The sequence below is a fragment of the Spelaeicoccus albus genome (assembly GCF_013409065.1).
Taxonomy (GTDB): domain Bacteria; phylum Actinomycetota; class Actinomycetes; order Actinomycetales; family Brevibacteriaceae; genus Spelaeicoccus; species Spelaeicoccus albus.
In genome coordinates this window covers 115,344-230,686 of record NZ_JACBZP010000001.1, presented here as the reverse complement: position 1 = coordinate 230,686, position 115,343 = coordinate 115,344, and the positions used below count along the sequence as shown (strand labels likewise).

The window sequence follows — 115,343 nt, the reverse complement described above, 5'->3', positions numbered from 1 at the left end:
TGGTGCGCGTGAACAAGAAGGATCGGTCCACCGTCAAATAGTGCCCAGCCGGCGGCTATTGAGCCGTCGCTGACGTCGCCGTGAGCAGTGACGAGTCCGGAGCGAAACCGGAGATGAGCGCGGCAACGGCGTCGGGCGCCTCCAACGGAAGAAGGTGGCCTGCATCGGGGACCACGGTGAAGTCGGGCCGAATCAGGTGTGGAAGGAGATTTGCGCGCAGCACCTCGGCCGGCTCGACGACGTCGTTCCCGCCGGCGACGACGAGGGCCGGCACCTTGATACGACGAGTGTCGGCCGAGATGTCTTCCGCGATACCCCGCAGAGGCCACTCGACGAGTGCGTCGGGAGTGCTCGCGAGCGAGTCCTCGACGACCTGCACCTTGTCTGCGACGGACAACTCGGTCGCCGTGAGGACGTCATTGCGGGCGCGAGCAACCGATTCGGCGGAGTCGTACGCGTGGGCGAGGCTCGTCTGGTGCTCCGCATCGACGGACGCCGCAGGCACCGCCGGCGCCGGGGCGATCAGGATGATGCCGCGGAGCCCGTCCGGCTCGGCTCCGGCGACAAGTTGGGCGACCTTACCTCCCATCGAGTGTCCGACGAGGACATAGTCCGAGACGCCGGAGGCGCCGAGTATTGCGCGGGTGTCCGACGCGAGCTGGTGTAGTCCGTACGGCCCGGGCAGAGTCCGCGAACGCCCCCACCCACGGAAGTCAAGAGTAAGGACGTCGCGTTCGGGCAGTTTCGAAATCACGGGTGCCCACGTGCGCGCGGACCCGCCCCAGTAGTGCAGGAACACCAGCACGGGGCCGATTCCGTGTCGGCGCGTGTGGTGCGGTAATTGGTCACTCATGGTCAATATTCCTCCTGTCAAAGACCGCCGTTTTCGGCGGAACCGTCTTTCCATTCCACCAGTAGCTCGTGGGACGGGGCCATGGTGAAATCGACCTGCAAATGGTGAAAAATGGACAAATGAGCAATGTCCGGCAACTCCGTTACCAGCCGCGCGACAGTTCAGCCGGCGGTGTCGAGGTGTTGAGCTTCGCCCGCTTGCGGGAGCTTGACGACCACGAGACCCAGCGCGCGGACTTCTATGTCGTCGCAGTCGTCGACGAAGGTGTCGGTGAGGTGTCAATCGACTTCGACCGGTACCCGCTTGCACCGGGCTCGATCGTGCGGATTCCGCCTGGTGCCGTGCATCGCTGGGACGACATGGTTTCGGTCGACGGGAGCCTGGTGCTGTTTCTCCCTACCGCGCCCGCCACGCCGGCGACGCGAGCCCGCGCCGCGCCCATTGACATTCCCGGAGTCTGCGAACCGGTCGCCGACGCGGAACTCGTCTCTGCTGCCCTCGACCACCTCGAACTTGAACTCCGCGCAGCGGGAGCCGGCACGCCTGCAGAGATCCCCGGGCTGCTGCTGTCGGCGTTCCTCGCGCGCGTGCCCCGAGCGGCGGAAGCTCGTTACGCGAACGACTCGCTGTTCGTTGCGTTCCGAAGAGAACTGGAGGCACACTTCCGGGGGCATCGCGACACCGGCTTCTACGCGCGCGTTCTCGGCTATTCTCCCCGTACTCTCTCGCGGGCGGTGCAAAAGGCTACCGGGCGGACGGCGAAAGCCTATATCGTCGAACGAGTGCTGTTGGAGGCCAAGCGGATGCTTGCTCACGATCGCTTCACCGCGGCGCGCTGTGCGAGCGAGCTCGGCTTCCCGGACGCTTCCGGATTCTCCGCATTCTTCCGACACGGTACGGGGCTTTACGCCGGCGCCTGGCAGAAGCGGGCCATCTCGAACCTCGTTGAAGGCTGACCGATCCCGGCGTTCGTGCGAACAGGACGGGCCAGGGGACAGCCAAATAATCCGCCGTCGCCGGCGGGTGCTCGATGGCTCGATGCCCTGCGTCGATAATGCCGTTTCGAGTGGTCATGTCCCCGTCGGCGCCCCCGGCAGGATTCGAACCTGCGACACCCGCTTTAGGAGAGCGGTGCTCTATCCCCTGAGCTACGAGGGCATGCGCCGGAACAAGCGGCAGACAATTGACAAGTGTAGGTCAGCGGCGTGTTCGGGCGCACATCGCGGGCGTTCATTTGCCGGTTCGTTCACGAAATACGGCTTCCGCGTGCGTGGTGCAAGTGATGAATGCCTCCAGCTTCGATAACCTCGAAGATGTGTCTGATGCATCCAACTCGCAGGACCGGACGGAATCAACGCCGCCCGGCCCGGACGAGCACAACGACCCGCAACAGCGTGACTACGCAGCCGGTGGCCGGGTCGACGCCGATTCGCCGGTCGCTGCGCCGGAATCCGCAGCGGACGATGAATCGACCCACGATGATTCGGCCCGGGACGAATCGATCGAGAACGTTCCGGCCCGAGAGGACTTGCCGGCCGGCGACTTGGCCGGCGCTGACGCCCCTTCCGACCCGGTCGACCCGGTCGCGGCAAAACTCGATGAGTGGGTCGAGCACATGGCCACGATCGGCGGCCGCGACACGCTGCTGAACTACCGTGATTCGCGCGATGGATCAATCGACTTCACCGGCGCTCATCCATCGGGCGTCGCCCAGCTGCTGGCCGGCCGCGCTACCAGACTCTCCAGCCTGATCCGCGACCATGAGATGCTTTCGGACGCTCGCCGCCGCGCCAAGACCCTCCGCGCGAAAACCGAGCAGCTCCGGGCCGAGCGCGGCCTCTCGGCCGCATACCTGGCAATCGGGTTGGCGAATTGGAACGGCGCCCAGGGCGGTATGACGCACGACATCTGCGCACCGGTGTTGTTGCGCCCCATCATGCTGCACCCGCGTGGGCATCGGCTGAAGGACATCGAAGTCACGCTCGCCGATGAAGCCGTCGTGAACCCGGCCCTTGTCCGGTTCCTGGCCACCGTGCACGATGTCCACATTCCCGTGGATGAATGGAACGCCCTGGCGAACCGCCCGGGGAGCTTCGACCCGGCTCCGGTGCTCGACCGGTTGCGGAAACTCGTGCGCCGGCTGCCCGGCTTCACCGTCGTCCAGCGGCTCATCGTGTCAACGTTCGCCGACGTGCGCGGCCCGTTCGAAGGCGAGACCATCGATCGCACGCACCCGGTGATCGCGGGGCTGTCCGGTGAGCCCGACACCGTCGCGCAGCTGCGCGACGATGTTGCCCGGGCCGATATCGCCGAGGCGGACTTGAACGAGGCGGTGCCGCTCAGGGACCGCGACCCGGAGTCCGAACTCCTCGTCGTCGATGCGGACGGCGACCAGCAGGCAGCCATCGACATCGTGCTGTCGGGGGCCCACCTGCGCCTCGATACGCCGCCCGGCACGGGCGCAACGCAGACCAGCGTCAATATGACTGCCGCACTGGCCCACGAGGGCAAACGCGTGTTGTACGTTTCGGAAAACGCCGACTCCCTTGACGATTTCATTGCCCGGAGCCGCGACGCCGGATTGAGCGATTTCGTCCTCGACGCACGCGGATCGCGCCGCGACAGGCAACGCAGCCTCATCGCCATGATCAGCGCCGACGAACAAGCCACCCGGCCCGATCGCGACGAAGTGATCGAAACCCTGCGCCAGTATCGGCACGAGCTCGATGCGCACAGCCACGCACTGCACCGCCGGCGCGATCCGTGGGGAGTGTCGGCTTATGAGGCCATGGAGCATTTGGCGCAGCTGACGTCCGCCAAGCCGGCCCCGTCGACCCGGGTCCGGCTGGATTCCGACATGCTCACGATGGCCGATGGCAAACGTCACCGGATCCTGCGCGATCTCGACCGGTTGTCCGAACTCGGCGCCTTCACCCTCGATGTCGAGGACACTGCCTGGTTCGGCGCGTACCTGCCCTCGGACGCCGATGCGGCAGCCGCGCAAACCACTGCGCGGGAAGTCGCCGATGAATTATTGCCTTCGCTGCGTACCGATATGACGACGTTGGCCGACCGCGCCGATCTTCGCCCGGCCGTCACGACCGACGCGTGGGGAAAACAGATTGCCGTGCTGCTCGGCATTCGCGAAACGCTCGACAAGCTGACCCCGGACGTGTTCGACCAGCCGCTCGGCGACATGATCGCGGCCACCGGGACGTCCGGCTACCGCAGCGAAATCGGAGCCCCGATGGGGTCGATGACGCGCCGGCGCCTGAAGAAGCTGGCACGCGAATTCGTCCGACCCGGCGTCCAGGTCGACAATTTGCACAAGGCTCTTGTCGAAGCGCGGTCGCAGCGCGCCGACTGGCTGCGCTTGTCCGCGCACGACGGCACTCCGAAGGTCCCGCGCGGCCTTCTCGACCTGCGCGAACGATACGACAAGCTGAGCGCGGCGCTCGACCGCCTGGAACCGGTCCTCGAGCCGACGCCGGACGGCGGCAACTTGTCGGAGATGCGTATCGACGAGCTGGCTGCACGTCTCGAAGCGCTCCGTGACGACGAGGACGCTCTCACCGACCTGCCCGAGCGCACCGAACTGGACGGCAAGCTGCGCACCGCGGGTCTGGCGGATCTTGTCGACGACTTGCGCTCGCGACGCGTGGAGCACGCCGTCGTCGGCAACGAGTTCGAACTCGCCTGGTGGGCATCGGTGCTGCAGGAGATGGCCGGTGCCGATCCCGCGGTCGGCGGCCACGACGGCGACCATATGCGCCGTATCGCCGGGGAGTTCCGGATAGCGGACCGTCGTCATCTCGATCTCGGCTCGGATCGCGTCCGGTGGAGCCTGGCCGGCGCCTGGAAGGGCGCGATCGCCGCGCATCCCGATCAGGCCGGAATCGTGCGTGAATCACTGCGCTCGAAGACTGCCGAACTCGACTCCCTGGTGCGCCGGGCACCGGACGTCACCGGCGCGCTCGCGCCGGTATGGCTGATGAGCCCGCTGCACGTGCCGGCGGAACTGCCGCCGGGCGAGTTCTTCGACACCGTCATCATTGGCGACGCCGGCCGATTGTCCGTCGCCGAAGCCCTCCCGGCCATCTCGCGTGCCCGACAGGTCGTCGTACTCGGCGACGATCGACTGCTCGGACCCTCGACGTTCACTGTCGGGGCCGATCGCCGCTTTGCGCCGAGCGGGGGAGCCGAACCGGTGGCCGGGTCGCTGTTTTCCGAACTCGACGGTCTCATTCCGACCCGTCGGCTGCACAACAGCTACCGCAACGGTCCGGACAAACTTGTGCAATTCGCCAACCGGCATTTTTATGAGTCGACTATCCGATCGATGCCGGCGGCTTGGCCCGGCGACGAGTCGGGCCTGAAATTCGCGCACGTCGCCGACGGCACCGGCGCGCCCGACCCGGCTACCGACCAAGTCGAAAGCGTCGATGCCGAGGTGCGGCGCGTCGTCCAGCTGGTGCTCGAACACGCCCGCAACCATCCGCGTGAATCCCTTGCAGTCGTCACACTGTCCGCCGTGCACGCCGAACGAGTGAATGATCTGCTGCAGCGCACACTGCTTGAACATCCCTACGTCGGGTCGTTCTTCTCCGACCGCGTGTCCGAACCGTTCACGGTGCTCGATTGCGAGCACTTGCACGGGTTGACCCGCGACGCGATAATTTTCTCGCTCGGCTTCGGCCGGACGCCGCACGGCCGCACCCTGCACCGGATGGGGAAGCTGTCGAGCCCGGGCGGCGAGCGGTATCTGGCTGCCGCGATCACTCGAGCGCGCAGCCGCACGACTGTCGTGTCCTGCTTTACCGCGCACGACTTCGAGAACAACAAGCTGGCTCACGGCGCGGCGCTCCTGCCGCTGCTGCTGGCGGACGTCGCCGGTGAGAGTCTCGCGGACGACGAACCGGACACGGCGGAACCATCGGCCGCGGGAGCCGAAATCGATGCGGAGGACGACCGGCGGGACGACGGTGAACAGGCCGATGGGCCCGTCGGCGAACCCGACCCGCTCTTGTCGGATCTGGCCGATCGACTACTGCGGCGCGGCCTCTACGCACGCGTGAATTACGCCGGTGAACTCGACCTCGCCGTGGCGGGACTGGAATCGGATACCGGCATGGTGGTCGCCGTTGAAAGCGACGGCGTGCGATATCGCCAGATCCGCAGCATCAGGCAGCGTGAACGCATGCGTCCCGAGGACCTGGCCCGGCGCGGATGGCGATACGTCCGGGTATGGACGACCGACGTCTTTGCCGACCCGCAGGCCGAGGCGGACCGGATCTTTGACGCGTGGCAGGAAGCCGTCGAGGATTTGTCGGCGCAAGCCGTGCTTGGCGCTGCGCGCGCCGCCGCCGAAGTATTCCGACGCAAGGGCGAGCGACCGAGACTGACCCCGGGCCTGCCGATGACCGCTTATTCGGACGACGACCTCGACGCCATGCTCGAATGGATCCGGTCCGACGGCGTCGAGAGAAGCGATGCCGATCTCGTCGAATTGCTTCGCACCGCGCTGGCTCAAAAGCGCCGGAGCCGAATCACGGACACCGCGCTCGTCACGGCCGTGAAACGCTACCGAGCCGGCCTGCGGGCGAAATCCGCCGCAAGACCGGCGGGCGAACGGCACGAAAACGACGCCCCCGAACCCTCAAAGGAGAACACCACGACCGGCGAAACGACGGATTCCAAGCAGACCCAGCCGAAATTAGCACGCGATCAGAATCGGCGTGGAGCGCCCGACCCGATAGTGCCGCGCCGCGCGCCGTCCGACGACGACCGTGAATGGGGCGACGGCACGGACAGCAACGATGAGCGACTCTTGTCCGAGCGGCCGCCGCACTGGCAGTAGAGCTTCGGTCGACGGCAGCCACCGAAGAACGCCGTCACCCGCCCAGTAACGCGAACGTATATGCGGAATCGGTGCCGGCGAGCAGGCGAGCAGTGTGTTTTCCGACATCAACGGTGATGAGCGCGCCGGTTTCGCTTCCGGACAGGGCAGCCGCGTGGGAGTGACGGATACTCAACACGACCACGTCGTCCGCCGCCACTTCGGCCGCCCCCGTGTCGGGAGCCCGTCGAAACACCATGATGTGATCGCCGGGGTGCAGGAGTTTCACGGCTTCGGCATCGGCCACGTGCAACGGGAAAGCGACGCTGGAGGCACGCGACGGCACTGACGCCGCGGGACGCAGCATTGCCGCGGTGACGGGAGTGCCGGTGGTGAAATCGGTCCGAGGCAAGGCGCCGACGACGTCGTCCGGGTCCGTGAAACCGTCCGCGGGGACAAGTGATTTCGGGTAATGCGCCACTGTCACGTCCCGCGCCGTCAACGGCTGCCCCGCCGTGACGTCGCGATGCGTGACGACGACTTCGGTGTCGCCCACCGGGATCAAACGAGACGCGGCAAGCATAGCGGCCAGCCCCAAAGCCACGGCGGCGGCCGCCCGCCGGTACCGGCGCAATCGGAATAGCAATTCGTGAGCCATGCGTGCAAGGCTAGGACGAGGAGCCCCGCACCCGTCGGCGATTCGGTCGATCTGTGGAAAACGTGCAGCCGGATGTCTGCTTGTGGACGACAGTCCGCCCGGTCAGCGTTTCAGGACGCCGACGCTGCCGCCTTCTTGCCGGAGTCGGCCTTGGCGGCGGGCGAGCTTCCGTTGGATGAGCCGCCGGAGGAACTGTCCGACGTGGACGACTTGTTCGACGAGCCGGAGGACTTGTCGCTCGACGAGTCGGAGGACTTGTCGGCGGTACCGTTCGAGGAGCCGTTGCCGTCCGATTTGGAAGAGCCGCCCGACGTCCCGTTGGACGAGGACGAACGTGAATCGGTGCGGTAGAACCCCGAGCCCTTGAACACGACGCCGACGGCGCCGAACACCTTGCGAAGCTTGCCCTCGCACTCCGGGCAGATTGTCAGCGTCTCGTCGCTGAACGACTGGTGGATATCAAAACTGTGACCGCACTCGGTGCACGCATATGCGTACTTTGGCACGTTGTCCTCCTCAAGAATTTGGCACTCACGGGTCCCGAGTGCTAATTGTACGCCGCAGTGTCCGCGCATGCGAACGTGCTAGTTTTAGGCATCGTGGTGGGTGGGAAGAAATTGACGCGCATCAGCACGATTGTGATTGCCGCCGTCATAGCGTTGGCCCTGGTGATCGCCATCGCGGCCGTCACGGTCGTGCGGCACTCGTTGCCGGACTATTCGGGCACCGAATCCGTGCCGGGCCTCGGCCACGACGTCGTCATCAAACGCGGTGACACCGGCGTCCCGAATATCTATGCGGACTCCTCGCACGACTTGTTCTACGCGCAGGGCTACGTGCACGCTCAAGACCGATTTTTCGAAATGGACTATCGCCGTCACGTCACGGCCGGCCGTCTGTCCGAACTTGTCGGGACGAACTCGGAGGCGCTGACCGCCGACAAGGTCATTCGTACGCTGGGGTGGCGCCGCGTTGCCAAGCAGGAACTGCCGCTGCTGTCGAAGTCGACGCGCGCGTATCTGAAGGCGTACGCGGACGGCGTCAACGCCTACTTGGCCGACAAATCGCCGTCCGACCTGGGACTTGCGTACACCATTTTGGGCAGCACGGTGCATCTCGAGGATATCGAGAGCTGGACGCCGGTCGATTCGCTGGCGTGGCTCAAGGCCATGGCGTGGGATTTGAAGACCAATTACGACTCCGAACTCGAGCGGGCCCAGATCCACACTGTCGTGCCCAGTGTGGCAAAGGTCGACGAATTGTTCCCGGACACACCGAAGTCGCACCGGCCGATCGTGACGCGCGGTCAGATGAACAAGTCGACCCTGCCGCCGGGATCACGGGTCGCGTCGAAGATTCGGATCGGCAAGAAGGAAGCAAAGGAGTGGGCGACCGCCCTCGAAGGGTCGCCGGCGCACACCGACACGCCACGCGGCCACGATACGACCGAAGCTGCGGGCACGGCCGGCGCGGCTTTGAAGACGGCCGGCGCCGCATTGAACGCCGTACCCCAGCTCCTGGGCCGCGGCGACGGCATCGGCTCGAACTCGTGGGTCGTGTCCGGCAAATACACGGCGTCCGGCAAACCGCTGCTGGCCAACGATCCGCATCTGGCGCTCACGGTACCGGGAATCTGGTATCAAGCCGGACTGCACTGCACCACCGTGAACAAGGACTGCCCGTTCGACGTCTCCGGATTCGGGTTTTCCGGCATGCCCGGCGTCTTCATCGGCCACAACCGGAATATCGGCTGGGGGTTCACCAATATGGGCGCCGACGTCACCGACTTCTACTTGGAGAAGATCGACGGGTCGAGCTATCGCTTGGACGGCAAGAACGTGCCGTTGAAACAACGTACCGAGCACATCAAGGTGGCCGACGCGAACACCGTGACGATCAACGTCCGGTCAACCGACCACGGCCCGATCGTTTCGGACGTGCTCGCCGACACTCGGTTGGCAAGGCCGAAGAAGACGGACGCCGAGACGCCGCGGCACGCGCACGACGTCCCGGCACGTCAGCCGCAATTCGCCGTGTCTTTGGCGTGGACTGCCCTGCAGCCGGGCCGAACGGCCGACGCTATTTTCGCCATGGACACTGCAAAAGATTTTTCGGATATGCGCAGTGCGGCCCGCTCGTTCGCCGTGCCGGCGCAAAATATCGTGTACGCCGACACCGCCGGCCATATCGGGTACCAGACCCCCGGCAAGGTGCCGATCAGGAACACGGTGGTCGGCGGGCCGGTTCCGTCGAACGGAACCTGGCCGGTTCCCGGATGGGACAGTGATTTCGACTGGCAGGGATACATCCCGTTCGACCAGCTGCCCAGTTCGCTCGACCCCAAACAAGGGTTCATCGCCACTGCTAATCAAAAGGTCGCCGGTGCCGGCTATCCGAACTACCTCGGCTCGGACTTCGACTACGGTTACCGGTCGCAGGCCATTCGGGACAAGCTCCAGAACGCTATCGGGCACCACAAGAAGCTCACGCGGGCGGATATGAGTGCCATCCAAATGTCGACGTCGAACGAGTTCGCCCGCACGCTGGTGAAACATCTGTTGAAGGTCGAGACCGATAAGTTCACCGGCGAGGCGGTGGACCTGCTGCGGAACTGGGATTACACCGAGTCGCCCGATTCGGCGGCTGCCGCTTATTTCAATGCGGTCTGGGCGAGCGTGTTGAAGCATGCATTCGGGGGAGAAGTGCCCGAACCGGCCACGCCGAACGGCTCGGACCGGTGGATGGGTGCCGTCGCACGGCTGTTGAAGCATCCGGATAACTCGTGGTGGGACGACCGGCTGACGCCGAACGTCGTCGAAACCCGCGACGAAGTGCTCGAACATGCGCTTTCCGATGCGCGCAAGGAGCTCACCGCGAGCCTCGGCAAGGACCCGGACGACTGGCAATGGGGAAGACTGCACAAGCTTGAGCTGAAGGAAAGCCCGTTGGGCGGCGAATCGGCGCCCGGCATCGTGCGGTGGGCATTCAACGGAGGATCCCACGACGTCGGCGGCACGACAGCCGTCGTCGATGCGACGAGTTGGGATGCGGCAAGCGGCAACTACACGGTCACCTCCGGCCCCTCGATGCGCATGGTGCTCGATTTCGACAACCTGAATCGGTCGACCTGGGTCAATCTCACCGGCAACTCGGGCCATCCGTTCAGTGCCCACTACCTCGATCAATTGCCGCGGTGGTTGAAAGGCACGACGTATTCCTGGCCGTTCACGAAGCCGGCGGTCGACGATGCCGCCACCGACACGTTGACGCTGAAACCGGACGGCAGCTGACGGAAACTGCCGCCTCCCGGCCGGCAAAACGCGGCGGCTCGTCGGGAACGCGTCGTCATGACGACGCGTTCCCGACGCCGCGCCGCGTTTTGCGGAAGACGTCAAGGCCGGACGGCGTGAGTGCGGCATCGACACGGAGATCGTGCGGCAGCGTGGGGACGGCACGGGCCGGCAACACCTCGTCGTCATACACGGCCGCCCAGAACGTACACGTTTCGGAGCCCGTGACAGTGCGGAGTTCGGTGAAGCTGCGGTCGTAGAAGCCTCCGCCCTGACCCAAGCGGGCACCGCGCCGATCGACCGCCAACGCCGGAACTATGACGACTCCGGCACGATCGATGAGTTCGGCCGACGTGATCACCGGCCCGACCGGCTCGGGGCCGCCGCCGACGCTGCTGGGCCGATACCGGCCGTCGTCCGCCGCCCACTCGAGCGGGCGCTGCGGGGTCGACACCGGCAGGTACACCTCGACGCCGACCGCAATCAGCCGATTCAGCAGGCCGCGCACGTCGGGCTCGCCGAGCAAGGGCGAATAGCCGGCGACTGAATGCGGGCCGCCCGGTGCCATGAGGTCGAGCTGTCGCATCACGATTTCAAACCCCGGCACCGAAAACCGCTGCTTGGCGTGGAGCCTCTCGGCAGCTGACTTCTCGCGTCGGGCTTGCCTGATTTCCGCCCGAAGCAGCGACTTTTCTGTGCTCACGCGCATAGCGTACCGGTAATTTTCTGCCATCCGGCTGCAAAATTCGGCGTACACGATAATCTTGCCGGTATGACCGAAAATATCGAGAACTTGGACGGGCAGAAAGTCCGTAAGGCCGTCATTCCCGTCGCGGGACTTGGCACCCGATTCCTACCGGTGACGAAGGCGACACCGAAAGAGATGCTTCCGGTCGTGGACAAACCGGCGATCCAATACGTCGTCGAAGAAGCGGTTGCAGCCGGACTTGTCGACGTCCTCATGATCACCGGACGCAGCAAGCGCGCCGTGGAAGACCATTTCGACCGCGTCGACGGTCTCGAAGCGGCGCTTGCGGCAAAGGGCGACGAGACGAAGCTCGATTTGGTGAAGCACACATCGGAACTCGCCGACATCCACTTTGTCCGCCAGGGAGATCCGCTGGGGCTCGGGCACGCCGTCTTGAAGGCGGCCGGTCACGTCGGCCGCGAGCCGTTCGCGGTGCTGCTCGGCGACGACCTGATCGACGAGCGCGATCCGCTGCTGACGACGATGATCGACGTGCAGCAGCGCACCGGCGGTTCGGTGATCGGACTGATGGAGGTCGACCCGGAACACATCGACTTGTACGGGTGCGCCGCCGTGACCGAGACCGACGAGCAGGACGTCGTGCGGGTCAACGCACTCGTTGAAAAGCCGGACGTCGACAAGGCTCCGAGCAATCTGGCGATCATCGGCCGATACGTGCTGGCCCCCGAGATCTTCGAAGTGCTGCGGCACACCGGGTTCGGCAGGGGCAACGAGATTCAGCTGACCGATGCCTTGCAGGCGCTTGCCGGCGACCCCGACTCGCACGGCGTGTACGGCGTCGTCTTCCGAGGCCGGCGTTACGACACCGGCGATAAGGTCGACTACTTGAAAGCTGTCGTGCAACTCGCTGCAGGACGCGAGGACCTCGGTCCCGAGTTCTCGGCATGGCTGAAAGATTTCGGCGCGAGTCTCCCATGACTGATGACAACCGGGTCGGACCGCCGTCGGTGGCCGACCACCGCGAGCGTGTCGGGGCCCTGCTCCCGGCGCTCGCGCCCGAACTGATGCAGTTGACCGGAGCGCTCGGGTCGGCGGTTGCGGAGACCATTGCGGCCGGACGCGACCTGCCGATATTCGACAACTCGCAAATGGACGGGTTCGCCGTGCGCGTCGCCGACGTGACCGGCGTGGGGGCTCCGGGCAGCCGGTTGACGGTAGTGGGCGACATTGCCGCCGGTTCCGCCCCGGATGCCGCCGTCGAGCCCGGAACGGCAATTCGAATCATGACGGGGGCACCGATCCCGGACGGCGCCGACGCGGTGGTCCCGGTCGAGTGGACGGATGCGCCGCGCGGATCGTCGTCGGCGCCGGACGACGTCCGGGCCACGGTGCCGGACGGCACCACTGTCACGCCGGGACTCTACATACGCTCGGTCGGAGCCGATGTGCGGGCCGACGAAACCGTGCTCGAGCGCGGAAGCGTGCTGGACGCGCGCGCCATCGGCATGCTTGCCGCGCTGGGCTACGACAGGGTGCCGGTATTCCGGCGACCCCGCGTGGTGGTGATGGCCACCGGAACCGAGCTCGTGGCCCCGGGCAGCCGGCTCGAGCCCGGCCAGATCTTCGAATCCAACGGCCAGATGCTCGTGGCGGCGTTCGCCGAGATCGGCATCGACGCCGAACTCGTCGCGGCCGTCAGCGACGATGCCGACGAGTTGCGCCGCATCCTGGGCCAGGCGGCGTCCCGCGCCGACCTCATCGTGACGAGCGGCGGGGTGTCCGCCGGAGCCTACGACGTGGTCAAGGATGTGCTCCGGCGCGGCGACGGCATGTGGTTCGGGCACATTGCCATGCAGCCGGGCGGACCGCAAGGCGCCGGCACCATCGATGCGGCCGGCCGCGCCGTGCCGGTCCTGTGTCTGCCGGGTAATCCGGTGTCCACGTTCGTGTCGTTCGAGCTGTTCATCCGGCCGGCAGTGCTGGCCATGACGGGCCGTTCCGACCTCGACCGCGCAGTCATACGGGCACGAGTTGCGGAAGGATTCGATTCGGTCCGCGGCAAGACTCAGATCGTGCGGGCCGTCGTGCGGGCCGAGCCGGACGGCGTTCCGACGGTCAGCATGCTGGGCGGCCACGGTTCGCACCTGCTGACCAGCCTGGCGCGGGCGAATGCGCTGATGCCCGTGCCCGCCGACACCGTGCGGGTCGAGGCCGGCGACGAGCTGGACTGCGTGATGCTGTCAACCCTGCCGGGAGGCTCGAAATGACCGACAAACTCACGCACGTCGACGAGGCCGGCGCAGCGCATATGGTCGACGTGTCCGCCAAGGACGTCACGGTACGCACTGCCACGGCGTCCGGCCTGGTGCGCACTACCGCCGAAGTAGTCGCCTTGTTGCGCGGGGACGGCGTGCCCAAGGGAGATGCTCTTGCCGTGGCCCGGCTGGCAGGCATCCAAGCGGCCAAGCGGACCCCCGACCTGATCCCGTTGGCCCATCCCATCGCCATTCATGCCGTCGACGTCGATGTCACGGTTCAGGACGAAGGCGTTGCGATCCGGGCGGAAGTGCGTACCGCGGATCGGACCGGAATCGAGATGGAGGCCCTCACCTCGGTCGCCGTGGCGGGGCTGGCCATGATCGACATGATCAAAGCGGTTGATCGGGGCGCGACCATTGAATATGTTCGGGTCGAGCACAAGGCAGGCGGACGGTCAGGGGAGTGGACGCGGAAATGAGCGATGACATACGGAAGGCGCTGATCGTGATTGCGTCGACCAGGGCGTCCCAAGGCGTGTACGAGGATACGGCCGGGCCGATCCTGACCGAAGGCATTGCCCGGTGGGGATTTACCGTGAGCGGGCCGCAAGTGGTTGCGGACGGCGAGCCGGTGCGGCACGCGCTGGTCCGGGCGGTGGCCCAATACGATCTCATCGTCACATCGGGCGGCACGGGAGTGTCGCCGACCGACGTGACCCCGGAAATGACCCGGCCGCTGCTCGACCGCGAGATTCCGGGGATTCCGGAGATGCTCCGCGCCTACGGCGTGTCGAAGGGCGTGCCCACGTCGGCACTCAGCCGCGGACTGGCCGGAGTGTCCGGCGGCGCGTTGATCATCAATCTTCCCGGTTCGAAGGGTGCGGTCAAGGACGCCGTCGAAGTACTCGGCGACGTTGTCCGGCATGCCGTCGAGCAGGTGGCCGGCGGCGACCATCCGCGCGGTGAGGAGTGAGCCACTGGCCGGTGGTGCTCGAAGAAGCCGAAGCACCCGGAACTCTCATTTTGCGGCCGCTGACCACAAAGGACGCACGGGCGTGGCGTCAGGTACGGTCGGAAAACAGCCGATGGCTGTCGCAGTGGGAGGCGACGGCGCCCGAGCCGACCGACACGCTGCCGACGTATCGGCAGATGATCCGCTCCCTGACGGCGCAGGCCCGGCGTGGATCGGCGTTGCCGTTCGCCATCGAAGTGGACGGGCGATTCGCCGGGCAGTTGACCGTCAGCGGCATCAGTTGGGGGTCGCTGAAATCCGCATCGATCGGGTACTGGATCGATGAGCGGTACGCCGGCCGCGGATTGACGCCGACGGCAGTCGCCATGGCCACCGACTACTTGTTCTTTTCGCTCGGGCTGCACCGCGTTGAGATCAACATCCGGCCGGAAAACGCCCCGAGTTTACGGGTCGTGGAAAAGCTCGGGTTCCGTGACGAAGGCGTGCGCGTGCAGTACTTGCACATCGCCGGCGACTGGCGCGACCATCGCACATTTGCGCTGGTGTCGGACGACGTGCCCGGCGGTTTGCTCAATTACTGGAAACGCGTGCGCGCCACCGCCTGAAGTCGGCCGACACACCAGGGCCAATACGCTCCGTGTCGCGCCGCGGCCAATACCCTGGGTATGTGGCCGCCAGCTTGATTTTCATCGCGATACTCGGCTTGTGGCTGGCCGGATTGTTGCCGCACCTCGTGCGCCGGAGAACGCAGATCGCCGATTCGGTTCGAGTCGACCGGCTGCCGGAGACCGCGCGGGTCGTGGGGTGCGATCCGCACGATAGGATCGGTGGGACTCGATCGACGGCTGCGATACTGCCGACTGCAGCAGCGCGGACTGCCGCGAATAAGGACGTGAGACCTATGGACGGGAACCAGGTGGACACCCTCAACGCGAACGCCACGCCGGCACGTCCGGCGCGCCCGGTTCGACGGACCGGTGCACCCCGATCCGGTACCCCGACGTCGAAGGCGGATGCCCGCGCGCTATCGGAAGAGCGTGCTGCAGCGAGAGCCGCGGCCAAGGCGAAACGCGTACGTATTCGCCGCCTCGGCGTCGGATTCGTCGGTTTGGCAGCCATCACGGTTGTCTCGGCGGTTCTGGCGTTGTTCTCGGTAGTGACGTGGGGTATCCCGCTAGCCGCCCTGGTGCTCGCCGTCGTCGACCTGTTCGTCTTGCGGGCCGTGCACGCCGGAAAGCCCGAGCAAGAGTCGTCGAAGCAGAAAGCGAAGCCGACTGCGGCAGCTGAGCGTACGGCCGACGCGAAGCCGCAGGCCAAGCCCGCCGCCGGCCCGGAAGCCAAGGGCGAGGACGCCGTCCGTGCAGTGCGTGGGCGCGGGCAAGTGCGACGCGTGGCGAGTTCACGCGAAGCAGACCAGCACGGTTCGGATCAAGCTGATTCGGATCAGCGGGCAAAGACGCGCTCGTCGGTGTCGATGGCGGCCAATGCCTTCCCGGAAGCCGGAACGTTCGCGGCGTCCGGTCGCACGGCCGCACGCGCAACGTCCACCGAGGACGAGCCGACGCAGGAACTGCACATCAGCGAGTCCAGCGTCGTTCGGAAGCGTCCTGCGCAGGCTGCCAAGACGGCCACCAGCTCGGTGTCCTGGTCGCCGGTGCCGGTGCCGCGGCCCAAGTACTTGGACGCGCCCAAGGTCGAGCGGGCCGAGCCGCGTCCGCTGGTCGTGGACGCATCCGTGCACGATAAAGTCGAGCAGCCGGCCGAAGACACCGCGGCCTCGCTCAGCGAGTCGGAAGCGAAGGAATCGGCCGCCCGGCAGTGGGTTGAAGAGCCCGGACGTCGCCCCGAGGTCGAGGACGCGCAGCCGCTGACCGTGAACAAGACGGCGGCCCAGGTGGGACGCCTGGACGATGTGCTCCAGCGCCGCCGCGCTGCCGGCGAATAAGCAGCCGTCGCGCCCGTCGCCGCGTTGCGGGCCCGATTTCGTCGGCCCGATTTCTATGGGGCACGGGTGCGGTGCTAGCCTAGTGGAGCGGCTTTTGCCGAGTAGAAAATAGCAAGGGGCTATGGCGCAGTTGGTAGCGCGTCTCGTTCGCAATGAGAAGGTCGGGGGTTCGAATCCCCCTAGCTCCACCAAGTTGGTCCGGCCTCGCCGAGTGGCGGCGAATGGCTGCGAAATCGCCGATTTCGCAGCCATTCGCCGCCACTCAGCGCCGGTCGATTACCGTTCGCCGCCACTCGGCGCTCACGCAGCGCCGCTTGCCCGCTCGCACACCCAGCCGTCGGGCATCGTTCCGCTTTCCAAGAACGCCTTCAGTTCTTCGCCGGCTTCGCCGTCGAGGGTCTCGTCGGCCTGCGTGTAGATGATGGGTTCTTCTTTCGAATTGTGCTCGTCCAACAGGCGCAGCAATTCGGTGCATGCTTCTTCCATGGCGCCGGCGTCGGCGGCTCGGGCCAGCGCGTCGTCCAGCGCGTCCATCCTGTCCCACAGCCCGCCGTGTTCGCGCAGCATGACGAAGATCGGCATCACCATCCCCGCGGCCTTCAGCGGCGGGAACAAGAATTCCTCTTCCAGATAGATGTGCCGGCGCAGCCCGTTCATCGCTCGGATCAGCGGGTCCGGATCCGAATCGCCGCTCGCCAGACCGGCCGTATAGGCCTCAATGCCGCCATCGATGTCGCGGTGCTCGCGTTCCAGCGCTGCTTGCAATGTCATCTGCTCGGTCATCGGCAAATTCTCCCGGGTTCTCCGTTCCGCCGCAGTTCGGCGCTTCTCTCCCATCGTGCCGCTAAAACGGACAGATGGCGCGGCCGCACGGCGATCCGAATGAAATAGTGCGGGAACCGACCTGCCAGCGCGTCCTCGAAGGTCCGGGCGCTTGATGACCCCGTCGGAATCCGGATCGGCTCGGAAGAACGACGTGTAGACGATATGTGCCACTCCGGCTCGCGACAATGTTTCCGATTTGACCGGTCGACCCGGTGATTGCGGTTTTGTCCATATTGGGAATAAGCGCCGCATTCCCGTGCCGTCCCTGCACGGCCCCGAATCGATTGCCGGATCCGGTGGGCGAGAATGGGGCCATGCGCTTGCTTCTCATCCGACACGGCCAAACTCCCTCGAACGTGGCCGGATTGCTCGATACCGCCGTGCCCGGACCCGGGTTGACCGAGCTCGGCACGCGCCAGGCCGCCGCACTGCCGGACCGGCTGGCCGGCGAGAGCATCGACGAACTGTACGCCTCACCGTTGCTCCGCACGCAACAGACCGCCGCCCCGCTGGCAAAGCGTCTCGGCCTGCCCGTGGCCGTCCGGGACGGCGTACGCGAGATCGAGGCGGGCGAGCTGGCCATGCGCGGTGACAGCGGCTCGATCAACGCCTACGTGTCGACAGTGTTCGCGTGGGCCCGGGGCGATGTCGAGGCTCGAATTCCCGGCGGCGAATCGGGGGTCGAGGCGCTGCGACGGTTCGACAGTGTCATCGACGAGATCGCGGCCACCGACCGGTCGTGCGCCGCCGTGGTCAGCCACGGCGCGGCAATCAGGCTCTGGACGGCGTCCCGAGGCATCAACGTGCGGGTCGACGACGTCGAAGCCGAACCCTTGCGCAACACCGAGATAGTCGTCATGGAAGGGTCGCCGGACGGCGGTTGGCGTTTCATGCAGCGGCTGGCTGCGGGGTGACCTCGATCGGGGTATCCCGCGGATCGGCGAATCGTACCGTCGCGCCGTCGTCCTCGGCCCGGATGTCGTCGCGGCGTCCTGGAGTGGCCTCCAAACTGATAGAACGCATATATGAGGTTTTCAAAGCCCATCGCGGCCGCAATGCTCGTTGTCGGACTGTCGGGGATCGCCGGCTGTTCGGAGAAGCCGCTCACTACCGATCAAGGCGGCGACCCCTCCACGGCGAGCGCCACCGTCGTCGTGAAGAATATGAAGTTCACGCCGAAGAAAGTGAGTATCAAAGCCGGCCAATCGGTGACGTGGAAATTCGATGACGGCGATATTCGTCACGACGTGACGGCCGACGACAAGTCGTTCGCCAGCAAGGCGGCCGTCAGCGGGCATTACACGCACAAATTCGCGAAGGCCGGCACCTATCGGTACAACTGCAGCATCCATCCGTCCATGCGCGGCGCAGTTGTGGTGAAACCTTCCGGTTAGTCGTGCGCGATACTGAAGGCGTGAGTTCTTCGCGGCCGCTCGTCGTCATGTTGTGCGGCCTCCCGGGCGCCGGCAAGACGACGTACGCGCAGGCGTTGCAATCGGACGGATATGTACGGCTGTCCATCGATGAGGAGATCTGGGCGTCGTTCGGGCGGTTCGGTATCGATTACCCTGCCGAGGACTATGCCGCGGTATCGGCCGAGGCGGATGTCCGGCTCCGAGCCGCACTTCGGGCCAACCTCGCGGCCGGACGGGACACCGTCGTCGATTACGGATTTTTGAGTCGTGAGATACGGGACGGCTACAAAGCTCTGATCGGGGCCGCCGGTGCCGACTGGGCACTCGTGTATCTCAAGGCGGACTTCGGTCTGCTCCGGAAAAGACTCGAGCGGCGGAAAAAACGGTTCGATGCGAACGCCGCCTTTGAAATCGGCTCGGAACTCTTGGCCGGCTACGGGCAGCGGTTCGAGCCGCCGGCCGGTGAGGGGGAAATCGTCGCCGAGCAACACCTCCCGCGGGACGTCAGCTTTCCGAAGCCAGAATTGCTTCGGCGAGCGCGCTGTCAATCACGAGACTCGTGACGATCCCCGAACGGACGGCGGCCCGGACGGCGTCCGCCCGGGAGGCACCGCGCGCCACGGCTATCACCTCGGGAGTCTGTACGAGCTGCTCGACGCTCACGCCGATCGTGCGCTTGTCCAGATCGGTGTGGACCGGCTTGCCGTCGCGATCGAGCAGCCGCCCCGAGATCTCCGCAATGGCTCCGGCCTTCCCGGCTGCCCGGCGCACGTTCTCGTCCACTTTTGCCCACACCGTCGACTCGCCTTGGGTCCATGCGCCGATCGCGACCATTGCCAGGTCGAGCTGATCGGCGTGGGCAAGTGTTTCGGCGATCTCCGGCTGTCGGCGTAGATCGATGGCCGTGGACGACTCGTCGACCACCAGCGGCGTATACAGCGGCCACGTATGAGTGCCGGGCGTCCCGTCGAGCCGAGCCAGAACCTGCAGAAGGTGCTGCGAGCCGCGCAACTGCAATGCCCCCACCAACTGGACCACCGTGCAGGGGGCCAGGCTCGGCAGATATCGTGCGGCGGCGTCCAGCGTCCGTGACCACGACAGGCCGATGGTCATGTGCGGCGTCGCCAGCGACGCCAGTAGCTCCATCGACGCCTGTCCCAGCCGGTCGATCAGGTGCGCCGGATCGGACGGCGGCTGGACGACGACGGCGCGGCGCAATCCCAACGCGTCGGCTACCGCATCGCCCAGGCTCGATGAATACGAACGCGGATCGTGGATCTGTATCTCGACGATTCCGAGCCGGGCGGCGTCGCTGAGCATTCGGGCGACCTGGAATCGACTGATGCCGCGATCCGCCGCGATCTCGACCTTGGACTTTCCGTCGCGGTAGTAAGCGGTGGCGATTGCCACCAGTGCATCGAGGTCGGAGTCGTCGAGCTGGGCGGTGAGAGCCGCCGTGTCGTGTCGTGCCGGTTGTTTGCTCACGGCTCCTCCTGGAATCTCATTTGTGTTGCTATTGCTCATGTGATCACTTGTGAGTATAGTCACTTCTCAAACGAGCAAGCTGTAATCAAACGAGAGATTGGTGCGTTATGCGGGCAGCCCAGATTCCGACGCCGGGAGAAATCACGATCTCCGATGTGCCCGATCCGAAGCCCTTGCCGCATGAAGTCGTCGTGGAAGTAGCGCGAACGGGTATCTGCGGAACGGATATTCACATCCTCGCCGGCGAATTCGCGCCGACACCGTACCCGATCATTCCCGGGCACGAGTTTTCCGGAACGGTTGTCGCCCGCGGATCGGAAGTGCCGGCCGACCTGGCCGACGGCACGCGCGTGGCGGTCGACCCGTCCTTGTACTGCGGGCACTGCGCTTACTGCCGTGCCGGGCGCGGCAATCTCTGCGAAAACTGGAACGCCGTCGGCGACACCGTCGACGGGGCCTTTGCTCAATACGTGAGCGTACCGGCCGACAATTGCTATGTCATGCCGGACGGGATGTCGTTTGCGCAGGGCGCTTTCGTCGAACCCGTCTCCTGTGCGGTGCACGGAGTCCGCCGGCTCGGGGTCGAAGCGGGGGAGCGGATCCTCATTCTCGGAGCCGGCTCGATGGGCCTGGTCCTCACACAATTGCTGAACGCGGCGGGCGCTCAGGTGACGGTTGTCGACATGGTCGCCGACAAGCTCACGACCGCCGAAAAGCTCGGCGCCGTCGAAACCGCGACAAGCACTTCCGGATTGTCGCGTCTGGGCTTCGATGCGGCCGTCGACGTGACCGGTGCGGTACCGGCCGTTCACGATGCGTTCGACGCGTTGGGGCGCGGCGGTCGGCTGCAGATATTTGGAGTCGCTCCGGCCGAATCGCGTATTGAGCTGTCGCCGTTCCGAATCTACAACGACGAGATCACGATCGTCGGCACCATGGCGGTGCTCAACAGTTTCGCGCCGGCACTCGATCTCGTCGCGCGCCGAGTGGTGGACGCCGACGCGATCTTGTCGCACACGTTCGGCCTCGGGGAATTCGCCGAGGCTATCGACATGGTGAAGAGCGGAGGATCGCTCAAGGTACAGATCGATACACGGCAATAGATCGAGTATGAGCTCAATCGGGCATCAGCATACGAAAGGAATCGCGAGACAATGCAAAGACGCACTCGAAAAATGATGACGGCCCTCTCCATCGGAATGGTCGGGGCCATGGCGCTGGCCGGCTGCGGTGGAGCGGGCGGGTCCGGCGGCGGAAGCAGTAAGACCGTCAACGTCTTGATGGTCAACAACCCGCAAATGGTCGATCTGCAAAAGCTCACGGCCAAGAACTTCACCAAAGAGACCGGAATCAAGGTCAAGTACACGGTGCTCCCGGAAAACGACGTCCGTGCCAAGATCAGCCAGGAGTTCTCGAGCCAGGCCGGTCAATACGATGTGGCGTCGCTGAGCAACTACCAGGTCCCGACCTACGCCCGGAACGGCTGGTTGTTGTCCCTGGACGACAACGTCGCGGCCGACAAGGATTTCGACCAAGGCGACATCTTGAAACCGATCGCCAAATCGGTCACCGGCGAGGACGGGCACGTCTACGCCGAACCGTTCTACGGCGAGTCGTCATTCCTCATGTACCGCAAGGACATCTTCAAAGAAAAGCATCTGACGATGCCCGCCCACCCGACCTGGCAGCAAGTCGCCACGCTCGCGGCCAAGGCGGACGGCGCGAAAAAGGGCATGAGCGGAATCTGCCTACGCGGACAGGTCGGCTGGGGCGAGTTGTTCGCGCCTCTCACCACCGTGGTCAATACGTTCGGCGGCACCTGGTTCACCAAGGACTGGCACGCCAAAGTCAACGCTCCGGCATTCACCAAGGCGACCAAGTTCTACGTCAATCTGGTGCGCAAGCACGGCGAATCCGGCGCAGCGCAGTCCGGCTTCACCGAGTGCCTGAACGATTTGACGCAAGGCAAGTCGGCCATGTGGTACGACGCGACCTCCGCTGCCGGATCGCTGGAGGCCAAGGGATCGCCGGTCGCCGGGAAGATCGGGTATGCGCCCGCTCCGGTCGTGAAGACCGACAACTCGGGCTGGCTGTACACCTGGGCGTTCGCCATTGAAAAGAATGCTCCGCACGCCGATGCGGCCGAGAAGTTCATTGAATGGGCCTCGAGCAAGAAGTACGAGAACCTGGTCGGCAAGAAGCTCGGTTGGTCGCGCGTTCCGGCCGGTAAGCGAGCCTCCACGTACGAGAACCCGAAGTACCAAAAGGCAGCTGCCGCGTTCTACAAGCAGACCGAGACGGCTATCCAGTCGGCCAAGCCGGACGATCCCGGCGTGCAGCCGCGGCCGGCTCCGGGGATCCAGTTCGTGGCAATTCCCGAATTTGCGGATATGGGCACCAAGGTGTCTCAAGAGGTCAGCGCCGCGATCGCGGGGAAGCAGTCGGTGACTTCCGCCTTGAACAAGGGGCAGAAGCTTGCCGCCAAAGTCGCAAAGAAGTATCGCGACAAGAACAAGTAGCCGATAGTTGCCGGGGAGGCGCCGCCTCCCCGGCAACCCACCGGCTGCCCATCAGGTTCGCTAACGATCAACGTCGAAATGGATAAGTCATGACCGTCACGGACACGGCAAAGGCGCAGGAGAAGCGAAACCGCGACCCCTTCCGCGACGAACAACACCTGGAACGGGCACGGCGCTGGACGCGCCGCGGCCCCATGCTTCCGGCTCTCATCTTCTTGATCATCGTCACGCAGATTCCGATGGCGATCACCGTCATCGTGTCGTTCATCCATTGGAACGCGCTGTACCCGAACGACATTCATTTCGCCGGGTTCGACAACTACGTCGAGATCTTCTCCACCACCAGCCTGCGCGACTCGGTCGTCACAACCATCGTGCTCACCGTCGTGGTCGTCCTGATCAGTCTGGCGCTCGGACTTGCCATCGCCATCCTGCTCGATCGGAAGTTCTTCGGCCGCGGCATAGTGCGAACGCTGATGATCGCACCGTTCCTGATAGTGCCGGTCGCTGCGGCGCTCGTGTGGAAGCACGCCATCCTCAACCCCGAATACGGCTTGCTCAACGGCATCCTGAACTGGATCTGGGGGCTGTTCGGCGCCGAAGCGCCGCAACCCGACTGGATCTCGAACTGGCCGTTGATGTCGATCGAGGCAGCACTGATCTGGCAATGGACGCCGTTCATGATGCTGATCCTGCTGGCCGGTCTGCAAAGCCGACCGCTCGACGTGATCGAGGCTGCGCGTATCGACGGGGCCTCGGCGTGGCAGGTGTTCCGGTTCATGACGCTGCCGCATATGCGCCGGTACCTGGAACTGGCCGCCATGCTGGGCTGCATCTACATCGTGCAAGTGTTCGACGCCGTCTACACCATCACATCGGGCGGGCTCGGCACGGCGAACCTTCCGTACACGATCTATCAGCAATTCTTCGAAGCCCATGATTACGGTGCCGCGTCCGCGTCCGGCGTCCTGGTCGTGATCGGCTCCATCCTCGTCGCCACGTTCGCGCTGCGCAGCGTGTCGTCACTGTTGAAAGAAGAAAACCGATGACCGCACAGGTTGTAGCTCCGGCCTTACGGGCCGGACAGAAGAAGACCCGCCGCAAGGGCGCGTATCTCGGTGTCGTGGCCTGGATCATCGGGCTGATCTTCGTGATGCCGATCCTCTGGATGGTTCTCACGTCGCTGCACAGCGAAGCGGACGCCGCGACCAACCCGCCGTCGTTGTTCGCCCCGCTGACGTTGCAGGGCTATGAGAACTTCTTCGGATCGAACTCCGGCACCAGCCCGATTCCGTCTCTGATCAATTCGGCGATGGCCAGCATCTTTTCCACGATCGTCGTCTTGTGCCTGGCAATCCCGGCCGCCTACGCCTTGTCGATCCGGCCGGTACGCAAATGGTCGGACGTGCTCTTTTTCTTCCTGACCACCAAGATGCTGCCAATGGTCGCTGCGCTGCTTCCGGTGTATTTGATCGCGCAAAAGCTCGGTCTGCTCGACAGCGTGCTGTTGATGGTCATCCTTTACACGTCGATGAACCTGCCGATCGCGTTGTGGATGATGCGCTCGTTCTTGGCGGAAATCCCGGTCGAGATCCTCGAAGCCGCGTCGATCGACGGTGCGGGGCTCTTCACCACATTCCGCCGTGTCATCATTCCGATGGCCGGCCCCGGTATCGCCGCGACGTCGCTGATCTGCTTCATCTTCAGTTGGAACGAACTCCTTTTCGCCAATGTGCTCACCTCGACCGCGGCAAGCACGGCGCCGGTGTTCCTGACCGGATTCGTGACGAGCCAGGGGCTGTTCCTGGCCAAGGTGTGTGCTGCGTCGGTGGCCATCTCGATCCCGGTCCTCGTGGCAGGATTCGCGGCGCAGGACAAACTGGTGCAAGGGCTCTCGCTCGGCGCCGTCAAGTAACGGCCTAGCCTGGGAGCATGATCGGTCACGACCTTGCTCGCCGGCTCAAGGAAGCAGGACTTCGCTGGACCCCGGCGTCCGGCGACAGGTTCATCCTCGATGTCGGCGCCGACCTGGGAAGCGACGTCTTCACGGTGTCCGATATGACGGTCGACGTGCACCGCTTCGAAACGGGCACGGTGCTCGGCTTCAACGGGACGACCGAATGGGCTCTCGATTCCGTGGAACTCATGGATGCGCTGTGGTTGCCGCGCGAAGACCAGCTGCGAGAACTGCTCGGTGCCGGCTTCATCCGGCTGGAAGCTGTACAGGCCGGCTACCGGGTGGATGCGACGATCTTGGGCCGGCAGCGGCGGTTCGAGGCCGAAACGGCGGACGACGCGTACGCGGCGGCCGTGCTCGAGCTGATTTCGCTGGCGCTGGCCTGACGCGGGCGATCCGGCCGGCGTCAGCCGTGCAAGGCAGGAATTATCAAGTACAGGCCGTAGAGGACGAGGGCCGCCGAGAACACCAGGAAGAACCCGCCGAACGCCGTGGGCAATGCCGCGTTGGTGCCCGACTGGCGTCGTTCGGCAGCCGTGGCCATTGCCGCGAATCCCGCGGACAGCGCTGCGACGAGTACGAGAGCTCCGATGATCGTGACGACGGCGACAAGCCCGAGCGCCGCCCAATCGATATTCATACGTCAGCCTTTCTCGAATTGCGACGTTCCGCCCGGATGGCATCGACCGAGAGCGTCCCGTCGTCGTGAATCGCCGCGATCCGGGCCTTGCGCTCGGCCTCGGCAGCCTGCGCCAGCACGACGACGCGGTCGGAATCGTTGACGTTCTGATGCGAAACGGCGTTGCGCTTCGACATCAACCAGATCCAAGCCGACAGCACGGCCAACGTGGCCAGCAGGATGACGATGCCGATGAAATCGAGTCTCACGGCCAAAGCGGCGAGTCCGCCGATGATCGCGGCAGCCGGCAGCGTGATGACCCAGGCCGCGAGCATCGTGCGTACGACGCTCCAGCGGATCTTCGAGCCGCGTCGGCCGATCCCCGAACCGATGATCGAACCCGTGCACACGTGGGTGGTGGACAGACCGAAGCCCAAATGCGATGACGCGAGGATCGCCGCCGTCGATGACGCTTCGGCCGCGAATCCCTGGGGCGCTTCGATTTCGACGATGCCCTTGCCCATGGTGCGCATGATGCGCCAGCCGCCCGAGTACGTCCCCAGGCCCATGGCCAAGCCGGCGGCCAGCACCACCCACAGCTCGGGACCGGAGCCGGACGGTTGGAAGTTTGCCGCGATCAGCACCAACGTGATCACGCCCATGGTCTTCTGGCCGTCGGACGTGCCGTGCGCCAATGCGACGAGTGACGCCGTCACTGTCTGGCCGTGCTTGAACCCCGAGGTCCGCCCGCCGCGGCTCTTGGCAGTGATCCGGTACGCCAGCACTGTCGCTGCCGTGGCCGCAACCGCCGCCACGACCGGCGCGATGAGGGCCGGCAGGAGAACCTTCGACATGACGACGCCGAAATCGACGGCATGCATGCCGGCCCCGACGATCACGGCGCCGATCAGGCCGCCGAACAGGGCGTGCGATGAACTGGACGGCAAGCCGAACAACCATGTCACGAGGTTCCACACGATCGCGCCGGCCAAGCCGGCCAGTACTATCCCCGGGGAGATCAGGGACTCGTCGCCGATCAGGCCGCCGGAGATCGTCTTGGCCACCTCGGTGGCGATGAACGCACCGACGACGTTCAACACGGCGGCCAACAGCACCGCGACGCGGGGCTTCAACGCGCCGGTGGCCACCGACGTCGCCATGGCGTTGGCGCTGTCGTGAAACCCGTTGGTGAAGTCGAAGGCCAAGGCCACGACGATCACGGCTATCACGACGAAGAGAGCTTCGGTCATTATCGTCCGTTTCGCAATTGAGGATTCGTGCTACACCCCCATAGGTAGCAGGGCGAAACGAGCGGAGGGTGACGTCAAGGTGAACAACAGGCAAACTTGACCGGGATCCGGGTCGGTTCCTGCCGCCCACCGGCTTCGTCGACCATGGACGACGTATTGGTCCAGCCGGTCGACGTCGCCGAGCCAGACGTAGAGTTCCACTATGGGATTAAATGTCGAATACGGTGACGGTCAGACTGGATTTTTCACGGCGGCCACGGGGACGCCAAAGGGCGGTCTCGTGGTGATTCATGAGGTCTGGGGACTGACCGATCACATCAAGGATGTCGCCGGCCGGTTCGCTGCCGAAGGGTATGTGACGCTGGCGCCGGACCTGTTGAGCGGTGTGGGTATCGACCCGGCCGAGGCGGCCGAATTGCAGGCCGATCTGTTCGATCCGGAAAAGCGCAACGCCGCCCAGCCGCGCCTGCGTCAATTGATGGCTCCCATGCAGTCGCCCGAGTTCGGCAGGCAGACGACCGAACGGGTCCAGCAGGCCTTCGACCATTTGGCCGGGCTCTCCGAGACGGGCGGACGCGTTGGCGTGGTCGGCTATTGTTTCGGCGGCACGTACGCGTTTGCGCTGGCCGTGGCCGAGCCGCGATTGCGCGCCGCGGTGCCGTACTACGGGCATGCGGATTACGGCCGCGATGAACTTGGGGCAATCAAGTGCCCCGTGCTGGCGTTCTACGGCGAGGACGACGCAAATCTGATGGCGTCACTGCCCGAGCTGACCGATTCGATGCACGCCGCCGGCGTCGACTTCAGAGCCCACACGTACCCGGGGGCCGGGCACGCGTTCTTCAACGACACGAACCGGCACGCGTACGCCGAGGAAGCCGCGAACGACGCATGGCGGCGAACGCTGGACTTCCTCGGCACGGCTATTTAGTTCTTCTTCTTTTTCTTCTTCTTGCCGCTGCCGTCGATGAGCAGGGCCAATGCGATGGCGACCAGCCACGAATCCTTGGCCAGTGCCGTTCCGCTGGCCGACGGCCGGATGCCGTCTTCTTGAGTGGCCTCCGGCGTCCGGAAATACATGGTCAGCAGGCAGCCGGAAAATGCCGCCAAGCCGAGGCCCGCCAGCCGGCTGGGGATGAACGGGGCAATCAGCGTGGACCCCAGGGTGATCTCACCGGCGGCGAGCAGTTTGGCGAACTGTTCGGCCGGGAGATCGCCGAGTCGCGGGAGGACGCGCGTCGCACTTTCTTGCAGCCACGCGGCGGTGCCCTCGTCGGCGGAAAGCTTGCCGACGCCGGAGTTGAGGATAAAAGCGCCCGAGGCCAGACGGAGTGGCAGATGGCTGAGTTTCATGTGACGTCCAATCTGAAGGTGACAGGTGCTGGGGCGAACGCTGGCCGCCTACCGATGATCGTAGCGCGTACCCGTGACCGCCGGATAGGCGCTCGCATGCTCCCGCGTCCATTCGGCCAGACTCATTCGGCCAGACTATCGCCGACGACTTCGAGCGCGATCGCCTTGGCCCGGGCCGCGTCGTCCCCGAGGTCGTGCGTGGTCGCCGCAATGAGCCCCTCGATGAGGATGGCCTGCGGGATCCGTGTCGTTGCCGTCAACTCGCTGGCGAACGACAAATCGGGCATGCCGACAATCAAGGCGATATCGGCTGCCGTGGCGATCGGCGAGTGCGAGAACGCCGTGACGGCCACCACCCCGGCGCCCGCCGAAGCCGCTGCCCGCACGGATTGCAGGGACAGGGTCGACGATCCGCTCCCGCTGATGACCAGGAGTAGATCGCCCGTGCCCAGTAGCCTGGCCGCGACCTGTTGAGCAATCGCATCGCTCGGAGCCTGCGCGTCCCGTCCGATCGACGTCAGCCTGCCTGCTGCATCGGCTGCCAGCGTGGCGGACAGGCCGTTGCCGACGACGACGACCCGGCGAGCGCTCGCCAACAGTGCCACGGCTGCGGCGACGGCGTCCGGATCGAGGATCGCAGTCATGGCGTCGACCGCGGACCCGACCTGAGAAAACGTTCGGGCAACTATCGCGCCGGGGCCCTCGCCGTCGCCGTCCGCGGCCCCGGCCGGAACGGTGAACGCCGCGTCTCGGGCCAACATCACCCGCAACTGCTGGTAGCCGGAGAACCCGAGCGCCTGGCAGGTGCGCACGACCGTGGCCCTCGAGGCGCCGGCCAGGTCGGCGACCTGGGTCGACGTCATCTCGACGATGTCGGAGCTGCGGCCCAGCAGGACGCCGGCCACAGCCTGTTCGGCCGGCAGCAACGAGGGTGCTTGCGAGCGGATGGCGGCAATCACGCCGCCCGGCCGCGGATGTGAGCGTTCAGTCATTATCGGAAACTACCATCGTGTCTTTGGCCTCGGGAGTGGGCGAGCGGCGTCCGAGCAACGGCAGTTTCCAGGTGCCGTCAATGATGCGATGGCGCACCATCCCCGAGAGTTGGTCGATCGCCATCGTCACGACGATGACGACGATGAGGAGCATGCCGACGCCGTCCCAGATCCGGTACTGCACATTGTCGGTCAGCATCTTGCCGATACCGCCGGCGCCGATCAGGCCGAGAATGGCCGACGCACGCACATTGATCTCGAACCTGTACAGCCAGAACGCGAAGACCTCCGGCTGTGCTTGCGGCCACACGCCCCATCGCATTTGTGCGACGGGACTGCCGCCGACCGAGGCGGTGGCCTCGAGAGGGCCGGAATCTATCGATTCAAAGCTCTCATACCCCCATTTGCCGAGCGTGCCGATCGAGCCGACCGCGAGCGCCAACGCGCCGGTGAACGCCGTCAGCCCGGTCACGGACAGGATGAGCACGGCGATCACCACTTCGGGCACTGCGCGGATCAGCGCAAAGAGCCCGCGCATCGGCCACCGGACGGCCGCCGGAGCGACGCCGCGCGCCGCCAGGAAACTCAAGGGGAACGACACGATGATGCCGATCACCGTGCCCAGCCACGCCATTTGCACGGACAAGATCGTCGCGCTGAACGCCTCCGGCAGTTTGCCGAGGTCGGGCGGGCCGAACATGAGCGTCAGATATTTCCACAGGTTCGCCGGAAAATCGGCAAGCTCCGACCATTTGATGTCGACGCTCCAGACCGCGGCGACGACCAGTGCCGTGATGACGAGCCAGACGATCTTGGCGGCGACCCGGCGGGGTCGACGACCGGGGCCGGCCGGGCCCGGCGGCGCCGCCTGCGGCGCTTGACGCGTGACGGCGCTCATCGGGCCAACCTCTTGCGCAGCAGTGACGAGGCGAACTCGATGACGACGACTATCACCAGGATCTCCAAGATGATCAGGCTGAGGTCGTGGTAGCGGTAGAACGTGCGGACTCGGTCGATGAGCATGCCGAGTCCGCCCGCGCCAACCAGGCCGATCACCGTCGACGCTCGGATGTTGAGCTCGAACGTGTAGAGCACCTGGGACGTGAACGACGGCATCACCTGCGGCAGCATGGCGACCCGGTCGGCCTTGAACCAGCTGCCGCCGGCCGAAAGCGCGGCTTCTTGCGGGCCGACGTCCAGCCCATCGATCGCTTCGGAGACCAGCTTCACGATGATGCCGAAGTCGAACAGGATCAGCGCAAAGATGCCGGAGATCGCGCCCGTACCGACCACGCTGACGAGCACTGCGGCGTACAGGAGATCGGGCACGGAGCGAACGATGTTCATGATGAACCGGACTGCGGCAAGCAACGAGTTGTTCGGGTTCGTGCTTCGCGAGGCGAGGAATGCCACGGGCAGCGAGATGGCTGCGCTCACGGCAGTTGCAATGACTGCCATTTGCACTGTCTCGAGCACTGCTTGGCCGGTTCCCGGGATGAACCAGTAATCGGGCTGCAGCAGGCTGGCGATAGTGGCGCTGGCGTTGTTCCAGTTGTCGACGATTGCTGCGAAATCCACGTGGACGCCGAATGCCGACCAGACGGTGATGCCGGCAATGACTATCAGGACCGCCGCGGTTTTCCACCGTGTCGGCGGCTTGGCCGGGGGAGCCGATTTCGCGGCCGTGCTCATGACGCCGGGCCCAAATGCGCCCCTGCCGCATGGCCGGGCGCGTCGAGAACGTCGTCCGCGGTCAGAGAACGCCCGTAGATGCTTTCGAAGGCGGCGTCGTCTGCGTCTGCCGGGGTGCCGTCAAACACGATCTCGCCGGACCGCAGACCGATCAGCCGGTCGCTGTACCGGCGCGCCAGATCCAGAAAGTGCAGATTGGTGATCACGGTGATGCCGAGTTCGGCGTTGATCTTTTGCAAATCGCGCATCACGACGTGCGAGGTAGGCGGATCCAGCGAGGCGACCGGCTCATCGGCAAGAATGATCTGCGGGCGCTGCGCCAGCGTGCGGGCAATTCCCACGCGCTGTTGTTGGCCGCCGGAGAGGTCGGAGGCGCGCGCGTACGCTTTGGGCAGAATCTCGACGCGGGCCAGCGCGTCGAGAGCCAGGTTGACGTCGTCCTTCTTCCATGCGCCGAGCAGCGTGCGCCACACCGACGTGTGGTAGAGCCTGCCCATCAACACGTTGCTCAACACAGTCGCGCGCCCGACGAGGTTGAACCCCTGGAACACCATGCCGACCCCGGAGCGGAGCTCGCGCAAGCGCCGGCCCGAGAGGTCCCGGAGGGACTTGTCACCCACCGTGATGTCGCCGTCCGTGATCGGGACAAGGCCGTTGATGCTGCGAACGAAAGTGGACTTGCCCGCACCGGAGAGCCCGACCACGCCGATCATTTGTCCGGCCGGGATGTCGACGGTGATGTCGCGCAGGCCGGAGAAGCCGTTCGGGTAGGTCACTCCGACATGGTCGAAGCGGATATCTGGCTGGGTCATGACGATGCCCTCAGCCGAGGCCGATGGACTTGGCTGTGTCTTGAGTTTGCTTCAGCGCCTTCGGATCGGCCTTCTTCAGCCCGGTGATCTGATAGATGGCCGTCAGCGCCTTCACGCCGGCTTTCGTTGTGGAATAGTCCAGCATGGCTTTCGAGATCTTCTGTTGCCAGGACGGTGACAACTTCGAGGTGATCGAGACGCCGTCATTGGGGACTTCCTTGGTCAGGGCGAACACGACAACCTTCTTGCCGACGTCGGGAGTATCCGGCTTCACCACCTCGCGGGCATCCCAGTAGGAAGTGCCGACTTCGGCGTCACCCTTGTAGACGGCGAGCACGGAGGCATCGTTGGCGGTGACCTGGACCGTGTCGATGTCCTTCTTCACATCGAGTCCGGCCTTCTTCATGGCGGCGACCGGGAAGATGTAGCCGGCCGGCGAGGCGGCCTGGAGGAGGGAGACCTTCGCACCCTTCATTTTGGTCAGCGAATCGAGGCCTGCCGGGCCGTTGCCGCTCGCCGTCCCGTTGCAGTACATCAAGCCGTTCGGGCCCTTCTTCGGGGTGTCGTCGCAGTACTTCTTGGGCTTGTTGGTGAAGAACTGGGCGGCATAGCTCGTTTTCCCGTTCCGCACCGTCTGCAGCGAGGGGACCGCGCCGTATTTATCGCACGCCTGGCTCATTTGGAGCGACGGCAGCATGCCGATCTGAGCCTGGCCGGCACCGATCGCTTCGACTGCGGCTTGGTAGTCCTGCGTGATGACGCCGTGTACCGGGATCCCCAAGCGCTTCGTGAGCGCCTTTTCCAACGGCTTGACGGTTTGGACAAGCTTTTTGGCGTCCCCCGAGGGCACGAGAGCAAGCGTGAGCTTCTTCGGGTCTTTGGCCGATTTGTCGCTGCTACCGGTGCATACCTTCGAGGAGGCCCCGGTGGCTGACGCATCGGACGTTTCACGGGCACCGCATCCGGTGAGAGTGAGACTTGCCGCCAGACTGACGACGGCCAGACCGGCCACGGCGATTCGGGACGATTTCATGACGGGTTCCCTTGATAGTGATTCGGTGGATTCCGGGTGTGCGCGTGCGAGTTCGCGGCGACGGACTGGAAGTCGAGCGGGTGCTCGGCCCATGACCGGATGGCCGGATAGAGATCGGTGAATGTGGCGGCGTGCAGGTGGGACGGCCCGGTGTGGTGACTCCAGCGGTCGATATAGGCCGTCGCGCTACCGAATGCATACGCCGGCGCGATGTCGTTGTCATAGACGTCGCCGACGCTCATCAATAAGGCCGGGTCTCGGTCGCCGGCGAATTCCGACAGCAGTGCCGGCAGGCCCTCGGGCTTGTGTGATTCCGGGTGGATCGAGTCGATGACATCGGTCAGCCCGAGCGACGAGAGCGTTTCTTTCACGCCGTCCAGCGGCGCGTTCGTCACCAACGCTCGGTCGGCGAGCTCGCCGACGTCGGTCAAGAACTCGTGCAGACCTTCGGGCGCCGATACTCCGGCCGACAGTCCGGTGGCCAACGCGGCACGGCTTTCGCGATAGGCCTCTTGACGGTCATCGGCGTCGACGATGTCGGCGGTCAGTTCGGCGACCGCAGAATAGCCGTCTTTATAGCGGGGAGCGTCCGTGCAGCCGTCCAGGAACTCGGCCAGCCGGGCTCGGATCGCGGCGTCTTTGTCGGCGCCGTCGACTCGGCGCAGGACGGCGTCCGCGTAGGCCCACACCGGACCATCGCCGATGCAGACCGTCCCGTCAAAATCGAGGATGAGAAGCGGGCGGTCGCGATCGGGGAGCGGTGTGGCGTAGGGCACATCGCTACTGTAATCCGTCGATGAACGGATTGTCCATGGAAAAAGTTATGAAGAAACAAATGTTCATCCGTCGGTCATGTCGATGTCGTGACTTTGCATAGTGTGAATAAGTGCACACCGCGTAAACTTGCACTGACTGCAAAACATGGTTGGATAGTAGGGGCCGTTGGGACAACAATGTTGTATAAGACGGTTGCGCCGGTGCGTACTATCGCGCCGGCCGAACTGAGACTCGATGGGAGGGCTGTGATGGCACGAGGGCGCCAATCCACACACGGCACCCTCGGACGGCTCGCCACGGAACTTGCGAAATTCGGAGCAGTCGGCACTGTCGCATTCTTTGTCGACCTTGCCGTTTACAACGCCTTGGCGTTCACGATCATGGACGACAATCCGATCGGCGCCAAGGTCTTTGCCGTTCTGGTCTCGACAATCGTGTCGTGGCTCGGAAGTCGGTATTGGACATTCAAGGACGGCGCCGCGAAGTCCGCTCCAGCGGAACTTTTCTGGTTCGTCCTCATCAATGCCGGCGGGTTCGTCATTGCGGCCCTGTGCCTTGTCGTCTCGCACTACATGATGGGGTTGACGTCGAAGCTCGCCGACAATGTCTCGGCCAACTTCGTCGGTCTCGCGCTTGGAAACGTGTTCCGGTACTTCATGTACAAGTTCCTGCTCTACAAGATCCCAACCAGGCGAATTGCGTCGTCGACGGCCGGCCGTTCCGATGCCGAAAGCGGCAAGCGGTAGGCTCTGGAATATTTCTCCGGTGTTGAGGGCTGGAGGTAGATATGAGCGATCAAGCCGGAAACATCACAGTCAAAGACCTCGGAACGACGCGCCGCCTCGGGTTCGGTGCCATGCGCATCACGGGGGAGGGGATCTGGGGCGAGCCCGCCGACCGCGACTCGGCCAAGGCCGTCGTCCGCAGGGCCGTCGAGCTTGGAATCGACTTCATCGACACCGCCGACTCGTATGGTCCCGAAGTGAGCGAGAGGATCATTGCCGAAGCGCTGCAACCGTATCCGCAAGGACTGCGTATTGCCACCAAAGCCGGGCAGGTGCGCACCGGACCCGGAAAATGGATCCCACTCGGCCGTCCCGAATACTTGCGGCAGCAGGCCGAGCTCAGCCTGCGCCGGCTGGGAGTGGACAAACTCGATCTATTCCAGCTGCACCGCATCGACAGGACAATCGATGCCGCCGAGCAGTTCGGCGTCATGGCCGAGCTGCAAAAGGAAGGCAAAGTCGGCGCACTCGGTCTTTCGGCGGTGTCGATCGACGATATCGAGACGGCTCGGGAGCACTTCACCGTCGCCACGGTGCAGAATCGCTACAACCTGGCCGATCGCGAGTCCGACGACGTGCTCGACTACTGCACGAAGAACGACATAGCGTTCATCCCCTATGCGCCGATCGACGGCGGAAAACTGATGGACGACGGCAGTGCGGTGGACGCCGTTGCCACTCGTTTGGGGGCCAGTCGCGCGCAGGTGGCGCTCGCTTGGCTGTTGCAGCGCTCGCCCATGGTGCTTCCGATTCCGGGCACTGCGTCGATCCCGCACCTCGAGGACAATATGGGCGCGGCCGAATTGACGCTGGACGCCGCTTCCGTCGCCGAGCTGGACGCCGCCTGACGCGAACAAGGATTCGCCGGCAGACCCCAACGCGCGGGAATTGAAGTAGTCCTGTCCGTCCCGGTATGGACACCCGGGAGGTGCCGTTTGGCTTTCGGGCTGGGTTCGGTGGGTGAGCCTGAGGTCTGCCTGGTTTCGAAGTTGGGCTGTCCGTCCTGGTATGGACACCCGGGAGGTGCCGTTTGGCTTTCGGGCTGGGTTCGGTGGATGAGCCTGAGGTCTGCCTGGTTTCGAAGTTGGGCTGTCCGTCCTGGTATGGACACCCGGGAGGGACAGGTTGCGAGTGGTGGGCAGCGTGGGTATTTCGCGGGTTGGGCTGTCCGTCGTGGAGCGGACACCCGGAATATGCCGCCGCTGGTCAGACGGCCATTACTTCGGCCGCAGCTCGTTCTCACCGGCAATGTCAGTGGTCCCTGACACAGTAGAACCATGAAGACGACGAGCGAGTGGTCAACAGGATCCGACGGACGCCGGAAGGTGACGATCCGGACCGACGAACCAGGCGATTGCGACGTGTTCACCGCGGTATTGAAGTCTGTTCCGCAAATCATTGCCGACGTCGCGTTCAGGTCCTCCGGTGACGATTCCTCCGGTGACGATGGCGGGCTATCGGATGACCTTCCGGCGCTGGCCGAGCTTGCGGGCGTTCGAGCATCGAATCTGGACGCAGGGGAGTGCCTGCGCTTAGCTGGTCAATGCGCACGGATAATGGCGTTCGTCGAGGGCCGACAGGCCGAGCTTTTGGCGGCTTTCGGCCGAGCGCGCATCGATCCGGACAAGGTCTTCACTTCGACTGGGCAGTTTCAGGTTGGCGACTCACCGCCGGACACGGCCGCGCCAACAGACCCGAAACCGCACCCGGCTCCGAGCCCACCTCCGAATGAGGACGACGATCCGGCGCCTTGGTCGACGTCCGGAAAATACCGGAATATGGCCGGGTGCGGTCCCGGCAAGTCAGCTGCGACCTCGAAAGTCGCCGCTCCGGCTGCTGAAGCGACCGACAATGCCACGGCCGCTGCGGAAGGGCTCTCGGCGCGCGAAATATTCGCTGACGCTCTTGAGCGTTGGGCAGGCGACGAAGTCGCATGTGAATTGGATGTGGCCGTGTCGACAGGATGTTCGCGTTTGACTGAGTCCCTCATCATGGTGGCGCTGCTGCCGAGGTGTTTGAAAGCCTTCAAATCCGGGCTGCTCTCCCGGCGCCGACTGCACTGCCTGACGTTCAAATGCAGGCTTCTTCCGCCCGACCTCGTCCAAGAACTCGATGCAACCGTCGCCGGTTGGGATTCTCGCATCAGCTTTCCCGCATTCGGCAAGAGGATTGACCGGTGGCTCATGCGACACGAGGCGGGGCAAGCGGATCGGCTTTACCGGCAAGCCGTCGAGCATCGGCACGTCACTTTCCAGCCCGATCGGTACGGCGGCGCCTGGCTGAGTGCGTACGGGCCCGCCGATACGCTCCAAGGGCTTTATCAGCGTCTCAGCCAGACCGCTCGTAGTCAGCAGAACGATCCGCCGTCGGCCGAGCAGATGGACGAGGCTACTGCGGCCGGAGGCGGGCTGGCCGACCAACTTCGAGCAGCAGACGAACTGAACCCCGGAGTGAGCGGCGTCGAAGTAAGCGTTGCGCACCGAGGGCGTTCGATCGAACAGCGTCGCTTTGATCTGCTTGCCGGAGCGGATGTCGCTACGCCGGCCGGGGTCACATTGAATCCGGCCCAGGTTCGAGTCGGTGTCACAGTGCCGCTCATGACTCTTATGGGTGAACCGCTGCCCGGTGAGATGGCCGGTTATGGCCCGATCCCGGCCCGCATGGCCCGCCTATTGGCGGCTAAAGCGCCATGGATTGAACGTGTGCTCGTTGATCCGATTACCGCTCGCCCGATCGACGCTGAACGTCGGAAGTACCAGATCTCCACTGCCGCAAGAGAATTCATCCGTTCGCGCAATCCCGAATGCACAATGCCGGATTGCAGCAGAGCGGCAAGCTTGTGTCAGCTCGACCATATCGACCCATGGATAGACGGAGAGTCGGGCGGACTGTCCACCCCCGACAACCTCCAGCCAGCCTGCGTACGTCACCACCAGGCGAAGACCGCTAAAAGGTTCGCCGCCAACGTTGTCCGGCCCGAACCCGGCAAGCCAAGCGGTACCCGACCGGACCATGAGTCGGAGGACCACCCCAGGCGCCCAAGTGCTGCGGAACGCCGCCGCAGATGGCTGGGTCATTGGAGGACCGAGCCGCGAATTATCCGCTGGACAATGCCGACGGGACGGAGCTACGACACGATCGATGACCATGATCCGGACGCCGTGAACGAACACGTCGAAGCCATCAAGAGGTATACGCGCGACTAGGGCGTGTCTCCCATAGACGGTGAGGGCCTGTGCTGATGGGAGAATTGACGCTGTGCGATACGTGTTGACGGCAGATCATGAAATCCCAGACCGCGCACCGTTGGCGATCAAGCCCGGGGATGTTGTTCAGGTCGGAGATTGGGACACAGAGTGGCCTGCTTTCGTATTCGTGACAGCATCACGGGGGACGGGATGGGTGCCTGGGCGTCACCTCGATATCGACGGCTCCGTTGGCACCTGTTGCGTCGCGTACGACACGACCGAGCTGCCGGCTGTCGCGGGCGAGAGCGTCGATGTCATTGAGGACGATGCCGAGAGCGGCTGGTCCTGGTGTCGGAACTCTGGTGGCCGTGAGGGATGGATCCCGCACCGCGTCCTTACTGTTGCGTGACCGATCGTCATACGCGTAGCCAGGTGAGGATGGCGCAGAGGGTGACGCCGGCGCGGTAGGTGATCGCGAGTTTGTCGAACCTGGTGGCGATGCCACGCCATTGCTTGGCGAGGGCGAAGAATCGCTCGACGACGTTCCTTCGCTTGTATGCCTCGGCATCGAGCCCGGACGGGCGTCCACCTCGACTGCCGCGTCGTTTGCGGGCGGCGGCCTGGTCTCGCTTGTCGGGAATCACCGCCTTGATTGCCCGTCGCCGCAGCTGGCTGCGAATCACGCCGGTCGAATAGGCGCGGTCGGCGAGCACAGCATCCGGACGAGTGCGTGGCCGGCCACGGCCGAGCCGGGGACGTGGATCTGGGCGAGCATCCCGGTCAGCATCGCGCCGTCGTTGCGCTGCCCGCCGGTGACGATCATGCCCAACGGGCGCCCGTTCCCGCCGACGGCCTGGTGGATCTTCGTGGTCAACCCGCCGCGGGAGCGGCCGATGCCGTGGCCGGGCGGCTCAACCTCGTGCCAGGGCAGATTCTTGTGATTCGATCCCGCCCCGTGTGTCCTGCTTAGGACGGGGGGGGTGTTCGTCGCGTGCTGATGAGCACGCGCGATCGTCGCATCGATCGATACCGCCCAGTCGATCTTCCCGGCCGTGTCGGCCTCGGCGAGAATCTGCGTCAGGACCCGATCCCAGGTGCCGTCGCCAGCGTATCGGCGGTGCCGCTTCCACACCGTCTGCCACGGACCGAACTGCTCACGAGGCAGATCACGCCACGGAATCCCGGTACGGAACCGATAGGCAATGCCCTCCACGACGCGACGGTTGTCGCCGAACGGGTGACCAGGGAGCCCCGAGTTCGAGGGCAACAGCGGCTCGATCCTCTCCCACTGCCTATCCGTGAACACCCGGTACCGTGATCCCGTCGACCTCATCCAGCCAGCATCCCGTGAGCCTCACCGCACATATGGGAGACACGCCCTAGACATACTGCGTACACGGCTCGACTGCCCATTCGTCAACTCGGCCAATCGGGCGTAGCGTGGCAAGCAGCCATAAACGCCGGCTTGGCGACGACTCTGGCTCGGTCGTAGAAGTCTCGACTGAGGAGTCGCGCAATGGCATCATCAACCCTCTCGACCATCAATGCGCCGGAAGAAACGACGGGCAAGATTCGTAAGAACCGGATGACAAGCGAATATTCCGGTCTGCTTCAGCAAATCAAAGAGGCAGGGCTATTACGGCGCAGGCATTCGTACTATGCCGTGAAGATCGTCGGAACTGTCGCCGCCCTCGTGGCTACCGCATTCGCGTTCTTCCTCGTGGGAAACACGTGGTTCCAGCTGATAGTCGCGGGAGCCCTGGCAGTAGTCTTCACCCAGTTGGCGTTCATCGGACACGAAACAGCGCACCGGCAAGTGTTCCGCTCCGGAAGACTCAACGACTGGTTCGGCGTTGTCTTGTCGAATCTCATCGTCGGCCTGAGCTACGGCTGGTGGAACAACAAACACAATCGGCACCACGGCAATCCGAACACCATCGGTAAAGACCCCGACATCGTGGACGCCGTCATTGTGTTCACTCCCGAGCAAGCCCAACGCCGGCATGGCCTTGCCAGAACGATCTCGGGCAAACAGGGCTACTTCTTCTTTCCGCTGTTGCTTCTCGAAGGTATCAACTTGCATAAGGATGCATTGCGCACCGTGTTCGGGAGGAAGAAGCTGAGTCGTCGTTGGGCCGAGATGACGCTTCTCACCATCCGGCTATGCGGCGTTCCCGCGGTTGTGTTCATCTTCCTGTCGCCCGGCCTGGCCACCGCGTTCCTCGGCGTCCAGCTCGGAGTTTTCGGTCTCTACATGGGCTCGACGTTCGCACCCAACCACAAGGGAATGCCGTTGATTCCGGCGGGTACGAAGGTCGACTTCCTCCAACGACAAGTTCTCACCTCACGCAATATTCGAAGCAATTGGTTTATCGACTGGTTCATGGGCGGCCTGAACTTTCAGGTCGAACATCATCTGTTCCCGTCAATGCCCAGGCCGAACTTACGCGCGGCTCAACGCATTGTGCGCGAGTACTGCCTCGATCGTGATGTGGCGTATACGGAAGTAGGCATCTTCCGATCGTGGGCGATAGTCGTCACGTACCTCAATCGGGTCGGCCTGGGGCAGCGCGACCCGTTCGAATGCCCGATGATCGCCCAGATGCGTCCGCGAGCCTAGATCCGGTCGCGCAGATCGTCGTCAGTCAACCGCGAGTCCTCGGCCATGACGGCCAGCGCGTCATCGGTGCTGCCGAAAAGATTCCACAACAGGACGCCGCGGATGCCATCGCCGTCGCGGTAATAGACGACCTTCCCGCCGTCCGGCTTGTCGACCTCGACCATTGGTTTCGAGGCGTCCAAATCGCCAACTGCTTCATACCCGCTGTCGAAGATGTCCGACCAGAAGTACGGCGTGTGCAGATAGTCGTTCGGGCTCCCGGCCAGATTCGCTCCCGCCGTCTGCCCCATCTCGCCGGCATTGTCGATGTGCTCGACGCGGCGACGGCCCAAGATGGCGTCCGGGTAATTCGCCACGTCGCCGGCCGCGAAAACGTCGTCCGCCGACGTGCGCAACTGCGAATCGACGACGATGCCGTCATCCACTGCGATACCGGCACGTTCGGCAAGTTCGACGGACGGCGCGATCCCGAGACCCAGCACAACGACGTCCGCGGTCACCTCGGCGCCGTCCGACAGTGACAGCGACACCGATTGCTCACCGACGCTGCCGCCGTCAACACGGACGCCGCGCTTCAAGTCGACGCCATGGTCGCTGAAGGATTTCTCAATTTGTTCGCGCACACTTTCCGGGTACGCTCTGTCGCCAATCGTCTCGTTCGGGAAGATCAACGTCACCGAACAGCCCGCGGTCGATAGTGACGCTGCGATCTCGGTACCGATGAATGACGCGCCGACCACAGCGATATGACCGCGACGGGCCGCCACGTCGACGAGCCGGCGGTAGTCGGCCGCCGTCCTGAAATAGATCGTCCGGTCGCCGGCAGGAAGCGACGGGACTGTGCGCGGATGCCCACCGGTGGCAAGCAAAAGCTTTCCGTACCCGATGGCGTGGCCACGCTCGCTGTGCACGGTGTGTGCTCGCGTGTCGATCGCTGTCACGACGGTCTTCGTCAGCACTTGCGCATCGGTAGCCTGCTCGGTGTCCAGCCAGATATCGCTGAACGACGCTTCGGGATCGTTCCAGAGATCCTTCGACAGCTTCGGCCGGTCGTACGGCGGATCGACGTCGTCGCCGACGATCCCTATCGAACCGTGCTCATCAACCGAGCGGATGCCCCGCGCCGCACCATCGGCCGCGGGCCCTCCGCCGACAATCAGATAATCGTAGTAGTCACGCATAACAACCTCCATGACGTCGGTGGGGCACTATCCGTTGCGCTTGTCTCAACGGTATCCCGGCGGCAGCCTTCCGGCTAGACGAGACTTTGTTCCCAGGCCTCGTGCAGCGCGGCGAACCTTCCGCCCGCCGCAATCAGGTCGTCGGGCGCGCCGTCCTCGATGATCTGCCCGGATTCCATCACGAGAACACGGTCGGCGATCGCTACCGTCGACAACCGGTGCGCGATGATGATGGCGGTCCTGCCGCGCAGCACCGTTTCGAGCGCTTCTTGGACCAGCCGCTCGCTGGGGATGTCGAGGCTGGACGTCGCTTCGTCCAGCACTATGACACTCGGCGATGCCAGGAACACCCGTGCAAACGCGACAAGTTGCCGCTGGCCGGCCGACAGTCGTCCGCCGCGCTTGCGCACATCGGTTTCGAAGCCGTCGGGCAAGGCCGTAATGAAGTCGTACAGCCCGACGGCGCGAGCGGCGGCGTAGACTTCCTGATCGGTCGCCTGCGGATTACCGAGCCGGATATTGTCGGCCACCGACCCCGAGAACAAGTAGGACTCCTGGGTCACCATGACGATGTTCCGGCGCAGGTCCGCGTCCGTCATCCGGTCCAGCGGGACGCCGTCCAACGTCACGGCGCCCTCGCTCGGATCGTAAAAACGTGCAACAAGTTTGGCCAGCGACGACTTGCCCGCCCCGGTCGCGCCGACCAGTGCGACGACTTGGCCGGCCGGGATTCCCAGCGTGAACTTCGGCAGCACATCGGGCCCGTCCTCGGAATAGGCGAACCGCACCCCGTCGAGTTCGACGTCGCCGGACGACGTGCCCACCTCGATCGGATGCTCCGGCGCAGCGACTCCCGGCTCTTCCTCCAGAACGCCGGAGATCTTCTCCAGCGCGGCAGCAGCCGACTGGTAGGCGTTGAAAACCTGCGCCAATTCGTCGAGTGGACCGTAGAACCGACGCAAATACAGCAGATACGCCGCAAGCACGCCGATGTTGATGTCGCCGTGCATCACGCGCCATCCTCCGACCAGGAGGATCACCGCCGTCGTGGTGTTGCCGATCAAACGCAGCGAGCCGGTGTAATGCGACATGCCGAACATGGCATACGTGTTTGCATCCCGGTATTCGCTGTCCTCGTCGGCCAGAATCTCGCTGTTCCGGGGCTCGCGGCGGAACGCCTGCACTGCCCGGATACCGCCCATCGACTCGACGAAATGCACTATGACCTTGGCGATGGCCGCGCGCGTGCGCCGGTACCCGGCCCGTTGCCGGCGCTGCGCCCAGCGCGTGATGAACACGAGCGGGACAAACCCGGCCAGGACGACGAGCGCCAACGGCACGTCGAGATAGATCATGATGATGGCGATCGAGATGAGTGACAAAATTGCGCTGAGCGCATCGTTCAACGCGCTTTCAAGCAGATCCTGCAGCGATTCCAAGTCCGACGTCAGCCGCGAGATGATCCGCCCGGACGTATAGCGTTCGTGGAACGAGATGCTCAGCCGTTGTACGTGCCGGAAGATGCGCCCGCGCAGGTCGAAGATGATGTTCTGACTCAGCCGGCCAGTGACCTTCAAGAACGTGAATGTCGTGACGGCGGCCACGCAGGTCGACGCCAGGAAGCCGACTATCGCCCAGACCAGCGGGGAGAAGTCCGAATGGACGGCCGAGCTGACTCCGGCGTCCAGCGCAACGGCGATGAACAGCGGTCCGACCATATTTGCCACGTTGTCGATGACGATGATCGCCAGCGCCAGCCACGCCTTGCCGCGGTACGGACGTACCAGTGATCCAAGCAGGCGCCGGGAGCGCGCCGCCAGGGCCAGATTTCCGGACGCCGTGACCTCGGCATCCTCGCCGGCGACACCCCGCCATTCCTGGGCCGGCGATCCGGTCTGCGTGGGCGATTCGGGTTGGGTCGCTGTTTCGGGTTGGGCGCCCGGCTTCGTGACCTGCTCTTCTTGCTGCTCAGACATGGACCGACCCCATCACGTAGCGGTAGCGGGCGGACGACGCCAGAAGTTCCTCGTGCGTGCCCACGGCGGCGATCGTGCCGCCGTCCAGCAGCGCCACCCGGTCGGCAAGCGCGGCCGTCGAGGGCCGATGCGCGACAAGAAGTGTCGTCGATTCGCGGAGCACCGCCTTCAACCCGGCTTGCACTTTCGCTTCGGTATTGACGTCGAGCGCCGAGAGCGGATCGTCGAGGACCATGATGCGCGGCGTCCCGAGTACGGCCCGAGCCAAGGCAAGACGCTGACGCTGCCCGCCGGACAAGCTCATGCCTTGTTCTCCCACTCGGGTGTCCAGGCCCCAGGGAAGTCCTTCGACGAAATCGGTGGCCTGCGCGAGATCCAGGGCCTGTCGGATCTCCGACTCGGTGGCAGTGGGCGCACCGAGCGACACGTTCTCCCGCACGCTTGCCGAGAACAAGATCGGCTCTTCGAATGCGACGGTCACGACACTGCGCAGCTCGGTCAGATCGAGATCGCGGATGTCGACGCCGTCAATGGCGATCGAGCCGCCCGTCACGTCGTACAAGCGCGGCACCAGCGTCGTCAGAGCCGTCTTGCCGGAGCCGGTGACTCCGACAAGTGCAACTGTCTCGCCGGGTTCGATACTCAGCGCGACGTCGCGCAGCACGGGAGCCGAACCGTCGGGGAAGGTGAAGGTCGTGCCCCGGAATTCCAGCCGGCCGCTCACCGGCACCGGAAGTGTGCGCGGAGTGGCCGGATTTTGGATGTCGACCGGCGCATCGATGATCTCCCAATAGCGGTCGGCGGCCGTGCCGGCATTGTTCAGCTCAGCCAGCAGGAAGCCGAGTGAAATGGTCGGCCACTGCAAGAACGTGGCCATGGTGATCGCGGCAACGACGGTGCCGGCCGTCATCCGGTCGGCGGTGATCGACCAGGTGCCGATTGCCAGAATGAGACCTATCGCGATGGCCGGGATACCGGAGATCAAGGCCCAGAGCGTTGCCTCGTTGTGCACCTTTTTCAGCTCGGTGCCGCGCAGCGTCGCCACCTGACGGATGAACCGACGTCCGAGATGACCGCTGCGTCCGAACGCCTTCAAGATGCGGATTCCCTGCACCGACTCCTCGACGATTGTGGCGGCGTCGCCGGTCTGGTCCTGGGCGAGTCGGGACACGATGCGGTATTTCTGCTGAAAGTTCTTGCAAATGAACAAGACCGGTATCGAACAGATCACGACGACCAGGCCGAGCGGCCACGACAAGAACAGCATCACGACGATTCCGACGGCGATGGTGATCGTGTTGATCACCAGGAACGGCGCGGCGAACGCCGAGAACCGGCGCAGCGTCGACATGTCCTGCACGGCGCGGGAGAGAAGTTGCCCGGAATCCCAGCCGTCGTGGACTCCGATCGACAGGCTTTGCAGTTTGGCGAACAGTTTGGCGCGCAGCGTGATCTCGAGCTGGCTGGACGGCCGGGCCACGATCAGGCGGCGCAGCCACACGCCGAGAGCGTCGAGGGCGCCCAGGCCGAAGACCAGCAAGGTCGGCCACCAGAGTGCGGAGAAATGCCGATGCGCGATCGGCCCGTCAATGATGTGCTGGGTAACCAGCGGGATCACGAGCCCGCTCAAGGTGGACACCAGGGAGAACACGACAGCCCCGATGAACCGCCATTTCGCCGGCTCGATGAACGGCCAGAACCTGGCCAGTGCCGAAAGCCCGGGGCGTTTCGGGTTCGCCGGTGCTACGTCGGCAGTTGCTGCTTGCGCCAACACCGGGGAAGCTCCTTTTGCTCATATGTGCCCGTGGAAAAGGACAGTGAATAGGGGATCGCGCGTGAAGCGCGGTGTCTTTCATCTTGTCACTCGCTACTGACATGCCACAACCGATTTTTGCCATCGGCGTATTCCGCGGGAGCCGGCCGTCGTAGGACGGGCGGCAGGAAATACAGTGAACGGCGGAGGCAATCAATGACGAATACGCGTGAACTCGAAGACGGCATCACCGTCGACTTGAAGGGCCAGACGTACGCCGGCTATCTCGAGCTGAAAACCCTGCTGTCCGCGCAGCAACCCATCACCGGGCACCACGACGAGATGCTGTTCATCATCCAACATCAGACGACCGAGCTCTGGATCAAACTGATCGTCCACGAGCTCCGGTCGGCGAACGCGCTGTTGGCCGAGGACGAGCTTGCGCAGGCGTTGAAGCGGTTGGCCCGCATCAAACACATCCAGACTCAGATCACCGATCAATGGTCGGTGCTTGCCACGCTCACCCCGGCCGAATACCTGGAATTCCGCGACCGACTCGGCCAGTCGTCGGGCTTTCAGTCCGCACAGTACCGCGAACTCGAGTTCCTGCTGGGCAATAAGAATGCCGCAATGATCAAGGTTTTCGATCATGACCCGGATGCCCAGGCAATACTGAAGGCGACGCTTGCCGCGCCCAGCGTGTACGACGAATTCCTCGCGTTGATGGCCCGCCGCGGCTACGCCGTCCCGCGCGAATTGCTGGAGCGCGACGTCACCAAGGCACACACCCACAACGACGAGCTGGTGCACGTATTCCGCGACATCTACCGGCACGCCGACGATCACTGGGACGTTTACGAAGCTTGCGAGGAACTCGTCGACATCGAGGATGCCTTTCAGCTGTGGCGCTTTCGCCATCTGCGCACGGTACAGCGCATCATCGGGTTCAAGAAGGGCACCGGCGGGTCCTCGGGCGTCCCGTTCCTGCAACGGGCGCTCGACCTCACGTTCTTCCCCGAGTTGTACTCCGTACGTACCGAGGTTTAGATCCAGGTCGGCGTCCACATGCGCAGCTGCCAGTCCTTGTAGGGGATGACCTCGGCCGAGTAGATGGGCCAGTAGAACGCGAAAACGACAACTATCGCGGCCACCAAGACGCCGGCGACGAGCGTTCCGATGAGCCGTCGTCGCCGGCGTGCCGCGGCGGGCCCCACCAGGATGCCGATCAGGTAGGTGACGGCGAGGACGACGAACGGCGTGAACGCGATCGTATAGAAAGTGAAGATCGTGCGGTCCTCGTATTGGAACCACGGCAAATAGCCGCCCGCGATCCCGGCCAGGACCGCTCCGGCCCGCGTATCGCGGCGCAGCGCCCACGCGGCAACGCACACCAGCAGGGCGATCACGCCGAGCCACCACAAGAGCGGGTTCCCCAACGAGGTGATGGCCGCCGAACACGTGTGCGCCGAGCAGCCGTGCTGTCCCTGGTGGTACTGCTCGTAATAAAACGACGTCGGACGCCATTGCACGAGCCAGCCCCAGGGATTGGACATATACGGATGCCCGGCATGCAGCGTGATGTTGAAGTGGTACATCTGCGCGTGATACTCGGCGAGCGACCGAAGCCAGTCCGGCAACCACGACCAGGCCGACGCCGTGTGGTCGGCTGCCCACTGCCGGTCGTAGCTGTTCGACGCCCGGATCCATCCGATCCAGCTGGCCACGTAGGTGGCAAAAGCGATGGGCACCATTTGGAAGAACGCCGGAATGCCGTCGCCCAGCAGACCGGATTTCAGATAGTGCCGCTCGCCGACGGTACGCCGGGCACCGACGTTCCAAAACACGGCAAGCAGACCGAAGGCCGCGAGGAAATACACGCCCGACCATTTCGTGCCCATCGTGAGCCCGGCACAGATCCCTGCCGTGACGAGCCACGGGCGAAACCCGAGACGCGGACGCCGCATTGCCGGATGTGGTGCGGCCGTCCTGTCCGCAAGCTTTTTACGCGAATAGTCGCGGTCGAGCAAAACGGCAGCAAAGGTCGCCAGCGCCCAGAACATGACGAATATGTCGAGCAGTGACGTGCGCGAGTGGACGAAATGCTCGCCGTCCACGGCCAGCAGGAGACCGGCCGTCGCGCCGAGCAGGTTCGATCCGAACAAGCGCCGCGCTATCCGCGCCACCATGAGGATGCTCAGCGTGCCGACAACGGCAGCCGCAAATCGCCAGCCAAAACTGGAATCGGTGCCGAAGAGCTTCATGCCGGCAGCGATCATCCACTTGCCGACCGGCGGGTGGACGGAGAACTCGGGCGTGTGCAGCAGGATGTTCTGGTGTCCGCTCGTGAACAGTTCATTTGCCTTATCCGGCCAATTGCGTTCGTAGCCCCCGTGCAGATAGCTATAAGCATCCTTGACGTAATAGGTCTCGTCGAACACGAGGGCGTGCGGGCGACCGAGCCGGTAAAAGCGCAGAGCCCCGCCGAGAGCCGCGATCACGATCGGTACCGCCCATCCGATGATGGTGCGGCCGGCGCGGGTTCCCAACAGCAGTATCTTCAACTCGGCGGCCGACAGCGCGCGCTCGGCCAGCGCAGGACGCCGTCCCGGGGGCATCGAGGCGCGAAGACGGGGGGCGGTGCTCACCGGCACAGTCTAACGGCCGCGCCGCGGCGCTCGGCGAATACGAATCGGCGCGGAAATGCGCTAAAGTATCTGGTGCATGTTCAACCCTCGACCCCCCAAATCGCTTTCGCGACCATTTTGGAGAATGATCCTATGAGCTCGAACCCGAACGACCCCGCGCCCTATGGGCAGGCTTACGCCCAAAACGCTCCCGTCCAGGGCCCGGCCAAGACCAATACGCTGGCGATCGTCGCATTGATCCTCGGCATCGTCGTTGCCCCCGGCGGCATCATCTGCGGCATCATTTCGCTGAAGCAGATCGCTCGCACCGGTGAAGCCGGCCGCGGCATGGCTAAGGCCGGCCTGATCATCGGCATCATCCTGACCGTGCTGTGGATCCTTTATGTCGTCTTTGCCATCATCGTTGCAGTGGCGATGGTCAACTCCGGTACACAACTGGACACCGGCTCGATGTAACGTTGCGCCGTTGCTCGTACCGAGGTGCTTCCGTCTTCGCGGAAGCACCTCGGCGTGCTTCACGCGCATTCGCGGCTGGTAGCCCGCAATTCAATTGTGGGACGATTGAACCAGTCCAAGCCAGAACGGTTGCCAACCAGGAGTTGCTTACAGTGTCGAACAATCATCCGGACCCGAATACCCCGGACCCGAACAACCCTTACGCGGCCGGGCCCGAGCAGGAATCGCCTGCCGAGCCGCAATACGGCCAGGCTCCCCAGTACGGCCAGAACCCGCCGCCGCAGCAGCCCGACTACGGTCAGGCCCCGCCGCCGCAATACGGGCAACCGGCACCGCCGCAGTACCCGAATCAGCAGTACCCGAATCAGCAGTACGCGCAGCCGTATGGCGGGCCGCAATACGGTGCGCAGCCGTATGCGCCCGGATATGCGCCGGCCAAGACGAACGTGCTGGCGATCATCGCGCTGATCGGCGGAATCATTGCGGCCCCGGTCGGCATCGTGTGCGGCATCATTTCGCTGAAGCAGATTGACCGGACCGGTGAGGAAGGCCGCGGCATGGCCAAGGCCGGCCTCATCATCGGCATCGTTCTCACGGCGCTGTGGGTGTTGTACATCATCTTCATGATCGTGATTCTGGTGGCGATCGGGAGCGCGAGCGGCGCCGCGACCACCTATAGCGGGAACTACTGATCCGCCATGTCCAATCAGTATCCGCCGCCGGATCCGCAAAACGGACCGCAGTACGTCCCGCCCCCGCCGCCGCAGTACGGCCAGCCCGCGCCGCCGCCCGCTCCTTACGGATATCAGCCCGTTTACGGGTACGTGCCGGCACCGCCGACCAACACGATGGCCGTCGTATCGCTGGTGTCGAGTCTTGCCACGCTGGTCGTCGGTATCGGATGGATTCCGGGAATCATTTGCGGGCATATGGCCGTTCGGCAGATCCAGCGCACCGGGGAGGCCGGTGAAGGCATGGCGAGGGCCGGGCTGATCATCGGTTACGTCTTCGGCATCATCACCGTGCTGGTCATCCTGGCGTACATCCTGTTCTTCGTGTTCATTCTTGGTATGGCCGGCTTGGCATCCACAACCTCGTCCGGCCAGGGCGTGTGACGGTGACGGGTGACGCCGGCACCATTGTGTTGGCCGCAACACCCATCGGCAACCCCGCCGACGCGTCGGCACGACTGATCGACCTCCTGGCTACCGCCGACGTAATCGCGGCCGAGGACACCAGGCGACTGCGTTCGCTGGCCGACCGGCTCGGCGTGACGCCGCGCGGGATCATCCGCAGCTTTTACGAGCACAACGAGGCATCGCGCACCGACGAGCTCTTGGCGGCCGTCGATGCAGGGCAGACGGTCCTTGTCGTATCGGACGCCGGGATGCCTGCCGTGTCGGATCCGGGCTTCCGGCTGGTCGGTGCGGCAGCGTCCAGCGGACGTCGGGTAACCGCCGCACCGGGCCCTTCCGCCGTTCTGACGGCGCTCGCCTTGTCGGGGCTGCCGACCGATAGATTCTGCTTCGAGGGATTCCTTCCCCGTAAGCCGGGCGACCGTCGAAAAATCCTGTCGGAGCTGGCGGCCGAGCCGCGCACCATGGTGTTCTTCGAATCACCGCACCGACTCGGCGATTCACTTGCCGATCTCGCGCAGATCTTCGGCAATGATCGCGATGCCGCCGTATGCCGCGAATTGACCAAGACCCACGAAGAAGTGCGCCGCGACACCCTCGGCGCGCTACGGGAGTGGGCCGAGGCCGGCGTCCGGGGAGAGATCTGCATCGTCGTGCACGGTGCTCCGCCGCCCGCGCCGGAACGACCGGAAGACCTCGTCGACGACGTTCGCGATCTTGCCGCAAGCGGCGTCCGGCTCAAGGATGCGGCAGCGACGGTCGCCGCCCGGCACGGCCTGCGTACGCGTGAGCTGTACGAGGCCGTCATTAAAGCCCGATGACCACCATTAAGGTGTAAGACATGACGAATATCCTTTCCGCAGTGGCCTGGCCGTACGTCAACGGGCCGCGTCATATCGGCCACGTGGCCGGTTTCGGCGTCCCCTCCGACGTGTTCTCACGCTATATGCGGATGGCCGGCCACCGGGTGCTGATGGTGTCGGGCACCGATGAGCACGGCACGCCCATCCTCGTGCAATCCGAGCAAGAGGGCGTGACGCCGCGCGAACTGGCGGACAAGTACAACAAGGTCATCGTTGAAGACCTGCATGCGCTCGGCCTCTCGTACGACCTGTTCACCCGCACCACGACGCGCAACCATTACGCGGTCGTGCAGGAGATGTTCAAGACCGTCTACGCCAACGGGTACTTCGTCGAGCAAGTCAGCCTCGGAGCCATCAGCCCGTCGTCCGGCCGTACCCTGCCGGACAGGTATATCGAAGGCACCTGCCCGAAGTGCGGGTACGACTCCGCGCGCGGCGATCAATGCGACAACTGCGGCAATCAGCTCGACCCGATCGACCTGATCGACCCGCACAGCCGCATCAACGGGGAAACGCCGAAATTCGTCGAGACCACGCACTTCTTCCTCGACCTGCCGGCGCTGGCCAAGGCTCTCGACAAATGGTTGCGAGGCCGTCAAGAAGAAGGCAATTGGCGTCAGAACGTGCTGAACTTCTCGCTCAACCTCGTCGACGACATGCGCCCGCGCGCCATGACCCGCGATATCGACTGGGGCATCCCGGTTCCGCTCGACGGCTGGGCGGAAAACCCGAACAAACGACTCTACGTGTGGTTCGACGCCGTCATCGGCTACTTGTCGGCGTCCATCGAATGGGCCCGCCGCACCGGCGACCCGGACGCGTGGCGCGACTGGTGGAACGACCCCGAAGCGCTTTCGTACTACTTCATGGGCAAGGACAACATCACCTTCCACTCGCAGATCTGGCCGGCCGAGCTGCTCGGCTACGACGGCGAAGGGGACAGAGGCGGCGAACCGGGAGACTACGGCCGGCTGAATCTTCCCACCGAGGTGGTCTCCAGCGAATACCTGACGATGGAAGGCAAGAAATTCTCCTCCTCGCGCGGGATCGTCATCTACGTACGCGATATCTTGGCCCGGTACCAGGCCGATGCGGTCCGATACTTCATCTCGGCGGCCGGGCCGGAGAATCAGGACGCCGATTTCACGTGGGCCGAGTTCGTTCGCCGGAATAACGAAGAACTCGTGTCGGTGTGGGGCAACCTCGTCAACCGGACGGCGTCCCTGATCCACAAGAACTTCGGCGAGATCCCGGAGCCGGGCACGCTGACCGCCTCCGACGAAGAGCTGCTCGAACGGGTACGCGGCGGATTCGACGTCGTCGGGTCGCTGATCGAAAAGCACAGGCAAAAGCAGGCCTTGAGCGAAGCCATGCGGCTGGCCTCCGACGCAAACCGCTACCTGGCGTCCGAAGAGCCGTGGAAACTCAAGGGCGATGACAATCGTGAACGCCTCGGCACCGTACTGTTCACGGCCGCGCAAGCGGTGCGCGACATCGAAACCCTGCTCAGCCCGTTCCTGCCGCACGCCACCGACGCAGTACACCGCGCGTTCGGCGGCGAGGGAGTAGTGGCACCGATGCCCGATCTGGTCGAGGTCGAGGATCTGGACGGCGGGCCGAACTACATGATTCTCACCGGTGACTATTCGCGGGTCCCGGCTTGGGCGCCCGCGACACTCGAGCCCGGCCAATCCGTGCCGAAACCGACGCCGATCTTCGCCAAGATCGACCCGAAGGCGGTCGAGGAGGAACTCGAGAGGGCCGGCGCGGCCGGCGGCGCTTCCGCCGGGAACCAGTGACGTCGTCCCGAGCAGCCGGCAGCTATCCCGACCGCCCCGAGCCGCTGCCGCACGCCATCATCGACAGCCATACGCACCTCGACATGGGCACCGGCGCGCTGGCCGACCCGGACGACGGCCACGAGTATCCGCCGCTCGACTGGTTCCTCACCCGTGCGGGCGACGTCGGCGTCCCGCGTGCCGTGCAAATCGGCTGCGAGCTGGCGTCGGCCCGGTGGACCGCGGACGTCGTCGCCCGGACCCCCGAACTGCTCGGAGGCGTTGCCCTGCACCCGAACGAGGCACCCGAACTCGCCCGCCTCGGCACGCTGGACGACGCGCTCGGCGAAATCGACACTTTGCTGACCGGCGATCGCATCCGGGTTGTCGGCGAAACCGGGCTGGATTATTTCCGCACCGGCGACGACGGCCGCGAAGCTCAGCACTATTCGTTCCGCGAGCACATCGGGATGGCCAAGCGGCACGGCCTGGCGTTGCAGATCCACGACCGTGAGGCTCATGCCGATGTTCTGCGCATTCTCGCCGAAGAGGGCGCGCCCGACATAGTGGTGTTCCACTGCTTTTCCGGCGATGCGGAGATGGCTGATTATTGCGCGCGACGGGGCTGGTATATGTCGTTCGCCGGCAACGTGACGTTCAAGAACGCGAGCGGGCTGCGCGCTGCGGCTTCCCGCGTGCCGCGCGGGCAGCTCCTGTTGGAGACCGATGCGCCGTTCCTCACGCCGGTCCCGCACCGCGGGCGCCCGGGCGGTTCGTATCTGACGCCGTTGACGGCCCGAGCGGTGGCCGACGTCCGCAACGAGCCGTTGGAGGAATTGTGTGCAGCAGTGTGGGCCAATTCGCTCGAGGTCTTTGGCGACTGGTGACCGGCAGGCATGCCGGCCCGTGCGGCGGCATGACGGGGTTGCGGCTTCGATAACGAATCGGTTACGGTTGGGTGTCCGCTGAGGGCTTATTCATCTCTCGACGTCGATCTGGGAATCATCTGTGAAAAACATCTTCAAGAACTCTGCCCTGCGCATGGCCGGGCAAGGAACCGTCGTTGCCGCGTTGGTGGCCGGCACCGTTGGCTTTGTCGCGATGAACAAGACCGTCGAGTTGAATGTCGACGGGCATACCAGCGAGGTGCGCACGTTTGCCCACGACGTCGGTGGGGTTTTGGATGCCGAGGGTGTGTCGACCGGTCAGCATGATTTGGTGTCGCCGTCGTTGTCGTCGTCGGTGTCGAAAGGGTCGGACATTGTGGTTCGGCATGGTCGGAAGTTGTCGTTGACGGTTGATGGGAAGTCGCAGGTGTATTGGACGACTGCGTCGACTGTGGGTGGTGCGTTGAAGGGTTTGGGGATTCGGGCTGGTGATGGTCGGTTGTCGGCGTCGCGGTCGGAGTCGATTGGTCGGCAGGGTTTGTCGGTGCGGTTGAGTACGAGTAAGTCCGTGAAGGTTTTGGCTGATGGGAAGGTGCATCGGGTGTCGTCGGCTGCGGCGACTGTCGGCGAGGCTGTGAAGGCTGCTGGTGTGTCGTTGGGGTCGGGGGATCGGTTGTCGGTTCCTGCGGGTTCGCCGGTGGTGGCTGGTTCTGTTGTGCAGGTGTTCCGGGTGTCGAAGAAGCATGAGTCGACGACGAAGTCGATTGATCATGACACGACGCGGAAGGAGTCGGATGATTTGTTCAAGGGTCAGACGAAGGTGAAGACCGAGGGCGCCGATGGTGTGCGGACGGTGAAGTTCGCCACGCGGGTGGTCAATGGTCAGGTGGTGTCGAAGTCGAAGGTGTCGTCGAAGGTGACGAAGAAGCCGGTGACTGAAGTGGTGTTGGTGGGTACGAAGGAGAAGCCGGCTCCGGAGCCGTCGGAGTCCTCGTCGGATTCTTCCTCATCGCACTCCTCGACGTCCACGACCCCGCCGTCGTCCACTACCGGAACCGCTGCCGATTCGCTCAACTGGACGGCGCTGGCCCAGTGCGAATCCGGTGGAAACCCGCGTGCCGTCAACGGCAACGGCCACTACGGGCTGTACCAGTTCTCGCTGCAGACCTGGCATGCCATGGGCGGGTCGGGTAACCCGATCAACGCGTCGCCGGCCACCCAGCTGGCGCTTGCCAAGAAGTTGTACAACGCCGCGGGATCCGGCCAGTGGTCGTGCGGGTCGCACCTGTACGACTGAGCAACCTCGAGGGGCGCCCGTCGATACCGGCCACCACTCGCGCGGATGATTCTCGACCGGCATTGTGATTCACATCACGGTTCGGTTACGGTAAGGTGTCTGCTTTATGTACTCGAGACCCACCGGGAATAGCTCTCATGCGTAAGACCGCCCTCTCGCTCCGTCCGCTCCGCACTGTCGCTCAAGCATCGGTCGTTGCCGCGTTGGTGGCCGGCACCGTTGGTTTCGTCGCAGTCAACAAGACGGTCGACCTCAGCGTCGATGGCAAGACTCGATCCGTGCACGCGTTTGGCAGCACGGTCGGCGATGTCCTCGACAGCGCCGACGTGCACGTCACTTCCCATGATTTGGTGTCGCCGTCGTTGTCGTCGTCGGTGTCGAAAGGGTCGGACATTGTGGTTCGGCATGGTCGGAAGTTGTCGTTGACGGTTGATGGGAAGTCGCAGGTGTATTGGACGACTGCGTCGACTGTGGGTGGTGCGTTGAAGGGTTTGGGGATTCGGGCTGGTGATGGTCGGTTGTCGGCGTCGCGGTCGGAGTCGATTGGTCGGCAGGGTTTGTCGGTGCGGTTGAGTACGAGTAAGTCCGTGAAGGTTTTGGCTGATGGGAAGGTGCATCGGGTGTCGTCGGCTGCGGCGACTGTCGGCGAGGCTGTGAAGGCTGCTGGTGTGTCGTTGGGGTCGGGGGATCGGTTGTCGGTTCCTGCGGGTTCGCCGGTGGTGGCTGGTTCTGTTGTGCAGGTGTTCCGGGTGTCGAAGAAGCATGAGTCGACGACGAAGTCGATTGATCATGACACGACGCGGAAGGAGTCGGATGATTTGTTCAAGGGTCAGACGAAGGTGAAGACCGAGGGCGCCGATGGTGTGCGGACGGTGAAGTTCGCCACGCGGGTGGTCAATGGTCAGGTGGTGTCGAAGTCGAAGGTGTCGTCGAAGGTGACGAAGAAGCCGGTGACTGAAGTGGTGTTGGTGGGTACGAAGGAGAAGCCGGCTCCGGAGCCGTCGGAGTCCTCGTCGGATTCTTCCTCATCGCACTCCTCGACGTCATCGCCGAGCTCATCGAGCAGCAAATCGAGTCGATCGGGCAGTTCGAGCAGCGGTTCAACCAATTCGAAGCCCTCCACGCCGTCGGCGCCCGCGCCGTCCGGAAGTGCGTGGGACAAGATCGCCCAATGCGAGTCCGGCGGAAACTGGCACATCAACACCGGGAACGGATATTACGGCGGTCTGCAGTTTTCGCTCAGAACCTGGCATGCGTTCGGCGGGCAAGGGCGGCCGGACCAGAACTCGCGTGCCCAGCAGATCGCAATCGGCAAGAAGGTCCAAGCCTCGCAAGGATGGGGCGCGTGGCCGTCCTGTGCCGCCCGGGCCGGTCTGTTGTGAAAGATTTTCTGGCACTCGGGTTGCATGAGTGCTAACTGCGGCATAGAGTCACTATTAGCACTCTCCCTATGAGGGTGCTAACCCTTGAATCGCCAGTTCGACCGGCACCGCGACGACGGTAGGGCAGCGTCTTTAAGGGCTATGACATTTCGTTGGAACTACGTACTCGAAGGGGGAGGTCCGCCAGTGTCGGTCTCCATCAAGCCTCTTGAGGATCGGATCGTCGTTCGCCAGCTAGACGCTGAGCAGACCACGGCATCCGGCCTCGTCATTCCCGATACCGCCAAGGAAAAGCCCCAGGAGGGCGAAGTCGTGGCGGTTGGACCGGGCCGCGTCGCCGATAACGGCAATCGCGTCCCCGTCGACGTCGCAGAGGGCGACAAGGTCATCTACTCCAAGTACGGCGGCACCGAAGTGAAGTACGCCGGCGAAGAGTTCCTCGTTCTCTCGGCCCGCGACGTGCTCGCCGTGATCGGCTAGATACGAAGCATTTGATGCCCCGGCGTCACCGGTTCGCCGGTCACGGCGGGGCATTGGCTTTTCCGCCGGCGGCGCGGCTTTGCGCCGTGCACCCGCCGGCCCTCGACAATGAAAAGGAGCCTCATGGCTAAGAGTTTGGAGTTTTCCGACTCGGCTCGCAGCGCGCTCGAACGCGGTGTCGACCTTTTGGCCGACACCGTCAAGGTGACACTGGGCCCGCGCGGCCGCAATGTCGTGCTGGATAAATCGTTCGGCGCGCCCACCATCACCAACGATGGCGTGACGATCGCCCGCGAGATCGAGCTCGAAGACAGCTACGAAGACCTCGGCGCACAGCTGGTGAAGGAAGTCGCCACCAAGACCAACGATGTCGCAGGCGACGGCACCACCACGGCCACGGTCCTGGCGCAGGCGCTTGTTCGCGAAGGCTTGCGCAACGTCGCCGCCGGCGCGGCACCGGATCAGCTCAAAGTCGGCATTGACCGGGCTGTCGACGCCGTGGACGAAAAGCTCGTTTCCTACGGCCGCGAGCTGGACGGAACGAAGGAAATCGCCTTCGTCGCATCGCTATCGGCGCAGGACGACGAGATCGGCGGCCTGATTGCTCAGGCGTTCGACAAGGTCGGCATCGACGGCGTCATCACCGTCGACGAATCGCAGGCCGCATCGATCGAGCTTGAATTCACGGAAGGCATGCAGTTCGACAAGGGCTTCTTGTCGCCGCACTTCGTGACCGATGCCGAGCGACAGGAAGCGGTCCTCGACAATCCGTACATCCTGATCAATCAGGGCAAGATTTCGGCAATCAACGACTTGCTGCCGTTGCTGGAAAAGGTCCAGCAGGCCGGCAAGCCGCTTTTGATTGTCGCCGAGGACGTTGACGGCGAAGCGCTGTCGACCCTCGTGGTGAACAAGCTGCGCGGCATTTTGAACGTTGCCGCAGTCAAGGCTCCGGCATTCGGCGATCGCCGCAAGGCCATCCTGGAAGACCTGGCCACGCTCACGGGCGGGCAGGTCATCACCGCCGATCTGGGCATGAAGCTCGACCAGGTCGATCTGGACGTGCTGGGCAGCGCCCGTCGGGTGACCCTCGACAAAGACACCACGACGTTTGTCGACGGGGGCGGCGCCCAAGCCGATATCGACGGCCGAGTCGCGCAGTTGCGTGCCGAGCTCGAGCAGACCGATTCCGACTGGGATCGGGAAAAACTGCAAGAGCGGCTGGCCAAGTTGGCCGGCGGCGTCGGAGTCATCAAGGTTGGCGCTGCCACCGAAGTGGAGCTGAAGGAAAAGAAACTCCGCATCGAAGACGCAGTCTCGGCAACCCGTGCAGCCATCGAAGAAGGCATCCTGGCCGGCGGCGGAAGCTCGCTGGTGCATGCCGCGGCGGCACTGGAAGGCGGCGTCGACGGACTGTCCGGCGATGCGGCGACTGCCGTGGGCATCGTGCGCCGCGCACTCGTCGAGCCGCTGCGGTGGATCGCCGAGAACGCCGGCCTCGAAGGCTACGTCGTCGTCGACAAGGTCAAACGTCTCGAAGCCGGGCATGGCCTGGACGTCAAGTCCGGCGACTATGTCGACATGCTGAAGACCGGCATCATCGACCCGGTCAAGGTCACTCGGTCGGCATTGCGGAACGCCGCGTCGATCGCGTCGCTCGTGCTCACCACCGAAACCCTCGTGGTGGACAAGGTCGAAGACGAGGACGACGAGAACTAACCGTCCCGTCGCCGACCGGCGACTTCGTGTCAAAGCGCTGAACCCGTACATCCGATGTACGGGTTCAGCGCTTTTGCACGGGCCCGCGGACGACGGCAGCGGCGCGGTACCATGGGAGAGACCCCATCCACGAACGACGAAAGGCAGCCGGCCGCGTGGGCACACTCGACGAAAATGATCCATTTGGATACATCGGGCTGACGTACGATGACGTCTTATTGCTTCCGGGGGAGACCGATGTCATCCCGTCCGAAGCGGACACGCGCACCAAACTTTCGCGCAATATCGAGGTCGCGCTCCCGTTGCTGTCGTCGCCCATGGACACCGTCACCGAGTCCCGGATGGCGATTGCCATGGCGCGTTCCGGCGGGCTCGGCTTCATCCAGCGCAACCTGTCGCCGGACGATCAGGCCCGTGAGGTCGACTTGGTCAAGCGCAGCGAGTCCGGCATGATCACGGATCCGTTGACCATCACTGCCGACCGAACCCTTGCCGAGCTCGACGACTTGTGCGCCCAGTACCGGGTGTCGGGCTTGCCGGTCGTGGACGCTGACGACGTTCTGGTCGGCATCGTGACCAACCGGGACCTCCGGTTCGTCCCGAAAGACGAATTCGCCACCCGCCTCGTCCGCGACGTCATGACGAAAGACGGCCTCATCACGGCCCCCGTCGGGGTGAGCAACGATGACGCGTTGGCTCTGCTGGCCCGCCACAAGGTTGAAAAACTACCGCTGGTCGACGACGCGAACCGGCTGCGCGGCCTGATCACCGTCAAGGACTTCGTCAAGAGCGAGAAACACCCCGACGCCACCAAGGACAATGAGGGACGCCTTCGCGTGGGCGCGGCGATCGGATTCTTTGGCGACGCTTACGAACGGGCGGGATTACTGGCCGATGCCGGCGCCGACGCGATAGTCGTCGACACGGCCAACGGGCACGCCCGCCTGGTCAGCGAAATGATCAAACGGCTGAAGAAGGACCCGGCGTTCGCCGGAATTGACATCATTGGCGGCCAAGCCGCAACCCGGGCGGGCGCCCAAGCGCTCGTCGATGCGGGCGCGGACGCCGTCAAGGTCGGCGTCGGGCCCGGGTCGATCTGCACGACCCGCGTGGTGGCCGGCATCGGCGTGCCGCAGGTGTCCGCTATTTACGAGTCCTCCAAGGCCACCAAACCGGCCGGTGTGCCGCTCATCGGTGACGGCGGACTGCAGTACTCGGGCGATATCGGTAAGGCCCTCGTCGCCGGCGCGGACACCGTGATGCTCGGATCGCTGCTTGCCGGGTGCGCCGAAAGCCCCGGCGAGTTGATCTTCGTCAACGGCAAGCAGTACAAGGCCTACCGCGGCATGGCGTCCCTCGGGGCGATGGGCTCGCGCGAGCGCAAATCGTATTCGAAGGATCGCTATTTCCAATCCGATGTCTCCAGCGACGACAAACTGATCCCCGAAGGCATCGAGGGCCGCGTCGCCTACCGCGGTTCGGTGTCCCAGGTAGCGCACCAGTTGGTCGGCGGACTGCGGCAGACGATGTTCTACGTTGGCGCCCGCACCGTCCCGGAGCTGCAGGACAAGGGCAAGTTCGTGCGGATCACGCCTGCCGGATTGAAGGAAAGTCACCCCCACGACATTCAAATGACTGTCGAGGCACCGAACTACGAGAGCCACTGATGGATGAAAACGGCCGGTCGATGAGAGCCGCCGGGACTGCCCTCGTTCACTGAGTTGCGCGGCGTCGCCGATCTTTGACGAGCCGCGCCAAGGTCTTGACAACCCCCTGCTTCGGTTGTTATGTGGCCAGCAGAGCGTGCTGGGCCGTCCACGATGGAGCAGGGGCTATGACATCGATCTTCGTGTTCGTCTCGGGCGCGGCCGTCTTGATCTACAGTGCGGACAAACTCGTCGGATATCTGGTCGGCGCGGCGAGCCGACTGCTCATTCCGGTCTTCTTGCTGGCAGTGATCTTTACCGGCATCGAATTCGACGACGTGGCCTTGGGCGTGGCCCTCAACCTCGACGATCTGAAGGGGGTGGCCCTCGGGCTGGTCTTTGGTACGGCGGTCTCGTTCAGCGGCATTGTGCTTGCGCTCGCCATCATCATCAAGCCCACGAAGATCACCCTCCCGAGGGACTATCTGGCAATCTTCGCGGTGGCTCCGCTGCTGATGATCGTCATCACGCTCACCTCGCCCATCGGAATTCCGCAGAGCGTGATCCTCCTGGCGCTGTTCGTACTGTTCCTCGTCTACATCGCCGTTCGCGAGCACCAGCGCTCCGCGCCGACATTTCAAAGCCCGGAAGTGTATGAGCACGTCGCCGCCGGCGCAACCGACACGGATCCGTCCGAGAGCGGCCCGGACGGCGGCATCGGCACGAAAGTGCGTCAACTGCCGTACGCCCAGCAACGCGGACTCTCCGGCTGGGCGAACATCGGCCTGGCGGTGCTTGCGTTGGTCGGGATCATCATCGGAGCCCAAACCACGAGCATGGGCACCGAAGGGATTTTGCACGACTACCACCTGGACGGCACGGTCTTCGGTGCGACGATCGCGACGATCGTGCTGACCGGCGAGGACATCGTGTTGACGGTGCAGCCCTTCCGCAACCGGGTCCCGCTGATCGGCATCGGCAATGTGATAGGCAGCCTCGTGTTTTCCGTCACGGCCAAACTCGGCATCATCGTGTTGGCCGGCGGCAGCATAGTGGCCGGCGCCGGCGTCCTCGAGTGGCACCTCCCCGCACTCATCGTCATGACGGCGGTCGCTGCCTGGGTGCTGTCCACCGGCGATCTTCGTCGATGGCACGGATGGCTTCTCCTGGCGCTGTACATCGTGTACTGGGTCATCAGCTTCACGGTTTTCGGCACCGTACCCATCGAGGATTGACCCGAGCGTCGATAATGGTACGCGGAAGGTGATTGCCGTGCCATTGGAACCTGAATCCGCGAAATTCCTCGATCGCGTGCGCTCGCTGCCGTCCCGTCGTCCGGGGCCCGGCGTTTCGGTCGACGAGGCCCGCGACGCCACTGCGGCAACCGCGGATTGGGGGCGTCCCGGCCCGGACGTCGCATCGATAGTGAATGTCGAAGTCGGGGTTCCCGGTGGGAGCATCGCGGTGCGCGTCTTCAGCCCGGCACGGCCGCGAGCCGTGATCGGCTATCTGCACGGCGGCGGCTGGGTGATTGGCGACATCGCCGGGTTCGACGCGTTTGCGCGGGCTTTGACGAACGCGTCCGATTGCGCAGTGGCGCTGATCAACTATCGCAAGGCCCCCGAATTCCCGTTTCCCACGGCTTTGTCGGACGCCGAGGCCGGGCTGCGCCAGATCGCGGACGACGTGCCCGGACCGGCCGGCGTTTCCGCCCTTCCGCTGATCATCGCCGGTGACAGCGCCGGCGGAAATCTCGCCGCCGTCGTGGCCAGGCGTGAACGGGACCGGCGCCTGAGCGCACGGGCGCTTCCGCGGCTGGCCGGGCAGATCCTCATCTATCCGGTCACCGACCACGACTTCGACACGGCGTCCTACCGTGATGCGGGCAACCAGCTGTTCCTCACCCGGGACGCCATGATCTGGTATTGGGATCACTACGCCCCCGGCGACGTGCGCGACGATCCGGACGCCTCGCCGTTGCGCGCCGCCGATTTGCGCGGGATCGCCCCCGCCGCCGTCGTGACGGCCGAATACGATGTGCTGCGCGACGAAGGTGAAGCGTACGCCGACAAGCTGGCCGACGCCGGAGCACTGCTGGCCCGGACCCGAATGGCCGGCCAAACCCACGGCTTTGCCAACCGGTACGGGCTCCTGCCCGGCAGTGCGGAGCTGATCGGCATGATCCGGCAGTTCGTCGACGGATTTTTGCGCCGAAGTTCCGAGTCCGCCCGTAAACCGGGCAATAATGAAGGCACGGCCGCGCCGCGACCGAACACCGGAAGGAGTTTCTCCATGAAGCTTGCCGAGCGTTTGAACAGGCTGGGAACCGAGACGGCGTTCGCCGTGTCTGCGGCGGCCGCCGATTGGGCCGGTCGCGGGAACACGATTTACCCGTTCCACCTGGGCGATATCGACCTGCCCACGCCGGCGAACATCGCCGCAGCCATGGACCGAGCCGTCCGCGACGGCAAGACCGGTTATTGTCCGGGCGGCGGCATCCCGCAGCTGCGCGAAGCGCTGGCCGCCGACGTGGGCGCCCGCCGCGGACTGGCGCTCGGGCCGGGCAACATCACAATTCACCCCGGCGGCAAGCCCGTCATCACCAAGTTCATTCAAGCCGTCATGAACTCCGGCGACGAGGTTCTCTACCCCAATCCGGGCTATCCGATCTATGAAAGTCAGATCGACTATTTCGGCGGTGTGGCAGTGCCGTACCGGTACGTGCCCGATGCCTCGGGATTCCGCATCGATCTCGACCGGCTCCGTGCATCGATCACGCCGAAGACTACGGTACTGATCTACAACGACCTGCAGAACCCGATCTCCGCCGAGTCCACGCAGCAGGAGAAGGAGGCTGTCGCTGCGCTGGCCATTGAACACGACTTGGCGGTCTTGAGCGACGAGGCATATTTCGATATGCGCTACAGCGGTGAATCGACGTCGATCGCATCGCTGCCCGGGATGGCCGGCCGCACGGTCATCTTGTACACGTTCAGCAAGAAATACGCCATGACCGGCTGGCGGCTGGGGGCGGCGATCGCCCCGGAGGACGTGTCCGACGTGTTCGCCAAACTCAGCACCAATAACGAATCGTGCACGACCCAGTTCGTTCAAGAGGCGGGCGTGGAAGCGCTGACGGGCGACCAGTCCGGCGCCGGGGCCATTTTGGCCACACTGCGGGGAAGACGCGACGCCGCATACGAGGCGCTGGCCGGCACGCGCGGAATCTCACTTGCCAAACCGGAAGCCACGTTCTATCTGTTCCCCGACATCACCGACGCCGTCCACGCGAAAGGCATGAACGGCATGCAGGAATTCGCGGACGCCGCTCTGCACGCCACCGGCGTGTCCTTTTGCACGCGCCTGCATTTCGGCAGGCCGCAGCCCGGAGAAGACCGACTGTATGCGCGTTTCGCGTACTCCGGTCTCCCCGCCGAGAAGATCCGGGAGGGCCTCGGCCGACTACGGCAATGGATCGAAGCCTGATCCGTGCCGCCGAGAGGGAGAAAACAGCGGCGCGATGTCGGCCGCCTCACATAGAGTGGACGGGTGCCTGTCATTACCGCCCGCCACCTCACGAAAGTGTACGGCGACCTTGCCGCCGTCGACGACATCTCGTTCGACGTGGCCCCGGGTGAATCCTTTGGCCTGCTGGGCCCGAACGGCGCCGGCAAGTCCACCACCATGCGCATGATCGGCGGCGTGTCCGGGCGCACCTCGGGCGAACTCGACATCATGGGCCTCGACCCGGCCAAGCGCGGTCCGGAAGTGCGAGCGTTCCTCGGCGTCGTCCCGCAACAGGACAACCTTGACGAAGACCTGCGCGTGCGCGAGAACCTCATCGCGTACGGCCGCTATTTCGGGCTGCCGCTGAAATATTTGCGCCCCAAGGCCGACGAACTCTTGGAATTCGCGCAGCTGACGGACCGGGCCAAGGCCCGCGTCGACTCGCTCTCCGGAGGCATGAAACGCCGTCTGACTATCGCCCGAGCACTCGTCAACGAACCCAAGATGATGCTACTCGACGAACCCACGACCGGCCTCGATCCGCAGGCCCGTCACATCCTGTGGGATCGGCTGTTCCGGCTCAAGGAATCCGGCGTGACGTTGATAGTCACCACGCACTATATGGACGAAGCCGAGCAACTGTGCGACAGGCTGGTCGTCGTCGATCACGGTCGTATCATGGCCGAAGGCTCGCCGCGTTCGCTCATCCGGCAGTATTCAACCCGCGAGGTGCTCGAGCTGCGGTTCGGTTCCGATCGCAATATGAGCGTGGCCGCCGAAATGGACGATATCGGCCAGCGCAGGGAAACTCTCCCGGACCGCGTGCTGATCTACACCGACGACGGCGAAACCGATCTCGAACGCGTGCGCGCCCGCGGTCTGCGGCCCGTCACGTCACTGGTGCGCCGATCGAGTCTCGAAGACGTGTTTTTGCGCCTGACCGGCCGGAGCCTGATCGAATGAGCCTGGCGAGCAAGGATGCGGCCCAGCATGCGCATTCTCCGGCGGTCTCGGCGGCCAAGGCGCGGCGATTCGGTGCCTGGTACGTGGCCGAGCACAAGATCCGCACGATGCGCGGGTACAAGTGGACGATTGCCGTGGACGGCGTCGGGTCGCCGATCGTGTACCTGTTCGCATTGGGCGTCGGGCTCGCCACTCTCGTCGACAAGGGGATGCACGGCACGGCGGACGGCGTCGGCTACCTGCCGTTCGTGGCGCCGGCGCTGTTGGCCACCGCCGCAATGATGACGGCGACCGAGGAATTCACCTATCCGGTCATGGACGGGTTCAAATGGCGGCGCGTCTATTACGGCTTCAACGCCTCGCCGCTCTCGACCGGGCAACTGGTCGACGGCATCATTCTTGGCACCGCGGCACGACTGGCGGCCACCAGCATCGTCTATTACATCATCATGCTGATCTTCGGCGCCGTTCCCAACGGAGGTCTTGGCGCGCTGACGGTGCCGATCGCGCTGTTGTGCGGGCTTGCCGTCGGCACGCCGCTGATGTCGTATTCGGCAAGCATTACCGAGGACCGCGGCCAATTCGCCATGATGATGCGGTTCGTCATCACCCCGTTGTTCTTGTTCTCGGGCACGTTCTTTCCCCTCGACCGGCTGCCCGTCTATTTGCAGTGGATCGGTTGGCTCTCGCCGCTGTGGCACGGCAGCGAACTTGGCAGGGTCGTCAGCTATGGTCTCGCCGAGCCGCCGTGGCTGACCGCGGCCCACATCGTCTATCCGTTGGCGCTCGCGGTCGCCGGCTGGGCCGTGTGCCGGCGCCTCTTCGCTCGGAGGCTCGGAAAATGACGGACTCGCAGACGACGACGGCCGGGACGCCGGCTGCCGCCACGCATCGCCGTCCGTTCGCATCGCTGTACTCGGGCAATATCCGCGCAGTCGTGGCCCGCGGGCTGCTGGCGGCAAAGAGTTCGACGTGGGGCGTCATGGTCAGCGGCTTCGTCGAGCCGGTGCTGTATCTGCTGGCCATGGGAATCGGCCTGGGATCGATGATCGGAGCCGTGGACGGCCCCGGCGGGCACACCGTCAGCTACGCCGCCTACATTGCCCCGGCCTTGCTGGCAGTGTCCGCCATGAACGGGGCCGTGTACGACTCGACGTGGAACGTGTTCTTCAAGATGAACTTCGCCAAACTCTACGAGGGAATGCTGAACACGTCGCTGGGCCCGCTCGACGTCGCGATCGGAGAGATCTCGCTGGCGCTGCTGCGCGGCGGGATCTACGCGGCCGGGTTCACCGTCGTGATGGCGGCGCTCGGCTTGATCACCTCGCCGTGGGCGGTGCTGCTCCTGGTACCCGCCGCCGTGCTGATCGCCTTCGGCTTCGCCAGCTTCGGCATGGGGATCACCAGCTTCATGAAGACATTCCAGCACATGGACTGGATCAATTTCGTGATGCTTCCGATGTTCTTGTTCTCGGCGACGTTCTATCCGATCACCGTGTACCCGCACTGGGTGCAGGTCGTCGTGGAGATCATGCCGCTGTGGCACGGCGTCGAACTGCTGCGCGGAATCAGCGCCGGCGTCTTCACCGCGGCCATGCTCGGCCACCTCGCGTATTACGTCGGCATGATAATTGTCGGAATGGTGCTCACGACGACCCGACTGAAGGCGCTCTTTCTCAAGTAGCGTTCAGCGTCTTGTCGCCGCGTTGCGGACGGCCGCGAGGTAACCGGAGGCCAAGAAGCCCGGCGGCCAGCACGACGGCCGCCGCCATTCCGAAAGCTGCCGGAAACGACCCGGTGTCGATCAGCCAGCCAGCGAGAACGGGCCCGGCGACCGCACCGAGATCGCTGGCCATATTGAAAATGGCGATGACGGTGCCGGTGCGTTGTCCGACCATGTCGCCGACCAGCGCTCCGGGTGCGCTGCCCAGGAACGCTGCGCCGGCGCCGAAGACTCCCATGGCGATGAGCACCATTGTCAGCGAGCCGCCGAGAGCTAAGAGCACGAGGCCCGCTGCCGAGACGGTCGTACCGATCAGGATGGCTGCCCGGCGTCCGGCCGTGTCGACGAATCTGCCGGCCGGGAGCATCAGCGCGGTTTGCACGATTGCCGACGAGACGAAGGCGATTCCGACCCACCCGGGCGCCACGTGCAGCGAATCGACCATCAGCAGCGGCACTGCGGTGCTGCGCACGCCCAAGACCGTGAGTCCCACGGCGAGGTTCGTCAGCAGCGCGGTCTGATATTCGGGTGTGCGCAGGAGCTCGCGCACCGACCGATCGGGTGCATTGCCGTCGGCGAGATCGGCATCGGCCCGGGCATCAGGGGCGTCCGCGGCGTCCGCGTCGTCCGCACCGATCTCGCGGGTCGTCGCGGTGCCGGACGGCGATGCCGGCTTGGTGACGAAAATCAACGCCACCACCGTCGCGATGCCCAGCGTGCCGGCATAGAGGAAGAACGGCGCACGCAGCGAAATGCCCAGGACGGCGCCGCCCAAGGCCGGCCCGGCGATGCCGCCGACGAGAAACCCGGAGCGGTAAATGCTGATGGCGCGCCCGCGCATCCGCTTACCGGCGGCCCGCAGCACGAGCCCCATGGCCCCGATGCCGAAAATTGCCGACCCGATCCCGCCGACACCGCGCAAGACGATCAGTTGTGGATAGCTCTGGGCGAGTCCGGCGATCAAGCTCGAGATCGCCACGACTATCAGCCCCAGCATCAAAGCGGTGCGCTCGCCGAGGAAATCCGATAAGCGTCCGGCCGCCAAGCCCGACAAGAATCGCAGACAAGCGAACGCCGACACGACGGCACCGGCAAGCGTTGCGCCCACGCCGAATTGCGTGGCGAACAGTGGAATAGCCGGCGCAACCACCCCGAACCCGAGTGCCACGCAAAGCGCCACGCCTGCCATGGCGAACACGTCGCCGGGAAGATCGCGCGGAAGTGCTAGACGGCGTCGAAATGGTGGCATGCGCACTTTCAGCCCGTGACCTCGCCTCGCATCGACAACCTCGGTCTCACTGTAACGCAGCTCGGTGCGCGCGATCGGCGCGAGTAGGTTAGCTTGGTACTCGTGTGTGCCGTTGAAGTCATTCGAACCAAATCCGCCCTTCGCGCGCGGCTGGACGGCGACCGCCGCGCCGGACTCCGCATCGGTCTGGTGCCGACCATGGGCTCGTTGCATGCCGGCCATTTGTCGTTGATTGAAGCGGCGCGCGCCGAGAACGACGTCGTCGTGATGAGCCTCTTCGTCAACCCGGCGCAGTTCGGCGCCGGCGAAGACCTGGACAGCTATCCACGGGACGAAGAGCGCGACGTCCGCTTGGCCGGCGCGGCCGGCACCGACATCGTGTACGCGCCGGACGTCGCCGAGGTGTATCCGCACGGATTCTCCACCGAGGTGCGGGTGAGTGGCGTGTCCGAAGTCTTGTGCGGGGATCCGTCGCGTCGCGGGCCCGGACATTTCGACGGCGTCACCACGGTCGTCAGCAAACTACTCAACTCGGTGGCCCCCGATGTGGCTTATTTCGGCCAAAAAGACGCTCAGCAGGTGATCGTGGTGAAGAAGATGGTCGCCGACCTCGATTTTCCGGTCACCATTTCGGCGCAGCCGACGGTGCGCGAGCAGGACGGTGTCGCGCTCAGCTCGCGGAATGCCTATCTGACCGAGGACGAACGGCCGCGCGCTGCCGCGATCAGCCGGGCGCTGAACGCCGTCCGTGAACGCGCCGTTTCCGATGAGCTGACCGCTGCGCTCGAAGCCGGTCGGCGCATTCTGGAGGGTGCCGGCCTCGATGTCGAATACCTCGAAGCACGCGACGCCGAGACCCTTGCGGACGTGCACGAAGTCGGCGACCGGCCGGTGCTCGTTGCCGCTGCGGTGCACCTGGGCAGGGCCCGGCTGATCGATAATGTGGTGATTGACGCCGCACCGAGCGATGACACAGCAATCGATGACACAGCACGGGGAGACGAATCATGAGTTCCGGATCCAAGGCGCCGTCCGGCCCGCGCAGCGCGGATGCACGGCCCGTCACTCTCGCGACGCTGGCGCGGATGAAGGCTGCGGGCGAGCCGATAGTCATGGTCACCGCGTACGACTTTCCGTCCGCGGCGTTGGCCGAGGAGGCCGGAGTCGACGTCATCCTGGTCGGCGATTCGGCGGCCAATTGCGTGCTCGGGTACACGTCGACGGTCTCGATCGGTCTTGACGAGCTGATCGTGTTCGGCGCGGCGGTCCGTCGCGGCGCCGCCACCCCGCTGCTCGTCGTCGACATGCCGTTCGGCAGCTACGAGGCATCCGACGAACGGGCAGTGGCAAGCGCTCAACGGATCATCCGAGAAACCGGCGCGGACGCCGTCAAGCTCGAAGGGGCGGGCACTTCCGTCTCGCGTGCCCGCGCGATCGCGGATGCCGGCATCGCCGTCATGGGACACATCGGATTGACGCCGCAGTCGGCGTCGGCGCTCGGAGGGTTGAAGGCGCAAGGGCGCACCGCCGATGCTGCGGCACGGCTGCTGCGCGGCGCTGCCGAGCTGGAACACGCCGGGTGTTTCTCGCTCGTGATCGAAGCGGTGCCCGATCCGGTGGCCTGCGCGGCGACAGCGGCGTCGGGCATCCCCGTGATCGGAATCGGCGCCGGAGCGGCCACCGACGGACAGGTACTTGTCTGGCACGACCTGCTCGGCGTCACCGACGGCCGGGTGGCGAAGTTCGTCAAGCGGTTCGCCGATGTGCGCTCCGAGACGGCCCGCGGACTGAATGCCTACGCACGCGACGTGCGCGCACGCACGTTCCCGGGGCCCGAGCACGCCTATGCCATGCCGGCCGGTGAGCTCGAGAGGTTCGACGCGGCACGTCGCCCCGAGTGGGTGGTGTTCGACTTCGGCAATGTGCTCTCGCGCCCGGACGCCGGACCGCCGGCCGTTGCCGCGCTTCTCGGCATGGACGAATCCGACGTGGCGCCCGCGTATTGGCGCGGCCGGGCAGGATACGACCTGAACGATGAGGGCTACTGGCCGGGAATGCTTGCCGAGTTGGGCGTCGACGCGTCGATTCCCGAACTGGTGCGCGCCGACAACGACGCCTGGCTCGAACTGCAGCCCGAGTCCGCCGCTCTGCTTGACGAGCTTGCCGCAAAGCCGGTGCGGCTCGCCCTGCTGTCGAACGCGGCAAGTTCGTTCGCAGCGGATCTGCGCGAGACGCCGGCAGGCGACTATTTCACCGAGCTGATCGTGTCGGGGGATGTGGGCATGGCCAAGCCGGACGAGCGGATATTCTCGTTGCTGCTCTCCCGACTGGGCGACCCGGATCCGGGTCGCGTGCTGTTCGTCGACGACAAGCACGACAACGTCGACGCCGCTCGGGCCGCCGGTATCGATGCCATTCTCTGGACGTCCGCGGCGGACGCCAGGCAAGCTCTTCGCGCCCGGGGCGTAGCGGTCGGAGCCTGACAGGGTAGGCATAGAATCCTGTGAACATCATGGTAACGTACCCCAGTGATGAAGGAATCTGATAAAGCAGGAGAACCAACTGCGTCCGTGCCGACGCCTGCCTGGAAGCCGTATACCCGTACCGGCGACACCGGTCAGACATCGCTGGGCGACTACACGCGGGTCGACAAGGACAACCTCCGAATCGCCGTATACGGCGACTGTGAAGAGGCTTCCGCGATCCTGGGCTTGGCAGTGACGTTGGGTGGCGTGCTGTCGAATGAAATGGTTCGCGTCATCACCCGCGTACAAAACGACCTGGTCGACGTGGCTGCCGACGTTTGCGCACCGGTCAACGGGAACGACGAAGGACATTTGCGCATCGACGGCGAGTACGTCGCGCGACTCGAACGGGCGTGCGACCATTTCAACGCGGAGTTGACGCAGCCGTCGAATTTCGTGGTGGCCGGCGGCACGACGACCGCCGCGGCGCTGTACTACGCATGCTCCGTCACCCGTCGCGCCGAACGATCGGCCGAAAAGGCCATCAAGGCGCTTCAGGAGGGCGAAATCAACCCGCTGGCGCGCACCTACTTGAACAGACTGGCCAACCTACTCCTCGTCCTGGCCCGATCGGCGAACGAGGAGCATGGCGATACACCGTGGGAGCCGGGTCTGACGGCGCACCGGAACGGACTCGAGTTGTGGGAACCACTCGTTTCGGACCAGGACTGAACCCCGCAGCCGCGACGCGAGCCGTCAGTAACTCGCAGAGGGAGACGTAATGACATCGGAGACGGCAAAAGCTGACACCGAACGCAAACCCAGAAATCTCTTCAACCCGAAGGCGGACAAACCGGTCGACCCGGTGGTCTTTTGTGTCGCCCTCGGGCTGATCCTCGTCTTCGTTGTGCTCGGGGCAATTTTCCCCAAGGAGACCGGCGACATCGCCAACACGGCTCTGCAATGGGTGCTTGCCCGATTCGGCTGGCTGTTCATCCTGGCCGTCGCGTTCTTTGTCGGCTTCACTCTGTTCCTGGGTCTGAGCAGGTACGGCCGCATTCCGCTGGGACGGGACGGTGAGAAGCCCGAATTTTCGACGGGCTCATGGATCGCGCTGATGTTCGGCGGCGGCATGGGCGTCGGCCTGGTCTTCTTCGGCGTGGCCGAGCCGATATCCCATCTGGGTGCCCCGCCACCGGACTCCGGCGTGCACCCCGGCACCCTCGAAGCCGCGCGCGTCGCAATGCAATATTCCTTCTTCCACTGGGGAATCCAGCCGTGGGCCATCTACTCGGTGGTGGGGCTGGCGCTCGGGTACTCCACGTACCGCAAGGGCCGCGGCAACCTGTTGTCCGCCCCCTTCACCCCGATTCTGGGAAATCCGGAGAACATTTTCGGCCGAGTGATCAACATCTTTGCCATCGTCGTCACCAAATTCGGGTCCGCCACCTCGCTGGGGCTGGCCGGACTCGAAATCGCAGCAGGCATCTCGTATGTTTTCGGGATCAAACCGACGAACACCGTGACGGTATGGGTCATCATCATCATGACGGCGATCTTCGTCATTACGGCAATCTCGGGCGTCGCCAAGGGCATGAAATACGCGAGCAACCTGAACCTTGTGCTGGCGTTCCTCTTGATGATCTTCATCCTGGCCGTCGGTCCGACAGTGTTCATCTTGAATGTTTTCGCCCGCTCCACCGGCGACTATCTGTTCAACTTCATCACCATGACGTTCCACACTGCCGGGTTCTCGGGTCCCGGAGCGCTGGATTGGCTGTCGAAGTGGACGATCTTCTACTGGGCGTGGTGGATTTCCTGGGCACTGCACGTCGGAACCTTCTTGGCGCGCGTGTCCCGCGGCCGCACGATCCGCCAGTTCGTCGGCGGAGCCGTCATCATCCCGTCGCTCGGGAGCTTCGTCTGGTTTGCCATCATCGGCGGATCGGGCCTGCATCAGCAATTGACCGGCAAGACCGACATCGCCGCGGCGCAGGCCAAAGACGGCGAGGCTGCAGCATTCTTCTCGATGCTGCAGGCGTATCCGCTGTTCACCTTCACCGGAATCCTGGCGATCGCGCTGGTTGCGATCTTCTTCATCACCGGCGCCGACACGGGCGCTATTGTGCTCGGCACACTGTCGTCACACGGCATCGAAGAACCGCGCAGACTGATCAGCGCGATCTGGGGCATGTCGAGCGCCGCCGTCGCACTGGTGTTGATACTGGTCGGGGGTCTGGACGCGATCGAGACATTCGTGATCCTTGCCGCAACTCCGTTCATGATCATCATGGGGTGGATGGCCATCACGTTCTTCATGGAGCTGCGCCACGACCCCTTGAGACAGTCGCTCAGCCCGCCCGTTCGCAAACATGCACCCGACCTGATGGAGGTCGAGGCCCGGCTCGAAAGCGGCGAGAACACCGAGGAACCGGCAGTCCCCGGCCCGGCCGTCGGGGAGCGGACCGCGCCCCCGATCCCGGTGACCACCCGGCAGATCCCGATCGGCGACGCCGAGCACGGGCGACGCCGGCGCGGCGATCGGCCGGAAGACGACCAGACGGACGACGACCAGACGGACGACGACCGGCCTGGCGAATAGGCCGAGCCACCAGGCAGCAGTCGGCGCACGACCCGCAGGGGCGTGCGCCGACTGCTATCACCGGGTGACGCCCATTACCATGCAGGTATGAGCGCCGCACCCGATGAACCGTCAGTCACCGGCTTGGTCCTGGCAGCCGGCGCCGGGCGCCGAATGGGCAAGCCGAAGGCCACGGTGATCGGCACGGACGGCGTGCCGTGGATAGTCCGGACCGTCCGGTCGGTATTGGCCGGCGGCTGCGACCGCGTGCTCGTGGTGCTCGGATCAGGCCACGAGCGGGCACGAGAACTGTTGGCCCAAGTCCGGCCGGGTGCGCCGGACGGCGGACTCGTGCGTGTGGTTGTCGCCCAGCGCTGGACGGAAGGCATGGGGGAAAGTCTTCGAGCCGGGCTGGAGGCTGTCCTTGCCGATGCCGATGCCGAGAGTCGCCCGCCGGCCGCAGTGCTTGTGCAACTCGTCGACCTGCCCGACGTCGGCGCCGACGTGATCGGACGCGTCACGCGCGTGGCCGGGCCGAGCGTGCTGGCCCGTGCGGCCTACCAAGGCGTGCCCGGGCATCCGGTACTGATAGGGGTCGACCACCTCGGGCCGCTGGCCGCCACCTTGTCCGGCGACGTCGGCGCCAAACACTATTTGGCGTCGCGCGACGTCCGGATTGTCGAATGCGGGGACCTGGCCGGCGGCGCAGACGTCGACCATAGGTTCGAAAACTAAGGCAATCTGAGCGCGAATCCGATCGATTTTCCCCTTGCGTTTCACGCAGCGCGCACAATAGCAAACAGAAGGCTTCACTGCAAGCCGACACGCCCTTCGAGTGATAATCTGCACATGCACGACGCAGAAGTCGGAATGATTCAAAAAGAGGTGAAGTCACATGGCGACCACCATTGCGAATCTAGGCTCGGTAATGAGCGAGCTGGGGCTGGACAAGCAGAATGGCGCAACACTCGGCCGCATGATCGGAGCGGGTGGCCTCGGACATGCCGAGGAAAACGCGGACGGGAGCATGCATGCAAGCGTGCGCATCCCGTTTGACGAGTTGATTTTCGAGCCGTCGGTCACTGTCATGCCGCATGGCGGCGACCTGGAGCTCGAACTGACAAACGACGACCGGAACACGCACTGCGCGTTGTTGCCCAGCAACAATGACAGAAAGTTCATCTGGTTGGAAAACGGGGCGCGGGGGACGGCGCATCTCAACCTCGACGGCCCCGGCTATTACTGGTATTCGTCCCCGGTCGGCAACGACGAGGGACGAGGACTCAACGGAATTATCGTCGTGCTGGGCGACGTCGCCGATGACGCGAAGCTCGACCGCCCGGCACAACCCAGAGCATAACCGGACACGAGCACACACAAGAGGCAGATGATGACTGAATATATCGATGCCGGAGAGGCAGTCGACCACTCGGACCTGAGCAATGTGGTGGGGCACGCGCCGGCAGTGACGAACGACGTCACATACGAAAGGATTGTGAACGCCCGGTCGGAGCCGCACAACTGGCTCACGTACTACGGCACCTACGACGGACAGCGCTACAGCACGCTGGACCAGATCACGAAAGACAACGTCAAGAAGATCGCGCCGGCCTGGGTCTTCCAATTCGGCGCGGCGGGAATCCACGCCGGTGCGTCGACGTATTCCTTCGAAGCCACCCCGCTGGTCGTGGACGGCGTCATGTTCGTCTCCGGCTGGGACGGCTGGGTATGGGCCCTCGACGGTCGGACAGGCCAAGAGCTGTGGCGGTACAAGCACGAGATCCCGTACGACGTGTCGCTATGCTGCGGCAACGTCAATCGCGGCGTCGCGGTGGCCGAGGGGAAAGTCTTTGTGGCAACCCTGAACGCGCACGTTGTCGCTCTCGACGCCGCCACCGGAAAACTGGTCTGGGATGCCACGTACGGAGATGTCCGGGCCGGTGAAAGCGCGACATTGGCACCGTTGGTGGTCAAGGACAAGGTGATGGTCGGCAGCTCCGGCGGCGAATTCGGCGTGCGCGGGCACATCGACGCGTTCGACCGGAATACCGGCAAGCACCTGTGGCGGTGCTACACCATCCCGAAGCCGGGCGAGCCCGGTTCGGAGACCTGGCCGGCCGACGGCGAGGCGTGGCAGCGAGGCGGTGCGAACTGCTGGATCACCGGCACCTACGATCCGGAGCTGAACCTCATGTACTGGGGCACCGGCAATCCGGCCCCGGATTTCGACGGCGAAGTACGCCCCGGGGACAACCTCTACACGGATTCCGTCGTAGCCGTCGACCCGGACACCGGTGAGATTCGTTGGCACTATCAGTACAACCCGCATGATCTGTGGGACTACGACAGCACCATGGAGAACATCCTGTTCGATCAGGGCGGACGCAAGCTTCTTGCCCACTTCGACAAGGACGGGTACATGTTCGTGCTCGACAGGACGAACGGTGAATTGATTCGAGCCGCCAAGTTCGGCGAACGCGTGGACTGGGGCGAGATCAGCGAAGACGGCAAGATCACCGTCAAGGTCTACCCGGACAAGGAAGGCGACCCGGTGCACTTCTGGCCGGGACCCGCAGGCGCCAAGGAATGGACGCATGCGGCGTACAGCCCGCAAACCGAGCTGTTCTACGTGCCGGTGCAAGACGTCGGTGCCACAGTTCGCCGCCGGCGCCGGGAATTCAAGGAGAGCATGCCGTACTGGGGCGCATCGGTAGTGGTGGACTCCACCGATATGAAGGGGTTCGTGAAGGCATTCGATGCATCCGGCAAGGAAGTGTGGCGGCAGGAGCACAAGCTGCCCATGTGCGCGTCGATGCTCGCCACTGCCGGCGGAGTCGTCTTCACGGGCGAGCCCACCGGAGAATTCAACGCCTACGATGCGCAGACCGGGGAGATCCTGTGGCAGTTCCAGACCGGCAACGGTCACCACGGCAGCCCCATGACGTACAGCATCGACGGCAGGCAGTACATTGCAGTGCCCGTCGGCTGGGGCGGCTGGGTCGAAGGATTCCTGCCGGCCATGCTCGGCGCGCCGCACGGTGACGCCTTGTTCGTTTTCGCCCTACCCGAGACGGTCTGAGACCGTCCCGTCAAGACTCCGATACCACAGTGACGAAAGGAGGTGGCATCGATGGAGATCGTGTCCGATTTGTCCCGCGAGTGGGAGACACCCGAGATTGTCGACATCGGCTGCTCGGCCGAGGTCACGGCATACGTCGCCCGAGAGGACTGACGACGAGGAATTGCCGGCCATGACGGCGAAGGGAGACCATGCGGCTGCGGGTACTGGGATCGGCTGCGGGCGGAGGCTCGCCGCAATGGAACTGCTCGTGCCCGGTGTGCACGGCGGTTCGCGGCGGGGCCGCCCGTCCGCGGACCCAGTCGTCGGTGGCGGTGTGCGTCGATGATCGGCGTTGGACGGTGATCAACCTTTCGCCGGACATCCACGCGCAGATCGAATCGTTCGACGCGCTGCTCCCGCGGCCGGGCCGCACGACTCCGCTGAAGTCCGTGCTGTTGACGGATGCGGAACTCGACCACACTCTCGGCCTCTTGTTGGTGCGCGAAGGCAAAACCCTCGATCTGCACGCCACAGCCGCAGTGCGGCGGACGCTACTGGACGGGTCGGGGGTTTTGCGCACCCTCGAGCGGTACAGCGAGATCGTGTGGCGGCAAGTGGAACCCGGAACGGCCGTGCGGCTGGACGGCGGACTGACGTACCGGGCGTTCGACGTGCCGACTACCAAGACTGCTCGCTTCGGCGCCGACCACGCGGCGTCCGAGGCGCGCGTCGTCGGGTACCGCTTGAGTGAAAGCCCAAGTGACGGCCCAAGTGACGGTACCGGCGAGCCGTCGATTGTGTACCTGCCGTGCGCCCAGTACTTGGGCCCGGACGTACTGGAGTTCGTCGAGGGCTGTGATTGCCTGCTCGTCGACGGCACGTGCTGGAGCGACGACGAGTTGATCCGGCTGGGCCTTGCCGGCAAGACGTCCCGTTCGATGGGGCATGTCCCGATCAGCGGGCCGGATGGAAGCCTCGAACGGCTGACGGGGCTGTCCATCGGCCGGACGATCTATATCCACATGAACAACACCAATCCCGTCCTGCTGGACGGCTCACCGGAGCGGCGCGCCGTCGAAGCGCGCGGTTTCGAAGTGGCCGCCGACGGATTAGAAGTGAGCATCTAGATGACCACCACCGAGACCGACGGTTTCATTGACGAGTTGCGTGCGCAGTCGCAGCGGTATCACGATCAGCATCCGTTCCACGTCGCCATGAATGCAGGCGAACTCAATCGCCGCCAGCTGCAGGGGTGGGTCGCGAATCGTTTTTATTACCAAGAGAACATTCCCCGCAAGGATGCCGCGATCATGGCCAACTGCCCGCATCCGGCAGTGCGCCGGCGATGGATCCGTCGCATCCTCGATCAGGACGGGACAGCCGACGGCGGGGGCGGCATCGAAGCGTGGCTGCGGCTTGCCGAAGCCGTCGGCCTGAGCCGTGAGGAAGTACTCGGCGAACGCCACGTCGTTCCCGGAGTGCGCTTTGCCGTCGACGCCTACGTCACGTTCGCCAGGACCCGGCCGTGGGTCGAAGCCGTTGCCTCGTCGTTGACCGAACTGTTCGCCCCCGACCTGATGGCCGAACGGCTCGGCGCGTTCGAACGCTACTACCCGTGGATCGATGCGGACGGCTTGGCGTACTTCCGGTCGCGCTTGCAACAGGCGCCTCGCGATTCGCAGCACGCGCTTGAAGTCGTGACCGAATATTGCCGGACGCCGGAACAAAAAGTAAGTGCAGTTGCGGCGCTGACGTTCAAGTGCGATGTGCTCTGGAGCATGCTGGACGGTATCGGGCGTGCGTATGCCGACTGACCAGCACATCATGACGGGCCGGCCGTCGCTCGGCGCGCATTTGCGGCTGCAGTTCGATGCAGTGCGCGGGAAGTACGTCCTGCTCGGCCCCGAGACCGTGTCGGTAGTGAACGGCACTGCCGCCGACATCCTCCGCTTGTGCAACGGGCGCCGGTCGGTTGCCGAGATCGAGGCGGAACTGATCGGACAGTACCGGGAGGTTCCCGCCGGCGAGGTAGCGGAATTCGTTGCACGCCAGGTACGCGACGGATGTTTGGAGATCAGCGATGGATAATCCCTTCGGGCTTCTGGCCGAACTCACCTACCGGTGCCCGTTGGCCTGCCCGTACTGCTCGAATCCGCTGAACCTCGCCGATTACCGAGACGAGCTGACAGGGGAGGAATGGCGGCGAGTGCTCACCGAGGCGCGGGATCTCGGCGTCCTGCAACTGCACTTGTCCGGCGGCGAGCCGTTGCTGCGGCGCGATCTCGCGGACATCATCGCCACCGCACACGGGCTCGGACTGTACACGAACCTCATCACCAGCGCGATGGGGCTGTCGCGGACGCGCGCCGAAAAACTCAAAGCTGCGGGACTCGACCACGTGCAGATCAGCATCCAAGCCGACAATACGGCCTTGTCCGACAAGATCGCCGGCACGCCGTCGTTCCAGCGCAAAATCGACGCAGCGAAGGTCGTCAAGGAACTCGGCTGGCCGCTGACCTTGAACGTCGTCCTGCACCGGATGAACATCGACCGGATCGGCGAGATCATCATGCTTGCCGATGACCTCGGGGCCGACCGGATCGAGCTGGCCAATACCCAGTACTACGGCTGGGGCCTGACCAACCGCACCGCGCTGCTTCCCAGCAGGGATCAATTGGCGCGCGCCGAGCCGGTCGTCCGCGCGCACCGGGAACGGCTGGCCGGGCGGATGGAAGTCATCTACATCATCCCGGACTACTACAGCGAATATCCCAAACCCTGCATGGACGGGTGGGCCAAGCGACAATTCACCGTGACGCCGAACGGCGACGCGCTGCCGTGCCCGGCCGCGCACACACTGCCGCTGCCGCGTGCGAACGTCAGGGACGATTCGCTGGAAGCCATTTGGACGTCGTCCCGAGTCTTCAACGAGTTTCGCGGCACCGACTGGATGCCGGAGCCGTGCCGCAGCTGCTTCCGCCGCGATATCGACTTCGGCGGATGCCGATGCCAAGCGTTCCTGCTCACCGGCGACGCCTCGCGGACCGACCCGGTATGCGTGCTTTCGCCGGACCACGAGATCGTGGCAAAGAAAGTAGCGGCGGCCAACAGGCCGCGGCGTCCGGCCTCTCCGGGCACCGGTGAGGAAGTGCTGGTTCCGCGTCCGCACCGGTGACGGTCTGTCGGTGCTCCGTCGTACGATGCTGTCCATGGCTGAGACACGAATCGATGACCAAGGACGCGCCGAACCGCCGACTCAGGGCGACGAGTGGGAAACACTGAGCGGTTTCCTCGACTTTCAGCGCGCCACGTTCGAGTGGAAGACCGCCGGGCTGGAATCGGAGCAACTGGGCCGCGCGGTTGCCTCCTCCACGATGACCCTGGGCGGCATGATGAAGCATCTGGCCTCTGTCGAAGACCACTGGTTCGGCAACTCACTCTGGAACGAGCCCGAGCGCGAACCCTGGGCGTCGGTGGACTGGGCCGAGGAGCCGGACTGGGACTGGCACTCGGCCGCCGATGACTCTCCCGAGGAGCTTCGGCGGCTATGGGCCGGATCGGTCGACCGCGCCCGTGACGCCGCCGCGCGGGCCTACGCCGACAAGGGCCTCGCCCGGGTAGCGGACGAGAAAAGGGCGGACGGCTTCGCTCCCAGCTTGCGCTGGATCCTCACGCACATGGTGGAGGAATACGCCAGACACAACGGCCACGCCGACCTCATCCGCGAATCGCTTGACGGCCGGACCGGCGAATAAGGCTGCTTCGTCTCCACTCGGTGAAAGGGAAACGATCGCACCGAGCAATGCGACGCGCTCGCAGGCTAAGCTGAAATTGTGACTGATATCTCAACGACCGAGGAGGTGGCCGAGCGACTGCGCTCGGTCGGCTATCTCAGTGACGACGGGCTTGCCACTGTCGCCTATCTGGCGTTGTCCATGCACCGACCGTTGCTGCTGGAAGGAGATCCGGGCACCGGCAAGACGTCGCTGGCCGAGGCGCTTGCCGACTCGCTGGGCCGCCCTCTCATCCGGCTGCAGTGCTATGAGGGGATCGACGTCTCTCAGGCCCTGTACGACTGGGATTTCACGAAGCAGATCCTGCACTTGCGCACCCTTGAGGCGACCTCCGCCGCCGGCGCTCACGCCCCCGAAGACGTCGAACGCTCGCTGTTCGACGAGAGGTTCCTCTTGGCCCGACCCATCCTGCAAGCGCTCCGGGACGGGCCGTCCGTATTGCTGATCGATGAAATCGACCGCGCCGACGACGAATTCGAAGCTTTTCTGCTCGAAGTTCTGTCGACGAACCAGGTGTCGATTCCCGAACTCGGCACAATTCGCGCTGCGCACCCGCCGGTGGTCGTGCTGACGTCGAATCGCACTCGCGAACTGCACGACGCGTTGAAACGACGGTGCCTCTACCACTGGATCGACCATCCGAGCTTTGAACGCGAGGTGGCGATCGTGCGCGCCCGGCTGCCCGGCGTGCCGCAGCGACTCGCCGAACAAGTGGTCGGCGTCGTACAGCGGCTGCGGAATGAGGAAAACCTGCTGAAACCGCCGGGGGTCGCCGAAACCCTCGACTGGTCCCGAGCCCTCGTGCAATTGGGGCACACCGATCTGGACCTCGCCTCGGCCGCCGCTTCCATCGGAGCCGTGTGCAAATACCGCGAGGACCTTGACCGGGTACGCGACTCGTTGAACCGGCTGTTGGCGGCATGAGATGCCCAATTCGCCGGAAGCCCTCCTTGTCGGGTTCGCGCACGCGCTGAGCGCCGCCGGGCTGCCCGTCACGTCGGACCGCACTCACACGTTCATCGATGCGGCGTCCCGGCTCGGCATCGGTCGGCGCGATCACGTGTATTGGGCCGGACGCGCCACCTTCTGCTCGTGCCCCGATGACATCGCCGGATTCAGCCGGACTTTCGACGCTTGGTTTACGCCCGACGAATCGGGCGGAAGTCGGCCCGCGCACGAAGCACCGTCGACGGTGACACAAGCCGCCTTGGAACCCGGGGACGGCACCGGAGAGGACGACGACGCCCTTGCCGCGACCGTCGCAAGCGCCGAAGAGACGCTGCGCCACCGCGACGTGGCGACCCTGAGCCAAGCCGAAAAGGTGCTGCTGGACCGCCAGTTTCGCTCTCTCACCGTGCGGGCTCCCACCAGGCGCGCCCGCCGGACCGAGCCGTACGGGCACGCGCGGATCGACACGGTGCGCACGATGCGTGATCAATTACGCCGCGCCGGCGAGCCGGGTCCGTTGCGATTTCAGCGGAACCGGATCAGGCAGCGGCGACTCGTGCTGCTCATCGACGTGTCCGGCTCCATGAAGAACTACGCCGACTCGTTGCTGCGACTTGCCCATCGCGTCGTCCACTCCACCGAGCACACCACCGAGGTGTTCACCCTCGGCACCCGGCTCACCCGCGTGACCCGCGCGTTGCGGACAATCGACCCGGACCGGGCGCTGCTGCTGGCCGGCGAAGCGGTCCCCGACTGGTCCGGCGGCACTCGGCTGGGCGACGTGCTGGGCGCTTTTCTCGATCTGTGGGGGCAGCGCGGTATGGCGCGCGGCGCCGTCGTCGTCATAGCCAGCGACGGCTGGGAGCGCGGCGACCCGGAACTCCTGGCCGACCAGATGCGTCGTCTGTCGAGCGTGGCCAGGAAGGTTTTCTGGTCGAATCCGCATCGGGGTAAGGCGGGATTCACGCCCACACAAGGCGGCATGGCGGCGGCGTTGCCGCACGTGGATTCATTGGTGGCCGGCCATTCGCTGGCCGCATTTGCGGAACTGTTGGAGATGATCGCGGATGCGTGACATATTGGATGATTTGCTGTCGGCATGGAAGTCCGGTGGTCGGGCGGGGCTTGCCACGGTGGTGCGGACGTTCCAGTCGGCGCCCCGGCTGCCGGGCGCGTCAATGCTGGTGGCGCCGGACGGGACGGCATCCGGCTCCGTGTCGGGCGGATGCGTCGAAGGCGCCGTGTACGAGCTGGCCACCGAGGTCGCGGCGGACGGCGTGCCCGTGCTGCAACGCTACGGCGTGAGCGATGACGACGCCTTTTCGGTCGGGCTGACCTGCGGCGGCATCATCGACGTGTTCGTCGAGCCGGTCTCGCAGGAGAACTTTCGCGAACTCGCCGAGGTTGCAGCCGATATCGAAGCCGGCAATCCGGTCGCGGTGGCCACCGTCATCGAACACCCGGACCGCGCCTGGGTGGGCCGTCGAATGGTCGTCTGGCCGGACCGCGCATCCGGGGCGATGGGGTCCGACAGGGCCGACCAGGCAGTCGCGGACGACGTCCGCGGTCTGCTGGCCGCCGGACGCAACGGCACCTTGACGTACGGGCCCGACGGGGAACGGCTCGGTGAGGGCATGCGCGTGTTCGCGGCTAGTTATGCGCCGCCGCCGCGGATGCTCATCTTCGGCGCCATCGACTTTGCATCGGCCATGGCCAGGCAGGGGCATTTCCTCGGATATCACGTGACTGTCTGCGATGCGCGTCCCGTGTTTGCCACCCGTGCCCGGTTCCCGGACGCCGACGAGGTGGTCGTTCGGTGGCCGCACGACTACCTGCAGGCCGAACTCGATGCCGGCCGGATCGACGAACGGACGGTGATCGGCGTGCTCACGCATGATCCGAAGTTCGACGTGCCGCTGCTGCAGCTTGCCCTGACTATGCCACCGGTAGCCTTCATCGGGGCGATGGGATCGCGTAAAACGCACCAGGATCGACTCGACCAGCTCATCGAACAGGGAGTGTCCGCCGAGCAGCTCGCACGCTTGTCGAGCCCGATCGGATTGGACCTCGGAGCACGCACCCCGGAAGAGACTGCCGTGTCGATCGCTGCCGAGATCATTGCCGATCAGTGGGGCGGCGGGGGCGACAAGCTGAGCGAACTGGCCGGTCGGATCCACCACGATTGACCGCGGCTGCGGGGTGCCCGCGCGGTGAATTTCCGGTTCTGCGAAAGGTAAGTCTCGGCTAAGTCATAAAGACTCCAAACGGTGTAATGTTCGTCACATCGAGGCAGGTCATTCGTTAGGAGTGGTCACTGATGACAACGACCAAGCAGACGGTCACGATGACCGTTGACGGCGCCCAATATTCCGATGACGTAGAACCGCGGCTGCTGCTGGTGCAGTACTTGCGAGAGCGACTGGGAAAAACCGGCACAACCGTCGGCTGCGACACCACCAATTGCGGCGCGTGCACGGTGTTGCTTGATGGGGAAAGCGTGAAATCGTGCACCATGTTCGCCGTCCAAGCCGACGGCCATGAGGTCGTCACCGTCGAGGGGCTTGCGCAGAACGGTGAATTGCATCCGGTGCAGCAGGCGTTCCACGAGCACGCGGCTTTGCAGTGCGGATATTGCACGTCCGGAATGATCATGCAATCGGTCTCCTTGCTGAACGAGAATCCGCACCCGAGCCAAGAAGAAATCCGGAGCGGGCTCGAAGGCAACCTGTGCCGGTGTACCGGATACCAAAGCATTGTCGAGGCAGTCAGTGCCGCGGCGGGCGAAGGAGATACGCAATGAGCGTCACCTCAGACTCCGAGACGACAGCCGAGATCGGCCGCCGCCGGTTACGCAAGGAAGATGCCCGGCTCATCACGGGGCGCAACCATTACACCGACAGCATGAGTCGCGTCGGCATGTTGACGCTGGGCATGGTTCGCAGCCCCGTCGCGCACGCGAAGATCACGAGACTCGACGTGTCCGCCGCCAAGGCGTCGCCCGGAGTGGTTGACGTCCTCACGGGACCGGATCTGGCCGATTCGCAGGGCAGCCTGCCGAACGCCTGGCCCGTCACTCCCGACCAGAAGGCCCCCGCGCATCCGGCGGTCGCTATCGATGAAGTGGTCTTTGCCGGTGAGATCGTGGCAGTCGTGATCGCGCGGACCGCCGCCCAGGCACGAGATGCTATTGAGCTCGTGGACGTGGACTACGATGATCTGCCGGTCGTGGTGGATCTGGAAGCCGCCGAGCGGGACGAAGAGCTCGTGCACCCGGATCTGGGCACCAATACATCCTCGGTGTGGGTCTTCGATTCGGCCTCGGCCGGTACCGGCGGCGATGTGCAGCAAGCGATCGCCGACTCCGACGTCGTCATCGAACGCACGTTGTACCAACAACGGCTGATCCCGTCGTTCATGGAGCCCCGGTCGATCCTGGTGGACCCGACCGGCGACCGGATCGAGATGTGGTCGGCCACGCAGATCCCGCATATCCTGCGCACGATGCTGTCGATGACTCTCGGCATACCGGAAGGCAAGCTGCGGGTGACGGCGCCGGACGTCGGCGGCGGTTTCGGCGGCAAGCTCGAAGTGACTCCCGAAGAAGTGATAACCGTGCTTGCCGCGCAGCGCACCGGCAAGCCGTGCAAATACACCGAGACCCGCAGCGAATCGCTGATGGGCGCCCATCACGGCCGCGCGCAAGTGCAGCGGCTGAAGCTGTCGGCCAATAAGGACGGCACCGTGACGGGACTCGATGTGCGGCTGCTTGCCGATATGGGCGCGTACCTCGGGCTTGTCGGGCCCGGCATTCCGGTGCTCGGCGCGTTCATGTACAACGCCATCTACAAGTTCCCCGCCTACCGGTTCGAGTCGAAGGCGCTGTTCACCGACAAGGTGTGGACCGACGCCTACCGCGGCGCCGGACGTCCGGAGGCCACGTTCGCCATCGAACGGATGATGGACGAACTTGCCGCGGAACTCGGCATGGATCCGTTGGAAGTCCGGCGGAAGAACTGGATCAAGCACGACGAATTCCCGTTCTCGACAATTTCCGGGCTGGAATACGACAGCGGCAACTACGAGGCCGCCACGGACAAGGCGCTCGAGTTGTTCGGATACGAGGAGTTGCGTGCCGAACAACAACGCCGCCGCGAGTCGAACGACCCGGTACAGCTGGGGATCGGGGTGTCGACTTATACCGAAATGTGCGGTCTCGCGCCGTCCCGCGTGCTCGGATCGCTGGATTACGGTGCCGGCGGCTGGGAGTACGCACAAGTACGGGTGCTGCCGACCGGCCACGTCGAGGTCGTCACCGGGATCAGCCCGCACGGGCAGGGACACGAGACGGGGTTCAGCCAGATCGTGGCCGATCGGCTCGGCGTGCCCTTCGACAACGTCGAGATCCTGCACGGCGATACGCAGGTCGCCCAGCGCGGCCTGGACACGTACGGGTCGAGATCGCTGACCGTCGGAGGGATGGCGGTCGTGGCCGCCGCCGACAAGGTGATCGCCAAGGCCAAGGTCATTGCGGCGCACATGCTGGAAGCCAGTGAGGACGATATCGAATTCGAGTCCGGCCGGTTCGGCGTGCGCGGAACGGATCAGGGCGTCGCACTCGGTGACGTCGCGCTTGCCGCGTTCGCCGCCCACGATCTGCCGGACGGGATAGAAGCAAGCCTCGATTCGGATGCAACGTTCGACCCGGAGAACTTCTCCTTCCCGCACGGCAGCCACCTGTGTGCGATGGAGGTCGACACGGAGACCGGCCAAGTCACGTTGCGCAAGTACGTGTGCGTGGACGACATCGGCACGATCATCAACCCGCTGCTGGTGGAAGGCCAAGTGCAAGGCGGGCTGGCTCAGGGCATCGCGCAGGCCCTGTTCGAAGAGGCCGTGTACGACGATGCCGGCACGCTGGTATCCGGCTCGTTCGTCGACTACCTCGTGCCGAGCGCGGCCGATCTGCCATCGTTCATCACCGACACGACAACCACCCCGGCGACGTCGAACGTGCTGGGCGTGAAGGGGGTCGGTGAGGCCGGCACCATCGCGTCCACGCCGGCAATCGTCAACGGCGTGCTGGACGCCATCCGCCACTTGGGGGTCAAGGACGTGCGAATGCCGTGTTCGCCCAGCACGGTGTGGGCAGCGATCCACGACGCCGGATCGGGTGCGACGGCCGAAGCGCCGAATGTGCAGACCGCTAGAGGAGATCAGTCATGATTCCGAGCCAGTTCGACTACCAGACTCCGGCCACCGTGGACGAAGCGCTGTCGTTGCTCGCTGCATCGCCGGACACGTCCAAGCTGCTTGCCGGCGGGCAAAGCCTCATCCCCGTGATGAAGCTGCGCATGGCGGACCCCGAGCACGTCATCGATTTGGGGAAGATCGATGCGCTTCGCGGCATCCGGCAGGACGGCGACCGGCTCGTTGTGGGCGCGCTGACGCACCATCACGAGATCGCCACCAGCCCGCTCGTCGCTCGCTTGGCGCCGTTACTGGGCAAGGCCGCCGCAACCGTCGCCGATTCGCAGGTACGCCACCGCGGCACGATCGGCGGCGCCTTGGTGCACGCCGATCCGGCCGGGGACTATCCGGCGCCGATCCTCGCCATGGAAGGCGAGATGGTGATTACCGGGTCCGGCGGCACCCGTACCGTCAGTGCCGCGGACTTCTTCGAGGATTTCTTCACGACGGCCGTCGGGGACGACGAAGTGCTGACCGAGATCCGCGTTCCGACGTTCGAGGGGTGGGGAGCCCACTACGAGAAGTTCACCCGCGTCGCGCAGCAATGGTCGATCGTCGCAGTGGCGGCAGCGGTGCGGATGGACCGCGACCGTATTGCCGAGGCCAGGATCGGACTGACGAACATGGGCCCCGTCCCGGTGCGCGCCGCGGCGGCCGAACAAGCCCTGACCGGCGGCACGGCGTCCGACGTCCGCGACGCGTTGAGCGGCGTGGCAGAGGGCACCGACCCGCCGTCCGACGTCAACGGCGACGCCAACTATCGCAGGCACTTGGCCGAGGTGCTTGCCCGCCGAGCGGTCACGGCCGCCATGGGCTAGGGGGATGTATGGAACTGCACCACAATTTCACGGTACCCAGTTCGGTCGACGACACGTGGGCCACGTTCAACGACTTGGAGCTCGTGGCGCCGTGCTTCCCGGGGGCTACGCTGACCGGGGTCGACGGTGATGAGTTCACCGGCACCGTCAAGGTCAAACTCGGGCCGATCAGCATGGTGTACTCCGGGTCGGGAAAGTTCACCGAACGCGATGAGGGTGCGCATCGCGCCGTCATCGAGGCGAGCGGCAAGGACAAGCGGGGCAATGGCAACGCCGGTGCCACGGTGACCGTCCAACTGGCGCCGGACGGTGACGGAACGACCGTCGACGTCCTGACCGACATGAACGTCGGCGGCAAGCCCGCACAGTTCGGCCGCGGCATCATTCAAAGCGTGTCGAACAAACTCATGGGCAAGTTCGTCGACTGCGTGAAGACGAAACTTCCGACATGACGTCCTCGGCGGCACAGCCCCGTGCCGCGGACGACGAGGCGGGCCCTTGCGACGAGGCTGCGCTGAGCGACGACGTGCGTGCAGCGCGCCGTCCGCCGACGCAGACCATTCCGGCCCGGCGGCCGGCCGCCGACGCGGACCGCCGCCGTGCCGAGCTGGGCGCCGCCACCGGCCCGGCGCTGCTTCGTCAATACGGCGCTACGATCGCGGTCGCGGCATCCGCAGTAGTTCTTGTCGCGGTGGTCGTGCGTGCGTGCCGCCGGTGACGTCCGGCGCGCCGGCACGGCCGATATCCGCACTCTCGGACTCGGCAGGGGCGCTACCAGGTAGCCTTGTGCCGTGAGTACAGAGATCGAACTCGGACGCGGCAAGCGCGGACGCCGCGCATATTCCCTCGACGACATCGCCGTCGTCCCGTCACGACGCACGCGGGACCCGGAGGGCGTGTCGGTGTCCTGGCAAATCGACGCCTACCACTTCGACACCCCGGTGATCGGCGCGCCGATGGATTCCGTCGTGTCGCCGGCCACCGCCGTGCAATTGGGCAGGCTCGGCGGCCTGGGCGTGCTCGACCTCGAAGGCTTGTGGACCAGGTACGACGATCCGCAGCCGCTGTTGGACGAGATCGCCGCACTGGATGCCGGCGAAGCCACCGCCCGCATGCAAGAGCTCTACGCCGAGCCGATCCGAGCCGAGCTGATCACCGCCCGGCTTGCCGAAATCCGCGAAGCCGGAGTGACCGTCGCCGGCGCGCTGACCCCGCAGCGGACGCAGGAATTCTGGAAGACCGTCGTGGACGCCGGCGTCGACCTGTTCGTCATCCGCGGCACCACGGTGTCGGCCGAACACGTGTCCGGCAACGTCGAACCGCTCAATCTCAAACGCTTCATCTACGAACTCGACGTTCCGGTCATCGTCGGCGGCGCCGCCACCTACACTGCCGCGCTGCATTTGATGCGCACCGGCGCGGCCGGCGTCCTCGTCGGATTCGGCGGGGGAGCGGCAATGACGACCCGCACCACGCTGGGAATCCACGCGCCCATGGCCAGCGCCATCGCGGACGTTGCCGCGGCCCGGCGCGACTACATGGACGAATCCGGCGGACGCTATGTGCACGTCATTGCCGACGGCGGGCTGGGCTATTCCGGCGATCTGGCCAAGGCGGTGGCCGTCGGTGCCGATGCCGTCATGCTCGGCACGGCGCTGGCCAGGGCCGATGAGGCACCGGGGCACGGATGGCACTGGGGTGCCGAGGCCCATCACAGCTTGCTGCCGCGAGGCGAACGCGTCAACGTGGGCACAGTGGCGCCGATGGACGAAATCCTGTTCGGCCCGAGCCACCGGGCCGACGGTACCGTGAACCTCGTCGGCGCATTGCGGCGCGCCATGGCGACCACCGGCTATTCGGACTTGAAGGAATTCCAACGTGTCGAGGTCGTCGTCTCGCCCTACCAAGGCCGCTGATAACGGGCGGCACGGATTCTGCCGTGTACCGGCAGCGGTATATGTACCGTCAACGGTACAGACTTAACCGAGGCGCGCCGGTGAAGTTAAAGGGTGCGCACGCCCTCGAAAGATCCGGACTTCATCAAGCCGCACCGGCTTGCTTTGGCCGAGAATCTGCGTGCTGCCCGCAAGGCTCGCTTTTGGAGCCAGGAAGAGCTCGGCGAGCGGGTCGGCGTCGACCGTAAAACCGTCAACCGGATCGAGAACGGCAGTTCGAGCCCCAGCTTCGACCTGGTGGTCGACCTGGCGACCACGCTCGAGGTTCCGGTCGAATATCTCGTGCGAGATCCGCACCAGTTCGACGGCGACGAATAGCAGGCTGCCGGCGACTCCGCTCCGGTGTGCACGGCGCGAGGGTCGACCCGTATCCTGGTGAGCGTGCTGAAGGTCGCTTTGCGCCCCAAATGGATAGGGGTGCTCGTCATCGCGCTACTTCTGGCATCACTCTTCGTCGTTCTTGCCAATTGGCAGTTCGACAGGGCCCGGACCCGCCAAGCGCCGCCCAAGTCCGCGACCGAAACCGTCAAACCGTTCAATTCCGTCGCCAAGGCCCAAGCGCCGCTTCCGGCACGGGACGCCTACCAGAAGGTCTCGCTCAGCGGCAACTACCGGCCGAGGCAGCAGATAGTGATTCCGGCCCGCGAGCTGCACGGACGGGACGGCTACTGGGTCGTGACCATGTTCGAACCCGACGGCGCAACCGTCCAGACGGTGAAACGCCGGGGCCGGCCGATCGAAATACCGGTGGTGCGCGGGTGGACGGCGTCCGAACACGAGGCCGAGACCTCTCGCGCGAGCGGCAAACACATTCGGATGATTGCCCGCATTCAGCCCATCGAGGGTCCGACCCCGACCGACAAGATGCCGGCCGGGCAAATGGCGACCTTGTCGACCGCGCAACTTGTCAACAAATGGGACGTGCTCTCGTACGCCGGCTATCTGCTGCCGATGTCCCAATCAGGACCCGGCGCCACATCCACCGGCCTGACCACCGTCCCGGCGCCGCCTCCCAAAGCGGGGGGAATCAATCTGCAGAGCCTCTTTTACGCCATCGAATGGATAGTGTTCGCTCTGTTCGCCGTGTACGTCTGGTGGCGCATGGTTCGCGATGAATACCTGCGGGAGATCGAAGAGGCCGAGATGGCCGATAGACTGGGCACAGCACCCGAGGAAGAAGTTAAAGGTACATGAGTAGCTCATCGGCGAACCCGGCTCCAAAGCCGCGTCCCTGGACCGTCCGGAGGTATAATGCCGCCCGCGGCGCCCTCACGTTCTACAAGGTGATGGCCTACACCACCGGCTGTTTCCTGCTGGCGTTGTGCCTCGAACTGATCTTGAAATACCTGTTCAATCAGAATTGGCAGATCGGCAATTTCCAAATCTTCGCGGCCGTCGCCATCGGCCACGGCTGGTGCTATGTCGTCTACCTGATTTCCGACTTCCGGCTGTGGCAATCGATGCGCTGGCCCATCAAGGAATTCCTCTTGATCGCGCTTGGCGGAGTCATCCCGCTGTTGTCGTTCTTTTTGGAAAAGCGCGTGCATGCGCGCGGCACCAAGGAACTGGACGAGGCCGTCGTCCTGGCACCGAAAAACCTCTGACCCTCCCTCTCAACCCGCAAGGAACGCCCGTGACCTCCACACCGACCGGACCGGGGCCCGTCCTCGTCGTTGACTACGGCGCGCAGTACGCGCAGCTCATCGCGCGCCGCGTGCGCGAAGCGCGCGTGTATTCCGAGATCGTGCCGCACACCATGCCCGTCGAGTCCATGCTCGCGAAGAATCCGTCGGCGTTCATTCTCTCGGGCGGCCCCGCCAGCGTGTACGCCGACGGCGCTCCGACGATCGACGCCGGGCTGTTCGAGGCCGGCGTCCCGGTGCTCGGCATCTGCTACGGCTTCCAGCTGATGAACACGGCGCTCGGCGGCACGGTCGCCCGCACCGGTAAGCGCGAATACGGCGGCACGGCGGTCACGGTGCGCGGCGGCTGCGATCTGCTCGACGGGCAGCCCGAGGCGCAAAACGTGTGGATGAGCCACGGCGATTCGGTGGAGCAGGCTCCGAGCGGCTTCACGGTGCTGGCAAGCACCGTCGACGCGCCGGTCGCCGCGATCGCCGATCCGGGTCGACGGCTGTACGGCGTCCAATGGCATCCCGAGGTGGCGCATTCGGACAACGGCCAGGCCGTGATCGAGAACTTCCTCTATCGGGGAGCCGGGCTCACACCGACCTGGACGACGTCCGGCGTCATTGACGCGCAGGTGGAAGCAATACGCGAGAAGGCGGGTACCGGCAAAGTCATTTGCGGGCTTTCCGGCGGAGTCGACTCGGCGGTGGCGGCCGCGCTCGTGCAACGTGCGATCGGCGACCGGCTGACCTGCGTATTCGTCGATCACGGTCTGTTGCGCGCCGGCGAAGCCGAACAAGTCGAAAACGACTACGTTGCCGCAACCGGGATCAAACTCAAAGTAGTCGATGCGGCGGACAGATTCCTGGCGGCACTGGCCGGCGTCCGCGATCCGGAAGAGAAGCGGAAGATCATCGGACGCGAATTCATCCGCGTGTTCGAACGTGCCGCACGCCAAGTCGTCGCCGAAGGGGGAGCGGACGGAACGGACGGCGAGGTGCGGTTCTTGGTGCAGGGCACCTTGTATCCGGACGTCGTCGAATCGGGCGGCGGCGAGGGCGCTGCCAATATCAAGAGCCACCACAATGTCGGCGGATTGCCGGACGACCTGCAATTCGGCCTGATCGAGCCGTTGCGCACCCTGTTCAAGGACGAGGTCCGCGCCGTCGGCGCCGAACTCGGCCTGCCCGAGGCCATGGTGTGGCGCCAACCGTTTCCCGGGCCCGGCCTCGGCATTCGCATCGTCGGCGACATCACGGCCGACAGGCTTGCGACGTTGCGTGCCGCCGATCTCATCGCGCGTGACGAACTCACCGCCGCCGGACTCGATCGCGAGATCTGGCAATGCCCCGTCGTGTTGCTGGCCGACGTCCGTTCCGTCGGCGTGCAGGGCGACGGCCGCACGTACGGCCATCCGATAGTGCTGCGGCCCGTGTCCAGCGACGATGCCATGACCGCCGATTGGACGAGACTGCCGTACGAGGTGCTCAGCCGCATCTCGACTCGCATCACCAACGAGGTCGACGAAGTGAACCGGGTGGTGCTCGACGTCACGAGCAAGCCGCCCGGCACCATCGAATGGGAGTAACGTGAGGCTCCGCGTCGACGTGGCCTATGACGGCACGGACTTCGCCGGATGGGCGCGGCAGCCCGGCATGCGCACCGTTGAAGGGTGCCTGGGGGACGCATTCGCCCTGGTGACCCGCGAGCCGATCCGCATGACAGTTGCCGGTCGCACCGACGCCGGCGTGCATGCTCGCCGGCAGGTCGTGCACGTGGACCTCGGGCCCCGGGCCGAGGGCCGTGTCATCGGCCGGACCGAGCGACCCATCGGCGAGGCACTGGTGCGGCGGCTGACCGGAGCGCTCGCGGTCGGGCGCGCCCCGGATATCGCCGTCTTGGATGCCCGCGTGGCCCCGCCCGAATTCGATGCCCGGTTCGGTGCGCTGTGGCGGCGTTATTCCTATCGGATCGCCGACCGGCCGCAGACTATGGACCCGTTGCGGCGTCATGACACGTTGCACGTGAAATTTCCGCTCGACATCGACGCCATGAACGCCTCGGCCGAGCCGCTTGCCGGGCATCACGATTTCTTGAGTTTCTGCAAACCGCGCGAGGGTGCCACCACGTTCCGCACACTTCTCGAATTCCGCTTCGACAGGCAGGACGACGGTGTTGTCGCGGCAACGATCAAAGCCGACGCCTTTTGTCACCACATGGTGAGAGCCTTGATCGGCGCGTGCCTGGCCGTCGGCGGCGGACGGGAGAACGCCGCATGGCCGGCCCGGCTGCTTGCGCGAGCCTCGCGCGAGTTGATGGTGAACGTGGCCCCGGCTCACGGGCTGTGCCTCGACGAGGTGGCGTATCCGCCGGACGCCGAGCTCGCTGCCCGTGCTCACGCCACCCGCGCCCGCCGCGGCTGAGCCGCTCGTCGACGGGAACCGTGGCGAGCCACCGACGGCTCGGGGGACGAGACAGCCATGTCGTATTTTCGCTAGTATTTGCCGGCGGCACGGTGTTGACTGGTACCCATGAGGATGACACGGGAGGCGTGCCTACGGGCCGTGGACGGGCGCGACCGCCGATTCGACGGCTGGTTCGTCACTGCCGTGCGAACGACGAAAATCTATTGCCGGCCCAGTTGCCCGGCCCGGACTCCGCAGAGCAGGAACATGGAGTTCTACCCGAGCGCCGCGGCCGCGCAACAAGCCGGCTACCGCGCGTGCAAACGGTGCCGGCCGGACGCTTCGCCCGGCACCCCGGCATGGAACGAACGAGCCGACGCGACTGCCCGGGCCATGCGGCTGATCTCGGACGGCGTCGTCGACCGTGACGGGGTGCCCGGACTGGCACGTCGACTCGGGTACAGCGTGCGGCAGGTCGAACGGCTGCTGCACACCGAACTCGGGGCCGGGCCGTTGGCGCTTGCCCGGGCAGCCCGGGCGCAAACCGGGCGCACACTGATTGAGTCCACGTCGATGCGGATGCACGAGATCGCGTATTCGGCCGGGTTCTCCTCGCTCCGATCCTTCAATGACTGCATCGCCCAGGTGTACGGCACCACCCCGACCGCCCTGCGCGGCCGCACGCACGCCGGCGGCGATCGCGGCACGGTGTCCTTGCGGCTGCCCTACCGCGAACCCTTCCATCCCGATAGCCTGTTCGGCCATCTGGTCGCCACCGCCGTGCCCGGCGTCGAGGAATGGTCGGAAGGGGCCTACCGCACAACCGTCGACCTGCCGCACGGGCCGGGCATCGTGTCACTGCGCCCGGCGGCCGGACACATTGCCTGCACGGCCCACCTCGCCGATATGCGGGACTTGTCGGCAGCAGTCAACAGATGTCGATGGCTTCTCGATTTGGATGCCGATCCGGTGCTTGTCGACTCTCAACTCGCCCGCGACCCGGTCTTGGGCACGCTCGTCCGCAGCCACCCCGGCGCGCGCGTGCCGCGCATCATCGACGGGCCGCAGTTCGCCATCCGCGCCGTGCTGGGCCAGCAAATCTCGACGGCGGCTGCCCGCACGCACGCCGGCCGGCTGGTCCGCTCGCTCGGCAAGCCGCTCGATCATCCGGACGGCACGCTGACCCACCTGTTTCCGACCCCCGAAGCCTTGCTGGACGCCGACCCGTCGTCCCTGGCCATGCCGGAGTCACGGCGGCGCACCCTGTTCGCGGTGGCCGGCGCACTCGCCAACGGCACGCTGGACCTGCGCCTCGGCGCCGACTGGTCGGGCGCCCGAACAGCGCTCGACGAGCTACCGGGCATTGGCCCCTGGACGCGCGAGAGCATCCTGATGCGCGCGCTCGGCGACCCCGACGCCTTCATCGCGACCGACCTGGGGGTCAAGACCAGCGCCCGCGCTCTCGGACTGCCCGGCACACCCGGCGCGTTGACGAAACATGCCGAGGCGTGGCGACCCTGGCGCGCCTACGCCGTCCAATATCTCTGGGCCGCCGGCGACCACGCCGTGGGCAGGATGCCGGAATGACCGCCGACCACTTTCGCAGCAATACCCGAACCGACCGGAAGGCAGCACCCATGAACCTCTACACGGTGATCGACTCACCGATCGATGAATTGACGCTCGTTGCCACGGACGGCGTGCTCAGTGCCTTGTTCATGCTCGAACACACGCACCAGCCACCCGCCAACACGTACGGGCGGCGCGTCGGCGGCGCCGAAGCACGCGCGGTCTTCGGCGACGCCATCGACCAACTGGGCGAATACTTCGCGGGAGAGCGCCGCGATTTCACGCTCACCACCAGTCCGCGCGGCACCGATTTCCAGCGGCGCGTGTGGCAGGCGCTCACCGAGATCCCGTACGGCCACACCCGCACGTACGGCCAGATCGCCGATCGGATCGGCAACCGACAAGCCTCCCGGGCCGTCGGGCTTGCCAATGGACGGAACCCCTTGAGCATCATCGTGCCGTGTCACCGCGTCATCGGCTCCACCGGCAACCTCACCGGCTACGGCGGCGGCGTTGCACGCAAACGGTTCCTGCTCGACCTCGAAATCGGGCAGACGGCGGCGCGCCGGCCAATGGCCACCGGCGCGTAACCGCCCGCCCGGCCACCGGCTCGGACGGACTCGTCCCGGACAGTCACGCGCCGTCCGTCTGCCGTGCGCGGGGTTGCTCGGCATTGTCACCGGACGTGAGGGAGTAGCTCGCGCCCACATGCGTCAGGGCCGGTGCCAAGAACAGAATGCCGACGGCCGGAACGATGATGCCGGAATCGTTGACGAACGCGCCGAGGATCAGCAGCGCGAACAACGAGCCCAGACCGGCCCGGAGGAACGGCGTCCGGTCATAGACGCCGGCCAGGGCCGGCACTCCGGCCCTGGCCGGGTTCAAGACCACCAGCACGACGGCAGCCACGAAGAGCGGCAGCAGCAAAGTCATCCAGCTCTGCGTCAAAATGCCGAGATTCATCTCGATCTTGCGCCAAATCACGGGCCAGGCGTCCCCGGCCAGGATCGTTGCGAAGAACCTGCCGAAGTGAGTGCGCTGATCCGGCGGACGCAGCCAATCGAGGTAGAGCAGCGCGGCCATCAGGGCTGCCGCGCCCAGCAGCAGGTAAAGGCCCCGCCGCCATGTCAGCCGCAGCCCGACCGCCACCAGGAACAGCAGACCGAACCCGACAACTATCGTGGGCACCGACCCGAACTTGGTGCCGAGTCCGGGCAGCCCCAGCAACAGACCGGCCAGCACGCCCGTGACGACGACGAGCGTCGCCCGCCCGCCCCGGCCGAGACGGCGAATCTGCATGGCCGTGACGACGCAGAGCACCAGCGTCGTGGCGAACAAGGCGTACGCGGAGTTGCCGATGCCGTAAAAGCGTGACGCGGTGAGCAGCGGCTCGCCCAGCAGCGTCGACATCTGCAGCCCCGATCCGGTCAGGACGTCGGCGGCGAGCGTTGCCACGGTAATGCCGGACACGACGGTCAACGGGCCCAGCAACCGGCGCCGCCACGGTCCGGCGAATGCGACAGCCGTCACTGCCGCGGTCATGCCGACCAGGCATGCCAGCATGGCGGCGACGGCGTGCGCGACCGATTCCCACGGCACGACATTCACCAGGAATGTCGACACGGGCACCGCCGCCAGTGCGATGCCGCCGACCCGCGCACCGGTCAGCGCAGCCCGCGGGCGGATCCGCCGCACGAGAGCTGCCGACGCGCCGGCGGCCAACATGAGCGCGATCAGCGCCGGGAAGAACCATGCGCTGATGGACAGCTGCGCTCTCACTGCGCGGTCCCGGTCATGCATCGATGCGATGCGGTCGGCAGCGGACTCCGGGGAGTTCGCCGTGCGCTCGACGGGCGCCCCCGCATCCGTCGAAGGCACCCGCCTGCCGACGTCCGATTCGATTGTCGGGCCGATGTCGACGGATTGAACCAGGCCCGGCTGCCGCGTCGAATCCGAGGTCAGGAGGCCGGGCCGCTCACCGGGCCGGCGCAGCGCCGCGAACTGCATCCTCGGTGTGCCGCCGCCGTCCGCAATGCTCGCCGTGAGCACCGCGGCGTTCCGCCCGGCGCCGTCCAGCGCGGCGCCGACCATCGTGTCGAGTTCCTTCAACCGGTGCGGACCGGCGCCGGCGACGTTGCCCAGATCGACAACGACGAGCCGGTGGTCGGCGAACTTCGCATCCACCAGGGACGCCAGCGCGCGCGGACGGCGCGGGACGCGCGAATAGTCGGCCACGTCGCCGGACGGATCGGCCAACGCGATGGCGGCGCCCGGCCCGATGGCGGCGCCCGGCCGGGCCGCCAGCGCGCTGCCCAGCGAACCGGGCTCGGCATTGAAATTGTCCGTTGCGGCTTCGGAGAGGTACGACCGCCAGTTCGGCACGCTGCCGCCTTTGGGGGCCGGCGGCTGATCGCATCCGGCTCCCGCGGGCGCCGCTGCGCGCTTGCCGGCGCTGATCGCCAACCACCCATCGATGGGGCAGCTCGACCGGCGCACGCTGCGCGCCGTCAGGCTGGCGATGCTTGCCCGTTCGGCAAGCCGGTAGAGCCGCGGCGTCCCCGATTTCGTCACGTCGTGCCACGTCAGACCGGACATGCCGATCAGCAGGGTGCGTCGCGGTTGTGCCGACGTGGACGCCGATGGGGGCCCCGTGGGCAGGGACGCTGCCGCGCGGGCCGGGGCAACGCCGAGAAGCAGGAAAGCGGTAATCAGCGCGGCCACGACCGCCCCGAGAGTGCGGCGCCGCGTCATGACCGGCTCGTTTCGGCCGGGATATCGCCGCACGCGGCCACCAGCATCGGAATGAGCAGCATGAACCCGGTTGCCGGAACCGCCGCGCCGGAATCGGTGATGACCAGGCCGACGGCCAGCGCCATCGAGGTCGCGGCAAGGCCGAGTCCGAGCGCGGGCCTGCGATCGGCGGCCTCCGGAAGCCGGCCGGCAAACCGCTCGGCCGCCCGCGCGCCGCGCGGCCACCGACGCCGCCACCGCGCCGCCCACCCCAGCACCAGCGCGATCATGACGAACCCGACCGGCACGAGCAGCGACAACAGCGGGTTGATCACCAGGATGGACAGATTGGCCTCCAGCTTGCGCGCGATGACCTCACCCATGTCGCCGGAGAGCACGTGCTGGAAGAATATGCCGAAATGCGAGCGCTGCCCGGGCGGACGCAAATAGTCCAGCCCGGCTACCGCGAACAACGCGGCAAGCGCGATGACCGCTACCGCGACGAGCCGGCGGATGCCGAGCCGCACCCCGGCCAGCAAGAGCACGAGCACTCCGAACCCGGCCACCGCCGCAATCGTGCCGCCGAATTTTGCGCCCCACGCCGGATCGCCGATCACCGTGACCGTCGCGAGGCCGAGCACCGTTGCCACGGCGACCGCCGCGCCCCGTCGCCGCAGCGGCGAGACGAGGGCGGCGGTGCCCATGAGTGCGCCGACGATGTACAAGGCGACGGCGAGATTGCCGATTCCGTAAAAGCGTCCGCCGACAATTGCGTTGTAGCCGAGCAGCGAATTGAGCTGCAAATGCGATCCCGTCGCCACATCGACGCCGAGGATTCCGGCCGTGACGAGTCCGAGCGCCCCGACCCTGCCCAGCCAGGTGCGCCCCCACGGGCGAATCAGCGTCACGGCGAACACGGCCGCCGCGCCCACCAGAATGCCGGCGGCCAGCAACGCGACGGGGTGGGGTCCGCGAGCCCACGGCGCGAGGTTTGCCACAAACGTGCCGGCCGGCACTGCGCCAAGCGCGAGCGCCGTCCAGCACGCTGCCCGCGACCGGCCCGTTCGCCGTGCGGCGGTGCTCGTGTCTCTCCGCCCGCGGTAGAGTCCAAGCGCCACAAGGATGAAGAACACGTAAAACGCGATATCGAGCCAGATCGAGAAGGCGCCGACGCTGTCGTGTACCAGGCTCGCCTTCAGAGCGTCCTCACGCAACGAATTGACCTCGTCCAAGGTCGAGTCCGGCCCGTTCGCTTTCGTCGCCGCCTGGTCGGCGTGCGTGGCCGGCGTGCCGACGAACGCCGGGTGGCGCTTTTCGCCCAGGAGCCGCGTGATGGTGGGAGTCACGTCGGTGAGCTGCACGAGTCCGCGGCGCCGGGTCGAGTCCGACGTGAGCAGGCCGTGACGGCCCCCTCCGGCAATCATGATGGCGCCCAGCTGCGGGGAATACGACGAATCGCTCAGGCCGAGCAGCATGACCGACGCGTCGTGCGGGAGCGCGTGCACGTAGCGTCCGACCATCCGGTCGGCATCGCGAAGCTGCGTAGCGCGGACGGCCGCTGCAAGCCTGTCGCGCTCGGAATCGTTGCCGAGCGTCAGCGCATCGGGCACCGTGTTCTTGGCCCGGTGGTCTCCGGCGACCCACGACGTCGTGTCCGAATTCGGAAGCCACGACGAGTCGCCGACCGAGCCCAGGTCGACAAGGGACAGCGGGCACGTGCCCAGCCGGTGCGGACCGCCGGGGGAGGGCACCGTGCCGGCCTCCAGATACCGCTGCACCGTGCCGGACCGGTCGGCCAGCGCGGTGGCCGCGCCCGGCCCGATCGCGAGGGTGCACATGCCGTCGTCCGCTGCCACCGTCGTGGCCAGGGTGCCGGGCTTCGCCTGATAGGCCTGGTGCGAGTTGAACGTGCGGTAGGCGCCCCATCCGGTCACCTCGGCGGGCACGGGTTCTCGGCCGGCGCGGTGGCCCGAGTCGTGGCCGGCGGGTTCAATCCTTGGCATGGCGGGGCAGCGCACGGACCGTTTCGTCGGCAATTTCGTGCCGGCCCGTCGTCCGGCGCCAAGCGTCAGCCACCCATCGAGTGCGCAGCTGGTGGACCGGGTGGTGCGCAAGCTGAGGTCGCCCTTTGCCGATCTCTCGGCCAGCCGCCAGATGTGCGGCGTCGTGGCCGGCGAGATATCGGCCCAGGTCAGACCGCCGATTCCCAGCACCACTAGCGGGCCGTCCCCGGTCACGGCGCCTTGCGCCCGCCCGGCCTGCTTGCCTGCGGCGGTGCCGGCGTCCACGGCCGATACGGCCCGGGCCGGGCCGGCGGCAGCGAGCAGGAACACGATGAGTGCAAGGACGCCGGCCACGCGTCGCCGGGTGCCGAGCCGCCGGGTGCCGCGTCGCCGGGGGCCCGGGGGCCGGGCCGCGGCGGCGGTCGAATCGAGCGTCACGCTCCAACCCTACCCGGCATCCGGCACGCGCCCGAGCGATGCCGCGAGCGTCGCGTCGGCATCGTCCGACCGGTCTCGCTTTGCCCCGGGGACCGGTTTTCCGGTATCTTTTCTAGGTAGTCATGTGCCGTGCCTCATCCGCCGACGCGTCCTGACGGACGACAGTCGTCGCAACGTGGCGCACAGCGTAATGGACTGACCTCTTTCGCCGCCTGCTACGAAGCCGCGGGCACGAACGAATTTCATGAATCGATCAGAGAAGAAGGCTGCAACCGTGCGTACGTTCACCCCCAAGCCCGCCGACGTGAAGCGTGGGTGGCACGTCATCGACGCCACCGATGTGGTTCTTGGCCGTCTGGCCAGCCACGCCGCCACGTTGCTGCGTGGCAAGCACAAGGCGATCTACGCCCCGCATATCGACACCGGCGACTTCGTCATCATCGTCAACGCCGAAAAGGTGGCGCTCACCGGCGCGAAATTGGAAAAGAAGCGCGCGTACCGGCACTCCGGCTACCCGGGCGGGCTCTCCAGCATGAGCTATGAAGAGCTGCTCGAACACGACCCGCGCCGTGCCGTGGAAAAAGCGATCCGCGGCATGATCCCGAAGGGCGCTCTCGGGTCGACGCAGCTGGGTAAGCTCAAGGTGTACACGGGCCCCGAGCACCCGCACCGGGCGCAGAACCCGCAGCCGTACGAAATCGGCCAGGTCGCGCAGTAACGCGCATTCCGACCGCATCTACTTTCAAGGAGAACCGTGGCTGAAACCACAAACGAGACCGAACCGGCCTCGGAGAACCTGTCCAGTTATTCCACCGAGACCCCGGCCGACGCCGGTCTCGGCGCCGCTCCGGCCGGCGGCCGCGGCCAGTCGCTGACGGCGCCCGGCGCCGCTGTGGGACGTCGCAAGCGTGCCGTTGCCCGCGTGCGCCTGATCCCGGGCACCGGCGAGTGGAAGCTCAACGGGCAGAGCTTGGAGGACGTGTTCCCCAATAAGCTCCACCAGCAGTTGGTCAACGAGCCGTTCCGCCTGCTCGACCTCGAAGGACGTTTCGACGTGCACGCCCGCATCAGCGGCGGCGGCCCGTCCGGCCAGGCCGGTGCGCTGCGTCTTGGCATCGCCCGCTCGCTCAACCAGATCGACGCCGAGCACAACCGCGTCGAGCTGAAGAAGGCCGGCTACCTCTCGCGCGACGCCCGCGCCAAGGAACGCAAGAAGGCAGGACTGAAGAAGGCCCGCAAGGCGCCGCAGTTCAGCAAGCGCTAAAACACGCACGGCGCGGTAACTCGACAATCTGCCGCCGAAAAGGCCCCGGGGACTAAGATCGCCCCGGGGCCTTTTACCAGCTGCGCGCCGTTCCCCGGCGCCTCGTCGAAGGAGAACAATGGGTCGACTGTTTGGCACGGACGGCGTGCGTGGACTTGCCAATCGCGACGTCACGGTCGAACTGGCTCTCGATCTGTCGGTCGCGGCGGCCCGGGTGCTCTCGGAAGTCGGCGAATTCTCCGGCCACCGCCCGCGGGCCGTGATCGGCCGTGACACGCGGGCCAGCGGCGAATTCCTTTCCTCGGCGGTTGCGGCGGGTCTGGCCTCGGCAGGCGTCGACGTTGCGGACGCCGGAGTGCTGCCGACTCCGGGCGTCGCCTACGTGGTGCGCGCGACGGACGCCGATTTGGGCGTGGTCCTGTCGGCTTCCCACAATCCGATGCCGGACAACGGCATCAAGTTCTTTGCCCGTGGCGGCACCAAACTGCCCGATGCCCTCGAGGACCGGATCGAAGCACGGCTCGGCGAGGAGTGGAGCCGGCCCATCGGCGAGCAAGTCGGGCGCATCCGCCGGTTCCCCGCCGCGACCGACAAATACACCGAACATCTCGTTGCCTCGGTGGGTAACGGCGCGCCGCCCCTCGAGGGTCTGCGCATCGTCGTCGATTGCGCGCACGGGGCCGCCAGCGTCGTCGGGCCGGCCGTTCTCCGGCAGGCCGGAGCCGACGTCAGCGTCATTGGCGCCGAGCCGTCCGGTCTCAACATCAACGTCGAACGCGGATCGACTCATATCGATGCGCTGCAGGCCGCAGTCGTGGCCGAGGGGGCGGATCTCGGCGTCGCCTTCGACGGGGACGCCGACAGGTGCCTTGCCGTCGATGCGCGCGGGCGTCTTGTCGACGGCGACCAGATCATGGGCATCTTGGCGATCGGCCTTGCCGAGCGCGGCCTGCTCAAGTCGAACACCCTCGTCACGACAGTCATGTCGAACCTCGGCCTGTGGCTGGCGATGGAAGAAGCCGGCATCACGACAGTGCGCACCCAGGTGGGCGACAGATACGTGCTCGAAGAAATGCTGTCCGGCGGCTACTCGCTCGGCGGTGAGCAGTCCGGCCACGTGCTCATGCTCGATCACGGCACGACCGGCGACGGCGTCCAGACCGCGTTGCATCTCGCTGCGCGGATGGCGGCGACGTCGCGGACCCTTGCCGATCTGGCCTCCGGCATCCCCAAGCTGCCGCAGGTGCTCATCAACGTGCCCGACGTCGACAAGGACCGCGTCGGCGACGCCGCGGTGACGGGCGCCGTGGCCGAAGTCGAACGCGAGCTCGGCAGCACCGGACGAGTGCTGTTGCGTGCCTCGGGCACCGAGCCGCTCATCCGGGTGATGGTCGAAGCATCGGACGAAGCGCACGCCCAATCGGCGGCCGACACCCTTGCCGGCGTCGTCCGCGACCGCCTGAGCCTGTAAGCCGCGCCGGCCGTCATCGGCGGGGTCGTTCGTCCTGCGCGGGGTGAAAACTACCGCCCCGCGGCAGACAATTCGCCCCGTCGACGCGGCAAGGACATCACAACTTGCGCAACAGCATCCTTTTGACCCGGTGGTGCTGCGCCTTGGTCAACACGAGCGAGGCGCGCCCGCGGGTTGGCAGCACGTTCTCGATGAGGTTCGGTTCGTTGATGCTCGACCAGATATCGCCGGCCAGCGTCACCGCCGCATCGTCATCGAGACTGGCGTAGCGGTGGAAATAGGACTCGGGGTTGGCAAAAGCGCCGGAGCGCAGGCTCAGGAACCTGTCGATGTACCACTGGCGGATGTATTTCGTCTTGGCATCGACGTACACGGTGAAATCGAAGAAGTCGCTGACGGCCAGGCCCTGCCGCCCGTCGACGCGCGGACGGGCCGGTTGCAGCACGTTCAACCCCTCGACGATCAACACGTCCGGCTGGCGGACGACCACCTCGGCGCCCGGCACGATGTCGTACGTCAAATGCGAGTACACGGGAGCGCGCACCACTGGCACCCCGGATTTCACTTCGGAGACGAACCGTAAGAGCGCGCGCCGGTTGTACGACTCCGGGAAGCCCTTCCGGTCGCTGATGCCGCGACGAGCCAGCTCGGCGTTGGGAAACAAGAAGCCGTCGGTAGTGACGAGCTCGACGCGCGGCGTATCCGGCCAACGGGCCAGCAGCTCGCGCAGGATGCGGGCAGTCGTGGATTTGCCGACCGCGACCGAGCCGGCCACGCCGATCACGAACGGCGTCGGCGCCTCGACTCCCGAGTTCTCGGGCCCCAGCGGGCTGAGGAATGTTTGCGTGGCGTGGTGCAGCGCCCCCTTGCCCTTCACGTACAAGTTCAGCAGCCTGGACAGCGGGAGATAGACCTCCGAGACCTCGTCCAGGTCGATCCGCTCGCCCAGGCCGGACAGCCGGGTGACGTCGGCATCCGTCAACGGCAACGGCGTCGATGCGGCAAGCGTTGCCCACGACTTGCGGTCCAGTTCGACGAAGGGGGTGCGTGCGGTGCTCCCTACGCCGAACCGCCGCTTTGGACGGATGCCGGCAATGCTGCGGGCCGTATCGAGATCGTTCTCGGACATGTCCGCCATTCTGCCGTACCCGCAGGATCCGGCGCCGCTCCGGGGCGCTCGGGGAGTGCGGGGCGGTGGCGCGCCGGGCCATATTCGCAGGATGCACGTGCGCGCCGATAGGCTTGGGCGCATGTGTGGAATTGTGGGATATGTGGGCCGGAGCGCCTCGGGGCACACTGCCGAGGAAGTAGTCCTCGACGGCCTGCGCCGGATGGAATACCGCGGATATGATTCCGCCGGCGTGGCGTTCGTGACCCCCGACGGCCGGCTGGCCTCGGCCAAGAAGGCCGGCAAGCTGGCCAGTCTGCTCGACGAGCTGGGCGAGCATCCGCTGCCGGACGCGCTGACCGGCATCGGGCATACGCGGTGGGCCACGCACGGTGGGCCGACCGACGCCAACGCTCATCCGCACGTGAGCGACGGCGGCAGGCTGGCACTCATCCACAACGGCATCATCGAGAACTTCGCCGAACTCAAAGACGAGATGGACGGCGACGAGTACTTGTCCGAAACGGACACCGAAGTCGTTGCTCATCTCCTTGCCCGCGAATATCGCGTCGACAACGATCTTGCCGCGGCCATGCGGCGCACGACCGCGCGGCTCGAGGGCGCGTTCACGCTGTTGGCCGTGCACGCCGATCTGCCCGGCACCGTCGTGGGCGCCCGGCGCAACTCGCCTCTCGTGATCGGGCTGGGCGACGGCGAGAATTTCTTGGGCTCGGATGTCGCCGCCTTCATCGCCTACAGCAAGGAAGCCGTCGAGATCGGTCAGGATCAGATAGTCACCATCACGCCGTCCTCGGTCGACATCACCGACAGCGACGGCAACCCGGTCTCCGGCAACGCCTACCACGTCGACTGGGACGCCGCCGAGGCCGAAAAGGGCGGATTCGCCAGCTTCATGGCCAAGGAGATCGCCGATCAGCCGGCTGCAGTGGCCGATACGCTGCGCGGCCGCACCGACCAGACCGGGCGGCTCATGCTCGACGAGATGCACATCGAGGAGTCGGTGATGCGCAGCGTCGACAAGATCATCGTGATCGCCTGCGGCACTGCCAGTTACGCCGGGCAGGTAGCCCGCTATGCGGTCGAACACTGGTGCCGGATCCCGGTCGAGGTCGAGCTGGCGCACGAATTCCGGTACCGCGACCCGGTCGTCACCGAAAAAACGCTTGTCGTGGCCGTCTCCCAATCCGGTGAGACGATGGACACCATCATGGCCGTCCGGCACGCCCGCGAACAGGGAGCCAAGGTGGTGGCCATCTGCAACACCTACGGATCGACAATCCCACGCGAATCGGACGGCGCCCTCTACACGCACGCCGGCCCCGAGATCGCCGTCGCATCGACAAAGGCGTTCTTGGCGCAGATCACAGCCTGTTACCTGCTCGGCCTCTACCTGGCACAGCTACGCGGCAATATGTTCGCCGACGAGATCTCCGACAAGCTCGGTGAACTCCACCGGATGCCCGGCAAGATTGCCGAAGTGCTGGGCCGAATGGGCGAGGTCGAAACGCTTGCCCATTCGATGGCCGATGCGACGTCGGTACTGTTCCTGGGCCGCCACGTCGGCTTCCCGGTCGCGCTGGAAGGCGCGTTGAAACTCAAGGAGCTTGCGTATATCCACGCGGAAGGATTTGCGGCCGGGGAGCTCAAGCACGGGCCAATCGCGTTGATCGAGGACGGCCAGCCGGTGTTCATGATCGTGCCGACCAAATCGGGCCGGCACTCGTTGCACGCCAAGGTCGTGTCGAACATTCAAGAGGTCCGCGCTCGCGGCGCCCGCACCCTTGTCATTGCCGAGGAAGGCGATGAGGACGTGCGGAAATATGCCGAACACGTCGTCTACGTGCCGCGCTGTCCGACGTTGATGGCACCGCTGCTCACCGTCGTCCCGCTCCAGGTGTTTGCCATGGAACTTGCCACGGCCAAGGGGCTCGACGTCGATCAGCCCCGCAATCTTGCGAAATCGGTCACGGTCGAGTGATTATCGGCGTGGGGATCGACGTGGTGGACATCGACAGGTTCGCCCGCCAGCTCGAGCGCACGCCCGCTTTGGTCCGGCGATTGTTCGTCGAATCCGAGCGCGATCTGCCGGTCTCGTCCTTGGCGGCCCGGTTTGCCGCCAAGGAAGCGCTGGCCAAGTCTCTTGCGGCGCCGTCCGGACTCAGCTGGCAGGACGCCTGGGTCGAACGGATTGCGGACCGCAGGCCGATGCTGCGGGTGACGGGCTCGGTACGAGACCGCGCCGAACGGCTCGGCGCCGACGTCTTCCACTTGTCGCTGTCGCACGATGCCGGTATCGCTTCGGCAGTCGTGATCGCCGAGACCTCCGACCAGCACGACTGACAGCCGGCGCACAGGTTGCCCATATCTGCGGGATAGCCGCGAGTGGCATGCTGAAGAATGTGAACACAGGTACCGCCCAGGAAAAGGCTGCAGAAACCGTACGGGCGCTCATCGTCGACGATGAGCAGAATCTCGCCGAATTACTGTCGTTGGCGTTCCGCTATCAAAAATGGGAATCCGCCACCGCGTTCGACGGCGCCGGCGCACTTGCCGCAATGCGTGATTTCCGGCCCAGCATCGTCATTCTCGACGTCATGTTGCCCGATATCAACGGGCTCGAACTGCTTGCCAAGATCCGCGGAATCAATCAAGACGTTCCGGTGCTGTTCCTGACGGCCAAGGACGCCGTTGAAGACCGCGTGGTCGGGCTGACGGCCGGCGGCGACGACTATGTGACCAAACCGTTCAGCTTGGAAGAAGTGGTGGCACGGGTGCGCGCCTTGATGCGTCGCGCGGGGTCCGTGGAAGTAGGCGACGATGCCGTCATCCAGGTCGGCGATCTCACCCTCGATGAGGACAGCCATGAAGTGTACCGGGCCGGCGAGCCGGTCGAGTTGACGGCCAAGGAGTTCGAACTGCTCCGATTCATGATGCGCAATCCGCGACGCGTGCTGTCCAAACCGCAGATCCTCGACCGCGTCTGGAGCTACGACTTCGGCGGCAACGCCAACGTCGTCGAACTGTACATCTCGTATTTGCGCAAGAAGATCGACGCCGGCCGCAGCCCCATGATCAAGACGTTGCGCGGCGCCGGGTACATGCTGAAGGCGGCGGATGGCTGATTTGCTGCATCCGGGCCGGTGGACGCTCCGGTCGCGGATCGTCTTGTCGACGGTCACGGTGTTCACGGTCGTGGCCGTGTGCCTGGGGCTGGTGACCGTGCTGGCCGTCCGGAATTATCAGATCAATCAGCTCGACTCGCGCCTGGTCGCCGGTGCGGCCCGGTTCAACCCGCAATCGGGCGGGACCGAGCGCACGTGCACGCTGAGCCGGCAACGCGGCGCACCGCCCGACGTGCTCTGCCAGCCCGGTCAGGGTGTCGGGTCCCTGGCGGCACTCGTCGTCGACGGCACCGTCGTCAGCTCGGGATTCGTCGAGGCGCCGGGCGCCATTCAACCGCTCAGCGCCAAGCAGCGCGACGTATTGGCCGGCGTGCGGCAGACGGACGATATCCAGACGGTGCGGGTGCCCGGACTCGGATCGTTCCGCGTCATTGCGTCTCGAACGCCGATCGGGACGGCGATATCCGGAATTTCCCTGTCCGACGTGTCCCGGACGACGCGGCAGGTCATCTTCACCGAGCTCATCATCGTCGTCTTGGGGTTGCTGATTGCCGCTGTCGGGGTATCGACGCTGGTGGAAAGGGCGTTGCGTCCGCTGCAACGCGTCCGGGAAACCGCGACCCGCGTGTCGGAATTGCCGCTGGACCGCGGCGAGGTCGTGCTGGCCGACCGGGTCCGGGAACCCGATGCGAACCCGCAGACCGAGATCGGCCAGGTCGGCGCCGCCATCAACAGGATGCTCGACCATATCGGCGAGGCGCTGCAATCGCGGCACGCGAGCGAGCAGCAGGTGCGACGGTTCGTCGCCGACGCCAGTCACGAGCTGCGCACCCCGCTGGCCACCATCCGCGGATACGCCGAGCTGACGCGGCCCTACCGCGATTCGCTGGAGCCCGACGTCACGCACGCATTGACGCAGGTCGAGCTCGGCGCCAGCCGCATGGGGACTCTTGTCGACGACCTGTTGTTGTTGGCCCGGCTCGACTCGGGGCGCGAGATCGAGATCCGCGACGTCGACGTGTCGGCCGTTCTGCTCGACCTCGTCGCGGATGCGCACGTGGCCGGCAGCGGGCACGAATGGTCGTTGGATCTGCCGGACCAGCCGGTCTTCGTGCGCGGCGACGATATGCGCTTGCGGCAGGTTTTCGGCAATTTGCTGACCAACGCGCGCGTGCACACGCCCTTCGGCACGCATGTGGCGGTGCGCCTTCGACGTCCGGCCGGCGCCGGCGACGCCGAACATGCCGGGAGCGATGGTTCCGGGGGCGCAGCGGACGCCGCCGGGGGAGGCGACGGCTGGGTGGCCGTCACGGTGTCGGACGACGGGCCGGGAATACCCGGCGAGTTGATCGACTCGGTCTTCGACAGGTTCGCCCGCGGCGATTCGGGGCGCTCTCGCGGCGTCGGCAGCACCGGCCTCGGCCTGTCCATCGTGGACGCCATCACCCGCGCCTTGGGCGGGTCGGTATCCGTCATGAGCGAACCGGGATGCACCGAATTCACAGTGCTGCTGAAGCCGGCAGACCCCGACGTGGACTGAGCCGCCCCCGTCCTCCCGCACCACCACTCGGCGCGCAAACGCGGGACGTGGCAGCATGGACTCATGATTCGTGCATGGACGCCGAAGGACATCCGGGCGGCCGAGCAGCCGCTTCTGGACGCCGGGCACGGGCCGCCGCTGATGGCGCGGGCGGCCGCCGCCGTGGCCGCGGTGTGCGTGCGCGAGCTCGACGCCGGACACGTCTACGGCAGCCGGGTCGCGATCCTTGCCGGCAAGGGCAACAACGGCGGGGACGCCTTGTATGCGGGCGCGCATTTGGCCCGTCGCGGAGCACGCGTCGACGTTGTCCTGACTGCGGACGACGCACACCAGGGCGGGCTGGCTGCCGCCCGTGCCTCCGGGGCCCGGATTCACCGCCTTGACGACCGAGGGGCCTCCCGGGCCGCTGAACTCTTACGGATTGCCGATGCGGTCCTCGACGGGATCGTCGGCACCGGAGCCCGGCCGGGATTGCGCAGCCCGGTGCGCGAACTCGTCGCAAACTGGACGCCCGCCCGCTCCGAGCGACAGATCGTCATTGCCGTCGACATGCCGAGCGGTATCGATGTGGACACCGGTGAAGCGTCCGATGACTGCGTCCGGGCCGATTGCACGGTCACGTTCGCCGGCGCGAAACCGGGCCTGCTGCTGCCGCCGGCCGCAGGCTGCGCCGGCAATGTCGAAGTCGTCGACATCGGCGTCCCGCTTGCCGACGAGACGACCGCGACGGCACGGCTGAATCCGTCCGATATTGCCGGCCGTTGGCCGGTTCCCGGGCCGCACGATCACAAATACACCCGCGGAGTACTCGGCATAGTGGCCGGAAGTTCCGGATATCCCGGCGCCGCCGTGTTGGCCACCGGCGGTTCCCGCGCCTGCGGTGTCGGCATGATCCGTTACGTCGGATCCGACCATGTCGCTCGCGCCGTGAACGCCGCCTATCCGGAGGTCGTCCCCGGAAACGGACGCGTGCAGGCCTGGCTGTTCGGCCCCGGCATCGATCCGGCCGATGACGACCGGATGAGCGATGTTCGCCGGTACTTGGCCGAGGCGGGGGACACGCAGCTGCCGTGCGTTCTTGACGCCGGCGCGCTTGCCGCCGTCGAGGCGGCCGACTCGGCCGTGCAGCGCACCGACCCGCCGATGATCCTCACCCCGCACGCCGGGGAACTCGTCGCACTCATGACCAGGCTCGGCGATACCGACGTGTCCCGCTCGGCCGTCGAAGCCGCTCCTGCGGTCTGGGCGCAGCGGGCCGCTCGCCGCACCGACGCCGTCGTCGTCCTCAAGGGCCCCGTCACGGTGATCGCGCAGCCGCACGGTCCGACCTATGCGCAGGGCGAGGCCCCGTCCTGGCTTGCTACGGCCGGGGCCGGTGACGTGCTGGCCGGCATCATCGGCGCAATCACTGCCACGTCCAGTGAGACCGCCACGGGGAAATCATTGCCTGCTTTGGCCGGCTACGCAGCTCTCGGCGTCATGACGCACGGACTGGCCGCCGGCCGGGCTTCCGGCGGTGGGCCGATAGCTGCCGGCGACATTGCGGCAGCGCTGCCGGCAGTCATCGCCGATCACCTCGCCGGCGCCGACCGCCGGCCCGTCGGCGAGCACAGTACCCGCGGACGAGCGCAACGATGACGGTGTTTGCGAAAATGAACGAATGACCACCCGAGCGCGCGATCATCGGTCCGGCGTCAAACCGATCACCGCCATCATCGATTTGGACGCAGTGGCCGCCAACGTGCGATGCCTGAGCGCGGCAATCGGACCGGCGCAACTGATGGCAGTGGTGAAGGCCAACGGTTACGGCCACGGCATGGTCGAAATCGCGCGCGCCGCCACCGGCGCCGGAGCACCATGGCTCGGCGTGGCCGAACTCGACGAAGCCCTCGTGCTGCGGGCCGCCGGGATCAGCGAACCGATCCTTTTCTGGCTGCACACGCCCGGCGAGGATTTCGGCGCGGCCATTGACGCGCGCGTGGACATCGGGATCTCCACCCTTGAGGCTCTCGACGGGGTCCGCGCCGCCGCGGCGGCCGCCGGCACGCCGGCGCGCGTGCACGTGAAGATCGATACCGGACTCGGCCGCAACGGCGCGACCGCCAAACAATGGGGACCGCTCATCGACGCCGTCCGCGCCGCCGAGAAGTACGGCCTTGTCGAAGTCGTCGGAGTGTTCTCCCATCTGGCATGCGCCGACGAACCCGAACATCCGAGTATCGATGCGCAAAACGTCGCGTTCGTCGATGCCGTCAACGAGGCCGGGGCGCGCGGCGTCCGCTTTGAAATCCAGCATCTGGCAAACACCCCCGGCGTCTTTGCGTCTCCGGCACTGCACTACGACATGGTGCGCGCCGGCCTCGGCCTGTACGGTCTGTCGCCATTCGAGGGTCGGACCGCCGGCGACTTGGGACTCGTGCCGGCCCTGCGTCTGGTCAGCCCCATCAGCAACGTCAAACGCGTCCCGGCCGGCCACGGAGTGTCCTACGGCCTGACTTACCGGTGCGAACGTGAGACGACGCTGGCGCTCGTGGCGGGCGGATACGGCGACGGCATTCCGCGTACGGCGTCGAACCGCGCCGAAGTCAGCGTGCACGGCGTCCGGTACCGCATCGTCGGCCGGGTGGCGATGGACCAGTTCGTGATCGACGTGGGCGACGACGACGTGCACATCGGCGACGAGGCGGTGCTGATCGGCTCGGGGCCGGGCGAACCCACTGCGGAAGACTGGGCAAGGGCCACCGACACCATCAACTACGAGGTCGTCACGCGACTCAGCGCCCGGATCGACCGTCGGTACGTGCGCGGAGGCCGGACGGCGGCTGCCGGGCGGGCCGTGGACAGCGGGCGCGTCGATGGATGAATCGCCAACCGTCACGGTCGCCGTCCCGGGCACCGACGCCATGCATGCATTCGGTCGTAGACTCGCCGGGCTGCTCCGGGCCGGCGATCTGCTGGTGCTGGACGGCGCGCTGGGCGCCGGTAAAACGACATTGACGCAGGGCATCGGCACGGGGCTCGGCGTCCAGGGCGCGATCATCTCACCGACCTTCGTGATCGCGAGAGTGCACCGGTCGCTCGTCGGGGGCCCCGCCTTGGTGCACGTCGATGCGTACCGGCTGTCCGGTGCCGACGAGCTTGACGACCTCGATCTGGACGCCGACCTGGACGAATCGGTCACCGTGGTCGAATGGGGCGCCGGACTTGCCGAGATGCTATCGACCGATCGGCTCGAGATCCACATTGCGCGGCCCGTCGGCGACGCGTCCGCGCCGGACGACGGCGCGGAACCGGACGACGTCGACGAGCCGCGTACCGTCACTATCCGTGCGCTCGGGCAACGGTGGAGCTCCACCGACTTCGACGCCTGGTCGGCGATAGAGTGACACAGTGCTGATTCTCGCCCTCGACACGTCCTCCGCCGCCTCGGCCGCGCTTGTCGAACTCCCCGCCGGCGCGTCACCCGACGACGCATCGGCCGTGCGCATGCATGCCGCCCGCACCGTCTTCGGTGCCCGCCGGCATGCCGAGGTTTTGGCCCCGTTCGTCGATGAAATCGTCGATGAGGCGGGCTTGAACGGACCTCCGGACGCCGTGGCCGTCGGCGTCGGTCCGGGGCCGTACACCGGCCTGCGCGTCGGCATCGCTTCGGCCTTCGGATACGCGCTCGGCTGGGACGTGCCGGTGCACGGCGTCCTGAGTCTCGATGCTCTGGCGCTGCAGACGGCCGGCCGCACCGGGGGCGGTGACGATGCCGGCCGCGACATCGTGACGGCTACCGATGCGCGGCGCCGTGAAGTGTACTGGGCTCGGTACGCCGGTACCGATCCGGCGCAGTTGCCGCAGCGCGTCGCGGGGCCGTCGGTCGACCGTCCCGCCGATGTCGCCGACGCGTTCCGGCACGGCGATCCGATTCGTGCCGGCAAGGGGTTCGCGCTCTACCCTGAAATCTTGGGCACGCCGGTCAGCGATCTGCCCGAGCTGATGGAACCCGTGGCCGCCGCCGTGGGCGCGGTCGCGTTGCGCCGGCTGGCGGCCGGCCTCACGCTGCCGGAGCCCGAACCGGAATACCTGCGTCGTCCGGACGCCGCCGCGCCGGGAGCCCCTAAACGTGTCTTGCGATGACGAGCCCGGCCGCCCCGTCTTGACCCGGATGCGCTGGTGGCACTTGGACGACGTGATGCGCCTGGACGGCGAGCTGTTCGGCCCGACGGCGTGGACACCGGCCAACTTCTGGGCCGAACTCGCCGCTCCCGGCCGGCACTACCTGGTCGCCGAAACCCCCGAGGGCCGGATCGTCGGCTTCGCCGGATTGGCCACCGGCGGCGCCGAAGCCGAGGTGCAAACCATTGCCGTGTCGAAGCAGGCGCAGGGGCAGGGGCTCGGCCGGCGGCTGCTCGCCGCACTGATCGACGGCGCGCACAAGTCCGGAGCGTCCTCCTTGATGCTCGAAGTGCGCGCCGATAACGACAGGGCTGCCGATCTCTACCGCAGGGCCGGGTTCGAACAGATCGCCGTCCGCCGCGGCTATTACGCGTCAATTGGCGTCGATGCGCTGATCATGCGCCGTCGGGTGAAATCCCGACCCACTCGAAGCTCGGCGGAGTAGGGACGGCGTCCCGCGGGCGATAGGCTGAAGAAATGGCAGACCGCACTACCGAACCGCTCGTTTTGGGCATCGAGACCTCATGCGACGAAACCGGAATCGGCATCGTGCGCGGAACCCGGCTGCTGACCAATACCGTCTCGTCGTCAATGGACGCGCACGTGCGGTTTGGCGGAGTCGTGCCCGAGGTGGCGTCCCGTGCGCACCTGGAAGCTTTCGTCCCGGCGATCCGGCAGGCCTGCCGGACCGCCGGCGTCACGCTGGCCGAGCTGGACGCCGTCGCCGTCACGAGCGGTCCGGGCCTGGCCGGTGCGCTGATGGTCGGCGTCGCCGGCGCCAAGGGGCTTGCGGCCGCGCTCGGCAAACCGCTCTACGCCGTCAACCATCTTGCCGCTCACGTGGCCGTCGACATCGTCGATCGCGGACGGCTCGAGACGCCGACGATTGCGCTGTTGGTATCGGGCGGCCACACCGAGATCCTGCGGGTCGGCGACATCGTGGACGACGTCGAACTGCTTGGCCGGACCATCGACGACGCCGCCGGCGAGGCATTCGACAAGGTCGCCCGGCTGCTCGGCCTGCCGTACCCGGGCGGACCGCAGATTTCGGCCGCCGCCCGAAACGGGGACCGGGCCGCCGTCCGGTTTCCGCGCGGATTGTCGTCCAAAAAGGATGACGCGCGCGGACATCGCTACGACTTCTCGTTCTCCGGTCTCAAGACCGCCGTCGCCCGCTGGGTCGAATCGGCCGGCGCCCGCGGCGACGCGATCGACGCGGCCGACGTCGCGGCCGGGTTCGAAGAAGCAGTTGTCGACGTGCTCACGGCCAAGGCGGTTCGCGCAGCCACCGACACCGGGATCATGCGGCTGCTGCTGGGCGGCGGGGTTGCCGCCAACGTCAGATTGCGCGAACTGCTCGCCGAACGGTGTGATGCCGCGGGTATCGACCTGCGTATTCCGCCGATCCCGTTGTGCACCGACAACGGTGCCATGGTCGCGGCCCTGGGCGCCGAAGTGATACGTCGCGGGCACCCGCCGACGGCCTCGGATTTCGGCGCCGACTCGTCCCTCGGCGTGGAAACGGTGTTTGTGTGATGCGCCGTGCAACCAAACACGCCGCGCCGGCAGCGCCGTCGCTTGCGCCGGGCGACGTGGTGCCGGCCGATCGCCGCGCCGGATTCGACGGCACGCTCGTCAGCGAAGAACGTTACGGGGGGCTCGACTTCCCGTCCGGTTCGTTTGCCGGCGGCAACGCGGTACACACCGAATTCGTGGACTGCCTGCTGGCGCCGGGCGACTCGGACGGCGTCGCACTGGCCGGCGCGCGCATGATCGGCTGCCGGTGGACGGCGCCCCGGGCTGCGTCCCTCGACGCCCGGGACGTACGGATCGACAACTGCGAAATCGTCGAACCGCGCTTTGGCGCGGCCGATCTGCACGGTGCCGTTCTCGACAGGGTCGCCATCGACGGCGGCAAGATCGATTATCTGAACCTGCGCGGAGCGACAGTGAAAGACTTCACGATCACCGGCGCGGTCCTTGGCGAGATCGATCTGGGCGAAGCCACCGTGGGACGACTGCGGTTCGTCGACGCCCGGGTCGGCAGGATCGACGTCCGGCATGCAACGCTCGCCTCCGTCGACCTGCGCGGCGCCGAGCTGGGCGAGGTCGACTCGCTGCCGGATCTGCGCGGGTCGATCATCAACGACCTCCAGCTCTACGATCTCGCGCCCGCGCTGGCCGATCATCTGGGCATCGAAGTGAGCGACGGATGACCGGCGGGCCCGACGTCCCGCATTTCACCGGCGACGGCGACGGCTGGGTGCGAGGGCCGGACGGCGACAAACGGTGGGGGCTCTACGGCGCTGCCGGCCTTCTCCTCCACGATCCCGGCCGCGGCGTGCTCATGCAGCACCGCGTCGCGTGGAGCCATCACGGCGGAACCTGGGGAATTCCGGGCGGCGCGCGGCATTCCGGCGAACCGGCCGTCGAGGCGGCAGTGCGCGAATGCGCCGAAGAGACCGGGATCCCGGGCCGCGACGAAATCGATTTGCTGGGCGTGTCCGTGCTCGACCTCGACTACTGGTCGTATTCCACGGTGCTCGCGCGGACACGCGCCGCCTTGACCCCGCACGTCACGGACGTCGAGAGCGTCGACGTCGGCTGGGTGCCCGTTCCGGACGTCGACGCGCTGCCGCTGCATCCGGGGTTCGCCGCGGACTGGCCGACCTTGCGCGGCGTGCTCGACACTCGGCTCACGCTCGTCGTTGACGCCGCCAACACCGTCGGGTCGCGCCCCAACGGCTGGTGGCGCGACCGCGCCGGCGCCACTCGCACCATGGTCCGGGGGCTTGCCGGCGCGTTCCGGCACTCGCGGATTCGCGTCCCGGCGGACGTCGTCGGTCTGCCGGGCGACCGCTGGTGGCCGGGCCGCGTGATTGTGGTGGTGGAAGGCAGGGCCCGCGGGGAGTGGACGTCCGACCCCTCCGTCAGCGGGGCCGTCGACATCGTGCAGGCGCCCGGAGAAGGCGACGACACGATAGTCGAAGTGGCTCACCGGGAACTGGAGGACGGCGCCCGCGTCGTCACGGCCACGGCCGACCGTGAACTGCGGGGCCGGCTGGAAACCCTTGGGGGATCGGTGACCGGCCCGGGAACGGTGTGGAGCTCCATCGACTCCGGTTCATGAACGGTAGGGGCCCTCGAACGGCACTTCGGCGCGCATCTCGGCCTCGAGCGCACGAACGACCGACGGCAGATCGCCGCCGGCCCGCGCCGCGGCGCGTTGACGCTGATAGCTTGCGCCGGCCCGCAAAATGACCCGGACGTCGTCCAGCTGGCGTGCGCACCCCAGCCGTTCGGCAGTCGGCGCCAGCCGCTCGATCAAATCGGCCAACTCGTCGGTCACGAGCCGTTCGTTGCCCTCGGCGTCCAGGATGATGATCGCGTCGAGACCGTACCGGGCCGAGCGCCACTTGTTCTCTTGCACGAACCACGACGGCATGGTGGGCAAAGTCTCGCCCTCGTCGAGGCGCCGGCTCATATCGTCGACGAGACATTGGGTCAGCGCCGAGATCGCGCCGAGCTCCAGCAGCGTGGGCACGCCGTCGCAGACTCGCACTTCGACGGTGCCAAGAGCCGGTGACGGCCGGATATCCCACCGGACCTCGTTGAAATAGTCGATCACGCCGGTCTTGATCATGTCGTCCACATACCGTTCGAGCTCCGACCACGACCCGAACTGGAACGGCAGCCCGGCCGTCGGCAACTGCTGGAACATGAGCGCCCGGTTCGACGCGTAATTCGTGTCGTCCCCGCCCCAGAACGGCGATGACGCCGAGAGCGCCTGCAAATGCGGGTAATAGCGCAGCAGCGAGTTGACGATCGGCAGCACCTTGTCGCGGGAATCGATTCCGACGTGCACGTGGACGCCGTAAATCAGCATCTGCCGGCCCCACCACTGCGTGCGCTCGATCAACTCGTTGTAACGCGCCCGATTGGTCACCTTTTGCTGGTGCCAGACCGAGAACGGGTGCGTGCCTGCCGACATGAGTCCGACGCCGAGCGGTTCGGAGGCCTCGCGCACTTCCGCCATCGAGGCGCGGATATCGGTCATCGCCTCGGGGACGGTCCGGCAAATCCCGGTGATCACTTCAATGGTGTTGAGCAGCAACTCCTGCTTGATTTTCGGGTGCTCGTCGGCGCCCGGCGGCCGCACGGCGTCCAGCAGCTCCTCCGCCACGGAGACGAGCTGCCCGGACACCTTGTCGACAAGGGCCAGCTCCCATTCCACGCCCAGCGTGGACGGCCGGGACGGGTGAAATTCAATGGTCATGGAACCTGCTTACGCGTGGAAGGTACTGCCTGCCGCTAGGTCGAACGCTAGGGTCAAACTATGTCATTATCTTCCATCCGGGCCATCGGCGCGAAACACACGCGTCATCGCGCCCGGCGCCCGGCCGCCGGGCGCCTGGTCGCCGGCGTCGCGGCCGTGGCGCTCGGCCTGGCCGGATGCACGGCGCACGGGCCGGACGACGGCGGGTCCGGTAGAACGGGCACCCCTTCGCCTGCGACGTCCTCGTCC

111 protein-coding genes and 2 tRNA genes (2 of these 113 cut by a window edge) are annotated in these 115,343 nt (G+C 65.6%); 87 read left to right on the top strand and 26 right to left on the bottom strand.

Annotation, left to right across the window (positions count from 1 at the left end; genetic code table 11):
• Nucleotides 1-41, top strand: partial view of a universal stress protein gene (locus BJY26_RS01080; protein ID WP_179424921.1) — the 3' portion only. It extends 898 nt beyond the left edge of the window; the window shows 41 of its 939 coding nt (coding positions 899-939); the start codon falls outside the window, past its left edge; the stop codon is at nt 39-41.
• A gap of 14 nt (nt 42-55) precedes the next feature.
• Here BJY26_RS01080 and BJY26_RS01075 read toward each other — a convergent pair whose 3' ends face one another.
• Nucleotides 56-853 (bottom strand): alpha/beta fold hydrolase, encoded by a 798-nt coding sequence (locus tag BJY26_RS01075; protein ID WP_179424919.1) that lies wholly within the window; start codon nt 851-853, stop codon nt 56-58.
• Nucleotides 854-972: 119 nt separating this feature from the next.
• Here BJY26_RS01075 and BJY26_RS01070 point away from each other — a divergent pair, with 119 nt between their 5' ends.
• A complete protein-coding gene (locus BJY26_RS01070; protein WP_179424917.1) occupies nt 973-1,809 on the top strand; it encodes an AraC family transcriptional regulator in 837 nt (278 codons plus the stop codon).
• Between the two features lie 129 nt (nt 1,810-1,938).
• On the opposite strand, the gene BJY26_RS01065 is transcribed toward BJY26_RS01070, so the two are convergent.
• Nucleotides 1,939-2,011 (bottom strand) — tRNA-Arg (locus tag BJY26_RS01065).
• 157 nt (nt 2,012-2,168) lie between these two features.
• Between BJY26_RS01065 and BJY26_RS01060 the strand changes: the two genes are divergently transcribed.
• On the top strand, nt 2,169-6,710 hold the full coding sequence (locus tag BJY26_RS01060) for a DUF4011 domain-containing protein (protein ID WP_179424915.1): 4,542 nt from the start codon (nt 2,169-2,171) through the stop codon (nt 6,708-6,710).
• 34 nt (nt 6,711-6,744) lie between these two features.
• Here BJY26_RS01060 and BJY26_RS01055 read toward each other — a convergent pair whose 3' ends face one another.
• Both BJY26_RS01055 and BJY26_RS01050 read right to left on the bottom strand, forming a co-directional pair.
• Complete coding sequence (locus tag BJY26_RS01055) at nt 6,745-7,347, bottom strand: SAF domain-containing protein (protein WP_179424913.1); 603 nt, start codon at nt 7,345-7,347, stop codon at nt 6,745-6,747.
• A 110-nt stretch (nt 7,348-7,457) separates the two neighbouring features.
• Nucleotides 7,458-7,853 (bottom strand): FmdB family zinc ribbon protein, encoded by a 396-nt coding sequence (locus BJY26_RS01050; protein WP_179424911.1) that lies wholly within the window; start codon nt 7,851-7,853, stop codon nt 7,458-7,460.
• A gap of 75 nt (nt 7,854-7,928) precedes the next feature.
• Between BJY26_RS01050 and BJY26_RS01045 the strand changes: the two genes are divergently transcribed.
• The gene (locus BJY26_RS01045; RefSeq protein ID WP_237248857.1) at nt 7,929-10,637 is read left to right on the top strand and encodes a penicillin acylase family protein; all 2,709 of its coding nucleotides are present in this window, start codon (nt 7,929-7,931) and stop codon (nt 10,635-10,637) included.
• 55 nt (nt 10,638-10,692) lie between these two features.
• Here BJY26_RS01045 and BJY26_RS01040 read toward each other — a convergent pair whose 3' ends face one another.
• Nucleotides 10,693-11,340, bottom strand: a complete 648-nt coding sequence (locus BJY26_RS01040) for a 5-formyltetrahydrofolate cyclo-ligase (RefSeq protein WP_179424909.1) — start codon at nt 11,338-11,340, stop codon at nt 10,693-10,695.
• A gap of 69 nt (nt 11,341-11,409) precedes the next feature.
• On the opposite strand from BJY26_RS01040, the gene galU reads away from it, so the two are divergent.
• The 7 genes from galU to BJY26_RS01005 all read left to right on the top strand — a co-directional run bounded on the left by galU (nt 11,410) and on the right by BJY26_RS01005 (nt 16,713).
• Nucleotides 11,410-12,324, top strand: coding sequence for a UTP--glucose-1-phosphate uridylyltransferase GalU (gene galU / locus BJY26_RS01035; protein WP_179424907.1), 915 nt, complete (start codon nt 11,410-11,412; stop codon nt 12,322-12,324).
• Entirely contained in the window at nt 12,321-13,613 is a 1,293-nt protein-coding gene (locus BJY26_RS01030) for a molybdopterin molybdotransferase MoeA (RefSeq protein WP_179424905.1), read from the top strand. Before galU ends, BJY26_RS01030 begins: the two co-directional genes overlap by 4 nt.
• Entirely contained in the window at nt 13,610-14,083 is a 474-nt protein-coding gene (gene moaC, locus BJY26_RS01025; RefSeq protein WP_179424903.1) for a cyclic pyranopterin monophosphate synthase MoaC, read from the top strand. Before BJY26_RS01030 ends, moaC begins: the two co-directional genes overlap by 4 nt.
• Nucleotides 14,080-14,577, top strand: coding sequence for a MogA/MoaB family molybdenum cofactor biosynthesis protein (locus BJY26_RS01020; protein ID WP_179424902.1), 498 nt, complete (start codon nt 14,080-14,082; stop codon nt 14,575-14,577). The genes moaC and BJY26_RS01020 overlap by 4 nt, the downstream gene beginning before the upstream one ends.
• Nucleotides 14,574-15,182, top strand: a complete 609-nt coding sequence (locus BJY26_RS01015) for a GNAT family N-acetyltransferase (RefSeq protein WP_237248859.1) — start codon at nt 14,574-14,576, stop codon at nt 15,180-15,182. The genes BJY26_RS01020 and BJY26_RS01015 overlap by 4 nt, the downstream gene beginning before the upstream one ends.
• A gap of 62 nt (nt 15,183-15,244) precedes the next feature.
• A complete protein-coding gene (locus BJY26_RS01010; protein WP_179424900.1) occupies nt 15,245-16,522 on the top strand; it encodes a hypothetical protein in 1,278 nt (425 codons plus the stop codon).
• 115 nt (nt 16,523-16,637) lie between these two features.
• Nucleotides 16,638-16,713: transfer RNA gene (locus BJY26_RS01005), tRNA-Ala, on the top strand.
• Between the two features lie 109 nt (nt 16,714-16,822).
• On the opposite strand, the gene BJY26_RS01000 is transcribed toward BJY26_RS01005, so the two are convergent.
• Nucleotides 16,823-17,305 (bottom strand): hemerythrin domain-containing protein, encoded by a 483-nt coding sequence (locus BJY26_RS01000; protein ID WP_179424898.1) that lies wholly within the window; start codon nt 17,303-17,305, stop codon nt 16,823-16,825.
• Nucleotides 17,306-17,661: 356 nt separating this feature from the next.
• On the opposite strand from BJY26_RS01000, the gene BJY26_RS00995 reads away from it, so the two are divergent.
• From BJY26_RS00995 to BJY26_RS00985, 3 genes are all read left to right on the top strand, one after another.
• Entirely contained in the window at nt 17,662-18,261 is a 600-nt protein-coding gene (locus BJY26_RS00995) for a histidine phosphatase family protein (protein WP_179424896.1), read from the top strand.
• A 111-nt stretch (nt 18,262-18,372) separates the two neighbouring features.
• A complete protein-coding gene (locus BJY26_RS00990; RefSeq protein WP_179424894.1) occupies nt 18,373-18,741 on the top strand; it encodes a cupredoxin domain-containing protein in 369 nt (122 codons plus the stop codon).
• 20 nt (nt 18,742-18,761) lie between these two features.
• On the top strand, nt 18,762-19,325 hold the full coding sequence (locus BJY26_RS00985; RefSeq protein WP_218852202.1) for a P-loop nucleotide/nucleoside kinase family protein: 564 nt from the start codon (nt 18,762-18,764) through the stop codon (nt 19,323-19,325).
• Here BJY26_RS00985 and BJY26_RS00980 read toward each other — a convergent pair.
• Nucleotides 19,267-20,247, bottom strand: a complete 981-nt coding sequence (locus BJY26_RS00980; RefSeq protein ID WP_179424892.1) for a sugar-binding transcriptional regulator — start codon at nt 20,245-20,247, stop codon at nt 19,267-19,269. The two genes, BJY26_RS00985 and BJY26_RS00980, sit on opposite strands and share 59 nt — an antisense overlap.
• Before the next feature lie 107 nt (nt 20,248-20,354).
• Between BJY26_RS00980 and BJY26_RS00975 the strand changes: the two genes are divergently transcribed.
• From BJY26_RS00975 to BJY26_RS00955, 5 genes are all read left to right on the top strand, one after another.
• Nucleotides 20,355-21,350, top strand: coding sequence for a zinc-dependent alcohol dehydrogenase family protein (locus BJY26_RS00975; RefSeq protein WP_179424890.1), 996 nt, complete (start codon nt 20,355-20,357; stop codon nt 21,348-21,350).
• Nucleotides 21,351-21,422: 72 nt separating this feature from the next.
• On the top strand, nt 21,423-22,766 hold the full coding sequence (locus BJY26_RS00970) for an ABC transporter substrate-binding protein (protein WP_372465340.1): 1,344 nt from the start codon (nt 21,423-21,425) through the stop codon (nt 22,764-22,766).
• Nucleotides 22,767-22,855: 89 nt separating this feature from the next.
• A complete protein-coding gene (locus BJY26_RS00965; protein WP_179424888.1) occupies nt 22,856-23,815 on the top strand; it encodes a carbohydrate ABC transporter permease in 960 nt (319 codons plus the stop codon).
• The gene (locus tag BJY26_RS00960) at nt 23,812-24,681 is read left to right on the top strand and encodes a carbohydrate ABC transporter permease (protein WP_179424886.1); all 870 of its coding nucleotides are present in this window, start codon (nt 23,812-23,814) and stop codon (nt 24,679-24,681) included. The genes BJY26_RS00965 and BJY26_RS00960 overlap by 4 nt, the downstream gene beginning before the upstream one ends.
• A 17-nt stretch (nt 24,682-24,698) precedes the next feature.
• Nucleotides 24,699-25,109: a pilus assembly protein CpaE gene (locus tag BJY26_RS00955; protein WP_179424884.1), complete on the top strand. Its 411-nt coding sequence runs from the start codon at nt 24,699-24,701 to the stop codon at nt 25,107-25,109.
• Between the two features lie 20 nt (nt 25,110-25,129).
• On the opposite strand, the gene BJY26_RS00950 is transcribed toward BJY26_RS00955, so the two are convergent.
• Both BJY26_RS00950 and BJY26_RS00945 read right to left on the bottom strand, forming a co-directional pair.
• Nucleotides 25,130-25,363, bottom strand: a complete 234-nt coding sequence (locus tag BJY26_RS00950) for a hypothetical protein (RefSeq protein WP_179424882.1) — start codon at nt 25,361-25,363, stop codon at nt 25,130-25,132.
• Nucleotides 25,360-26,592 (bottom strand): inorganic phosphate transporter, encoded by a 1,233-nt coding sequence (locus tag BJY26_RS00945; protein ID WP_179424881.1) that lies wholly within the window; start codon nt 26,590-26,592, stop codon nt 25,360-25,362. Before BJY26_RS00945 ends, BJY26_RS00950 begins: the two co-directional genes overlap by 4 nt.
• A 202-nt stretch (nt 26,593-26,794) precedes the next feature.
• Here BJY26_RS00945 and BJY26_RS00940 point away from each other — a divergent pair, with 202 nt between their 5' ends.
• Complete coding sequence (locus BJY26_RS00940; RefSeq protein WP_179424880.1) at nt 26,795-27,523, top strand: dienelactone hydrolase family protein; 729 nt, start codon at nt 26,795-26,797, stop codon at nt 27,521-27,523.
• Here the strand turns inward: BJY26_RS00940 and BJY26_RS00935 are convergent.
• The 7 genes from BJY26_RS00935 to BJY26_RS00905 all read right to left on the bottom strand — a co-directional run bounded on the left by BJY26_RS00935 (nt 27,520) and on the right by BJY26_RS00905 (nt 33,250).
• The gene (locus BJY26_RS00935) at nt 27,520-27,945 is read right to left on the bottom strand and encodes a DoxX family membrane protein (protein WP_179424879.1); all 426 of its coding nucleotides are present in this window, start codon (nt 27,943-27,945) and stop codon (nt 27,520-27,522) included. The two genes, BJY26_RS00940 and BJY26_RS00935, sit on opposite strands and share 4 nt — an antisense overlap.
• 122 nt (nt 27,946-28,067) lie before the next feature.
• Nucleotides 28,068-28,937, bottom strand: a complete 870-nt coding sequence (locus BJY26_RS00930; protein WP_179424878.1) for a MurR/RpiR family transcriptional regulator — start codon at nt 28,935-28,937, stop codon at nt 28,068-28,070.
• Nucleotides 28,930-29,835, bottom strand: coding sequence for a phosphonate ABC transporter, permease protein PhnE (gene phnE, locus BJY26_RS00925; protein WP_179424877.1), 906 nt, complete (start codon nt 29,833-29,835; stop codon nt 28,930-28,932). Before phnE (BJY26_RS00925) ends, BJY26_RS00930 begins: the two co-directional genes overlap by 8 nt.
• Entirely contained in the window at nt 29,832-30,629 is a 798-nt protein-coding gene (gene phnE, locus BJY26_RS00920; protein ID WP_179424876.1) for a phosphonate ABC transporter, permease protein PhnE, read from the bottom strand. The genes phnE (BJY26_RS00925) and phnE (BJY26_RS00920) overlap by 4 nt, the downstream gene beginning before the upstream one ends.
• Nucleotides 30,626-31,441, bottom strand: coding sequence for a phosphonate ABC transporter ATP-binding protein (gene phnC / locus BJY26_RS00915; RefSeq protein WP_179424875.1), 816 nt, complete (start codon nt 31,439-31,441; stop codon nt 30,626-30,628). The genes phnE (BJY26_RS00920) and phnC overlap by 4 nt, the downstream gene beginning before the upstream one ends.
• A 10-nt stretch (nt 31,442-31,451) precedes the next feature.
• Entirely contained in the window at nt 31,452-32,474 is a 1,023-nt protein-coding gene (locus tag BJY26_RS00910; RefSeq protein ID WP_179424874.1) for a phosphate/phosphite/phosphonate ABC transporter substrate-binding protein, read from the bottom strand.
• The gene (locus BJY26_RS00905) at nt 32,471-33,250 is read right to left on the bottom strand and encodes an HAD family hydrolase (protein WP_179424873.1); all 780 of its coding nucleotides are present in this window, start codon (nt 33,248-33,250) and stop codon (nt 32,471-32,473) included. The genes BJY26_RS00910 and BJY26_RS00905 overlap by 4 nt, the downstream gene beginning before the upstream one ends.
• A 201-nt stretch (nt 33,251-33,451) precedes the next feature.
• Between BJY26_RS00905 and BJY26_RS00900 the strand changes: the two genes are divergently transcribed.
• The 4 genes from BJY26_RS00900 to BJY26_RS00885 all read left to right on the top strand — a co-directional run bounded on the left by BJY26_RS00900 (nt 33,452) and on the right by BJY26_RS00885 (nt 37,633).
• Nucleotides 33,452-33,997: a GtrA family protein gene (locus tag BJY26_RS00900; RefSeq protein WP_237248860.1), complete on the top strand. Its 546-nt coding sequence runs from the start codon at nt 33,452-33,454 to the stop codon at nt 33,995-33,997.
• A gap of 41 nt (nt 33,998-34,038) precedes the next feature.
• Nucleotides 34,039-34,884 carry an aldo/keto reductase gene (locus BJY26_RS00895; RefSeq protein WP_179424871.1) on the top strand — a complete coding sequence of 282 codons (846 nt, stop codon included), beginning with the start codon at nt 34,039-34,041 and terminating at the stop codon, nt 34,882-34,884.
• 429 nt (nt 34,885-35,313) lie between these two features.
• Nucleotides 35,314-37,242 (top strand): HNH endonuclease signature motif containing protein, encoded by a 1,929-nt coding sequence (locus BJY26_RS00890; RefSeq protein ID WP_179424869.1) that lies wholly within the window; start codon nt 35,314-35,316, stop codon nt 37,240-37,242.
• 19 nt (nt 37,243-37,261) lie between these two features.
• Nucleotides 37,262-37,633, top strand: coding sequence for an SH3 domain-containing protein (locus tag BJY26_RS00885; protein ID WP_342354632.1), 372 nt, complete (start codon nt 37,262-37,264; stop codon nt 37,631-37,633).
• A gap of 7 nt (nt 37,634-37,640) precedes the next feature.
• On the opposite strand, the gene BJY26_RS00880 is transcribed toward BJY26_RS00885, so the two are convergent.
• Nucleotides 37,641-38,557, bottom strand: a protein-coding gene (locus BJY26_RS00880) for an IS5 family transposase (RefSeq protein ID WP_179424865.1) whose coding sequence is annotated in 2 segments (ribosomal slippage) — nt 37,641-37,981 and nt 37,981-38,557 — 918 coding nt in all. Because the reading frame shifts where the segments join, the coding sequence is not laid out codon by codon here.
• A gap of 183 nt (nt 38,558-38,740) precedes the next feature.
• Here BJY26_RS00880 and BJY26_RS00875 point away from each other — a divergent pair.
• On the top strand, nt 38,741-39,844 hold the full coding sequence (locus BJY26_RS00875; protein ID WP_179424863.1) for a fatty acid desaturase family protein: 1,104 nt from the start codon (nt 38,741-38,743) through the stop codon (nt 39,842-39,844).
• Here BJY26_RS00875 and BJY26_RS00870 read toward each other — a convergent pair.
• The 3 genes from BJY26_RS00870 to BJY26_RS00860 form a co-directional block, all read right to left on the bottom strand.
• Entirely contained in the window at nt 39,841-41,025 is a 1,185-nt protein-coding gene (locus BJY26_RS00870; protein ID WP_179424860.1) for an NAD(P)/FAD-dependent oxidoreductase, read from the bottom strand. The two genes, BJY26_RS00875 and BJY26_RS00870, sit on opposite strands and share 4 nt — an antisense overlap.
• A 74-nt stretch (nt 41,026-41,099) precedes the next feature.
• Entirely contained in the window at nt 41,100-43,001 is a 1,902-nt protein-coding gene (locus BJY26_RS00865; RefSeq protein ID WP_179424858.1) for an ABC transporter ATP-binding protein, read from the bottom strand.
• On the bottom strand, nt 42,994-44,775 hold the full coding sequence (locus BJY26_RS00860) for an ABC transporter ATP-binding protein (protein ID WP_179424856.1): 1,782 nt from the start codon (nt 44,773-44,775) through the stop codon (nt 42,994-42,996). The genes BJY26_RS00865 and BJY26_RS00860 overlap by 8 nt, the downstream gene beginning before the upstream one ends.
• 195 nt (nt 44,776-44,970) lie before the next feature.
• Between BJY26_RS00860 and kynA the strand changes: the two genes are divergently transcribed.
• Nucleotides 44,971-45,801 carry a tryptophan 2,3-dioxygenase gene (gene kynA / locus BJY26_RS00855; RefSeq protein ID WP_179424854.1) on the top strand — a complete coding sequence of 277 codons (831 nt, stop codon included), beginning with the start codon at nt 44,971-44,973 and terminating at the stop codon, nt 45,799-45,801.
• Here the strand turns inward: kynA and BJY26_RS00850 are convergent.
• Nucleotides 45,798-47,399, bottom strand: a complete 1,602-nt coding sequence (locus tag BJY26_RS00850) for a dolichyl-phosphate-mannose--protein mannosyltransferase (protein ID WP_237248862.1) — start codon at nt 47,397-47,399, stop codon at nt 45,798-45,800. The genes kynA and BJY26_RS00850 overlap by 4 nt on opposite strands.
• Before the next feature lie 132 nt (nt 47,400-47,531).
• Between BJY26_RS00850 and BJY26_RS00845 the strand changes: the two genes are divergently transcribed.
• The 16 genes from BJY26_RS00845 to BJY26_RS00770 all read left to right on the top strand — a co-directional run bounded on the left by BJY26_RS00845 (nt 47,532) and on the right by BJY26_RS00770 (nt 65,197).
• Nucleotides 47,532-47,855 carry a DUF4190 domain-containing protein gene (locus tag BJY26_RS00845; RefSeq protein WP_179424852.1) on the top strand — a complete coding sequence of 108 codons (324 nt, stop codon included), beginning with the start codon at nt 47,532-47,534 and terminating at the stop codon, nt 47,853-47,855.
• A 152-nt stretch (nt 47,856-48,007) separates the two neighbouring features.
• Nucleotides 48,008-48,547, top strand: coding sequence for a DUF4190 domain-containing protein (locus tag BJY26_RS18750; RefSeq protein WP_218852200.1), 540 nt, complete (start codon nt 48,008-48,010; stop codon nt 48,545-48,547).
• 6 nt (nt 48,548-48,553) lie between these two features.
• Nucleotides 48,554-48,970, top strand: coding sequence for a DUF4190 domain-containing protein (locus BJY26_RS00835; protein WP_179424851.1), 417 nt, complete (start codon nt 48,554-48,556; stop codon nt 48,968-48,970).
• Nucleotides 48,971-48,972: 2 nt separating this feature from the next.
• Complete coding sequence (gene rsmI / locus BJY26_RS00830) at nt 48,973-49,812, top strand: 16S rRNA (cytidine(1402)-2'-O)-methyltransferase (protein ID WP_237248863.1); 840 nt, start codon at nt 48,973-48,975, stop codon at nt 49,810-49,812.
• A gap of 20 nt (nt 49,813-49,832) precedes the next feature.
• Entirely contained in the window at nt 49,833-51,653 is a 1,821-nt protein-coding gene (gene metG, locus BJY26_RS00825; protein WP_179424849.1) for a methionine--tRNA ligase, read from the top strand.
• The gene (locus tag BJY26_RS00820) at nt 51,650-52,519 is read left to right on the top strand and encodes a TatD family hydrolase (protein ID WP_179424847.1); all 870 of its coding nucleotides are present in this window, start codon (nt 51,650-51,652) and stop codon (nt 52,517-52,519) included. Before metG ends, BJY26_RS00820 begins: the two co-directional genes overlap by 4 nt.
• A gap of 121 nt (nt 52,520-52,640) precedes the next feature.
• Nucleotides 52,641-53,816, top strand: coding sequence for a ubiquitin-like domain-containing protein (locus BJY26_RS00815; RefSeq protein WP_179424845.1), 1,176 nt, complete (start codon nt 52,641-52,643; stop codon nt 53,814-53,816).
• 137 nt (nt 53,817-53,953) lie between these two features.
• Nucleotides 53,954-55,198 (top strand): resuscitation-promoting factor, encoded by a 1,245-nt coding sequence (locus BJY26_RS19290; protein WP_179424843.1) that lies wholly within the window; start codon nt 53,954-53,956, stop codon nt 55,196-55,198.
• Between the two features lie 186 nt (nt 55,199-55,384).
• Nucleotides 55,385-55,678, top strand: a complete 294-nt coding sequence (groES, locus tag BJY26_RS00805) for a co-chaperone GroES (protein ID WP_179424841.1) — start codon at nt 55,385-55,387, stop codon at nt 55,676-55,678.
• Between the two features lie 123 nt (nt 55,679-55,801).
• On the top strand, nt 55,802-57,397 hold the full coding sequence (gene groL, locus BJY26_RS00800) for a chaperonin GroEL (protein WP_179424839.1): 1,596 nt from the start codon (nt 55,802-55,804) through the stop codon (nt 57,395-57,397).
• Nucleotides 57,398-57,552: 155 nt separating this feature from the next.
• Nucleotides 57,553-59,064 carry an IMP dehydrogenase gene (guaB, locus tag BJY26_RS00795; protein ID WP_179424837.1) on the top strand — a complete coding sequence of 504 codons (1,512 nt, stop codon included), beginning with the start codon at nt 57,553-57,555 and terminating at the stop codon, nt 59,062-59,064.
• A gap of 167 nt (nt 59,065-59,231) precedes the next feature.
• The gene (locus tag BJY26_RS00790; RefSeq protein WP_179424835.1) at nt 59,232-60,278 is read left to right on the top strand and encodes a sodium:calcium antiporter; all 1,047 of its coding nucleotides are present in this window, start codon (nt 59,232-59,234) and stop codon (nt 60,276-60,278) included.
• A gap of 37 nt (nt 60,279-60,315) precedes the next feature.
• On the top strand, nt 60,316-62,529 hold the full coding sequence (locus tag BJY26_RS19470) for an aminotransferase class I/II-fold pyridoxal phosphate-dependent enzyme (protein WP_179424833.1): 2,214 nt from the start codon (nt 60,316-60,318) through the stop codon (nt 62,527-62,529).
• A 63-nt stretch (nt 62,530-62,592) separates the two neighbouring features.
• The gene (locus BJY26_RS00780) at nt 62,593-63,513 is read left to right on the top strand and encodes an ABC transporter ATP-binding protein (RefSeq protein WP_179424831.1); all 921 of its coding nucleotides are present in this window, start codon (nt 62,593-62,595) and stop codon (nt 63,511-63,513) included.
• Nucleotides 63,510-64,358, top strand: coding sequence for an ABC transporter permease (locus tag BJY26_RS00775; protein ID WP_179424829.1), 849 nt, complete (start codon nt 63,510-63,512; stop codon nt 64,356-64,358). The genes BJY26_RS00780 and BJY26_RS00775 overlap by 4 nt, the downstream gene beginning before the upstream one ends.
• On the top strand, nt 64,355-65,197 hold the full coding sequence (locus BJY26_RS00770; protein WP_179424827.1) for an ABC transporter permease: 843 nt from the start codon (nt 64,355-64,357) through the stop codon (nt 65,195-65,197). The genes BJY26_RS00775 and BJY26_RS00770 overlap by 4 nt, the downstream gene beginning before the upstream one ends.
• On the opposite strand, the gene BJY26_RS00765 is transcribed toward BJY26_RS00770, so the two are convergent.
• Entirely contained in the window at nt 65,190-66,485 is a 1,296-nt protein-coding gene (locus BJY26_RS00765; protein ID WP_179424825.1) for an MFS transporter, read from the bottom strand. The two genes, BJY26_RS00770 and BJY26_RS00765, sit on opposite strands and share 8 nt — an antisense overlap.
• Nucleotides 66,486-66,587: 102 nt before the next feature.
• Here BJY26_RS00765 and panC point away from each other — a divergent pair, with 102 nt between their 5' ends.
• From panC to BJY26_RS00620, 29 genes are all read left to right on the top strand, one after another.
• Nucleotides 66,588-67,496 (top strand): pantoate--beta-alanine ligase, encoded by a 909-nt coding sequence (gene panC / locus BJY26_RS00760; protein WP_179424823.1) that lies wholly within the window; start codon nt 66,588-66,590, stop codon nt 67,494-67,496.
• Nucleotides 67,493-68,968 carry a 3-methyl-2-oxobutanoate hydroxymethyltransferase gene (panB, locus tag BJY26_RS19465; RefSeq protein ID WP_179424821.1) on the top strand — a complete coding sequence of 492 codons (1,476 nt, stop codon included), beginning with the start codon at nt 67,493-67,495 and terminating at the stop codon, nt 68,966-68,968. Before panC ends, panB begins: the two co-directional genes overlap by 4 nt.
• Nucleotides 68,969-69,016: 48 nt before the next feature.
• Nucleotides 69,017-69,682 (top strand): cob(I)yrinic acid a,c-diamide adenosyltransferase, encoded by a 666-nt coding sequence (locus BJY26_RS00750; protein WP_179424819.1) that lies wholly within the window; start codon nt 69,017-69,019, stop codon nt 69,680-69,682.
• 49 nt (nt 69,683-69,731) lie between these two features.
• Nucleotides 69,732-71,552, top strand: a complete 1,821-nt coding sequence (locus BJY26_RS00745) for a BCCT family transporter (RefSeq protein ID WP_179424817.1) — start codon at nt 69,732-69,734, stop codon at nt 71,550-71,552.
• An 87-nt stretch (nt 71,553-71,639) separates the two neighbouring features.
• Complete coding sequence (locus BJY26_RS00740) at nt 71,640-72,266, top strand: nucleotidyltransferase family protein (protein ID WP_179424815.1); 627 nt, start codon at nt 71,640-71,642, stop codon at nt 72,264-72,266.
• 160 nt (nt 72,267-72,426) lie between these two features.
• Nucleotides 72,427-72,891, top strand: coding sequence for an MSMEG_3727 family PQQ-associated protein (locus BJY26_RS00735; RefSeq protein ID WP_179424813.1), 465 nt, complete (start codon nt 72,427-72,429; stop codon nt 72,889-72,891).
• 27 nt (nt 72,892-72,918) lie between these two features.
• Complete coding sequence (locus tag BJY26_RS00730) at nt 72,919-74,610, top strand: PQQ-dependent dehydrogenase, methanol/ethanol family (RefSeq protein ID WP_179424811.1); 1,692 nt, start codon at nt 72,919-72,921, stop codon at nt 74,608-74,610.
• Nucleotides 74,611-74,661: 51 nt separating this feature from the next.
• Nucleotides 74,662-74,763 (top strand): pyrroloquinoline quinone precursor peptide PqqA, encoded by a 102-nt coding sequence (gene pqqA / locus BJY26_RS00725; protein WP_179424809.1) that lies wholly within the window; start codon nt 74,662-74,664, stop codon nt 74,761-74,763.
• 38 nt (nt 74,764-74,801) lie between these two features.
• A complete protein-coding gene (pqqB, locus tag BJY26_RS00720) occupies nt 74,802-75,719 on the top strand; it encodes a pyrroloquinoline quinone biosynthesis protein PqqB (RefSeq protein WP_179424807.1) in 918 nt (305 codons plus the stop codon).
• Nucleotides 75,720-76,406 (top strand): pyrroloquinoline-quinone synthase PqqC, encoded by a 687-nt coding sequence (gene pqqC / locus BJY26_RS00715; RefSeq protein WP_179424805.1) that lies wholly within the window; start codon nt 75,720-75,722, stop codon nt 76,404-76,406.
• Nucleotides 76,396-76,680: a pyrroloquinoline quinone biosynthesis peptide chaperone PqqD gene (pqqD, locus tag BJY26_RS00710; RefSeq protein WP_179429688.1), complete on the top strand. Its 285-nt coding sequence runs from the start codon at nt 76,396-76,398 to the stop codon at nt 76,678-76,680. The genes pqqC and pqqD overlap by 11 nt, the downstream gene beginning before the upstream one ends.
• Complete coding sequence (pqqE, locus tag BJY26_RS00705; RefSeq protein WP_179424803.1) at nt 76,673-77,767, top strand: pyrroloquinoline quinone biosynthesis protein PqqE; 1,095 nt, start codon at nt 76,673-76,675, stop codon at nt 77,765-77,767. The genes pqqD and pqqE overlap by 8 nt, the downstream gene beginning before the upstream one ends.
• A gap of 34 nt (nt 77,768-77,801) precedes the next feature.
• A complete protein-coding gene (locus BJY26_RS00700) occupies nt 77,802-78,347 on the top strand; it encodes a DinB family protein (RefSeq protein WP_218852195.1) in 546 nt (181 codons plus the stop codon).
• A gap of 75 nt (nt 78,348-78,422) precedes the next feature.
• Nucleotides 78,423-79,310: an AAA family ATPase gene (locus BJY26_RS00695; RefSeq protein ID WP_308191226.1), complete on the top strand. Its 888-nt coding sequence runs from the start codon at nt 78,423-78,425 to the stop codon at nt 79,308-79,310.
• Nucleotide 79,311: 1 nt separating this feature from the next.
• Nucleotides 79,312-80,409 (top strand): vWA domain-containing protein, encoded by a 1,098-nt coding sequence (locus tag BJY26_RS00690; RefSeq protein WP_179424801.1) that lies wholly within the window; start codon nt 79,312-79,314, stop codon nt 80,407-80,409.
• Entirely contained in the window at nt 80,402-81,520 is a 1,119-nt protein-coding gene (locus tag BJY26_RS00685) for an XdhC family protein (RefSeq protein ID WP_179424799.1), read from the top strand. The genes BJY26_RS00690 and BJY26_RS00685 overlap by 8 nt, the downstream gene beginning before the upstream one ends.
• A 131-nt stretch (nt 81,521-81,651) precedes the next feature.
• On the top strand, nt 81,652-82,134 hold the full coding sequence (locus BJY26_RS00680) for a (2Fe-2S)-binding protein (protein WP_218852193.1): 483 nt from the start codon (nt 81,652-81,654) through the stop codon (nt 82,132-82,134).
• On the top strand, nt 82,131-84,557 hold the full coding sequence (locus BJY26_RS00675; RefSeq protein ID WP_179424797.1) for a xanthine dehydrogenase family protein molybdopterin-binding subunit: 2,427 nt from the start codon (nt 82,131-82,133) through the stop codon (nt 84,555-84,557). The genes BJY26_RS00680 and BJY26_RS00675 overlap by 4 nt, the downstream gene beginning before the upstream one ends.
• Nucleotides 84,554-85,399 (top strand): FAD binding domain-containing protein, encoded by an 846-nt coding sequence (locus BJY26_RS00670; protein WP_179424795.1) that lies wholly within the window; start codon nt 84,554-84,556, stop codon nt 85,397-85,399. The genes BJY26_RS00675 and BJY26_RS00670 overlap by 4 nt, the downstream gene beginning before the upstream one ends.
• An 8-nt stretch (nt 85,400-85,407) precedes the next feature.
• Entirely contained in the window at nt 85,408-85,851 is a 444-nt protein-coding gene (locus BJY26_RS00665) for an SRPBCC family protein (protein WP_179424793.1), read from the top strand.
• Nucleotides 85,848-86,117: a hypothetical protein gene (locus BJY26_RS00660; protein WP_179424791.1), complete on the top strand. Its 270-nt coding sequence runs from the start codon at nt 85,848-85,850 to the stop codon at nt 86,115-86,117. The genes BJY26_RS00665 and BJY26_RS00660 overlap by 4 nt, the downstream gene beginning before the upstream one ends.
• Nucleotides 86,118-86,190: 73 nt before the next feature.
• Nucleotides 86,191-87,315 (top strand): GuaB3 family IMP dehydrogenase-related protein, encoded by a 1,125-nt coding sequence (locus BJY26_RS00655; protein WP_179424790.1) that lies wholly within the window; start codon nt 86,191-86,193, stop codon nt 87,313-87,315.
• A gap of 93 nt (nt 87,316-87,408) precedes the next feature.
• Nucleotides 87,409-87,672: a helix-turn-helix transcriptional regulator gene (locus BJY26_RS00650; RefSeq protein WP_179424789.1), complete on the top strand. Its 264-nt coding sequence runs from the start codon at nt 87,409-87,411 to the stop codon at nt 87,670-87,672.
• A gap of 57 nt (nt 87,673-87,729) precedes the next feature.
• A complete protein-coding gene (locus tag BJY26_RS00645) occupies nt 87,730-88,548 on the top strand; it encodes an SURF1 family protein (protein WP_179424788.1) in 819 nt (272 codons plus the stop codon).
• Nucleotides 88,545-88,958 carry a DUF3817 domain-containing protein gene (locus BJY26_RS00640; protein WP_179424787.1) on the top strand — a complete coding sequence of 138 codons (414 nt, stop codon included), beginning with the start codon at nt 88,545-88,547 and terminating at the stop codon, nt 88,956-88,958. The genes BJY26_RS00645 and BJY26_RS00640 overlap by 4 nt, the downstream gene beginning before the upstream one ends.
• A 29-nt stretch (nt 88,959-88,987) precedes the next feature.
• The gene (gene guaA / locus BJY26_RS00635; RefSeq protein ID WP_179424786.1) at nt 88,988-90,571 is read left to right on the top strand and encodes a glutamine-hydrolyzing GMP synthase; all 1,584 of its coding nucleotides are present in this window, start codon (nt 88,988-88,990) and stop codon (nt 90,569-90,571) included.
• Between the two features lies 1 nt (nt 90,572).
• Entirely contained in the window at nt 90,573-91,406 is an 834-nt protein-coding gene (truA, locus tag BJY26_RS00630) for a tRNA pseudouridine(38-40) synthase TruA (RefSeq protein WP_179424785.1), read from the top strand.
• A 108-nt stretch (nt 91,407-91,514) separates the two neighbouring features.
• A complete protein-coding gene (locus BJY26_RS00625) occupies nt 91,515-92,975 on the top strand; it encodes an AlkA N-terminal domain-containing protein (protein WP_179424783.1) in 1,461 nt (486 codons plus the stop codon).
• Nucleotides 92,972-93,547: a methylated-DNA--[protein]-cysteine S-methyltransferase gene (locus tag BJY26_RS00620; protein WP_269151133.1), complete on the top strand. Its 576-nt coding sequence runs from the start codon at nt 92,972-92,974 to the stop codon at nt 93,545-93,547. The genes BJY26_RS00625 and BJY26_RS00620 overlap by 4 nt, the downstream gene beginning before the upstream one ends.
• 43 nt (nt 93,548-93,590) lie before the next feature.
• Here BJY26_RS00620 and BJY26_RS00615 read toward each other — a convergent pair whose 3' ends face one another.
• Nucleotides 93,591-95,708 carry a hypothetical protein gene (locus BJY26_RS00615; RefSeq protein ID WP_179424781.1) on the bottom strand — a complete coding sequence of 706 codons (2,118 nt, stop codon included), beginning with the start codon at nt 95,706-95,708 and terminating at the stop codon, nt 93,591-93,593.
• Nucleotides 95,705-98,128 (bottom strand): hypothetical protein, encoded by a 2,424-nt coding sequence (locus BJY26_RS00610; RefSeq protein WP_179424779.1) that lies wholly within the window; start codon nt 98,126-98,128, stop codon nt 95,705-95,707. Before BJY26_RS00610 ends, BJY26_RS00615 begins: the two co-directional genes overlap by 4 nt.
• A gap of 274 nt (nt 98,129-98,402) precedes the next feature.
• On the opposite strand from BJY26_RS00610, the gene rplM reads away from it, so the two are divergent.
• The 3 genes from rplM to glmM all read left to right on the top strand — a co-directional run bounded on the left by rplM (nt 98,403) and on the right by glmM (nt 100,863).
• Nucleotides 98,403-98,846: a 50S ribosomal protein L13 gene (rplM, locus tag BJY26_RS00605; RefSeq protein ID WP_179429683.1), complete on the top strand. Its 444-nt coding sequence runs from the start codon at nt 98,403-98,405 to the stop codon at nt 98,844-98,846.
• A 36-nt stretch (nt 98,847-98,882) separates the two neighbouring features.
• Nucleotides 98,883-99,392: a 30S ribosomal protein S9 gene (gene rpsI, locus BJY26_RS00600; RefSeq protein WP_179424777.1), complete on the top strand. Its 510-nt coding sequence runs from the start codon at nt 98,883-98,885 to the stop codon at nt 99,390-99,392.
• A 118-nt stretch (nt 99,393-99,510) separates the two neighbouring features.
• The gene (glmM, locus tag BJY26_RS00595; protein WP_179424775.1) at nt 99,511-100,863 is read left to right on the top strand and encodes a phosphoglucosamine mutase; all 1,353 of its coding nucleotides are present in this window, start codon (nt 99,511-99,513) and stop codon (nt 100,861-100,863) included.
• Nucleotides 100,864-100,960: 97 nt separating this feature from the next.
• Here the strand turns inward: glmM and coaA are convergent, their stop codons facing one another.
• The gene (gene coaA / locus BJY26_RS00590) at nt 100,961-101,992 is read right to left on the bottom strand and encodes a type I pantothenate kinase (RefSeq protein ID WP_179424773.1); all 1,032 of its coding nucleotides are present in this window, start codon (nt 101,990-101,992) and stop codon (nt 100,961-100,963) included.
• A 121-nt stretch (nt 101,993-102,113) separates the two neighbouring features.
• Between coaA and glmS the strand changes: the two genes are divergently transcribed.
• From glmS to BJY26_RS00530, 12 genes are all read left to right on the top strand, one after another.
• The gene (glmS, locus tag BJY26_RS00585; RefSeq protein WP_179429682.1) at nt 102,114-103,970 is read left to right on the top strand and encodes a glutamine--fructose-6-phosphate transaminase (isomerizing); all 1,857 of its coding nucleotides are present in this window, start codon (nt 102,114-102,116) and stop codon (nt 103,968-103,970) included.
• Nucleotides 103,967-104,332 carry a holo-ACP synthase gene (locus BJY26_RS00580; RefSeq protein ID WP_179424771.1) on the top strand — a complete coding sequence of 122 codons (366 nt, stop codon included), beginning with the start codon at nt 103,967-103,969 and terminating at the stop codon, nt 104,330-104,332. Before glmS ends, BJY26_RS00580 begins: the two co-directional genes overlap by 4 nt.
• 47 nt (nt 104,333-104,379) lie before the next feature.
• The gene (locus tag BJY26_RS00575) at nt 104,380-105,114 is read left to right on the top strand and encodes a response regulator transcription factor (protein ID WP_179424769.1); all 735 of its coding nucleotides are present in this window, start codon (nt 104,380-104,382) and stop codon (nt 105,112-105,114) included.
• Complete coding sequence (locus tag BJY26_RS00570) at nt 105,107-106,654, top strand: sensor histidine kinase (protein ID WP_179424767.1); 1,548 nt, start codon at nt 105,107-105,109, stop codon at nt 106,652-106,654. Before BJY26_RS00575 ends, BJY26_RS00570 begins: the two co-directional genes overlap by 8 nt.
• A gap of 63 nt (nt 106,655-106,717) precedes the next feature.
• Nucleotides 106,718-108,292, top strand: a complete 1,575-nt coding sequence (locus BJY26_RS00565) for an NAD(P)H-hydrate epimerase (protein WP_179424765.1) — start codon at nt 106,718-106,720, stop codon at nt 108,290-108,292.
• Nucleotides 108,293-108,314: 22 nt separating this feature from the next.
• Nucleotides 108,315-109,517: an alanine racemase gene (gene alr, locus BJY26_RS00560; RefSeq protein WP_179424763.1), complete on the top strand. Its 1,203-nt coding sequence runs from the start codon at nt 108,315-108,317 to the stop codon at nt 109,515-109,517.
• Nucleotides 109,510-110,040 carry a tRNA (adenosine(37)-N6)-threonylcarbamoyltransferase complex ATPase subunit type 1 TsaE gene (gene tsaE, locus BJY26_RS00555; RefSeq protein ID WP_179424761.1) on the top strand — a complete coding sequence of 177 codons (531 nt, stop codon included), beginning with the start codon at nt 109,510-109,512 and terminating at the stop codon, nt 110,038-110,040. The genes alr and tsaE overlap by 8 nt, the downstream gene beginning before the upstream one ends.
• A 4-nt stretch (nt 110,041-110,044) precedes the next feature.
• Nucleotides 110,045-110,779, top strand: coding sequence for a tRNA (adenosine(37)-N6)-threonylcarbamoyltransferase complex dimerization subunit type 1 TsaB (tsaB, locus tag BJY26_RS00550; RefSeq protein WP_179424759.1), 735 nt, complete (start codon nt 110,045-110,047; stop codon nt 110,777-110,779).
• On the top strand, nt 110,766-111,263 hold the full coding sequence (gene rimI, locus BJY26_RS00545) for a ribosomal protein S18-alanine N-acetyltransferase (RefSeq protein WP_237248869.1): 498 nt from the start codon (nt 110,766-110,768) through the stop codon (nt 111,261-111,263). The genes tsaB and rimI overlap by 14 nt, the downstream gene beginning before the upstream one ends.
• 32 nt (nt 111,264-111,295) lie before the next feature.
• Entirely contained in the window at nt 111,296-112,354 is a 1,059-nt protein-coding gene (gene tsaD, locus BJY26_RS00540; protein WP_179424757.1) for a tRNA (adenosine(37)-N6)-threonylcarbamoyltransferase complex transferase subunit TsaD, read from the top strand.
• Nucleotides 112,351-113,034, top strand: coding sequence for a pentapeptide repeat-containing protein (locus tag BJY26_RS00535; protein WP_179424755.1), 684 nt, complete (start codon nt 112,351-112,353; stop codon nt 113,032-113,034). The genes tsaD and BJY26_RS00535 overlap by 4 nt, the downstream gene beginning before the upstream one ends.
• Nucleotides 113,031-113,948 (top strand): NUDIX hydrolase, encoded by a 918-nt coding sequence (locus BJY26_RS00530; protein ID WP_179424753.1) that lies wholly within the window; start codon nt 113,031-113,033, stop codon nt 113,946-113,948. Before BJY26_RS00535 ends, BJY26_RS00530 begins: the two co-directional genes overlap by 4 nt.
• Here the strand turns inward: BJY26_RS00530 and BJY26_RS00525 are convergent.
• Complete coding sequence (locus BJY26_RS00525; protein WP_179424751.1) at nt 113,943-115,094, bottom strand: glutamate--cysteine ligase; 1,152 nt, start codon at nt 115,092-115,094, stop codon at nt 113,943-113,945. The two genes, BJY26_RS00530 and BJY26_RS00525, sit on opposite strands and share 6 nt — an antisense overlap.
• 60 nt (nt 115,095-115,154) lie before the next feature.
• Here BJY26_RS00525 and BJY26_RS00520 point away from each other — a divergent pair, with 60 nt between their 5' ends.
• Nucleotides 115,155-115,343: the beginning of a glycoside hydrolase family 3 protein gene (locus tag BJY26_RS00520; protein ID WP_237248870.1), read on the top strand. 1,515 nt of this gene lie beyond the right edge of the window; the window shows 189 of its 1,704 coding nt (coding positions 1-189); its start codon is at nt 115,155-115,157; the stop codon falls past the right edge of the window.

Bases quoted from the DNA above. Each gene is read 5' to 3' on its own strand.
- BJY26_RS01075 (WP_179424919.1), bottom strand. From the start codon at position 853: ATGAGTGACCAATTACCGCACCACACGCGCCGACACGGAATCGGCCCC.
- BJY26_RS01070 (WP_179424917.1), top strand. From the start codon at position 973: ATGAGCAATGTCCGGCAACTCCGTTACCAGCCGCGCGACAGTTCAGCC.
- BJY26_RS01055 (WP_179424913.1), bottom strand. From the start codon at position 7,347: ATGGCTCACGAATTGCTATTCCGATTGCGCCGGTACCGGCGGGCGGCC.
- galU (WP_179424907.1), top strand. From the start codon at position 11,410: ATGACCGAAAATATCGAGAACTTGGACGGGCAGAAAGTCCGTAAGGCC.
- BJY26_RS01030 (WP_179424905.1), top strand. From the start codon at position 12,321: ATGACTGATGACAACCGGGTCGGACCGCCGTCGGTGGCCGACCACCGC.
- moaC (WP_179424903.1), top strand. From the start codon at position 13,610: ATGACCGACAAACTCACGCACGTCGACGAGGCCGGCGCAGCGCATATG.
- BJY26_RS01020 (WP_179424902.1), top strand. From the start codon at position 14,080: ATGAGCGATGACATACGGAAGGCGCTGATCGTGATTGCGTCGACCAGG.
- BJY26_RS01000 (WP_179424898.1), bottom strand. From the start codon at position 17,305: ATGACCGAGCAGATGACATTGCAAGCAGCGCTGGAACGCGAGCACCGC.
- BJY26_RS00995 (WP_179424896.1), top strand. From the start codon at position 17,662: ATGCGCTTGCTTCTCATCCGACACGGCCAAACTCCCTCGAACGTGGCC.
- BJY26_RS00990 (WP_179424894.1), top strand. From the start codon at position 18,373: ATGAGGTTTTCAAAGCCCATCGCGGCCGCAATGCTCGTTGTCGGACTG.
- BJY26_RS00975 (WP_179424890.1), top strand. From the start codon at position 20,355: ATGCGGGCAGCCCAGATTCCGACGCCGGGAGAAATCACGATCTCCGAT.
- BJY26_RS00970 (WP_372465340.1), top strand. From the start codon at position 21,423: ATGATGACGGCCCTCTCCATCGGAATGGTCGGGGCCATGGCGCTGGCC.
- BJY26_RS00965 (WP_179424888.1), top strand. From the start codon at position 22,856: ATGACCGTCACGGACACGGCAAAGGCGCAGGAGAAGCGAAACCGCGAC.
- BJY26_RS00960 (WP_179424886.1), top strand. From the start codon at position 23,812: ATGACCGCACAGGTTGTAGCTCCGGCCTTACGGGCCGGACAGAAGAAG.
- BJY26_RS00955 (WP_179424884.1), top strand. From the start codon at position 24,699: ATGATCGGTCACGACCTTGCTCGCCGGCTCAAGGAAGCAGGACTTCGC.
- BJY26_RS00950 (WP_179424882.1), bottom strand. From the start codon at position 25,363: ATGAATATCGATTGGGCGGCGCTCGGGCTTGTCGCCGTCGTCACGATC.
- BJY26_RS00945 (WP_179424881.1), bottom strand. From the start codon at position 26,592: ATGACCGAAGCTCTCTTCGTCGTGATAGCCGTGATCGTCGTGGCCTTG.
- BJY26_RS00940 (WP_179424880.1), top strand. From the start codon at position 26,795: ATGGGATTAAATGTCGAATACGGTGACGGTCAGACTGGATTTTTCACG.
- BJY26_RS00935 (WP_179424879.1), bottom strand. From the start codon at position 27,945: ATGAAACTCAGCCATCTGCCACTCCGTCTGGCCTCGGGCGCTTTTATC.
- BJY26_RS00930 (WP_179424878.1), bottom strand. From the start codon at position 28,937: ATGACTGAACGCTCACATCCGCGGCCGGGCGGCGTGATTGCCGCCATC.
- phnE (WP_179424877.1), bottom strand. From the start codon at position 29,835: ATGAGCGCCGTCACGCGTCAAGCGCCGCAGGCGGCGCCGCCGGGCCCG.
- phnE (WP_179424876.1), bottom strand. From the start codon at position 30,629: ATGAGCACGGCCGCGAAATCGGCTCCCCCGGCCAAGCCGCCGACACGG.
- phnC (WP_179424875.1), bottom strand. From the start codon at position 31,441: ATGACCCAGCCAGATATCCGCTTCGACCATGTCGGAGTGACCTACCCG.
- BJY26_RS00910 (WP_179424874.1), bottom strand. From the start codon at position 32,474: ATGAAATCGTCCCGAATCGCCGTGGCCGGTCTGGCCGTCGTCAGTCTG.
- BJY26_RS00895 (WP_179424871.1), top strand. From the start codon at position 34,039: ATGAGCGATCAAGCCGGAAACATCACAGTCAAAGACCTCGGAACGACG.
- BJY26_RS00890 (WP_179424869.1), top strand. From the start codon at position 35,314: ATGAAGACGACGAGCGAGTGGTCAACAGGATCCGACGGACGCCGGAAG.
- BJY26_RS00875 (WP_179424863.1), top strand. From the start codon at position 38,741: ATGGCATCATCAACCCTCTCGACCATCAATGCGCCGGAAGAAACGACG.
- BJY26_RS00870 (WP_179424860.1), bottom strand. From the start codon at position 41,025: ATGCGTGACTACTACGATTATCTGATTGTCGGCGGAGGGCCCGCGGCC.
- BJY26_RS00865 (WP_179424858.1), bottom strand. From the start codon at position 43,001: ATGTCTGAGCAGCAAGAAGAGCAGGTCACGAAGCCGGGCGCCCAACCC.
- kynA (WP_179424854.1), top strand. From the start codon at position 44,971: ATGACGAATACGCGTGAACTCGAAGACGGCATCACCGTCGACTTGAAG.
- BJY26_RS00845 (WP_179424852.1), top strand. From the start codon at position 47,532: ATGAGCTCGAACCCGAACGACCCCGCGCCCTATGGGCAGGCTTACGCC.
- BJY26_RS00835 (WP_179424851.1), top strand. From the start codon at position 48,554: ATGTCCAATCAGTATCCGCCGCCGGATCCGCAAAACGGACCGCAGTAC.
- metG (WP_179424849.1), top strand. From the start codon at position 49,833: ATGACGAATATCCTTTCCGCAGTGGCCTGGCCGTACGTCAACGGGCCG.
- BJY26_RS19290 (WP_179424843.1), top strand. From the start codon at position 53,954: ATGCGTAAGACCGCCCTCTCGCTCCGTCCGCTCCGCACTGTCGCTCAA.
- groL (WP_179424839.1), top strand. From the start codon at position 55,802: ATGGCTAAGAGTTTGGAGTTTTCCGACTCGGCTCGCAGCGCGCTCGAA.
- BJY26_RS00790 (WP_179424835.1), top strand. From the start codon at position 59,232: ATGACATCGATCTTCGTGTTCGTCTCGGGCGCGGCCGTCTTGATCTAC.
- BJY26_RS00775 (WP_179424829.1), top strand. From the start codon at position 63,510: ATGAGCCTGGCGAGCAAGGATGCGGCCCAGCATGCGCATTCTCCGGCG.
- BJY26_RS00770 (WP_179424827.1), top strand. From the start codon at position 64,355: ATGACGGACTCGCAGACGACGACGGCCGGGACGCCGGCTGCCGCCACG.
- BJY26_RS00765 (WP_179424825.1), bottom strand. From the start codon at position 66,485: ATGCCACCATTTCGACGCCGTCTAGCACTTCCGCGCGATCTTCCCGGC.
- panB (WP_179424821.1), top strand. From the start codon at position 67,493: ATGAGTTCCGGATCCAAGGCGCCGTCCGGCCCGCGCAGCGCGGATGCA.
- BJY26_RS00750 (WP_179424819.1), top strand. From the start codon at position 69,017: ATGAAGGAATCTGATAAAGCAGGAGAACCAACTGCGTCCGTGCCGACG.
- BJY26_RS00745 (WP_179424817.1), top strand. From the start codon at position 69,732: ATGACATCGGAGACGGCAAAAGCTGACACCGAACGCAAACCCAGAAAT.
- BJY26_RS00740 (WP_179424815.1), top strand. From the start codon at position 71,640: ATGAGCGCCGCACCCGATGAACCGTCAGTCACCGGCTTGGTCCTGGCA.
- BJY26_RS00735 (WP_179424813.1), top strand. From the start codon at position 72,427: ATGGCGACCACCATTGCGAATCTAGGCTCGGTAATGAGCGAGCTGGGG.
- BJY26_RS00730 (WP_179424811.1), top strand. From the start codon at position 72,919: ATGATGACTGAATATATCGATGCCGGAGAGGCAGTCGACCACTCGGAC.
- pqqA (WP_179424809.1), top strand. From the start codon at position 74,662: ATGGAGATCGTGTCCGATTTGTCCCGCGAGTGGGAGACACCCGAGATT.
- pqqB (WP_179424807.1), top strand. From the start codon at position 74,802: ATGCGGCTGCGGGTACTGGGATCGGCTGCGGGCGGAGGCTCGCCGCAA.
- pqqC (WP_179424805.1), top strand. From the start codon at position 75,720: ATGACCACCACCGAGACCGACGGTTTCATTGACGAGTTGCGTGCGCAG.
- pqqD (WP_179429688.1), top strand. From the start codon at position 76,396: ATGCCGACTGACCAGCACATCATGACGGGCCGGCCGTCGCTCGGCGCG.
- pqqE (WP_179424803.1), top strand. From the start codon at position 76,673: ATGGATAATCCCTTCGGGCTTCTGGCCGAACTCACCTACCGGTGCCCG.
- BJY26_RS00700 (WP_218852195.1), top strand. From the start codon at position 77,802: ATGGCTGAGACACGAATCGATGACCAAGGACGCGCCGAACCGCCGACT.
- BJY26_RS00690 (WP_179424801.1), top strand. From the start codon at position 79,312: ATGCCCAATTCGCCGGAAGCCCTCCTTGTCGGGTTCGCGCACGCGCTG.
- BJY26_RS00685 (WP_179424799.1), top strand. From the start codon at position 80,402: ATGCGTGACATATTGGATGATTTGCTGTCGGCATGGAAGTCCGGTGGT.
- BJY26_RS00680 (WP_218852193.1), top strand. From the start codon at position 81,652: ATGACAACGACCAAGCAGACGGTCACGATGACCGTTGACGGCGCCCAA.
- BJY26_RS00675 (WP_179424797.1), top strand. From the start codon at position 82,131: ATGAGCGTCACCTCAGACTCCGAGACGACAGCCGAGATCGGCCGCCGC.
- BJY26_RS00670 (WP_179424795.1), top strand. From the start codon at position 84,554: ATGATTCCGAGCCAGTTCGACTACCAGACTCCGGCCACCGTGGACGAA.
- BJY26_RS00665 (WP_179424793.1), top strand. From the start codon at position 85,408: ATGGAACTGCACCACAATTTCACGGTACCCAGTTCGGTCGACGACACG.
- BJY26_RS00660 (WP_179424791.1), top strand. From the start codon at position 85,848: ATGACGTCCTCGGCGGCACAGCCCCGTGCCGCGGACGACGAGGCGGGC.
- BJY26_RS00640 (WP_179424787.1), top strand. From the start codon at position 88,545: ATGAGTAGCTCATCGGCGAACCCGGCTCCAAAGCCGCGTCCCTGGACC.
- BJY26_RS00625 (WP_179424783.1), top strand. From the start codon at position 91,515: ATGAGGATGACACGGGAGGCGTGCCTACGGGCCGTGGACGGGCGCGAC.
- BJY26_RS00620 (WP_269151133.1), top strand. From the start codon at position 92,972: ATGACCGCCGACCACTTTCGCAGCAATACCCGAACCGACCGGAAGGCA.
- BJY26_RS00615 (WP_179424781.1), bottom strand. From the start codon at position 95,708: ATGACGCGGCGCCGCACTCTCGGGGCGGTCGTGGCCGCGCTGATTACC.
- glmM (WP_179424775.1), top strand. From the start codon at position 99,511: ATGGGTCGACTGTTTGGCACGGACGGCGTGCGTGGACTTGCCAATCGC.
- coaA (WP_179424773.1), bottom strand. From the start codon at position 101,992: ATGTCCGAGAACGATCTCGATACGGCCCGCAGCATTGCCGGCATCCGT.
- glmS (WP_179429682.1), top strand. From the start codon at position 102,114: ATGTGTGGAATTGTGGGATATGTGGGCCGGAGCGCCTCGGGGCACACT.
- BJY26_RS00575 (WP_179424769.1), top strand. From the start codon at position 104,380: ATGCTGAAGAATGTGAACACAGGTACCGCCCAGGAAAAGGCTGCAGAA.
- BJY26_RS00570 (WP_179424767.1), top strand. From the start codon at position 105,107: ATGGCTGATTTGCTGCATCCGGGCCGGTGGACGCTCCGGTCGCGGATC.
- BJY26_RS00565 (WP_179424765.1), top strand. From the start codon at position 106,718: ATGATTCGTGCATGGACGCCGAAGGACATCCGGGCGGCCGAGCAGCCG.
- alr (WP_179424763.1), top strand. From the start codon at position 108,315: ATGACCACCCGAGCGCGCGATCATCGGTCCGGCGTCAAACCGATCACC.
- tsaE (WP_179424761.1), top strand. From the start codon at position 109,510: ATGGATGAATCGCCAACCGTCACGGTCGCCGTCCCGGGCACCGACGCC.
- tsaD (WP_179424757.1), top strand. From the start codon at position 111,296: ATGGCAGACCGCACTACCGAACCGCTCGTTTTGGGCATCGAGACCTCA.
- BJY26_RS00530 (WP_179424753.1), top strand. From the start codon at position 113,031: ATGACCGGCGGGCCCGACGTCCCGCATTTCACCGGCGACGGCGACGGC.
- BJY26_RS00525 (WP_179424751.1), bottom strand. From the start codon at position 115,094: ATGACCATTGAATTTCACCCGTCCCGGCCGTCCACGCTGGGCGTGGAA.